Origin of the sequence: Mycobacterium sp. E740 (assembly GCF_001672895.1) — a bacterium.
In the GTDB taxonomy this organism is placed as follows: Bacteria; Actinomycetota; Actinomycetes; order Mycobacteriales; family Mycobacteriaceae; genus Mycobacterium.
On the sequence record NZ_LZKP01000107.1, the window covers coordinates 1 to 81,172 of the forward strand.

At 67.0% G+C, this 81,172-nt stretch carries 77 protein-coding genes and 3 pseudogenes; 49 read left to right on the top strand and 31 right to left on the bottom strand.

Features of this window, described 5'->3' with window-relative positions:
* Positions 1 to 39: 39 nt before the first annotated feature.
* Both A5663_RS10120 and A5663_RS10125 read right to left on the bottom strand, forming a co-directional pair.
* On the bottom strand, positions 40 to 2,469 hold the full coding sequence (locus A5663_RS10120; protein WP_068147604.1) for a hypothetical protein: 2,430 nt from the start codon (positions 2,467 to 2,469) through the stop codon (positions 40 to 42).
* Positions 2,466 to 3,272 carry an NUDIX hydrolase gene (locus A5663_RS10125; protein ID WP_068147607.1) on the bottom strand — a complete coding sequence of 269 codons (807 nt, stop codon included), beginning with the start codon at positions 3,270 to 3,272 and terminating at the stop codon, positions 2,466 to 2,468. The genes A5663_RS10120 and A5663_RS10125 overlap by 4 nt, the downstream gene beginning before the upstream one ends.
* 85 nt (positions 3,273 to 3,357) lie before the next feature.
* On the opposite strand from A5663_RS10125, the gene A5663_RS10130 reads away from it, so the two are divergent.
* Both A5663_RS10130 and A5663_RS10135 read left to right on the top strand, forming a co-directional pair.
* A complete protein-coding gene (locus A5663_RS10130) occupies positions 3,358 to 4,794 on the top strand; it encodes a CCA tRNA nucleotidyltransferase (RefSeq protein WP_068147610.1) in 1,437 nt (478 codons plus the stop codon).
* A 52-nt stretch (positions 4,795 to 4,846) separates the two neighbouring features.
* Entirely contained in the window at positions 4,847 to 5,344 is a 498-nt protein-coding gene (locus A5663_RS10135) for a pullulanase (protein WP_068147613.1), read from the top strand.
* A gap of 9 nt (positions 5,345 to 5,353) precedes the next feature.
* Here the strand turns inward: A5663_RS10135 and A5663_RS10140 are convergent, their stop codons facing one another.
* Both A5663_RS10140 and A5663_RS10145 read right to left on the bottom strand, forming a co-directional pair.
* Positions 5,354 to 6,130, bottom strand: coding sequence for a TIGR03084 family metal-binding protein (locus A5663_RS10140; protein WP_068147789.1), 777 nt, complete (start codon positions 6,128 to 6,130; stop codon positions 5,354 to 5,356).
* A gap of 10 nt (positions 6,131 to 6,140) precedes the next feature.
* Positions 6,141 to 7,427 (bottom strand): MFS transporter, encoded by a 1,287-nt coding sequence (locus A5663_RS10145; protein WP_068147616.1) that lies wholly within the window; start codon positions 7,425 to 7,427, stop codon positions 6,141 to 6,143.
* A gap of 113 nt (positions 7,428 to 7,540) precedes the next feature.
* On the opposite strand from A5663_RS10145, the gene A5663_RS10150 reads away from it, so the two are divergent.
* Positions 7,541 to 8,146: a YqgE/AlgH family protein gene (locus A5663_RS10150; RefSeq protein ID WP_068147619.1), complete on the top strand. Its 606-nt coding sequence runs from the start codon at positions 7,541 to 7,543 to the stop codon at positions 8,144 to 8,146.
* On the opposite strand, the gene A5663_RS10155 is transcribed toward A5663_RS10150, so the two are convergent.
* Entirely contained in the window at positions 8,147 to 8,503 is a 357-nt protein-coding gene (locus A5663_RS10155) for a hypothetical protein (protein WP_068147621.1), read from the bottom strand.
* 70 nt (positions 8,504 to 8,573) lie between these two features.
* Positions 8,574 to 9,575 carry an LpqN/LpqT family lipoprotein gene (locus A5663_RS10160; RefSeq protein WP_068147625.1) on the bottom strand — a complete coding sequence of 334 codons (1,002 nt, stop codon included), beginning with the start codon at positions 9,573 to 9,575 and terminating at the stop codon, positions 8,574 to 8,576.
* A gap of 177 nt (positions 9,576 to 9,752) precedes the next feature.
* Between A5663_RS10160 and leuS the strand changes: the two genes are divergently transcribed.
* Positions 9,753 to 12,593 (top strand): leucine--tRNA ligase, encoded by a 2,841-nt coding sequence (gene leuS, locus A5663_RS10165; protein WP_068147628.1) that lies wholly within the window; start codon positions 9,753 to 9,755, stop codon positions 12,591 to 12,593.
* A 45-nt stretch (positions 12,594 to 12,638) separates the two neighbouring features.
* Here leuS and A5663_RS10170 read toward each other — a convergent pair whose 3' ends face one another.
* Complete coding sequence (locus tag A5663_RS10170) at positions 12,639 to 13,307, bottom strand: SDR family oxidoreductase (RefSeq protein ID WP_068147633.1); 669 nt, start codon at positions 13,305 to 13,307, stop codon at positions 12,639 to 12,641.
* A gap of 53 nt (positions 13,308 to 13,360) precedes the next feature.
* On the opposite strand from A5663_RS10170, the gene A5663_RS10175 reads away from it, so the two are divergent.
* Positions 13,361 to 14,701 (top strand): amylo-alpha-1,6-glucosidase, encoded by a 1,341-nt coding sequence (locus A5663_RS10175; RefSeq protein WP_068147792.1) that lies wholly within the window; start codon positions 13,361 to 13,363, stop codon positions 14,699 to 14,701.
* Positions 14,702 to 14,705: 4 nt separating this feature from the next.
* On the opposite strand, the gene A5663_RS10180 is transcribed toward A5663_RS10175, so the two are convergent.
* From A5663_RS10180 to A5663_RS10225, 10 genes are all read right to left on the bottom strand, one after another.
* The gene (locus A5663_RS10180) at positions 14,706 to 15,152 is read right to left on the bottom strand and encodes a MarR family winged helix-turn-helix transcriptional regulator (RefSeq protein WP_068147636.1); all 447 of its coding nucleotides are present in this window, start codon (positions 15,150 to 15,152) and stop codon (positions 14,706 to 14,708) included.
* A 55-nt stretch (positions 15,153 to 15,207) separates the two neighbouring features.
* Positions 15,208 to 15,942, bottom strand: a complete 735-nt coding sequence (locus tag A5663_RS10185) for an amino acid ABC transporter ATP-binding protein (RefSeq protein WP_068147639.1) — start codon at positions 15,940 to 15,942, stop codon at positions 15,208 to 15,210.
* Entirely contained in the window at positions 15,942 to 17,711 is a 1,770-nt protein-coding gene (locus A5663_RS10190; RefSeq protein ID WP_068147793.1) for an ABC transporter substrate-binding protein/permease, read from the bottom strand. The genes A5663_RS10185 and A5663_RS10190 overlap by 1 nt, the downstream gene beginning before the upstream one ends.
* A gap of 49 nt (positions 17,712 to 17,760) precedes the next feature.
* Positions 17,761 to 18,438 carry a GntR family transcriptional regulator gene (locus A5663_RS10195; protein ID WP_068147642.1) on the bottom strand — a complete coding sequence of 226 codons (678 nt, stop codon included), beginning with the start codon at positions 18,436 to 18,438 and terminating at the stop codon, positions 17,761 to 17,763.
* Between the two features lie 72 nt (positions 18,439 to 18,510).
* Positions 18,511 to 19,311 (bottom strand): LLM class F420-dependent oxidoreductase, encoded by an 801-nt coding sequence (locus tag A5663_RS10200; protein ID WP_068147645.1) that lies wholly within the window; start codon positions 19,309 to 19,311, stop codon positions 18,511 to 18,513.
* Between the two features lie 39 nt (positions 19,312 to 19,350).
* Positions 19,351 to 20,250 carry an alpha/beta fold hydrolase gene (locus tag A5663_RS10205; RefSeq protein WP_068147648.1) on the bottom strand — a complete coding sequence of 300 codons (900 nt, stop codon included), beginning with the start codon at positions 20,248 to 20,250 and terminating at the stop codon, positions 19,351 to 19,353.
* Between the two features lie 96 nt (positions 20,251 to 20,346).
* A complete protein-coding gene (locus tag A5663_RS10210; protein ID WP_068147651.1) occupies positions 20,347 to 21,423 on the bottom strand; it encodes an inositol-3-phosphate synthase in 1,077 nt (358 codons plus the stop codon).
* Positions 21,424 to 21,460: 37 nt separating this feature from the next.
* Positions 21,461 to 22,015 (bottom strand): PadR family transcriptional regulator, encoded by a 555-nt coding sequence (locus A5663_RS10215; RefSeq protein ID WP_068147653.1) that lies wholly within the window; start codon positions 22,013 to 22,015, stop codon positions 21,461 to 21,463.
* A 123-nt stretch (positions 22,016 to 22,138) separates the two neighbouring features.
* Positions 22,139 to 23,002, bottom strand: a complete 864-nt coding sequence (locus A5663_RS10220; protein ID WP_068147656.1) for a DUF1707 domain-containing protein — start codon at positions 23,000 to 23,002, stop codon at positions 22,139 to 22,141.
* A gap of 23 nt (positions 23,003 to 23,025) precedes the next feature.
* Entirely contained in the window at positions 23,026 to 23,901 is an 876-nt protein-coding gene (locus A5663_RS10225; RefSeq protein ID WP_231976746.1) for a thioesterase family protein, read from the bottom strand.
* Positions 23,902 to 23,971: 70 nt separating this feature from the next.
* On the opposite strand from A5663_RS10225, the gene A5663_RS10230 reads away from it, so the two are divergent.
* Genes A5663_RS10230 through A5663_RS10240 form a run of 3 tightly spaced genes read left to right on the top strand, consistent with a single transcriptional unit; the run spans position 23,972 to position 28,546 of the window.
* The gene (locus A5663_RS10230) at positions 23,972 to 24,406 is read left to right on the top strand and encodes a DUF5318 domain-containing protein (RefSeq protein ID WP_068147658.1); all 435 of its coding nucleotides are present in this window, start codon (positions 23,972 to 23,974) and stop codon (positions 24,404 to 24,406) included.
* On the top strand, positions 24,399 to 26,888 hold the full coding sequence (locus A5663_RS10235; RefSeq protein ID WP_197503361.1) for a transglycosylase domain-containing protein: 2,490 nt from the start codon (positions 24,399 to 24,401) through the stop codon (positions 26,886 to 26,888). Before A5663_RS10230 ends, A5663_RS10235 begins: the two co-directional genes overlap by 8 nt.
* Positions 26,889 to 26,911: 23 nt before the next feature.
* Positions 26,912 to 28,546 (top strand): glycosyltransferase family 87 protein, encoded by a 1,635-nt coding sequence (locus tag A5663_RS10240; protein ID WP_082974030.1) that lies wholly within the window; start codon positions 26,912 to 26,914, stop codon positions 28,544 to 28,546.
* On the opposite strand, the gene A5663_RS10245 is transcribed toward A5663_RS10240, so the two are convergent.
* Positions 28,543 to 29,850 carry an adenylate/guanylate cyclase domain-containing protein gene (locus A5663_RS10245; protein WP_068147664.1) on the bottom strand — a complete coding sequence of 436 codons (1,308 nt, stop codon included), beginning with the start codon at positions 29,848 to 29,850 and terminating at the stop codon, positions 28,543 to 28,545. The two genes, A5663_RS10240 and A5663_RS10245, sit on opposite strands and share 4 nt — an antisense overlap.
* Before the next feature lie 143 nt (positions 29,851 to 29,993).
* Here A5663_RS10245 and rpsF point away from each other — a divergent pair, with 143 nt between their 5' ends.
* From rpsF to A5663_RS10295, 11 genes and pseudogenes are all read left to right on the top strand, one after another.
* Positions 29,994 to 30,284, top strand: a complete 291-nt coding sequence (rpsF, locus tag A5663_RS10250) for a 30S ribosomal protein S6 (protein WP_014818429.1) — start codon at positions 29,994 to 29,996, stop codon at positions 30,282 to 30,284.
* Between the two features lie 83 nt (positions 30,285 to 30,367).
* A complete protein-coding gene (locus tag A5663_RS10255; protein ID WP_068147667.1) occupies positions 30,368 to 30,868 on the top strand; it encodes a single-stranded DNA-binding protein in 501 nt (166 codons plus the stop codon).
* Between the two features lie 45 nt (positions 30,869 to 30,913).
* Positions 30,914 to 31,168, top strand: coding sequence for a 30S ribosomal protein S18 (rpsR, locus tag A5663_RS10260; protein WP_064346101.1), 255 nt, complete (start codon positions 30,914 to 30,916; stop codon positions 31,166 to 31,168).
* Between the two features lie 14 nt (positions 31,169 to 31,182).
* Complete coding sequence (rplI, locus tag A5663_RS10265; protein ID WP_068147669.1) at positions 31,183 to 31,641, top strand: 50S ribosomal protein L9; 459 nt, start codon at positions 31,183 to 31,185, stop codon at positions 31,639 to 31,641.
* A gap of 481 nt (positions 31,642 to 32,122) precedes the next feature.
* A complete protein-coding gene (dnaB, locus tag A5663_RS10270; RefSeq protein WP_068147803.1) occupies positions 32,123 to 33,514 on the top strand; it encodes a replicative DNA helicase in 1,392 nt (463 codons plus the stop codon).
* Positions 33,515 to 33,766: 252 nt separating this feature from the next.
* On the top strand, positions 33,767 to 34,309 hold the full coding sequence (locus A5663_RS10275) for a hypothetical protein (RefSeq protein ID WP_231976747.1): 543 nt from the start codon (positions 33,767 to 33,769) through the stop codon (positions 34,307 to 34,309).
* Positions 34,306 to 34,842, top strand: a complete 537-nt coding sequence (locus A5663_RS10280) for a hypothetical protein (protein ID WP_068147671.1) — start codon at positions 34,306 to 34,308, stop codon at positions 34,840 to 34,842. The genes A5663_RS10275 and A5663_RS10280 overlap by 4 nt, the downstream gene beginning before the upstream one ends.
* Before the next feature lie 91 nt (positions 34,843 to 34,933).
* Positions 34,934 to 35,029: pseudogene (locus A5663_RS23800) on the top strand (DUF2510 domain-containing protein); the annotation flags it as partial.
* Positions 35,030 to 35,359: 330 nt separating this feature from the next.
* Positions 35,360 to 36,112: a hypothetical protein gene (locus A5663_RS23530; protein ID WP_231976748.1), complete on the top strand. Its 753-nt coding sequence runs from the start codon at positions 35,360 to 35,362 to the stop codon at positions 36,110 to 36,112.
* A gap of 266 nt (positions 36,113 to 36,378) precedes the next feature.
* Positions 36,379 to 36,630 carry a type II toxin-antitoxin system ParD family antitoxin gene (locus tag A5663_RS10290; protein WP_068147677.1) on the top strand — a complete coding sequence of 84 codons (252 nt, stop codon included), beginning with the start codon at positions 36,379 to 36,381 and terminating at the stop codon, positions 36,628 to 36,630.
* An 8-nt stretch (positions 36,631 to 36,638) separates the two neighbouring features.
* Positions 36,639 to 36,933: pseudogene (locus A5663_RS10295) on the top strand (type II toxin-antitoxin system RelE/ParE family toxin).
* A gap of 109 nt (positions 36,934 to 37,042) precedes the next feature.
* On the opposite strand, the gene A5663_RS10300 reads toward A5663_RS10295, so the two are convergent.
* Entirely contained in the window at positions 37,043 to 37,648 is a 606-nt protein-coding gene (locus tag A5663_RS10300; protein ID WP_068147680.1) for a dihydrofolate reductase family protein, read from the bottom strand.
* Between the two features lie 436 nt (positions 37,649 to 38,084).
* On the opposite strand from A5663_RS10300, the gene A5663_RS10305 reads away from it, so the two are divergent.
* The 5 genes from A5663_RS10305 to A5663_RS10325 all read left to right on the top strand — a co-directional run bounded on the left by A5663_RS10305 (position 38,085) and on the right by A5663_RS10325 (position 41,654).
* Entirely contained in the window at positions 38,085 to 38,714 is a 630-nt protein-coding gene (locus tag A5663_RS10305; RefSeq protein ID WP_068147682.1) for a TetR/AcrR family transcriptional regulator, read from the top strand.
* A gap of 42 nt (positions 38,715 to 38,756) precedes the next feature.
* A complete protein-coding gene (locus A5663_RS10310; RefSeq protein ID WP_068147685.1) occupies positions 38,757 to 39,413 on the top strand; it encodes an enoyl-CoA hydratase-related protein in 657 nt (218 codons plus the stop codon).
* A complete protein-coding gene (locus tag A5663_RS10315; protein ID WP_068147687.1) occupies positions 39,410 to 39,907 on the top strand; it encodes a hotdog fold domain-containing protein in 498 nt (165 codons plus the stop codon). The genes A5663_RS10310 and A5663_RS10315 overlap by 4 nt, the downstream gene beginning before the upstream one ends.
* A gap of 91 nt (positions 39,908 to 39,998) precedes the next feature.
* Complete coding sequence (gene arr / locus A5663_RS10320; protein ID WP_369816617.1) at positions 39,999 to 40,457, top strand: NAD(+)--rifampin ADP-ribosyltransferase; 459 nt, start codon at positions 39,999 to 40,001, stop codon at positions 40,455 to 40,457.
* A gap of 117 nt (positions 40,458 to 40,574) precedes the next feature.
* On the top strand, positions 40,575 to 41,654 hold the full coding sequence (locus A5663_RS10325; protein ID WP_068147692.1) for a glycoside hydrolase: 1,080 nt from the start codon (positions 40,575 to 40,577) through the stop codon (positions 41,652 to 41,654).
* A gap of 15 nt (positions 41,655 to 41,669) precedes the next feature.
* Here A5663_RS10325 and A5663_RS10330 read toward each other — a convergent pair whose 3' ends face one another.
* Positions 41,670 to 42,476, bottom strand: coding sequence for a DUF1906 domain-containing protein (locus A5663_RS10330; protein ID WP_068147695.1), 807 nt, complete (start codon positions 42,474 to 42,476; stop codon positions 41,670 to 41,672).
* 294 nt (positions 42,477 to 42,770) lie between these two features.
* On the opposite strand from A5663_RS10330, the gene A5663_RS10335 reads away from it, so the two are divergent.
* Positions 42,771 to 43,292 (top strand): glyoxalase superfamily protein, encoded by a 522-nt coding sequence (locus A5663_RS10335; RefSeq protein WP_068147698.1) that lies wholly within the window; start codon positions 42,771 to 42,773, stop codon positions 43,290 to 43,292.
* 197 nt (positions 43,293 to 43,489) lie between these two features.
* A complete protein-coding gene (locus A5663_RS10340) occupies positions 43,490 to 43,675 on the top strand; it encodes a hypothetical protein (protein WP_156744418.1) in 186 nt (61 codons plus the stop codon).
* A 413-nt stretch (positions 43,676 to 44,088) separates the two neighbouring features.
* Here the strand turns inward: A5663_RS10340 and A5663_RS10345 are convergent, their stop codons facing one another.
* Both A5663_RS10345 and A5663_RS10350 read right to left on the bottom strand, forming a co-directional pair.
* Positions 44,089 to 45,495 (bottom strand): NAD(P)/FAD-dependent oxidoreductase, encoded by a 1,407-nt coding sequence (locus A5663_RS10345; RefSeq protein ID WP_068147704.1) that lies wholly within the window; start codon positions 45,493 to 45,495, stop codon positions 44,089 to 44,091.
* Positions 45,492 to 46,838: an MFS transporter gene (locus tag A5663_RS10350; RefSeq protein WP_068147707.1), complete on the bottom strand. Its 1,347-nt coding sequence runs from the start codon at positions 46,836 to 46,838 to the stop codon at positions 45,492 to 45,494. The genes A5663_RS10345 and A5663_RS10350 overlap by 4 nt, the downstream gene beginning before the upstream one ends.
* A gap of 124 nt (positions 46,839 to 46,962) precedes the next feature.
* Here A5663_RS10350 and A5663_RS10355 point away from each other — a divergent pair, with 124 nt between their 5' ends.
* Both A5663_RS10355 and A5663_RS10360 read left to right on the top strand, forming a co-directional pair.
* Complete coding sequence (locus A5663_RS10355; RefSeq protein WP_068147711.1) at positions 46,963 to 47,736, top strand: cyclase family protein; 774 nt, start codon at positions 46,963 to 46,965, stop codon at positions 47,734 to 47,736.
* Between the two features lie 91 nt (positions 47,737 to 47,827).
* Entirely contained in the window at positions 47,828 to 48,991 is a 1,164-nt protein-coding gene (locus tag A5663_RS10360; protein ID WP_068147714.1) for an acyl-CoA dehydrogenase family protein, read from the top strand.
* Between the two features lie 42 nt (positions 48,992 to 49,033).
* Here A5663_RS10360 and A5663_RS10365 read toward each other — a convergent pair whose 3' ends face one another.
* Positions 49,034 to 49,717 (bottom strand): GAF and ANTAR domain-containing protein, encoded by a 684-nt coding sequence (locus A5663_RS10365; protein ID WP_068147717.1) that lies wholly within the window; start codon positions 49,715 to 49,717, stop codon positions 49,034 to 49,036.
* A gap of 139 nt (positions 49,718 to 49,856) precedes the next feature.
* On the opposite strand from A5663_RS10365, the pseudogene A5663_RS23805 reads away from it, so the two are divergent.
* The 7 genes and pseudogenes from A5663_RS23805 to A5663_RS10400 form a co-directional block, all read left to right on the top strand.
* Positions 49,857 to 50,303 (top strand): annotated as a pseudogene (locus A5663_RS23805) (AraC family transcriptional regulator ligand-binding domain-containing protein); the annotation flags it as partial.
* Positions 50,304 to 50,331: 28 nt separating this feature from the next.
* A complete protein-coding gene (locus tag A5663_RS23330) occupies positions 50,332 to 50,847 on the top strand; it encodes a helix-turn-helix transcriptional regulator (protein ID WP_156744445.1) in 516 nt (171 codons plus the stop codon).
* 81 nt (positions 50,848 to 50,928) lie between these two features.
* Entirely contained in the window at positions 50,929 to 52,062 is a 1,134-nt protein-coding gene (locus A5663_RS10375) for a hypothetical protein (protein ID WP_231976749.1), read from the top strand.
* Entirely contained in the window at positions 52,059 to 52,919 is an 861-nt protein-coding gene (locus A5663_RS10380) for an SDR family oxidoreductase (protein ID WP_068147720.1), read from the top strand. The genes A5663_RS10375 and A5663_RS10380 overlap by 4 nt, the downstream gene beginning before the upstream one ends.
* 953 nt (positions 52,920 to 53,872) lie before the next feature.
* Positions 53,873 to 54,751 (top strand): MAP_0585 family protein, encoded by an 879-nt coding sequence (locus tag A5663_RS22585; protein WP_082974024.1) that lies wholly within the window; start codon positions 53,873 to 53,875, stop codon positions 54,749 to 54,751.
* A gap of 221 nt (positions 54,752 to 54,972) precedes the next feature.
* Positions 54,973 to 55,578, top strand: coding sequence for an HD family phosphohydrolase (locus tag A5663_RS10395; protein WP_068147730.1), 606 nt, complete (start codon positions 54,973 to 54,975; stop codon positions 55,576 to 55,578).
* Between the two features lie 46 nt (positions 55,579 to 55,624).
* Positions 55,625 to 56,368, top strand: a complete 744-nt coding sequence (locus A5663_RS10400) for an evbL (RefSeq protein ID WP_156744419.1) — start codon at positions 55,625 to 55,627, stop codon at positions 56,366 to 56,368.
* A 12-nt stretch (positions 56,369 to 56,380) separates the two neighbouring features.
* Here the strand turns inward: A5663_RS10400 and A5663_RS10405 are convergent, their stop codons facing one another.
* Positions 56,381 to 57,409 (bottom strand): fused (3R)-hydroxyacyl-ACP dehydratase subunits HadA/HadB, encoded by a 1,029-nt coding sequence (locus A5663_RS10405; protein WP_068147736.1) that lies wholly within the window; start codon positions 57,407 to 57,409, stop codon positions 56,381 to 56,383.
* Positions 57,410 to 57,491: 82 nt separating this feature from the next.
* Here A5663_RS10405 and A5663_RS10410 point away from each other — a divergent pair, with 82 nt between their 5' ends.
* Positions 57,492 to 58,502 (top strand): glycoside hydrolase family 6 protein, encoded by a 1,011-nt coding sequence (locus tag A5663_RS10410; RefSeq protein WP_369816618.1) that lies wholly within the window; start codon positions 57,492 to 57,494, stop codon positions 58,500 to 58,502.
* 14 nt (positions 58,503 to 58,516) lie between these two features.
* Here the strand turns inward: A5663_RS10410 and A5663_RS10415 are convergent, their stop codons facing one another.
* Positions 58,517 to 59,155 carry a TetR/AcrR family transcriptional regulator gene (locus A5663_RS10415; RefSeq protein ID WP_082974026.1) on the bottom strand — a complete coding sequence of 213 codons (639 nt, stop codon included), beginning with the start codon at positions 59,153 to 59,155 and terminating at the stop codon, positions 58,517 to 58,519.
* A 91-nt stretch (positions 59,156 to 59,246) separates the two neighbouring features.
* Between A5663_RS10415 and A5663_RS10420 the strand changes: the two genes are divergently transcribed.
* The 9 genes from A5663_RS10420 (at position 59,247) to A5663_RS10460 (ending at position 70,157) form a co-directional block, all read left to right on the top strand.
* Positions 59,247 to 59,666: an MmpS family transport accessory protein gene (locus A5663_RS10420; protein ID WP_068147814.1), complete on the top strand. Its 420-nt coding sequence runs from the start codon at positions 59,247 to 59,249 to the stop codon at positions 59,664 to 59,666.
* A 50-nt stretch (positions 59,667 to 59,716) separates the two neighbouring features.
* Positions 59,717 to 62,572, top strand: a complete 2,856-nt coding sequence (locus A5663_RS10425; protein ID WP_304443153.1) for an RND family transporter — start codon at positions 59,717 to 59,719, stop codon at positions 62,570 to 62,572.
* 23 nt (positions 62,573 to 62,595) lie between these two features.
* Positions 62,596 to 64,230 carry an AMP-binding protein gene (locus tag A5663_RS10430; RefSeq protein ID WP_068147747.1) on the top strand — a complete coding sequence of 545 codons (1,635 nt, stop codon included), beginning with the start codon at positions 62,596 to 62,598 and terminating at the stop codon, positions 64,228 to 64,230.
* Between the two features lie 48 nt (positions 64,231 to 64,278).
* Positions 64,279 to 64,848, top strand: coding sequence for a hypothetical protein (locus tag A5663_RS10435; protein ID WP_068147751.1), 570 nt, complete (start codon positions 64,279 to 64,281; stop codon positions 64,846 to 64,848).
* 38 nt (positions 64,849 to 64,886) lie between these two features.
* Positions 64,887 to 65,717 (top strand): LLM class F420-dependent oxidoreductase, encoded by an 831-nt coding sequence (locus A5663_RS10440; protein ID WP_068147754.1) that lies wholly within the window; start codon positions 64,887 to 64,889, stop codon positions 65,715 to 65,717.
* Between the two features lie 128 nt (positions 65,718 to 65,845).
* The gene (locus tag A5663_RS10445) at positions 65,846 to 67,039 is read left to right on the top strand and encodes an acyl-CoA dehydrogenase family protein (protein ID WP_068147756.1); all 1,194 of its coding nucleotides are present in this window, start codon (positions 65,846 to 65,848) and stop codon (positions 67,037 to 67,039) included.
* On the top strand, positions 67,032 to 68,186 hold the full coding sequence (locus A5663_RS10450) for an acyl-CoA dehydrogenase family protein (protein WP_068147759.1): 1,155 nt from the start codon (positions 67,032 to 67,034) through the stop codon (positions 68,184 to 68,186). The genes A5663_RS10445 and A5663_RS10450 overlap by 8 nt, the downstream gene beginning before the upstream one ends.
* A gap of 85 nt (positions 68,187 to 68,271) precedes the next feature.
* Positions 68,272 to 69,408: a cellulase family glycosylhydrolase gene (locus tag A5663_RS10455; RefSeq protein ID WP_068147761.1), complete on the top strand. Its 1,137-nt coding sequence runs from the start codon at positions 68,272 to 68,274 to the stop codon at positions 69,406 to 69,408.
* 86 nt (positions 69,409 to 69,494) lie between these two features.
* Entirely contained in the window at positions 69,495 to 70,157 is a 663-nt protein-coding gene (locus A5663_RS10460) for a L,D-transpeptidase (RefSeq protein ID WP_068147764.1), read from the top strand.
* 12 nt (positions 70,158 to 70,169) lie between these two features.
* Here the strand turns inward: A5663_RS10460 and A5663_RS10465 are convergent, their stop codons facing one another.
* From A5663_RS10465 to A5663_RS10475, 3 genes are all read right to left on the bottom strand, one after another.
* Entirely contained in the window at positions 70,170 to 71,426 is a 1,257-nt protein-coding gene (locus A5663_RS10465) for an oxygenase MpaB family protein (protein WP_068147768.1), read from the bottom strand.
* 24 nt (positions 71,427 to 71,450) lie between these two features.
* Positions 71,451 to 72,224, bottom strand: coding sequence for a sulfite exporter TauE/SafE family protein (locus A5663_RS10470; protein ID WP_068147770.1), 774 nt, complete (start codon positions 72,222 to 72,224; stop codon positions 71,451 to 71,453).
* 212 nt (positions 72,225 to 72,436) lie between these two features.
* Positions 72,437 to 73,816, bottom strand: a complete 1,380-nt coding sequence (locus A5663_RS10475; RefSeq protein WP_068147772.1) for a rhodanese-like domain-containing protein — start codon at positions 73,814 to 73,816, stop codon at positions 72,437 to 72,439.
* A 132-nt stretch (positions 73,817 to 73,948) separates the two neighbouring features.
* Here A5663_RS10475 and A5663_RS10480 point away from each other — a divergent pair, with 132 nt between their 5' ends.
* Together A5663_RS10480 and A5663_RS10485 are read left to right on the top strand one after the other, a co-directional pair.
* Positions 73,949 to 74,218 carry a metal-sensitive transcriptional regulator gene (locus tag A5663_RS10480; RefSeq protein ID WP_068147775.1) on the top strand — a complete coding sequence of 90 codons (270 nt, stop codon included), beginning with the start codon at positions 73,949 to 73,951 and terminating at the stop codon, positions 74,216 to 74,218.
* Positions 74,219 to 74,315: 97 nt separating this feature from the next.
* Positions 74,316 to 75,134 (top strand): formate/nitrite transporter family protein, encoded by an 819-nt coding sequence (locus tag A5663_RS10485; RefSeq protein ID WP_068147776.1) that lies wholly within the window; start codon positions 74,316 to 74,318, stop codon positions 75,132 to 75,134.
* A 20-nt stretch (positions 75,135 to 75,154) separates the two neighbouring features.
* On the opposite strand, the gene A5663_RS10490 is transcribed toward A5663_RS10485, so the two are convergent.
* Genes A5663_RS10490 through A5663_RS10500 form a run of 3 tightly spaced genes read right to left on the bottom strand, consistent with a single transcriptional unit; the run spans position 75,155 to position 77,941 of the window.
* The gene (locus A5663_RS10490; RefSeq protein ID WP_068147779.1) at positions 75,155 to 75,928 is read right to left on the bottom strand and encodes an enoyl-CoA hydratase/isomerase family protein; all 774 of its coding nucleotides are present in this window, start codon (positions 75,926 to 75,928) and stop codon (positions 75,155 to 75,157) included.
* A gap of 24 nt (positions 75,929 to 75,952) precedes the next feature.
* The gene (locus A5663_RS10495; protein ID WP_068147781.1) at positions 75,953 to 77,422 is read right to left on the bottom strand and encodes an amidase; all 1,470 of its coding nucleotides are present in this window, start codon (positions 77,420 to 77,422) and stop codon (positions 75,953 to 75,955) included.
* A 54-nt stretch (positions 77,423 to 77,476) separates the two neighbouring features.
* A complete protein-coding gene (locus tag A5663_RS10500; protein WP_068147783.1) occupies positions 77,477 to 77,941 on the bottom strand; it encodes a hypothetical protein in 465 nt (154 codons plus the stop codon).
* Between the two features lie 184 nt (positions 77,942 to 78,125).
* On the opposite strand from A5663_RS10500, the gene A5663_RS10505 reads away from it, so the two are divergent.
* Both A5663_RS10505 and A5663_RS10510 read left to right on the top strand, forming a co-directional pair.
* Positions 78,126 to 79,706 (top strand): FMN-binding glutamate synthase family protein, encoded by a 1,581-nt coding sequence (locus A5663_RS10505; protein ID WP_068147785.1) that lies wholly within the window; start codon positions 78,126 to 78,128, stop codon positions 79,704 to 79,706.
* Positions 79,707 to 79,748: 42 nt separating this feature from the next.
* The gene (locus tag A5663_RS10510) at positions 79,749 to 81,107 is read left to right on the top strand and encodes a wax ester/triacylglycerol synthase family O-acyltransferase (RefSeq protein ID WP_068147787.1); all 1,359 of its coding nucleotides are present in this window, start codon (positions 79,749 to 79,751) and stop codon (positions 81,105 to 81,107) included.
* The last annotated feature ends 65 nt before the right edge of the window (positions 81,108 to 81,172 follow it).

Consider the following 81,172-nt stretch of genomic DNA (forward strand, 5'->3'; position numbering starts at 1 on the left):
GGGGTGGGCGGCGCGGGGGCCGTTGCGGCCCGGCGCTGTTCACCGCGTGCCCCCGCGCGCGCCGGTGCCCTTGCGTCCGGACCGGTCCAGCGAAGCGTCGGCGATGTCGTCGTCGTAGCGCAGCGCCACGTCGAGCGGGTCGGGACGATGGGGGTCGGCTTCTAAGTCGGCGCGGTCCGGTTGGCCGCGGAACCGGTGCCACAGCCGGCGCCCGGCGAGCAGCACCAGCACTGCACCGGCGGACAGGGTGATGAAGAACAGCACCTTGCCGTAGGCGTTGGAGTGCACCGAAAGGCGCACCGGTTCGCCGAGCGGCAGGCCGTCGGCGGTGCGCAGCGCCACGTCCACGGCGAACCGCTGGGTGAAGTGCACCTCGATCGGGACCCGCAACGGCAGATAGCCGGGCGGCAACTCGATCTCGCCCATGTCGGTCACCGTCATCCCGGGTGGCGCGTCGACGTGCAGGCGCACGCGGATCGGCACCGGCAGGTCGTTGCGCAGTGCCAGCGGCAGCGGGCTGTGTTCGGTCGCCAGGGTGTAGGAGCCGCCCGGGTTGACGATGGTGACCGCATTGGAGATGTCGTCGACAGTGTGGCCGACGGTCGTGAGTCGTTGCTGCGCAAGGCCGTTGCGCGCATCGGGTGGCACCGACTGGCTCAGCGCGCGCAGCATGTCCTCGCGCAGCGGCGCGGTGTAGCCGTACCCGGTCAGTCCGGTGCGCGCATCGGTGGTCAACGCCGCGGTGAGCCGCCACACTCGCGCGGTGACCGCGGAGATGCCGGAGACCACGGCGTCGTCGAACCGGGCGTCCGGATTGCCCAGCTTGTCACCGGGCATCGCCGCCGCGTCCTGCGGTGGGATCGCGTTGCTCTCGGCGATGACCGCAGGCAGCGGCCGAGGCTGCGCAAGGCCGGCGTTGATCGCGGTCGCCACGGCGGTGAACACCGCGCGCGCGTCGTCGGGCTGCAGGCTCCACGCCAACGGCGGCATGAGGAGCTGAGTACGCGGCGCGACGTCGGGGTTAAGCCCCCGCCACAGCACTGCGCCGAGAGCGTCCTGACGCCGGGCCACCACCGAGTCGTGGTGCAGCGGGACGTGCAGGGAATGTTCCAGATACGCCGGGGCCACCGGGTCGGCGCCGGTCCCCGCCAGTGCGGCGCCGACGGCCGCATCGAACGGCGCGGCGACGACCTGCGGCGTGTAGCGCACCGGTCTGGTGTCGGCGATGCCGGCGGCGTCAAAGGTGGCGTTCGGAGACTCCGATCCGGCCGCAATCGCGACCGTCGGGCCGCCCTGGTCGGACAGCAACCGCACAGCCGGACCGGTCAGCGGTCCGTCGCCGACGAGGCTGGCGCCGCGCACCGAGACCACGCCGAGGATCTGGTCGACGATGTCGCCCGCGGAGACAGTCGCGATCCTGCTCAGTCCGGGATCGCCGACGCGGCGCAACGCGTCGAGGTCGGCCTGCGCGTACGTGGTCGCGACGACGCACATCCGCGGCGCCAGCGCCTTGAGCCGGTTCAGCCACGCCACCGCGGCGTTCTGGCCGGCACCGGGCCGGGTCGGAGTTCCGGGCCCGCTGTCGGTGCCGATGTTGACGACGTAGCCGGCCGTCATCGCGTTGACCGTGACGAGCAGATCGGGGTCGACGGCAAGGCACGTCGCCGCGCGCACCCGTCCGTCGGGGTCGACCTCCGGGCTGGTGGCGAACTCGGCGGCCGACAGCAACGTGTCGAGCCGTCCGTTGGCGGCCAGCGACGTCGCGAGGTCGTCGTCGGTCAGCCGGACCGGCGTGGCGCCGCCGGGTGCACCGGCCGCCAGCCGGGGGCGGTCCGCGATCGGCCACAGCAGCGTCACGGCCACCGGTTGAGAGGTGTCGGGCGGTTCGACCGCGGCCACCGCCTCCGTCGAGCCCGCCGCCGTCTCCTGCGGTACGCCGAGCACCGGCAACAGGAACCGGGCGGCGTCGAGGCGGGCGGGCTCGCCGTAGTCCGGGGTGCCGTTCACGTTGACCATCACCGGGTACACCCCGGGCTTGGCGATGTCGAGCGACGGCTGGCCCGACGCGCGCAGCGGATACGACAGGTTGAACGGAACCTCTTGTCCCCGAGCCAGTTCCGGGGTGAGCGTGACGAAATCTCCGACCGGTTCGAACTGGTCGACGTCGCCGGTGAGGTTGGTTCGCAGGCCGCTGGACGTCCGGACCGCGGCGGCGTGCTCCAGCCGCACCACCACGTCGCGCACCGGCCGGTCGCCGACGTTGCGCACGACGCCGGTGACGGTCACGGTTGCCTCGCTGGTGGTGGTCACCACGTCCGGGTTGACGCGGTCGATGCGCACCTGCAGGAACGGGTTGGCGGCGGGTTCGCCGGTGGCGGCGCGCGGCAGTGCGACCGGAACGGCGCCGAGCGCAACCAGCAACAGCGCGGCCAGCAGGCGCAGCAGCACGCGGGGTGCCGTCGGGCTCACGGGCCCTGTCCGCAGCCGTTCGTCCGCCGGCCGGGCTGGTGCTGAGCGCGTTCGTCGGGGCGACGGTTGCGAGTGTGCGAATGCGTCTGGGGCCGGCGCCTCGGCGAGGAGTGGGGAAGCGGCGGCAGCGCGGCGGGACCGTCGGCGTGCAGCTTGTCGATCAGTTCGCCGGCGACCTCGGCGAGCCGGCGCTCGTCGGCGTAGGCCAGCCGCTTCGGCAGCTCTTTGAGCGGCACCCAGGCCACCTCGGTGACCTCGACGTCCTCGTCGGACAGCTCACCGCCGAGGAATCGCATCAGATAGTGGTGCACGGTCTTGTGCACGCGCCGGCCTTCGGTGACGAACCAGTAGTCGATGCTGCCCAGCGCCGCGAGGACGCTGCCCTGGATACCGGTCTCCTCGGCGACTTCGCGGATCGCGGTCTGCTCCGCCGTCTCGCCCATCTCGATGTGCCCCTTGGGCAGGGACCACAGCATCCGGCCGCGCCGGTCGATGCGCCCGATCAGCGCCGCGACCTGTCCGTCCTTGGGGCCGTCGATCCCGTCGATGACCAGTCCGCCGGCCGAGGTCTCGTGCACGGTCCGCAGCCGGTCCGGCGGTCGCCGCGGCCGGGACTTCTTTGCCTGCGCGGGCTGGCCGTCGGTGCTTCCGTTGAGTGCGGCGTTGGCGCGGTGCGCACCCGGGACGGGGTGGGGGACGGGGCGTGTCGACTGGTCGGAGGCCGCTTCGGGCGGACCTGCCGCGCGTCGGCCGCGGCGACGCCCCCGGCGCCGTCGTGGTTTGGCCTGCTCGCCGTCCGACACCCAAGCGATAGTAGCTGCCACCCACTTTCGCTCCCGCCGCACTCACCGGTCGTGACAGAGCCGTATCCGATTAGGCTGTCCGAACGTGCCCGAAGCCCCGACCGACGCCGAACTGCTTGCCACCGCGCAAGTTGCGCTGAACCGCCATGGCGGGGTGCTGCGCGAACTCGGCCGGCTGTTCGCGTCGGCCGGTCACGAGCTGTACCTCGTCGGCGGCAGTGTCCGCGACGCCCTGCTCGACCGGCCGCTGACGGATCTCGACTTCACCACCGACGCCCGGCCCGAGCAGATGCAGAAGTTGCTGCGGCCGTGGGCCGACTCGCTGTGGGACACCGGCATCGAGTTCGGCACGCTCGGCGTCGGCAAGGATGAGCTGCGGCTCGAGATCACCACCTACCGCGCCGACAGTTACGACCAGGTGTCGCGCAACCCGGAGGTGCGCTTCGGCGACAGCCTCGACGACGACCTGAGGCGCCGCGACTTCACCGTCAACGCGATGGCCGTGCGGGTGACCGCCGACGGGGCCACCGGGTTCCACGATCCGCTGAACGGATTGGCCGCGCTGCGCGCGAAGACGCTCGACACGCCCGCCGGGCCGGAGGTGTCGTTCGGCGACGATCCGCTGCGGATGCTGCGCGCGGCGCGGTTCGTCTCGCAGCTGGAGTTCACCGTCGCCCCGCGGGTGCTCGAGGCTCTGGTGGAGATGGCGCCGCAGCTGAGCCGCATCACCGCGGAAAGGGTGGCCGTCGAACTGGACAAGCTGCTGCTCGGCACCGACCCGGCCGCGGGCATCGACCTGATGGTGCAGACCGGGCTCGGCGACGTCGTGCTGCCGGAGGTCGGTGCGATGCGGATGGCCATCGACGAGCACCACCAGCACAAGGATGTCTACTGGCATTCGCTGACGGTGCTGAAGCAGGCGATCGCACTCGAGGACGACGGCCCTGACTTGGTGCTGCGCTGGGCGGCGCTGCTGCACGACATCGGCAAGCCCGCCACCCGCAGGCACGAACCGGACGGCGGGGTGAGCTTCCATCACCACGAGGTCGTCGGCGCGAAGATGGCCCGCAAACGGATGCGCGCGCTCAAGTATTCGAAGCAGATGGTCGACGACGTTTCCCAGCTGGTGTACCTGCACCTGCGGTTCCATGGTTACGGCGGCGGCAAGTGGACGGACTCGGCGGTGCGCCGGTACGTCACCGACGCCGGCCCGCTGCTGGGAAAGCTGCACAAGCTGGTGCGCGCCGACTGCACCACCCGAAACAAGCGCCGCGCCGCGCGGCTGCAGGCCAACTACGACGACCTCGAGCACCGGATCGCCGAGCTGGCCGAGAAGGAGGATCTCGCCCGCGTGCGGCCGGACCTCAACGGCAACGAGATCATGGAGATTCTCGGCATTCCGGCCGGCCCGCAGGTGGGCGAGGCCTGGCAGTACCTGAAGGAGTTGCGCCTGGACCGCGGCCCGCTGTCGCGGGAGGAAGCGGTGGGCGAACTGCTGGCGTGGTGGACCGCGCGCGGCTGACCGTCGAAGGGCCGCGCGGAACCGTTCGCGGGCGTGCCGCGTCTGAACGGGTATGGACTACTGCCTCAGTGACGGCGACGGAACGGCGACGGTGTGGTCCGCCGCGCCGGATGTGGATGTGGACGGCGACGGGTCCTTCGACGCGGTAGGGCTCGACTTCGACGATGACGGGCTGATCGACGACGCGATGGCCGACCTCGACGCCGACGGGCACGCCGAATACCTGGTGCGCGACGTCACCTCCGACGCCGACGGGGCCGCGTACTTCTCCGACGACGGCACCGGCACGTGGACGGTCAGCGTTGACCGCGGCGGGCAGCTGCGGTGGTTCGGTCTCGACGGCGTCGAACAGTTCGGCGGGCCGCTGGTCGACCTCGAGGGCGACGGGCAGGCCGATGACCGGTTGCTCGATGTCAACGGTGACGGGCTCGCCGACCGGGCGCTCGGCGGGGGATCTGCATTCGTCGACACCGATGCCGACGGCCGGTGGGACGTGAAGCTGACCGACAGCGACGGCGACGGCCACGCCGACGGCGCCGACGAGCTCTGACCCTGCGCGCTATGAGCGGCCGGGCCCCGGCGGGCCGGCGAACGCCTGCGCGATGCCCAGCCAACGCTCGGCATCGGAGCCGACCGCAAGCACGTCCAGCGTCGACCGGCGCCGACGCTGGGTGACCAGCATGCAGAAGTCCTCCGCCGAGCCGGTCACCCGCTGCCCGGCGTCCTCCGGGCCCCACGACCACGTCGACCCGTCGGGTGCGATCAACTCGACGCGAAACGGCTCGGCGGGCGGCTGGAGCCCGTTGATGACGAACGAGAAATCCCGGGTGCGCACCCCGATATGCGCAATCGAGCGCAGCCGCGCGGTGGCGGTCCGTTGCACACCGAGCGCATCGGCGACGTCGAGGCCGTGCGCCCACGTCTCCATCAGCCGGGCCGTCGCCATCGACGCCGCACTCATCGGCGGCCCGAACCACGGCAGCTTTCGCCCGTCGGCCACAGTCAGCAGTTCGGCGTGCAGCCGGGCGCGCGTGTCCCGCCAGTCGGCGAGCAGCTCCTCGGGCGGCACGGCGGCCAAATCCTCGGCGCCTGCGTCGACGAAGCCGGCCGGGTTCTTGCCCGCCTCCTCGAGCAAGGCGGCGAACCCCGCTTCGTCGGTGACGGCGGTCAGCGCGACGCGATCGGTCCACAGCAGATGAGCGATCTGGTGCGCGACCGTCCAACCCGGCGCCGGGGTCGGCTCGGCCCAGCGTGCGACGGGAAGGTCGGCGACGATCGCGTCGAGTTCGTCGCTCTCGGCGCGGAGGTCGGCCACCATCGGCGCGGCACCAGCCATGCCCGTCACCTTAGCCCGGCGTCGACGACGCCCGCCTGGCGATCGCCGCGTGCGCCGCCAGTCCGGCGAGGTACACCCCGACGCCCGCCAGCGCGAGCGCCGGCTGGTGTCCGTCGGGCGGAATCACGCTCGCCGCCAACGCGATTGCGGTGATGAACGCCATCCAGAACAGCGAGTCTTGCACCGTGAAGACGTGGCCGCGCAACGCGTCGTCGACGTCGAGCTGCATCGCGCTGTCGGCGCACAGCTTGACGACTTGGCCCGCCATGCCGAGCAGGAAGCCGCACGCCACCATCATCGCCAGTTGCAGACCCGAACCGGCGAGCTGGATCAACGCGGCGATCGCCAGCGCGGCGTTGGCGGTGGCGTACCGGCCCCAGCGTCGCACCGCCACGGGCATGACAGCCGCCGCGATGAACGACCCGATGCCGGTGGCGGCGACGAACAGCACCGCCGTACCCAGGCCCGCGACTTCTTGAGTGTCGGTATGGCGCACCATCACCAGCACCAGCAGGCTGTTGATTCCGAACGCCATGCGGTGCGCGGCCAAGCCGGCCAGCGTCGCAGCGACGGTCGGCACCGCCGCGACCGTGCGGATGCCGTGCACCCAGCCGGTGGCCACCGCGTAGACGACCGAGCCGTGGATCGCGCGCACGCTGTCGTCGGGGCCGAGCAGGTGCGGCGGGAAGCGCCACGCCAGCCACAGCGCCAACGCCACCGGAACGGCGACGATCAAGATGATCGCGGCGGCGCCCGCGTCGTCGGCGCCGAACAGCCAGCGGGGCAGCAGCATGAAGTTGGCGCCGAGGAAGGCGGCCGCCGCGCCCGTCGCGGTCGCGACCGAGTTCATGCTGACGACCTGCTGCCTCGGCACGACGTGCGGCAGCGCCGCCGACAGCCCGGAGGAGACGAACCGGGTGAACCCGTTGACGATCAGCGCGCAGCACAGGATCGGCAGATCGCCGGCTCCGACTTCGAGCAGCGCCGCGACGGCGAACACCAACGCCAGCCGGCCGCCGTTCGCCCCGACCAGCACCAGGCGGCGATCCCACCGGTCGAGCAGCGCACCGGCGAACGGCCCGAGCAGCGAGTAGGGCAGGAACAGCACGGCGAACGCCCCGGCGATCGCCCACGGTTCGGCCGCCCGCTCCGGATTGAACAGGATCGCGCCCGCCAGCCCCGCGGCGAACAGGCCGTCGCCGAACTGGCTGACCGCCCGGAGTTCCAGGAGCCGCCAGAAGTCCGGCAGCTCACGCACCGAACGCCAGACGGCGATGGGCGCACGCAGATCGGTCACGGGAGATTCACGTTCCTAGACGGTTCGGATCGGGACCGCATCCACAGTACAAATATCGCGGCGGGGTCCGCGCTTGCCCGCCACGAGGGCGGTCACGGTGCCATTATGGTCAGGTGGCGCAGTCAGAGGACCCGGAGGACTTCATCGCTCCCGCGGCGCCGCGCGTGCGGGCCGGGACACTGCTTCTCGCCAACACCGATCTGCTGGAGCCGACGTTTCGCCGCAGCGTGATCTACGTCGTCGAGCACAACGACGGCGGCACGCTCGGCGTGGTGCTGAACCGGGCGAGCGAGACCGCGGTGTACAACGTGTTACCGCAGTGGGCGAAGCTGGCCGCCAAGCCGAAGACGATGTTCATCGGGGGACCCGTCAAGCGCGATGCGGCGCTGTGCCTCGCGAGCCTGCGCGCGGGGATGGAAGCCGCCGACGTGCCGGGTCTGCGGCACGTGCAGGGCCGCATGGTGATGGTCGACCTCGACGCCGACCCGGACACCATCGCGCCCGTGGTCGAGGGCGTACGGATCTTCGCGGGCTACTCGGGTTGGACGATCGGCCAGCTCGATGGCGAGATCGAACGCGACGATTGGATTGTGTTGTCGGCGTTGCCATCTGACGTTCTCGTCGAACCGCGCGTCGACCTGTGGTCGCGGGTGCTGCGCCGCCAGCCGTTGCCCCTGTCGTTATTGGCGACCCATCCCATCGACGTGAGCCGTAACTAGTCAGCTGCAGGACAGCGTGCACCCGGCGCACGCGCCGCCGCAGCCGCCGGAACTCGCCGCTGCGCGCTGCGCATCGGCTATTGCGACGGCCTTGGCGCTCTGCCAGCATCCGGTCGCCACCGTGCCGACCGCGCCGAGCACACAGACGATCAGCACGACGACGGCGATCCTGGGTTCGGCCACGAGCGCGACACCGCCGCCGGCGGCGAGCATCGTTGCGGCCGCGAGCTGCGTGGGGGCAACCGAGCGCAGTACCGCCCGCACAGGGTCACCGGACGGCGGACGGCGCAGCAGCCACCCGCCGAGTCCCGCGGTCACGGCGGCGGCGCACAGGCAGAGCACCGCGGCGATGAGCATGAGCCAAAGGATACGAGGTGTGGGGGTTTGGGGCGTCCCCCGGGCGCCAGGCTTCGCCCGGGGGACAGGCTCAGCTCGGCAGGCCCAGCGCTGCCGCGGGCGGGGCAGCCGCTACGGCGGGCGCGGCCGGTGCCGCAGGTGCAGGCGCAGTGCCGGGGACCGGTGCAGCGCCGGGGACCGCTGCAGCGCCGGGGATGGCCGCCGGCGGCGTCGCGGCGGGCTGCCCGGGCACGCTGACCCGGAACCCGTTGACGATCGCGTCGGTGGCGTCCGCCGCCGGGACCACCTGGTCGACGCTCGTCGTCACCGACAGAGACACCAGGTACCTGTCCGGGCCGACGGTCGCGATGACGTGGCGGCGCGAGGTGTTCAACGTCATGTTGTTCTCGCGGTAGGTGCCCTCGATCAACGCCGACGGCATACCGCCGAAGTCGGCGAGCGAGGCGTCGGTCGAGCGCCAGGCGGGCAGCTTCGCGCTGTCGATGAAGCCGTGGCTGATCGCCTCTTTCGGGTCGAAGTCGCCAACCAGCTTGTACACCACCACCTGCGCGTTCGACGTGTAGAGGCCGTTGCCGCCCACCCGGTCGGCGATCACGGCGAACGCGTCGGGCACGTTCGGATCGGGCACGTGCGCCCAGCCGCGCGGCATCGGCAGCACGATGTTGAGCGCCTTGAAGTCCCGGCTCGACTGCGGCTCGAGCCTGACACCCTTGCTGGCGAAGAACTCGGTCAGCGTGCCGGACGTCGCCGGTTGGATCGTGGCGACGGGCGGGGCGGGTGCGACCGGAGCGACCAGCCCGGGGGAGGCGGCCGCACCGGGGACGCCGGCGGTTGCCGGGGACGCGACGGAACCGGGGGCGGCAGCAGTGGCCGGACTCACACCCGGGTTGGCGAGAGCTTGCGCGTTGGGGGCGACCGTGACGGTCTGGGTGACCGTGGCGGGCGCGGGCAGCGGCGGTTGCGGGACGAGGGGTTCGGCCGATGCGGTCGTGCCCGCGAAGCCGAGGACGCCGGCGGTGGCGGCGGCCAGACCTGCGGCCAGAATCCGCCAGCGAGGGGCGATCTCGATCATCTGCGTCGGTCCTTCCGAACAGCACGTGGGAGGGTCAGGCGCTGACTGTATCCATCGTCGATCGTCGGCCACCAGCGTCGGAATCGAGCTGCAACAGTGTTCTGACATCCCTGCAACGGAACCGAGACCAACCCGTGGCCGGGCGAGCGTCCGGTCGGGTGCTTATACCCTGTTCACGTGACAGACGCGCCGACGACCGACACCCCGCAGCACCGCTACACCGCGGAGCTGGCCGGGCAGATCGAGCGCACCTGGCAGCAGCGGTGGGAGGAGGCCGGGACCTTCCACGTGCCCAATCCCGTCGGCAGCCTGGCGCCGGCCGATGGTTCGCAGGTGCCCGCCGACAAGATGTTCGTCCAGGACATGTTCCCGTACCCGTCCGGCGAAGGCCTGCATGTGGGCCACCCGCTGGGGTACATCGCGACCGACGTCTACGCGCGCTACTTCCGCATGACCGGCCGCAATGTGTTGCACGCCTTGGGTTTCGACGCGTTCGGACTGCCGGCGGAGCAGTACGCGATCCAGACCGGGACGCATCCCCGGATCCGGACCGAGGCCAACATCGTCAACTTCAAGCGCCAGCTGGGCAGGCTGGGTTTCGGCCACGACTCGCGGCGCAGCTTCGCCACCACCGACGTCGACTTCTACAAGTGGACGCAATGGATCTTCCTGCAGATCTACGACGCGTGGTTCGACGCATCGACCGGCAAAGCACGACCGATAGCGGACTTGATCGCTGAACTCGATTCCGGCGCAAGGGCTCTGGATGACGGCCGCGCGTGGGAATCGTTGCCGGAGTCGGAGCGCGCCGAGGCCGTCGACTCCTATCGCCTGGTGTACCACGCCGACTCGCTGGTGAACTGGTGTCCGGGGCTGGGTACCGTGCTGGCCAACGAGGAGGTCACCGCGGACGGCCGCAGCGAGCGTGGCAACTTCCCAGTGTTCCGCAAGCGGTTGCGGCAGTGGATGATGCGCATCACCGCGTACTCGGATCGGCTGCTCGACGATCTCGATGTGCTGGACTGGCCGGAGAAGGTCAAGACCATGCAGCGCAACTGGATCGGCCGGTCGACGGGAGCTGCGGTGGAGTTCGGGACCGAGGCGGGCGACATCGAGGTGTTCACTACCCGGCCGGACACGTTGTTCGGTGCGACGTACATGGTGCTGGCGCCGGAGCACGAGTTGGTCGATCGGCTCACCGCCGACGAGTGGCCTGCCGGTGTCGACGAGCGGTGGACGTACGGCTCGGCGACACCGGCCGAAGCCGTCGCCGCGTACCGCGCGGCGATCGCGGCGAAGTCGGACCTGGAGCGCCAGGAGAACAAGACCAAGACGGGTGTGTTCCTCGGCGCGTACGCGACCAATCCCGCCAACGGTCAACGGGTTCCGGTGTTCATCGCCGACTACGTGCTGCTCGGCTACGGCACGGGAGCCATCATGGCGGTGCCGGCGCATGATCACCGGGACTGGGACTTCGCGACACAGTTCGGGCTGCCGATCGTGGAAGTCGTCGCAGGCGGGGACATCTCGCAGGCCGCGTACACCGGCGACGGCCCGATCGTGAACTCCGACTATCTCGACGGGCTCAGCGTCGCAGTGGCCAAGGAAGAGATCACCACACGGTTGGCCGCGGCCGGCCGCGCACAGCAGCGCGTCGAGTACAAGCTGCGCGACTGGCTGTTCGCACGCCAACGATACTGGGGCGAGCCGTTTCCCATCGTCTACGACGCTGACGGCCGGGCGCATCCGCTGCCGGAGTCGGAGCTGCCGGTCGAACTGCCCGACGTGCCCGACTATGCGCCGGTGCTGTTCGACCCCGACGACGCCGACAGCGAGCCCTCGCCGCCACTGGCCAAGGCCACCGACTGGGTGAACGTCGAACTGGACCTCGGCGACGGGCTCAAGCCCTACACCCGCGACACGAACGTCATGCCGCAGTGGGCGGCCAGCTCCTGGTACGAGCTGCGCTACACGGACCCGCTCAATCAAGAAGAGCTGTGCGCCAAGGAGAACGAGGCCTATTGGATGGGTCCGCGCCCGGCCGAACACGGCGCCGACGACCCAGGTGGTGTCGACCTGTACGTCGGTGGCGTCGAGCACGCGGTGCTGCACCTGCTGTATGTGCGGTTCTGGCACAAGGTCCTCCACGACCTCGGACATGTCACCTCCCGCGAACCGTTCCGCCGCCTGGTGAACCAGGGTTACATCCAGGCGTTCGCCTACACCGACGCCCGCGGGGCATACGTTCCGGCCGCGGAAGTGGTTGAGCGCGAAGGCAAGTTCTACTGGGCCGGGCCCGACGGGGAAGTGGAGGTCTTCCAGGAGTTCGGCAAGATCGGCAAGAGCCTGAAGAACTCGGTGTCGCCCGACGAGATCTGCGACAACTACGGTGCCGACACGTTGCGGGTGTACGAGATGTCGATGGGCCCGCTTGAGGCGTCGCGCCCGTGGGCGACCAAGGACGTCGTCGGTGCGCACCGGTTCCTGCAGCGGGTGTGGCGGCTGGTGGTCGACGAGAACACCGGAGCGACCGGCGCGACGGACGACGCGATCGACACCGAGACGTTGAAGTTGTTGCACCGCACCATCGCCGGTGTCTCCGACGACTACGTGAACCTGCGCAACAACACCGCGGCGGCCAAGCTGATCGAGTACACCAACCATCTGACGAAGCAAGGCGTCACGGCGCGTGCGGCGCTGGAACCGCTGGTGTTGATGGTCGCGCCGCTGGCTCCGCATCTCGCGGAGGAGTTGTGGCGGCGGCTCGGCCACGACTCGTCGCTGGCGCACGGGCCGTTCCCGGTGGCCGACCCGCAGTACCTCGTCGAGGAGACTGTCGAATACCCGGTTCAGGTCAACGGCAAGGTCCGCGGCCGGGTGACGGTCGCGGCCGACGCGGACGCCGACGCGCTGGAGGCCGCCGCGCTGGCCGACGAGAAGGTGCAGGCGTTCATCGGCGGGGCGACGCCGAAGAAGGTGATCGTGGTGGCCGGCCGCCTGGTCAACATCGTCTTGTGATTTGTGCGTGAAAACGATCGCTCACCGAACGAAATCACTCACAAGTCACCCCCGCGGGCGGACGATGACCTCGTGTACGTGGGCGTCCGGCGGCGTGTGCACCGCGTCGGCGATCACCTTCGCGACGCTCTGCGGGCTCAAGAACCGCGACGGGTCGTACGAGCCGCCCTCGTAGGCGACCAGACCCTCCTGCATCTCCGTGGCGATCCGGCCCGGGTGCACCGACGTCACTCGCAGCGACGGCTCGTCGGCCCGCAGCGAGTCGGCGAACGACCGCAATGCGAACTTGCTCGCCGAGTACGACGCCAGCCCCGGCGACGCGTTGATGCCCGACCCCGAGTTGACGAACAGCACGTGTCCCCGCGCAGCCCGCAACGTGGGCAACAACGCCAGCGTAAGCGCAACGGCGCCAACAAGATTGACTTCCATGGTGGCGCGCCACTCGTCAACGGACGACTCGCTCACCCGTCCCGGATACGCCACGCCCGCGTTGTGGATCAACACGTCGAGCTCGACGATCGGTTCCACCGCGGCCTCGATGCTGGAGACGTCCGCGAGATCGACCGGCCATGTCGTCGCCCCGAACTGCTCGGCGACGGCGTCGAGCTCTGCCGACGGGCGCCCGGCCAGAAACAGCGTGTGAGTCTCTGCCAGCGCCGCCGCGATCGCCGCGCCCAGCCCTCGCGAGGCCCCGGTGATCATCGCGGTCGGCATGTCGAAACCCTACCGACCTGCGAGAGGGCGCCGGTCGTCGCATCATGGAACGGATGCCACCCGACCACAGCTTCGATCCGACCCAGCTCGCGGCCCGCGCCGCGTACCTGCTGCGGGGCAACGACCTCGGTGTGATGACCACCGCGGCCCCGCTCCTGTACCCGCACATGTGGAGCTGGGACGCGGCGTTCGTGGCCATCGGCCTGGCCCCGCTGAGCGTCGAACGCGCGGTCGTCGAACTCGACACGCTGCTGAGCGCGCAGTGGAGCAACGGAATGATCCCGCACATCGTGTTCGCCAATGGCGTGGACGGCTACTTCCCGGGCCCGGCGCGCTGGGCCACCTCCGCTCTTGCCGAGCACGCGCCGCGGCACCGCCACACCTCCGGCATCACGCAACCGCCGGTCCACGCGATCGCGGTGCAGCGCATTCTCGATCACGCCCGCACCCGCGGCCGCTCCACCCGCGCGGTCGCGGAGGCGTTCCTCGATCGCCGCTGGGACGACCTGGTGAACTGGCACCGCTGGCTGGCCGAAGCGCGCGACCCCCACAACCGCGGCCGGGTCACGCTGTATCACGGGTGGGAGTCCGGCATGGACAACTCGCCGCGCTGGGACAGCGCCTACGCCAACGTGATTCCGGGCAATGTGCCGGAGTATCAACGCGAGGACAACACGATCGTCACTGACGCCAGCCAGCGGCCGTCCGACCTCGAATACGACCGCTACCTGTGGCTGCTCGAGGAGATGAAGTCCGCCCGCTACGACGACGACCTGCTGCCGAAAGCCATGAGCTTCGCGGTCGAGGACGTGTTCGTCTCGGCGATCTTCGCGGTCGCGTGCGACGTGCTTGCCGAGATCGGCGAGGACTACGGACGCCCGGACGCCGACGTCCGCGAGCTTTACGAGTGGGGCGCCCGCTTCCGCCGCGGCGTCATCGACGCAACCGACGAAAGAACCGGTGCAGCACGGGATTACGACGTCCGCGCGGACAGGTGGGTGGCCACCGAGACGGTCGCGCAGTTCGCTCCGCTGTTGTGCGGCGGCCTGCCGCACGACAAGGAACGCGCGCTGGTGAAGCTGTTGGAGGGCCCGCGGTTCTGCGGACATCCGGACCTTAAGTTCGCCGGGATCCCCTCCACCTCCCCGGTCTCGCGGGACTTTCGCTCCCGTGAGTACTGGCGCGGCCCGGTCTGGCCGGTGATGACGTGGTTGTTCTCCTGGTGTTTCGCGCGTCGCGGGTGGGCCGAGCGGGCCAGGCTGCTGCGCCAGGAGGGGCTGCGGCAAGCCAGCGACGGCTCGTTCGCCGAGTACTACGAACCGTTCACCGGCGAACCACTCGGCAGTATGCAGCAGTCGTGGACCGCCGCGGCGGTGTTGGACTGGCTGGGCTGAGGCGCTATTCGGCCAGCCGCTCGAGCGGCGCGATCGCCTTGGTCAGCGTCTCGAGGTCCTCCGGGCTGAGCTTCGCCAGCAGATTGGCCAGGTGCGAGCGCCGGACCTCGAGCGCCTCCTGATGTTGCGCGCGCCCGTCGGGCGTGATGTCGACCAGCACCGCCCTCAGGTCGGACGGGTCGCGGGAGCGTTTGACCAGCCCCAACTTCTCCAATCGACGGATCGCCACCGTGGTCGTGGGTGTGCGTACGCGTTCGTGGGCGGCCAGGTCCGTCATCCGCATCGGGCCCTGCTCCAGCAGCGTCAGCAGGATGGACAGCTGGGCCAGCGTGAGGTCTCCGGCGTCGTTACGGGTGGTGTCGCTGCGCCGCAGGACCGAGAAAACCCGGGAGAGCACCCGTTGGAGCTCTCCCGACAGCTCTGCGACCTGCGGTTCTACGACTTCCGCCATAATTTCGGCAGTCTAACCTGTCTGTCGCTGCCACGATGCGTGACGAGCACGTAAATCACAGGACTTGCGAGAGGAACCGCTGCAACCGGTCGGTCTCGGCAGCGTCGAAGATTCGCTCCGGCGGGCCGGCCTCGACCACCTTGCCGTGGTCCATGAACACCACTGCGTCTGACGTCGACCGCGCGAAGCCCATCTCGTGCGTGACGACGACCATCGTCATGCCGGCCGCCCCGAGGTCGGCGATCAGAGCGAGGATTCCTTTCACCAACTCCGGATCGAGCGCGGAGGTGGCCTCGTCGAAGAACATCACCTGCGGCGCCATCGCCAGAGCCCGCGCGATCGCCACCCGCTGCTGCTGTCCGCCGGACAGCGTGGTGGGCCGCATCTCCGCCTTGTTGCGCAGCCCGACCCGGTCCAGTTCGGCCAGCCCGAGTTCGCGCGCCTCCTCGGCGCTGAGCCGTTTGAGTCTGCGCGGCGCCAGCGTCACGTTGTCCAGCACGCTGCGGTGCGGGAAGAGGTTGAAACTCTGGAAGACCATCCCGATGCGTTGACGCAACTCATCCGGATTGTCGGCGAGCACCGAACGGCCGTCGAGCAGGATGTCGCCGCGGTCGGGCTCGTAGAGTCGGTTCAACGTCCGCAGCAGCGTCGACTTCCCCGACCCAGACGGCCCGATCACCGCCGTGGTGCTGCCGGCGGGCACGTCGATGTCCACACCGCGCAGCACCGGGTTGGGTCCGAACGAGAGGTGAAGGTCACTGGCGCTCAACGACACTGGATCGAAAGCCATCAGATCATCTCCAGAGACGAGGACAATTCGAGCGGGTCCTCCTCGGTGGGCGGCCGGCCACGTCGCAGCCGATCGTCGATGAAGTTGACCAGATGCGTCAGCGGCACCGTCAACATGAGATAGAAGAGTCCTGCCGCGACCAACGGTGACAGGTTGCCCGTCTGCGCGTTGAGGTCGCGACCCACTTGGAACAGCTCCCGCTGATCGGCGACCAACCCCAGGAAGTACACCAGCGACGAGGCTTTCAGCAGCGAGATGAACTGGTTCATCAGCGCCGGCAGGACGCGCCGGACACCCTGCGGCACCACCACCAACCGCATCGACGTCGAGTACGAAAAGCCCAGCGCCCGAGCGGCTTCCATCTGACCCGGTTCGACGCTCTGGATGCCCGATCGGAAGATCTCCCCGACGTAGGCCGCAGCCATCAACCCCAGCGCGGCGATGCCCAGCGGATACGGGTTGTTTCCGGTCAGGCCGCCCACGACGGGGCCCACGCCGAGACCGATCAGCAGGATGATCACCACCTCGGGCAGCCCACGGAAGATGTCCGTGTACACCCGGGCGGGCCAGCGAAGCCAGCGATGCCGGGAAATCCCCGCGACGGCGAGGAGCATGCCCAGCACCAAACCGATGACGGCGGCGCTCACCGTGAGGATCAGCGTGTTGGGCAGTCCGGTCTGTACCAGGTCGGGGACCGCCTGCTTGTACAGGTCCCAGTCCAGGAAGGCGTCTTTCAGTTGCGCCAGTACGGATTTGGGCGCCGCCGCAGGTGCGGGCGCAGCGGGGTTCCCGGCGGCGATCGCGTTGAAGTCAGGTAGCTGCGGCACGGGTGCCGCCTTTGAGCCGGGCTTCCAGCCGGGCGGCAGCGCGCGCGGTACCCAGTCGGAGTACAGCCGAGCCCAGGTGCCGTCGGCGATCACCGCGTCGAGCCCCGAGTTCAGCGCGTCGATGAGCGGCCGGTTCTCCTTGGCGACGGCCCAGGCGACGAAATTGTCCAAGCTGAAGGTGTTTTCGATGATCTGTGCGGGGTCACCGGGCTGAACGGTTCCCGACGCCTGCTGCGACGGCGCCACCCACGCGTCGATCTGTCGGGTCTTCAAGCTGGTGTAGACGGTGTTGTAGTCGGGGTATTTGACCGGCTGCAGGTGCAAGGTCTCGATGACGTAGTTCTCCTGCACGGTGCCCTGCACCACGCCGACGCGCTGGCCGGGCGCCAGCTTGTCGAATCCGGTGATCGGCGAGCCGGTCGGCACGACGAGCGAAAAGTAGCCGAAGTCGTACCCGTTGGTGAATCCGACTGTGCGGCGCCGCGCTTCGGTGGTGGTGATCGACGACGACCCGACGTCGAAACGGTGCGACGCCACTTGCGCCAGCAGCGGCGAGAACTCGGTGCCGACGAAGTTGATCCGCAAACCCAGCTTGTCGGCGACCGCACGCAGCAGTTCGTTGTCGAAGCCGGTGAACTGGCCGGCGGAGTTGATGCAGATGCTCGGCGGCGCATCGGAGAGCGTGCCGACGGTCAAGGTGCCCGGCTGGCTCAGCCCCAACGCCTCGACGTTCACCGCCGACAGCGGTATGACACCCGCGGTGGTGTACCGGTCCTCGTCGGGCCCCTTCGCGGCCGCGGCGAGGTTGGTGGGCAGCGCGCTGGCGCTCGCGATACCGGGCGGCGCGCACTGGTCGACATTGGCGTGCGCGGGTCCGGCGAGTCCGGCCCCTATGACGAGCATCGCGATCAACACCACCACGGAAGTACGGAGAAGCCGCATGAACGGTGTCATCTGAGAAACGTATCGGTCTGTGGCGGCGCGGGCTCGGTCAGAACGCGACGGATGAGGCGCCGGCCGGGCGCAGCACCCCTCGGCGCACGAGTTCGGCGAGCATGATCCGGCCCATCGCCTCGCTGCGACCGGCACACGCCTGGCGCGCCGCGGCCTGATCGCCCCGGCCGATCGCGGCGGTCTCGTTCTCGTAGTACGGCAGCATCTCGTCGTGGTTGCTCAGGTACGTGACCCAGAAAGTGCGGGGGATGAAGGCTTGCACCGACCTGATCAGCGCCGCCAGTCGCGGCCCCGCATAGGCGTCGGTGAGCACGCTGCGGTACTGCCAGGCAGCCTCGTGAAACGCGCGGGACTCCCTGGTGCTGCGCAGCTGATTCGTCAGCGCGGTCAGCTCGTCGACGACACGCGAGTCCGAGTCGGCCGCAGCGCGCGCCGAGGAAACGCCGGTCAGCAAGCCGAGCAGCTCGTGGTGCTCGCGTACGAAGGCCTCGTCGAAGCGCTCGACGAATGCGCCGCGGTGATAGCGGGTGGACAGGATGCCGTCGTGTTCCAGCTGCACGACCGCCTCTTGGATCGGCACGCGCGACAGTCCGAGTTCATGCGCGATCTCGTTGCGGTCTATTCGATCACCCGACCGCAGCTTGCCGGTCAAGACCAGGTTCACGACGTGCGCGACCACAAGGTCTTTCTCCTTGACCCCATACTTCTTGGGCATAGGCGGGTACCCCCACGCGTGCGCACGCTGCGGCGCAAGTCTCTCACGCGGTCCGGCGCGCCGAAGCCGGTTTCAGCCGCGTTCGTTGAGACGACGGTCCCGCCACCGGACCAGCGCCTCGGCCTTGGACAGGTCGTAGTCGGGCCCGTTCACGCCGACGGTCAACAGCGTGATGCCGAGCTCGGCGAGCGCGTCGGCTTCGGCGAGCAACGCGTCGTCGCCCTTGCCCGAAACGCCGGCCGACCGCTCGATCGCCGACGGGTCGCGGCCGACGTCCGCGCAGTGGCCGGCCAGGATCTCGGCCTTGCGCGGGTACTTGGTGCTGTCGGAGAAGGTGTGCCAGATGTCGGCGTACTGGGCGACGAGCCGCAGTGTCTTCTTCTCTCCCTCGCCGCCGATGAGCACCGGAATGTCGCGGGTGGGCTGTGGGTTCAGCTTCTCCAGCCGCGACTCGATGCGCGGCATCGCCGCGGCGAGGTCGTCGAGCCTGCTGCCCGCGGTGCCGAACTCGTAGCCGTACTCGTCGTAATCCTTTTGCTTCCAACCTGATCCGACGCCGAGGATCAGACGGCCGTCGCTGATGTGGTCGACGGTGCGGGCCATGTCGGCGAGCAGTTCGGGGTTGCGATACGAGTTGCACGTCACGAGTGCGCCGATCTCGATGCGCGACGTCTGTTCGGCCCAGGCGCCGAGCATCGTCCAGCATTCGTAGTGGGCGCCGTCGGGATCGCCGTACAGCGGGAAGAAGTGGTCCCAGTTGAACGCGACGTCGACGCCGATGTCCTCACACCGTCGGACCGCGTCGCGGATGTGGCTGTACTTCGGGGAGTGTTGCGGTTGCAGTTGAACGCCGACTCGGATGGGGAAGCTCATGACCCAACCGTACGCACCGGCCGGCGTCCGCTACGCGCCCTACTCGGCGAGCACCGCGCGCAGAATGTCGATCAGCTTGCCGGGCTGGTCGCTCTGCACCGAATGGCCGGAGTCCTCGACGGTCTGGACGTCCTTGAAGCCCGGCGCGTTGCGCGCGAACTCGTCGGCGTCGTCGTCGTTGACGAAGAACGAGTTGGCGCCGCGTACCAACGTCGTCGGCACCGTGAGCCGCGGCACGTCGTCCCAGAGCCCCTCGAAGCCTTCGCCCTTGCGAATCGAGTCGTAGCGCCACGTCCAGGTGCCGTCGTCCAGCCGCTTGGCGTTGTGAAAGACCCCGCGGCGCAACGACTCCCGGTCACGGTGCGGCGCCGCGGCCACCGTCTTCTCCAGCATCGCGTCGAACGACGGGAACGTCCGGTCGCCCTGGACCAGCGCCACGGTGCCCTTCTGCGCCTCGGTCATCTCGGTGTGCCGCTCCGGCGCTGACGGCGTGACGTCGACGAGCACCAGTCGGCGCACCAACTCCGGCGCCTCGACCGCCAGCCGCAGCGCGGTCAGCCCGCCGAGCGACATTCCGACGACCAGGTCGGCATCCGGGGCGAGCGAGCGCACCACCGGTTCGATCGTGACCGCGTTGTGCTTGGGTCCGTAGTCGCCGTCGTCCCGCCATGCCGAGCGGCCGTGCCCGGGCAGGTCGATGGCCAGGGCCGGCTCGCCGAGCCCGACGATCACGGTGTCCCAGGTGTGGGCGTTCTGCCCGCCGCCGTGCAGGAAGACCACTCGCGGTGGCGCGTCACCGAACTTCAGCGCGCTGATCGGGCCCCTGTCGATGCGCTTGACCGCTGGCACCGTGTCGACGCCGGCTTGACGCGCGTTCTCCTCCATGAAGATGAACTCGTCGAGCGCGGCCAGCTCGTCGTCAGCAGAGATATCGCTCACGAAGCGACCCTATAGAACGCCGAGACCGACGAAATGGCGGCCCGAGGGCGCACAAATCCGCCCAAACGTCGGTTTCGGCGAAAAGCGAAAAGGAAGTCAGCCCTCGATGAAGCTTTCGAGCTGCACGCGTGCCACGTCGTCGGGGAGCTGCTTCGGCGGGCTCTTCATGAGGTAGGCCGACGCCGCCTCGACGGGGCCGCCGATGCCGCGGTCCTTGGCGATCTTCGCCGCGCGCACCGCGTCGATGATGACGCCCGCGGAGTTCGGCGAATCCCACACCTCGAGCTTGTACTCCAGGTTCAGCGGCACGTCACCGAACGCGCGGCCCTCGAGCCGGACGTAGGCCCACTTGCGGTCGTCGAGCCAGCCGACGTGATCGGAGGGCCCGATGTGGACGTCCTTGGTGTTGAACTCGCGCTGCAGGTTGCTCGTGACGGCCTGGGTCTTGGAGATCTTCTTCGACTCCAGCCGCGAACGCTCGAGCATGTTGAGGAAGTCCATGTTGCCGCCGACGTTCAGCTGCATCGTGCGGTCCAGCTGCACGCCGCGGTCCTCGAACAACTTGGCCATCACGCGGTGGGTGATGGTCGCGCCGATCTGGCTCTTGATGTCGTCGCCGACGATCGGCACACCGGCGTCGGTGAACTTCTTGGCCCACTCGGGGTCGGAAGCGATGAACACCGGCAGCGCGTTGACGAACGCCACGCCGGCGTCGATCGCGCACTGCGCGTAGAACTTGTCGGCTTCCTCAGAACCGACCGGCAGGTAGGACACCAGCACGTCGACCTCGGCGTCCTTGAGCGCCTTGACGACGTCGACCGGATCGGAGTCGGACACCTCGATGGTGTCGGCGTAGTACTTGCCGATGCCGTCGAGGGTCGGGCCGCGCTGCACGGTGACGTTGGTCGGCGGCACGTCGGCGATCTTGATGGTGTTGTTCTCCGACGCGAAGATCGCTTCGGACAGGTCGAAGCCGACCTTCTTGGCGTCGACGTCGAACGCGGCGACGAACTTGACGTCGCGCACGTGGTAGGGGCCGAGGCGCACGTGCATCAGACCGGGCACGGTGGCTGCCTCATCGGCGTCCTGGTAATACTGCACGCCCTGTACGAGCGACGACGCGCAGTTGCCCACGCCGACAATCGCGACCCGCACCTCTCCGTTTGATGCCATGACGACTTTCTCCCTCTTCCCTACTGGTCGGTGTTCTCTACGGCTGCACTGTGTTGTCTGAGCGCTGCTGGCTCAGGCGTTCCGCCGCTATCAACTCGTTGAGCCATTTCACTTCGCGCTCGCTGGACTCCAACCCGAGCTGATGGAGCTGCCGGGTGTATCGGTCGATCGAGCTACTGGCCCGCGCGACGGCTTCACGCAAACCCTCACGGCGTTCCTCTACCTGACGACGACGCCCCTCCAGGATCCGCATCCGGGCCTCGGCCGGGGTGCGGTTGAAGAAGGCGAGGTGGACGCCGAAACCGTCGTCGGAGAAGTTCTGGGGGCCGGTGTCGGCCACCAACTCGGCGAAGCGCTGCTTGCCTTCTTCGGTGAGTTGGTAGACGCGGCGTGCGCGGCGCATCTTCGGGGTGCCGTCCGGCGCCGCGTCCTCGACGATGAGTGCGTCGATCTGCATGCGCCGCAGCGCGGGGTACAGCGAACCGTAGGAGAACGCCCGGAAGGCGCCCAGCAGCCCGGTCAACCGTTTACGCAGCTCGTAGCCGTGCATCGGCGATTCCAGTAGGAGTCCCAGGATGGCCAACTCGAGCACCGAGACACCCCCTCCCCGAAATCGCAGCCCGCTCCGTTACGGCGGTCCGACACCTCGCACCATAGTATCGCGCCGATATATTCGGCGCGAACGACGGGTTACCGTACCGCGAACATCCGGACGTCAGCCGGGGTAGTGGATTTGCTTGACCGTGCCGTCGCCGGCCAGCGCGATGTAGCCGCTGCCGAAATCGCTGGAGACGTACACGTCGATGGACAGCGCGCCGGGTGTGGTCGGGTCGGTCGCCGGATCGATGGTGAGGTAGGTGTTCTCGACGTCGGCGGCCTTCATGCCCAGCGTCTCGGGGGCGCCGCGCAGGACGCCGACGACGGCCTTGGCGTCGAATTTGCTCAAGTCGACCTCGACGGCGTTGCTGGTCTTGGAACTCGAGGTCGGATCGTCCCACCCGCCGCGGTAGGTGTAGTTCAGCTCGCGCCGGTCCTCGGTCGGATCGGGCCGGGTCAGCGACGCGTAGTCCGGGTAGACGACGAGGCGGTAGCCGTTGGTGTCGCCGAACCGTTGTTTCATCTGCTCGATGAGCCCGGTCAGCCCGCCCAGCGAGTGCAACTGCTTGGGCGGGGTGAGCACCACCGGGGTGATGCCGTCGGACTTGGCGCCCGGGTCGGAGGTGAAGTTCAGCGGCGACGGGGTGTTGCCGTACAGGCCCCAGCCAATCGCGATGCCGAGCACCACCAGCACGGCGGCCACCGCGATTCGCAGGCCCCAGCCGTTGCCCGGCATCGGCAATCGCGGCTTGCGCAGCGTGGGGAGCTGCACCGGCGCGTTGTTGGTCTGCAGGTCGGACACCAGCGACTGCAGTTCGCCGAGCGTGGCGGCCGTGGTCGCGGCCTTCACCCGCTCGCCGTGTTCGGTCATCGACAGCTGACCTTCGCTCAGCGCGCTGTCGAGGATCTGGCATGTGTCGTTGCGGTCGCTGTCCTTCGCCCGCGTTCCAGCCGTCTGCCGTCCGGAGCCAGTCGCTGCCACGTCGATGATCGTAGAAGCAACGGTCAGCGGATGAGTCCCTGGGAAGTCAGAACCGCCAGCAGCGACCCGTCGTCGCTGCGCAGCGAGCCGTACGCGGAGACGCCTCCGCTGGCGACCGAGCCGCGCGCCTCCAGCAACCGCCACGCGGTCGACGGAACCAGGTGCGCGCCGGGCTGCCACACGAGGCTGAGGTCGAGGCTCAGCAGCCACGAGTCGACGAAGCCGCTGACCTTGCCAGGCGCGTCGAAGAGGTGGGCGTCGGCGTGCAGCACGTCGGCGACCTGTGGATGAGCGAGCGGGTCACCGGCCAGGGTGCCGGCAGCTGTGCGCACCCAGAGCGCCACCTCGGGCCGACGGTCCGCGAACTGGGTGAGGCCGGCCGGGTAGTCCACGCCGCGACGCTCGGCGAACCGCAGTGACGGGTACTCGTCGGCGATCCAGCCCAGCGACGGCAGCGTCGACGGGTCCGAAAGCGGCGTGGGGTAGCGCTCGAACGGGATCGGCGCGTCGACCGACGGCGGCCCGAGCCAGCCGTCGGCGAACCAGCTGTTCGCCATGAGGATCGTGCGGCCACGCTGCCGGACGGTGGCTTCGACGGCCGCAGCCGTGCGCCCGCCGCGGATGGTGCGCACGTCGAGTTCGAGCGGACCGGGAATGCCCGCCTCGACGAACGTCACCGACAACGACGCGGCCGCCAGGTGACCGCTGTGCTCGAACATCGCGGCGAGCGCGAGCGCGGAGGTGTAGCCGCCGAAGGCGCGACCGTCGAAGCACCAGTGCTCGGGAAGCTCGCGGGTGAAACAGCTCGCGCCCTCGGCGGCCGGTCCACCGTCGAGGGCGAAGTCGCGCCCGTGCAGCATGAAGTTCTCCTTGACTCGCCAGGCGGATCGCCAGATCACACACCATAGAGAAGGACCGGACAGTGCCGTCACGCTCCGGCAGTCGGGTGGCCGACGTACTCTGGTCCTCGTGCGATTGCAGCGGCAGGTGGTGGACTACGCGCTCCGGCGACGGTCGCTGCTGGCGGAGGTCTATTCGGGGCGCACCGGCGTCTCCGATGTCTGCGACGCCAACCCCTATCTGCTGCGCGCCGCCAAGTTCCACGGCAAGCCCAGTTCGGTGACATGCCCGATCTGCCGCAAGGAACAGCTCACCCTGGTGTCATGGGTCTTCGGCGACCATTTGGGCCCGGTATCGGGTTCGGCGCGGACCGCCGAGGAGTTGGTCCTGCTGGCAACGCGCTATGACGAGTTCTCCGTACACGTGGTGGAGGTATGCCGAACCTGCAGCTGGAATCACCTGGTCAAGTCCTATGTGCTCGGCGCGATCCCGCCAACCGGAGGTTCGCGGGGGTCACGCAGCACTCGAGCCGCGCGCGACCGTGCGCGCACGGCCAGTGAATAGCGAAGGGCGCCACGACCGGTCAGACAAAGATGTCCGTTCCGGAAGCGGGGCTGAAGGTGTGAGCGCGCGAGGGTCCCGGCCCGCGAATCGGCCGCCCGACGATCGGCACACCACGGTGCTGCCGCCCGTCCGCGAGGCGCGACCGCCGCACCTTCGCGACCCGGTCGACGTCGTCAAGGCGGCGCTGGACGGCACTCCACCGCCCAAGCCGCCGCCTCCGCGACCCCCGCGTCGGCCACCCGGTGGCGGCGGCCCGCCGAGCGGTCCGTCGGGTCCGCGCCCGAGCCTGTCCCAGCAGATCAACTGGAAGTGGGTGCGCCGGGGGCTGTTCGCGGCCGCGGCCGTGTTCATCGTGCTGCCGCTGATCACGTTCGCGATGGCCTACGCGATCGTCGACGTGCCCCAGCCGGGTGACATCCGCACCAGCCAGGTGTCGACGATCCTGGCCAGCGACGGCAGCGAACTTGCGAAAATCGTTCCGCCCGAAGGCAATCGCGTCGACGTCAACATCGACCAGATCCCGGTGCAGGCCCGCAACGCGGTGATGGCCGCCGAGGACCGCGACTTCTACTCCAATCCAGGGTTCTCGTTCACCGGCTTCGGACGCGCGATCAAGAACAACCTGTTCGGCGGGGACCTGCAGGGCGGGTCGACGATCACCCAGCAGTACGTCAAGAACGCGCTCGTCGGTTCCGAACGCGCCGGCGTCGGCGGCCTCGTCCGCAAGGCCAAGGAGCTGGTCATCTCGACGAAGATGTCCGGCCAGTGGTCCAAAGACCAGGTCCTGCAGTCGTATCTGAACATCATCTACTTCGGCCGCGGCTCCTACGGCATCGCGGCGGCGTCGAAGGCGTACTTCAACAAGCCGGTCGAGCAGCTCAACGTCGCCGAGAGCGCGCTGCTGGCCGCGCTGATCCAGCGGCCTTCCGGCCTCGACCCGGCGGTCAACCTCGACGGTGCCACCGCGCGGTGGAACTGGGTGCTCGACGGCATGGTCGAGATCGGCGCACTGTCGCCCGAAGAGCGTGCCGCGCAGGTGTTCCCGCCGACGGTCCCGCCGGATCTGGCGCGGTCCGAGAACCAGACGACCGGACCGAACGGGTTGATCGAGCGCCAGGTGCAGAAGGAACTGCTCGACCTGTTCGACATCAACGAGCAGACGTTGAACACCGAAGGCCTGCAGATCACCACGACGATCGACCCGAACGCGCAGGCCGCCGCGGAAGAGGCGGCCAAGGAGTACCTCGACGGCCAGGACCCGGACATGCGCACGGCGATCGTGTCGATCGATCCGCGCACCGGCGGAGTGAAGGCGTACTACGGCGGCACGGACGCCAACGGGTTCGACTTCGCCCAGGCGGGCCTGCCGACGGGGTCGTCGTTCAAGGTGTTCGCGTTGATCGCCGCGCTGCAGCAGGGCATGGGCCTGGGCACCCAGGTCGACAGTTCTCCGTTGGAAGTCAACGGGATCAAGATCACCAACGTGGAGGGTGCCGGCTGCGGCACCTGCAACATCGCCGAGGCGCTGAAGCGCTCGCTCAACACCAGCTACTACCGCCTGATGCTGAAGCTTAAGAACGGGCCCGAGGACGTCGCCGATGCGGCCCACCAGGCCGGTATCGCCGAGAGCTTCCCGGGTGTCGACCACACGCTTTCCGAGGACGGCCAGGGTGGTCCGCCGAACAACGGAATCGTGCTGGGCCAGTACCAGACCCGGGTCATCGACATGGCGTCGGCCTACGCGACGTTGGCCGCTTCCGGCGTGTACCACAAGCCGCACTTCGTGCAGAAGGTCGTCAACTCCGAGGGCGAGGTGCTGTTCGACGCGGCACAACAGGACAACTCGGGTGAGCAGCGCATCGACAAGAAGGTGGCCGACAACGTGACCGCGGCGATGCAGCCGATCGCCGCCTACTCCAACGGGCACTCACTGGCCGGCGGCCGTCCGTCGGCGGCCAAGACGGGCACCAACCAGCTCGGCGACACCGGCGCCAACCGGGACGCGTGGATGGTCGGCTACACCCCGTCGCTGTCGACCGCGGTCTGGGTGGGCACGACCGAAGGCACCAAGCCACTGGAGAACAAGTGGGGTTCGCCGGTCTACGGTTCCGGTCTGCCGTCTGACATCTGGAAGGCCACGATGGACGGTGCGCTGGAGGGCACGGACACCGAGTCGTTCCCCAAGCCCGAGTCGATCGGCGGTTACGCGGGCGTCCCGCAGGCGCCGCCGCCGCCCCCGTCGACAACGGCTCCGCCGTCGGAGCTGGCGCCGCCGTCCCCGACCGTCATCCAGCCGACCATCGAAGTCGCGCCGGGCATCACGATCCCGTGGGGCCCGCCGACGACGGTGCCCATCGGCCCGCCTCCGCCGGCCCCCGCCCCGGGTCAGCCCGTCGCGCCCGCGCCGGGCCCCGTCGGAGCGCCGGCGCCAGGACCGGTCGGAGCACCCGTCGCGCCCGGTGCGCCGCTGCCGCCTCCGTGACCGAAGTGGGGGATGAGTCGGCGCTGTCGGTTGAGCCGGTGTCGCCCGGCAACCTCGCGCGCGACCTCAGAAGTCTGGACGACCGCGACCTGCCGAGCCGTACCGACGCGATCGGTGCGGCGCTGTCCGACGTCATCGGCGGCCCAGTCGGCAGGCATGCGCTGATCGGCAGGCAGCGGTTTCTGACGCCGTTGCGGGTGATGCTGATCATCGCGCTGGTGTTCCTGGCGCTCGGCTACTCGACGAAGGCCGCGTGCCTGCAGACCACCGGCACTGGGACTGCCGACCAGCGGGTCGGCAACTGGGACAACCAGCGCGCGTACTACGAACTGTGCTACTCCGACACGGTTCCGCTCTACACCGCCGAACTGTTGAATCTCGGCAAGTTCCCGTACAAGTCGAGCTGGGTGGAGAAGGACGCCGACGGAAAGCCGCGAATCCAGTACGACGGCAACATCGCGGTGCGCTACATGGAGTATCCGGTGCTGACCGGGATCTACCAGTACCTGTCGATGTCGTTGGCCAAGACGTACACGGCGCTGACGAAACTGGGGGCGGCGCCGATCATCGCCGAGGTCGTGATGTTCTTCAACATCGCCGCGTTGGGGCTGGCGCTGGCATGGCTGGTGACGGTGTGGGCGACGTCGCGGTTGGCGGGTTCGCGGCGGGTGTGGGATGCCGCGTTGGTGGCGGCGTCGCCGTTGGTGATCTTTCAGATGTTCACCAATTTCGACGCGCTGGCAACGGCTTTCGCGACCGGTGCACTGTTGGCGTGGGCGCGGCGCAAGCCGGTGTTGGCCGGCACGCTGATCGGGTTGGGCGTGGCGGCGAAGCTGTATCCGCTGTTGCTGTTGGCGCCGTTGGCGGTGTTGGCGGTGCGCACCGGCAAGCTGCGCGAGGTCGGTCGGTGCGCGGTGGCCGCCGTCGTGGCGTGGTTGGTGGTCAACCTGCCGATCATGGTGCTGTTCCCGCGGGGTTGGTCGGAGTTCTTCCGGCTCAACACTCGTCGCGGTGACGACATGGATTCGCTCTACAACGTGGTGAAGTCGTTCACCGGCTGGCGGGGGTTCGACCCGGATCTCGGCTTCTGGCAGCCGCCGACGGTGACCAACATCGTCTCTGTGACGCTGTTCGTGTCGTGTTGCATCGCAATCGGTTACATCGCGTTGACGGCCAGGCGGCGGCCGCGGGTGGCGCAGGTGGCGTTTCTGGTGGTCGCGGCGTTCCTGTTGACGAACAAGGTGTGGAGCCCGCAGTTCTCGCTGTGGCTGGTGCCGCTGGCGGTGCTGGCGGTGCCGCATCGACGAATCCTGTTGGCGTGGATGACGATCGACGCGCTGGTGTGGGTGCCCCGGATGCTGTACCTCTACGGGGAGGCGAACATGGGGCTGCCCGAGCAGCCGTTCACGATCACGGTGCTGCTGCGTGACGTCGCGGTGGTGGGCCTGTGCGCATTGGTCATTCGCGAGATCTACCGCCCGGAACTGGACCTGGTCCGCGCCCGTGGCGTGGTCGACGACCCGGCGGGCGGAGTGTTCGATCGCGCTCCGGACGCGCCGCCGCGCTGGCTGCCGGACTGGCTGCGACCCGAGGCGTCGAGACTGCGCACCGATCGCGAATCTGCGGAAGATCGCGATCTGGCCGCAGTCTCGAGCTAGGAGGCGACGGCGAACAGCCGCCATTCGCCGGGTACGCCCTTGAGTTCGTGGACGCCGCGTTCCTCGAACTCCAGACCGGAGCCGATGACGAGGTCACGCAGTGTGCTCGACACCAGCACCTCGTTCGCACCTGCCAGGGCGCTCACTCGCGCGCCGATGTGCACCCCGATCCCGCTGATGTCGTCGCCGCGAACTTCACACTCTCCGGTGTGCAAGCCCGCGCGGACCTCGATGCCCAGCGTCTGTACGGCATCACGAATAGCCATGGCGCAGCGGATCGCCCGCTGTGGCCCGTCGAACGTCGCCAGGAAGCCATCGCCGGAGGTGTTCACTTCACGGCCGCGAAAGCGGGTCAGCTGCGCGCGGACGACGGCGTCGTGCGCGTCGAGCAGCGCATGCCACTCTCGGTCGCCGAGTTCGACGGCGTGCCGCGTCGAATCGACGATGTCGGTGAACAGGACAGTCGCCAGCACCCGGTCGTCGACGACTTCGGGCTGATGTCCGGTGAGGAACGCGTACATCTCCTGGAACGACGCTCGCCACGGTTCAACGAAGTGATAGAGGTTACGGCCCGGCAGCTCAACATATTTCGCGTCGGGAATGTTGTCGGCGACGTAGCGCCCCATTTCGCGGACGACCATTGCGTCGTCGGTGTGTTGGACGACGAGGGTTGGCACGCGGACGGTGGGCAGCAGCGCGCGTACGTCCATCGCAGAAACCATCGGCATCATCAGGGCAACGGTCGCCGGGCTGGCCGCCAGACGTTCCATTCGGGCCCACGTCGCTCGGATCTCTTCGTTCCATGGCATGTCGGGATTGAGCACATGCTGGATCTCGCCCGTGCCCCACATGCCGACCATGAGCGAGGTGGCCTCCTCGGAATTGAGCGGGCCGCCGACCGCGGCTGCGTAGCAGTCGAAACTCACCAACGCCGTCGTGCGGGAGGGGTGCGTGGCCGCGAACAGCGCGGCGGCGGCGAAGGCGCCGTCAAGCGCGACGAGAATGGCCTCGCTGCTGCCGAGATCGTCGAGGACCGCCGTGATGCTGTCGGCCCACTGCTCCAAAGTCGGTAGCGCACCGGGCGAGACGGGATCCGACGCTCCGGTGCCCGGTTGGTCGAAGAAGATGAGCCGACCGATCGACGTCATCGCCTCTACCCACCCCTGGATGGAGGGGAGTTCCGGTAGCACCTCGCAGCAGGTGAACCAGTTCGGCACGAAGACGATGTCGCGCTCGCCGGGAGCCGACGCCCGGTAGGCCACCCGCAGGTCTCCGTTCAGCGCGTAGCGCGTCTCGGAGAACATGGCGGAAGTCTAGATCCGCCGCGCAGCGCGATTTCGCAGATCAGCGCGGTTTCCTGTAGCCTGGGCCGGTTGCCGACGCAGGCGACCCTCCTGCCACGGAACGACCGTGGCCGACCTAGACCGTAGGAGGTGATGAGGTCTTCATGCGTCCATACGAAATCATGGTCATCCTCGACCCCACCCTTGACGAGCGCACCGTCGCTCCGTCGTTGGAAACGTTCCTCAATGTCATCCGCAAGGACGGCGGCTCTGTCGACAAGGTCGACATCTGGGGCCGGCGCCGGCTGGCCTACGAGATCGCCAAGCACGCCGAGGGCATCTACGCCGTCGTCGATGTGAAAGCCGAGCCCGCCACGGTGACGGAGCTGGACCGTCAGCTCAACCTGAACGAGTCCGTGCTGCGGACCAAGGTCATGCGGACGGACAAGCACTAGTCGAACGGCGTGTGCGCGTCGGAGTGCTTCCGTAGGCTCGCCTCGACTGACTTCCCGCGCACGGCCAACTCCAGGAGGAACTCGTGGCTGGTGACACCATCATCACCGTCGTCGGAAACCTGACCGCCGACCCAGAACTGCGTTTCACGCCGTCGGGTGCGGCCGTCGCCAACTTCACCGTGGCGTCGACACCGCGCATCTACGACCGGCAGAGCGGGGAATGGAAGGACGGCGAAGCGCTGTTCCTGCGTTGCAACATCTGGCGCGAGGCTGCCGAGAACGTGGCCGAAAGCCTGACTCGTGGTTCGCGGGTGATCGTGCAGGGCCGGCTCAAGCAGCGCTCGTTCGAAACCCGTGAGGGCGAGAAGCGCACCGTGATGGAACTCGAGGTCGACGAGATCGGCCCGTCGTTGCGCTACGCCACTGCCAAGGTCAACAAGGCCAGCCGCAGCGGCGGTGGCGGTGGTGGATTCGGCGGTGGCGGTGGCGGTTCACGCCCCGCGGAGCAGCCGAAGGACGACCCGTGGGGCAGCGCCCCGGCGTCGGGCTCGTTCTCCGGAGCCGACGACGAGCCGCCCTTCTGACTCACAACTGATCAGCGATTCAAGAAGTAAGAAAGAGAAAGACACATGGCCAAGGCCACCAAGCGTCGGCCGGCTCCCGAGAAGCCGGTCAAGACCCGCAAGTGCGTGTTCTGCTCCAAGAAGGGGCAGGCCATCGATTACAAGGACACCGCGCTGCTGCGCACATACATCAGCGAGCGCGGCAAGATCCGCGCCCGCCGCGTGACCGGTAACTGCGTGCAGCATCAGCGTGACATCGCGATCGCGGTGAAGAACGCGCGCGAGGTTGCGCTGCTGCCGTTCACCTCGTCGACGCGATAGGCAGGACACGAAAGATGAAACTGATACTCACCGCCGACGTCGAGCACCTGGGTGTGCAAGGCGACATCGTCGAGGTCAAGGACGGCTACGGCCGCAACTATCTGGTGCCGAAGGGGTTGGCCGTCACGGCGTCCCGCGGCGCGGAGCGTCAGGCCGAGGAGATTCGTCGGGCGCGCGAGCAGAAGGCCGTCAAGGGTCGCGAGCACGCCGTCGAGCTGAAGACCGCGATCGAGAACCTGGGTCCGGTTCAGCTGCCCGTGAAGGCGGCTGCCGACAGCGGGAAGTTGTTCGGCTCGGTGACGACGGCCGATGTGGTCGCCGCGATCAAGAACGCCGGCGGACCGAATCTGGACAAGCGCACCGTCCAGTTGCCCAAGGCGCACATCAAGTCGACGGGCACGCATCCCGTGGCGGTCCGGTTGCATCCGGAGATTGCCGCCCAGGTGTCGCTGGAAGTCGTCGCCGGACAGTAACCGCAGCGTCAATAACGGCCGGGTGAAGCCATGATCGATCTTCACCCGGCCGTTGCTGTGCGCGCTGGCGAACTTTTCCGGTCGATCAGACGGCAGCGAAGCTCACCTGCTGTTAACCTGCCGGGCGCGCAGGCGCAACACAACACGCCCGACTTCGCAACCCGGCCGACACGCCGAAGCAATTCTCATCCACAACATCGCGACCGGTTTATGGTGCGGCTAGCTGCGCAAATGCTGTGACGGCAGCGGTTAGTTAACAGGTTCTCCCCAACGACTCAACATGGTTGTCCGGCCCTATCCACACCCCATCCACAAGTCCGCTAACAAGGGGTGGTTGCGCCCCCGCCAGCAACGCCTAACGTAGGCCGTCGGCGAGACGGTTCCACCCCGGCGTAGCGGTTTGTCGGAGGTCTGGCTTACAGTCGCGACGAGCGGGTATCGAATGTACGTTCGATAGTGAATACAGGGGGTGAAGCGCTTCGTGGCTGTCGTGGACGACCTCGGCCATAACGCTGGACATCCGGGCATGGACGCCCCGCCCAGCGAGGACTTCGGGCGCCAACCTCCGCAAGACCAATCGGCCGAGCAGGCTGTCCTCGGCGGGATGCTGCTGAGCAAGGACGCCATCGCCGACGTCCTCGAGAAGCTGCGCCCGGGCGACTTCTACCGCCCCGCGCATCAGAACGTCTACGACGCGATCCTCGATCTCTACGGCCGCGGTGAGCCGGCCGACGCGGTGACGGTGGCCGCCGAATTGGACCGGCGCGGTTTGCTGCGCCGCATCGGCGGGGCGCTGTATCTGCACACGCTGATTTCGACGGTGCCGACGGCGGCCAATGCTGGCTTCTATGCGGGCATCGTCGCGGAGAAGGCGCTGTTGCGGCGTCTCGTCGAAGCCGGCACGCGGGTGGTGCAGTACGGCTACGCAGGCGCCGAGGGAGCCGATGTCAACGAGATCGTCGACCGCGCGCAGTCGGAGATCTACGACGTCACCGAGCGACGCACTGCCGAAGATTTCGTGGTGCTGGAGGAGATCCTGCAGCCGACGATGGACGAGATCGACGCGATCGCGTCGCAAGGCGGGATAGCACGCGGTGTGCCGACGGGATTCGTGGAACTCGACGAGGTGACCAACGGCCTGCATCCCGGTCAGATGATCATCATCGCGGCGAGGCCCGGCGTCGGGAAATCGACTCTGGGACTGGATTTTTTGCGGTCGTGCTCGATCAAACACCAGATGCCGAGCGTCATCTTCTCGCTGGAGATGAGCAAGTCCGAAATCGTCATGCGGCTGCTGTCGGCGGAGGCGAAAATCAAACTCGCCGACATGCGGTCGGGCCGGATGAGCGACGATGATTGGACGCGGCTGGCGCGCCGAATGAGCGAGATCAGCGAAGCGCCTTTGTATATCGATGATTCGCCGAACCTGACCATGATGGAGATCCGAGCGAAGGCTCGGCGGCTGAGCCAGAAGGCCGGCCTCAGACTGGTCGTGGTCGACTATCTGCAGCTGATGACATCGGGCAAGAAGTATGAGTCGAGGCAGCAGGAAGTATCAGACTTCTCTCGAAGCATGAAGCTGATGGCGAAGGAACTGGATGTTCCGGTGGTGGCCATCAGTCAGCTGAATCGTGGGCCAGAGCAAAGAACAGATAAGCGGCCAATGGTGTCTGACCTGCGCGAATCGGGAAGTTTAGAGCAGGATAGCGACGTAGTTATACTTCTTCACCGACCGGATGCATTCGAGCGTGACGACCCTCGCGGTGGGGAAGCAGACCTGATTCTGGGCAAGCATCGCAACGGGCCTACGAAGACGATTACCGTTGCGCACCAACTACATTTGAGTCGCTTCGCGAACATGGCCAAGCAGTAGGGGGCATTGTCGGTTCTCAACTTCGATGTCATTTCTGAAACGGACTGTCATCCGTATGTCATTTTGGACATCGGAGTGAAACAAGTTGACTTGTGGCGGCCAACGCCGCCCCGTTCTTCGGGCGGCCGTGCGCGGGAAAGCTGTCGTACCGTTCCGGCATGATTCCTGGGCGGAGATTTGCGGTGCCCTGCCGCTCGACCAGGTCGGCACGACCGCCGCAGTGATTCCGCAGCGAGTGAGGGGATGCGATTGATGGGTGACATCCGTGACGAGCGTCGGGAAGGGCGGGCCAACCACATGCCATATGACTACTTCGAAACTATTCCCAATTACACCGACACGGTTCCCGACTATAGGAGGCTGGCCCGCGAAATCGGACAGGAGATCGCCGCCACCCGGCCGCCGAATGTCTTGGCGCGCAACGGCAGGGCGTTCTGGAAGCTCACCGACGGCGGCAGCGGAGCACTGGCCTGGCTTGCTTTCACCCGGCCAGATGCGCGGTCGGCGCTGGCCAGGCGCAAGGTGTGGACACTGATCCCGTACCTACAGGTATTTATGGCGAACTGGTTCGTGAGCGTCGACCACCAGCTCGCCGAACAGAACCAGTGGATACATACAAACATCGACGTTTACGAGGCACGAGAACTGGCGCTGCTGGTGCCCCAGCCGCGAGCCGAGGACATGAAGCGGATCACCCGACCCGAAGCGTTGCTGACCCTCGACGACATCGACCGGCACAAAGTGACGACCGTACTGGGTAAGGGGACTGCACAAGCGATGAAGGCTCGACGATGACTTACGTGAACAAACAGGAATTTCTAGCCTGGGCGTACGACGACCTGCTGGCAAACACCACCCGTGGTGTGCTGGCCGAGTACATCGTGGCCAAAGCACTCGGCATTCTCGACAGGAAGCGCGTCGAATGGGACAAGTACGACCTCCGCGTCGACGGTATCGGGGTAGAGGTCAAATCAGCGGCCTACGTGCAATCGTGGGAGCAAACGCAGCCTTCGGTGATCTCGTTCGGCATCGGCCCCACAATGGGCTGGGACGCCGGCACCAACACCTATGCGGCCACTGCGGGGCGATGCGCCGACGTGTACGTCTTCTGTCTGCTCAACGGCACGGACGGCCAACATGTCGACCCGCGCGACGTCGGGCAATGGACGTTCTACGTGCTGCCGACGAGTGTTCTCAACCGTGAAGTGCCGTTGCAGAAGAGGATTCGACTCGGACCGCTTATAGCCCTTGGTGCCCACCAGTGCACATACGATGAGCTCAAAGCCGTCATTCTTGATGCGGCAGCACCGGACAATCGCAGCAGCTGACGATACGCGGAGGACGAGCTGTAACCGCTCTGGACTCGGAAACCGCGCCCTTCTGAATGACCGCGCCCGACTAGAGACGGTTGGTATCTAAATGACGAGTCCGCGGCCGTTTCCCGGCTGGTATCCAGACACAGAGGGCAAGAATTTGCGCTACTGGGACGGCACGGCCTGGACCTCGTCGGTTCGGCCGGCTCCAGTCTCACGCGTATTCGGATTTCCTCGCCGGTGGTGGGCTTTGATTGCCGTCTCCCTCGTCGCAGTTCTGCTCGGAGGCGGCGTAATCCGTTGGTGGCTACAGCATTCCACGGAACAGCAGCGGTGGTCGCTGTGGCCACACAGCATGGGCTGTGCCCTAGCACCCCATCCCGACTTCCCGGCTCCACCGCCGCCAACGTCGGTACGCGCCAAGCAGGTCACGGTCGAGCGAATCGAAGGGGCGAAGGTTGCGGTTTCCGTGGAATTTGCGGCACCGCCGCCCGGGCCCGCACGGCAAGTCCGCTCACCCTACGGCGGCACGATGGATGCGCCAGGAAGCCTTGACGTTCAGTTCCTGATCACTACCTCGCATCTTGGTTCTCCTACTGCCTATGAGACGAAAGGCATCGTCATTGAGTCTCCCTTCCTTGGTAACGGTGGGCTGTGGAGGGCATGGCAAACGGGTCTCAGCCCGTCCGGTGACGACCGCGAGGTGCCGGTTTCGGTGGCGACGTCGGGCCGGTTCATGCGCATTGAACTCGATCTCAAAGGCCAGGATCGGCTCTTCGGTGATGGACCGTTTAGACCGACCGTGAGTGTCGACGGCATGATGACCACACCGCCGACACGCGAACTGATCGGCGGAGACCTACGGTTCTTTCAGAACCAGCTCTGTTTGTGGGACACGACGTCGACGCTGGACCGGCCTGTCGAGTCGACGGTTACCCAGGCCGCCCCGCCTACAGCGGGCCCCAATCGCGGACCCAGCAACACGCCGCCGGCCTCACAGCCGCAAAGCCCCTCCAGCTTTCCGGCTGACGGTAGGTCGTGTCCGAAGCGGCACGGGCCCACCGGCGCGTTTACCGAGTCGGCGAGCGGCAACGACCACACGTCGTGTGAGTTCGCCGAAGAAGTCCGCATCGCTTATGCGGACATGGGACAGCCTGGATCGTTTCAACGTCTGATCGTCGAGAGCCCAGTCACGAACACTTCCATCGAAATGACCTGCGGTCCATCAGCAGCCGGGTTCATAGTGTGCCGAGGTGGCGACGACGCCGTTGTCTATCTGAACTGAGCCCATGGGTCACGAACTGGCGGCAATAGGTAGTCCGTCTGGGCCATTCCAGAAGATGACACGGGGATGAGACGGAAACAACTGGCACGACGTGAGACAACTTGCGTTATCCCTGCTCAGGGACTGAGTAAATGACACAGCTGATGAGAATCGACAGCAGTCAAGAGGCAGCAATCAAATGCATCGACCGGGGTGGACATGCGCCGCAGGTTTCGGACCGCCAAGCACCGAAGCCACCGTTACCAATAATTGGTACGCTCAGCTGCATGGGAAGGAACACCTCGTTCAGCCTGGACGACCATTACAAGGCGTTCATCGAGGATGAGGTCGCCTCGGGCCGCTATCGCTCAGCCAGCGACGTCGTGCGGACCGCACTGCGGCTACTCGAGGATCGCGAGACGCGGTTGCGCGCACTACGTCAGTCCTTGATTGTCGGTGAACGCAGTGGCGACTCGACACCATTCGGCTTCGATGAGTTTGTATCGCGAAAACGGGCCGAGGAACCGCGTGGTCGGTGAGCCGATATATGCTATCACCTGCCGCGCAGGCGGACCTAAGTGACATCTGGGACTACACCTGCGAGCGTTGGAGCGAAGATAAGGCTGAGAGCTACGTTCGTGAGATCCAGCGAGCGATCGAACGGTTACTGGACAATCCTCTGATCGGGCGTCTGTGTGACGAGGTACGACGAGGTACGGGAGGGCTACCGAAAGTACGCCGTCGGATCGCACACGCTGTACTACAGGATTGCTGGCGACGACCTGATTGACGTGGTGCGCATCCTCCACAAGCGGATGGATGTCGATCGACACATCGATTGAAAGCTCGTAGGACACGAAGCGTCAAAGTCGGATTGCGCTACAAAGCTTTTCGGCATGTGCAACCGGGACCGCCGCCGTCTAGTGTTCGAGGACTGACCCCGCTAGATCGCTACGTCAGGACGGCGAGCGGCGGGTGCTCGAGCACGCTGGGTTTGTACTCGACCAGCTGGATGCGGCCGTCGAAGGTGCGGTGCTCAATCATTTCGAGGGCGACGTCCGGATAGCCGTCGTAAATGCGTTCTTCGCCCGTGGCCCCGGTGATCACCGGGAACATCACCACCCGGAAGCGGTCGACGAGTCCGGCTCGTAGCAACGACCGAGACAGGCTGAGACTGCCGATCGTGCTGAGAAGTCCTGATTCCCTCGACTTCATTGCGCGGACCGCCTCGACGGCGTCCTCTCGGACGAGCGTGCAGTTGGCCCACGTCAGTGGCTCCTCGAGTGAGGAGGAGAACACCACCTTGGACGCTTGCGTGAGCTCGTCGACGGACGCCGCTTCTTCGGCACTGAACTCGTCCAGGCCATTCGGGACCTCACCGGCGGCAAAGCCCGACATCAGTCGGTAGGTGTTCGCTCCCATGAGATAGGTGGGCTCGGGCTGCTCGCCGAGCCATGCGAGGTACTCCGGGCCCTCGAGGCCCCAGAACCCTGGCCATCCCTCTCCCGATGCGTTGCCGTCGAGGGAGGTGATGAAGTCGACGAGAAGCTCTGACATGGCGGCGCCCTTTCCTAGGTCTCGAGAGGTTGGACCGGCCGACAGCCACGAATTCATCGGGCGCGCTGTGGGCCAGCGACGGACGCATGCCTCTGCTCGCGCAACGCTGACGGCATCGGCTTGTAGTTGAGCCGTCGATCATCGACCGCGTCGGCGAGCAACGCCACGTAATTGTCGATCTTCTGGCTCGTCGATGGACGCCAAGCCGACTAGCGCCGCGGGTGGCGGTCCCACATCACTTACGCAAGCCGCAGTCACAGCGATGCACCTTTTACACGTGGGTCCTCGCACTTTGCCTGTGAAACGTCGAGCGATGTGACTGCGGTGAGATGAGATCGGCTGCGGCTCCGAGCTCCTCAGCGAGTAAGCGGCCATGTTCCGCTACACATGAGCCGCCAGTTATGTTGTAGAGCGACTGCTCTGTTATGGTGGCTCAGTGCCCCGCCCGCGTGTTCATGACCTCGAGCAAGCACTCGATGCCGTCGAGAAACTCGCCGTCGCCGATGGAGCTGCCGCAGTGACGATTCGCGCACTGTCGGAGGCGACTTCGATGTCCAACGGTGCGCTCTATCACGCCTTCGGATCGCGAGCGGGGCTATTGGGACGCGCCTGGGTACGCGCTGCTCAGAGGTTCCTGCAGTTGCAACGCGAGGCCGTCGAGCGATCCCTCGACGGCGGGACCCATCCCGACGGCAGCGCACCAGCGGTGGAAGCCGTTGTCGCCGCAGCGCTGTGCCCGGCGGTGTTCCATGACCAGCACCCCACCTCTGCGCAGTTTTTGCTCACCGTGTCACGGGCGGAATTGCTGCGATCCACCGAGGTCCCGGCCGAGGTGGCCACTGAGCTTCGTCGACTGGACAAGGCGCTGGTCGCGATCTTCGTGCAGTTATCGCGGAGTTTGTGGGACCGCAGGGACAAGGCGGCGGTGGCGTTAGTCCGCGACTGCGTGGTCTCGTTGCCCACGGCGTTGCTGCTGCGGCATAACGGTCCCGCTGACCGCTCGGCACGCGAACGGCTCGCCGCAGCCGTGCGAGCTGTCCTGTCCATTCCACCGGACAACGTCTAAACCCCACCCGTACAACCGATCTCGACAGAAGGGACCTCGCCGATGCCCTCCACCCTGGAGTACCGAGACAAGATCGCCGTGTTGAATCTCGGCGATGACGCGAACCGATTTTCTCCCGAACAACTCGACACCCTCGACACCCAACTTGCCGAGGTAGCGAAGAACGCGCACGCGCTGATCACCACCGGCACGGGCAAGTTCTACTCCAACGGTCTGGACCTCGACTGGCTCGGCGCCAACAGCGACCGCCTGAGCTGGTATGTCGACCGCGTGCACGGGCTGCTGGGCCGGGTACTGACCTTCCCGCTGCCCACGGTCGCCGCGGTCAACGGACACGCCTTCGGCGCCGGCTCAATGCTGGCCATGGCTCACGACTTTCGGGTGATGCGTGAGGATCGCGGTTACTTCTGTTTCCCCGAAGTCGACATCCAGATCCCCTTCACTGCCGGAATGGCTGCACTCATCCAAGCCAAGGTGCCCCCGCAGACCGCCGTCACCGCGATGACCACCGGACACCGTTACGGCGGCCCGCACGCCCTTGCCGCCGCCCTGGTCGACGACACCGCACCGGAAGGTGAGGTCGTCGACGCAGCGATCAACCGCGTACAACCCATCCTCGGGAAGAATCCCGGCACCCTCGGCGCGATCAAGACAACGATGTACGCCGCGGTGTCAGCAGCACTGGCAGACGGCCGATGACCGCGCAGTCGGCGCGCAGCGCCAATCTCCGAATCTGGGACACACTGCAACGCATACCTTTTGGAGACCGCATCTTCAGCCAGGCGCTGTGCTGGAAGGCACCGTACTTCCGCTCAGTTCACCCCCGCATCGTCGCTTTGGAGCCCGGGCTTTGCCGTGTCGAGGGCCCCAATCGGAGGAGTGTTCACAACCATCTGGGCACTTATCATGCGATCGCCTCGTGCAACATGGCTGAGATCGCCGCAGGCGTGATGACCGAGGTCACCATCCCGACAACCCACCGCTGGATACCCGTCGGGATGACCGTCGAATACCACGCCAAGGGCGTCACAGCCGTGACCGCGGTGGCACAGCTCGACCCGATCCCACACTTCGGGGACACGCCAGAACAACTCGTCGTCCCCGTCGAGGTGCGAGACACCTCCGGCACCGTATTCGTCACCGCTCGGATCACCATGCACGTCTCGCCCAAGCGCGCCGGAAAAAACGAGTGACACCAACGCCACACACGCGAAACCGCGGCGAACTTCTACTTTCAGGATAAGGCCTGATGGGGGGCTTGCGGCAAGACCGGGGTGATGCTGCATGCTTGCGTGTCTCAGCAGCCCGACCGAAGGAATCCCGGTGTCCAAACCGCTCGATGACGGCCCCTTCTTCCATGGCACGATCGCGCAGTTGAGGGTCGGTGACCTGCTCACCGCGGGTCATCGATCGAACTACCGTCCCGAGATCGTGATGAACCACATCTACTTCACCGCTCTCGTTGACGGCGCTGGACTTGCTGCGGAGATCGCCGCAGAACTCGCCGGCGACCAAGCCCTTCCGCGGGTGTACGAAGTAGAGCCGACCGGCGAGTTCGAGAATGACCCGAACGTGACCGACAAGAAGTTCCCCGGCAACCCCACTCGGTCGTACCGCAGTACGGCGCCGCTGCGGATCGTCGGCGAGATCACCGAGTGGACGCGACTGACGCCTGAGCAGTTGCAGATGTGGCGGGAACGGCTGTCTGTGCTCTCAAGCCAGCGAGGGGAGATCCTCAACTGACACGAGTTGCATCGACCGTCGAATAGACATCCGTGACGTCAGTTCGTAGCCTTGCCCGGGACATCGACAGCGGGCCGGGATCGGCCTGAAGACCGACCAAGGATCGTGACAATCCGCGTGACGGGGATGCGCCACTCGTTTCGGCGAACAGTGTGCGGTTGTGCAACCGCAGTACTAGTGCTGGGCATCTCGATGAGCGCCGTCCACGCTGACCCGGCGGCTGATGCTCTGGCCAGGCTCAACGAGTTGTCCCGGCAGGCGGTGCAGAGTCGCGAGGCCGTCACGGCGGCCCAGCGCGATGCCGACGCCAAGGCGGCCGAACAAGCAGCCGCCGACGGCCGCCACCGCGCCGACCTGGCAGCGCTCCAGGCCGCTAACTCCCAACTCGAGCCGTATCAGGCCGCTGTCAATGGAATCGCGGCAATGAACTACACCAGCGGGCGCGACGGTCAGTTTGCGGCGGTGCTCACCGCGACTTCCCCCCAGCAATTGATCGATCAGTTGTCGATGCAACGGACGGTCGGCGCTGGCATCGCCGATCAGTTGGCGGCCTACCAGTCGGCACGCGAGCGCGCGGCCACCGCAGCCCGGGCGTCGGAGAGATCGGCCGACGACGCCCGCGTCGCGGCGGACTCGGCCGCCGCGGTGCGCGCAGAGCTGCAGGCCAAGCTGAGCGAGCTGCTGCGACAGATCGCGGCCGCGCAGGCACAGTACGCGGCACTGACACCGCAGCAGCAAGCGATCGTCGACAACGCGCCCCCGCCGAGTGCGCCCGCTCCGGCCAACCCCCTCCTCAACGCGATGCCCGGCCAGCCTCCGTCGGCGGCTGTCGTGGACATCCCGGAAGCGCTGCCCGTCGGTGTGGCGTCAGAGGCGGGACTGCAGCCCAACACGATCGTCGCGGCGCGGGCCGTCAGCCACCAGTTCCCTCAGATCGCCGAAATCGACGGCGTACGCCCGGATTCGAAGCCGTGGCATCCCAGCGGACTGGCCATCGACATTATGATTCCCAACCCCGAGAGCCCCGAGGGCATCGCGCTCGGCGACCAGATCCTCGCGTTCGCGATGAGCAATGCGGGCCGATTCGGGCTGCAGGACGTGATCTGGCGCGGCACTTATTACACGCCAGCCGGTCCCCAAGCATCGGGGTACGGCCACTACGACCACGTGCACATCACCGTGACGCCACGAGGCTGAGCAGCTCACCCGACGTCAGGGATGCAGGTTCCACTGGCCGCAGTCTTGGGCCAGCACATCGTTGACGTCGACGCGGACGCCGCCGACCACCGGTCCCGGATTCGACGCGGTGTCGATGATGCGTTGATAGAGGACTGCTGCCGGATATACCTGACCGCCCGACCAGGATCGGGTTTGCCACGCCCACACGCGGCCGGGCGACCCCGACCGCCCGATGACGCCGTCGGCCGCAGCCCACTGGCACGCCTTGATGCCGCCGTAGATTCCGGTGCGCTGCACGCCGATCACCGAATTGATTCCGCGAAACCACTGCAGTACCAAGGCGTTCCACGCTTGGCGGTCGATGTCGTCGTCGACGCTGAAGAAGACCGGAGCACTCCGACCGCCACCGGCGGCGGTATGCAGCTGCCAGGCGGTTTTCGCGTCGGCGACGCCACCGGCGTATCCGCGGGTGAAATCTGAGGGTGCTGTCCCGCCCGGCTTCCCGTATTGGTAGTTGCTGACGATCACCAAGCCGGCGGCCGTCAGCGACTTCGCGTAGGGCAACGTGATCGGTTTGGCGCCGAAAGTCGAGCCGGGCCGCGACGTCGACACGTAGTTGATCACCCCCGCGTGGCCGGCGGCTCGAATGTCCTGGGCCGGAATCTGACGCGCGGCGTAGTCGATGAGCGTTGGAGCTGCGGCAGACGCCGGAGGCGCCCCGGCACCCGCCGATGCGACGCCCAGGCCGGCCAGCGCCGACGCGGCAGCGGCATAGCGCAGCGCCTCACGCCGAGAAATCCGGGACGCGCGCAGGTCGAATTCCCCAGACGCGTCCCGCATGGCGTGATGTTAACCAAAGTTACTGCTGTTGACGGTGTGGCGCGCGGGCCGAGGTTGAATTGAGTGCCGGTTGCCACACGGCCACGCTGTTCGAGCCCAACCGTTGAATCTCCTGCCGGCATTGCGTAGCGTCGCCGCATGGGTTCGATGTGACCCGCCGCCCGCACCGAGAAATCGGTGAGGTGAACACATCGGGAATGGTCACACATCACTCGTCTACGAGCCACGGTGCCATGACAGGTCAGTAACGCGGGCACTGAATTGCCTTCCGGCACCGGAAACGTAGGTGATGAGATGGATTTGACCCTCGCTGATGCCAAACGCGCCGCCCGAGTGCTTCGCGACCAACTACCGCACGTGGGCCTCAAGCAGTCGAAGGCTCTGGAGATTGTGGCCCAACAATTGGGCTTCACAAATTGGAACACCGCGTCCGCGCGGCTGGGGGCACACCGGGGAATGGGTGCACCGGTTCCCGTTCTCCGCAGCCTCGACGAGGACCGTGCGCGCGAATTCTACGTCGGCTACTTGCATTTCACCGTCGAGTGGGAGCACCGCTTCGATGACGCAATGCCTCTCTACATGCGGTTGCGGCGCGACCGCTTCGTGCTGGACGTGTCAGAGCACCACGGCGACGGTAGCCCGGGTTCGACCGTCTGGGTGCCGGTGAGTGACATCTCTGCATTACACAGGGAGCTCCGCGCGAGGAACTACTCTCGGATGAATCCCGACATCGATGCCGACTCGCCAGGCGGGCCGACCATGGAAGTCATCGACCCGTTCTCCAACACCATCCGGTTCTGCCAACCGAGGACGTGAGACAGTCGGGCGCGAGTGACTAGACCTCGGGAGCACCAAACCTGAACGGTGCTTAATCCGCTCTGTGACTGCCTATTTCGAATTCCTCATCGGAGCGAGCGGCGGTACGGCGGCTTGTGAACGGCGGCCGCTATGAGTACGACGACGCCCGTCGTAGTGAGACCGACTGTCCAAAGACGACGGTGGCGCAGCGCGGTTTGACACAAGTCATCGGATTCCTCGGCGACGGGCTCGTCACCAAATGCATCGGCAGCGGCGGAAGATCCCGGCGCAATTGCGGTGCCACACAACAGGTGCACCGATTCGACGTGGATCGGTACCGGGGTGATGAGGCCGACGACGCCTATCAGCACTGCCGCCAGGCCGCCGACTCCTACAAGTGAACGCCACGGCATGCGGTCTGGTTCTCCCTCCGAAAGGTCACGAACTATGCCTGTGAGACGCCAGCACGGTGCTCCGGGTACGGTGCGAACGCAGTTGGATGCGCCACTCAGCGAGTACTGCCGTGGCCAGGTACAGGCTTGTCCACACGACAAGTGCCGGCCAGATTCCCAGCACATCCTTGGACATGAGCACCACGAACAACCACACGGCGAAGCCCCACGTGAAAAAGCTGTTCAGGCCGTGGATCCAGCGAGTCTCGTCGGCTGCAGAGCATCGATGGCGTTTCCTCACCCCACCGGTCTAGCGCATAATCTCCGGCGAGACACCGCCGCTAACGGTTTCTTAACGGGGGATGCAGTCGCGTGCAGCCCATGCGCTCAACGTATTTCACACGTGCTTCAAGCCCGGCCCGCTAACCGGCCGCGCTCTGGTCGCGGCGCGAGCTGCCCTGCGGCTCGTTGTAGCCCTGGTGCACTGGTGACTCCCAGGTGTAGGGCTCCTCGGGATGGCCGGAGCCGCCCAGGATGAAGGAGCGATCGCTGCGGTTGGCCCGCGCGATCGTCGCCAGCCACGTCCCGACGGTGCTGAACCGGTTGCGCACGCCGGTGAGGAACGCGATGTGGATGAAGCCCCACCCCAGCCAGCCGAGCACACCTCTCAGCTTCACCGGGCCGGCCTCCAGCAGGGCATGGCCTCGGCTGATGTACGCCGCTGACCCGAGGTCGCGGTAGCGGTAGTCCTTGCGCCGCCGTCCGCGCAGATCGCGGCGGATGCACGCGGCGACGTGCAGGCCGCCCTGCATGGCGTTCTCCGCGACTCCGGGCAGCCCGTCGCGCCCGGCGAGGTCACCGATGACGAACACCTCGGAGTGCCCGCACACCGACAAGTCCGGCTCGACTGCGATACGCCCCGATCGATCCGTCTCGGCGCCAAGCACTTCCGCGGCGTGCCGCGCGAACGGCACCGCCTCCACGCCTGCGGTCCACAGCACTGTGCGCGTGGCGTAGTCCTCGTCCGGGCCGCCGCCCTTCGGGCTCGCGGTCACGCCGTCGCGCCGGACGTCGCTCACGTGCACACCGAAGTGCATCTCCACACCCAGCTCCTCGAGCGTGCGCGTCGCCCCTTCGGCGAGGGACGGAGAGAAAGTCTTGAGCACCCGGTCGCCGCCGTCGAACAGCAGCACCCGCGCGTCCTGCGGTTCGATGCTGTGAAACTCGTTCGCCAGCGAGCGGGTCGCCAGTTCCCGGATCTGCCCGGCCAATTCGACGCCGGTGGGCCCCGCGCCGGTGACGGCGAACGTGAGCCATTCGTCGCGCTCCGGCCCCGGTGGCAACGTCTCGGCGATCTCGAAGGCTGCGAAGACTCGACGGCGGATGCTGAGCGCGTCGTCGAGCGTCTTCATGCCCGGTGCCCAAGTTACGAATTCCTCCTTGCCGAAGTAGGACTGGCGCATGCCCGCAGCGATCACCAGATAGTTGTAGTCGACATCGAAAGTCGAGTCGTCGGGTCGGCGCGCCGTGACGTGACGCGCGTCGGCGTCGAGCCGGATGGCCTCGCCGAGCAGCGTCTTGACGTTGTCGTGGTGCGACAGTTCCTCCCGCAGCGACCGGCTGATCTGACCGATGCTCAACGTCCCTGTCGCGCACTGGTAGAGCAGTGGCTGGAATACGTGGCACGCCGCGCGGTCGAGCAGCGTGACGTCCACGTCGAGGCGGCCCAGTCGGCGCGCGCAGAACAGGCCGCCGAACCCTCCGCCGATGATGAGAACTCTGGGGCGTCCGATCGCGTCGCTCGAAACAGCCGCTTCGTCGGGTGTCATAGACAATCGGTACCCGTTCCGCCGGCGATCTGCACCTCGCGGGGCCTGCTGCCCAGGGCGACGACCAGCGCGGCGGCCGCCAACGACAGCGCGCCCACAACCCACAGCGCGACCTTGCTGTTGCCGGTCAGCCCGGTGAGCCAGCCGGTGATGTAGGGCCCTCCGAACCCGCTGAGGTTGCCCAGCGAGTTGATCAGTGCGATCCCGCCGGCGGCCGCTGCTCCGGTGAGGAAGGCGGACGGCAGTGACCAGAACACCGGTAACGCGCACATGACAGCGCACGTGCACAAGGTCACGGCCAACATCGCAAGGTAGACGTTGGTCATGTAGAGCGCCGCCGGAATGGACACGGCGCCGACGATCGCCGGGATCGCGACATGCCAGACGCGTTCACCGGTCCGATCCGAATGCCGCGCCCAGGGCACCATGACCACGGCCGCCACGACGTACGGAACCGCGGTGACCAACCCGCGCTGAATGACGCCGAGGTGGACGCCGTACTCCTGCTGGAACCCGGCGACGATCGTCGGCAGGAAGAATCCGACCGCATAGAGCCCGTAGGTGATCGCGAAGTAGATGAACGCCAGGGCAAGTATCCGCGGATGGACCAGCGCCTTCTTCAGCGGCCAGTGACCGCCGGCTTCCGCCAGCACCCGCTCCGCTTCCAATGTTGTTTCCAGCCACTGCTTTTCGCCGTTCGTCAACCAGCTCGCCGCGGTGGGCCGGTCGGTGAGGTAGAACCAGCAGACCACAGCCAGCACGACGGCCGGCAGCCCTTCGGCCAGGAACATGACGCGCCAGCCGGTGAGGCCGAACAACCCGTGCCCCCAATCGATGACCAGCGACGAGACCGTCGACCCGACGGCTGTGGACACCGGTACGGCCATCATGAACAGCGATACGGCGCGCGAGCGCTGCCGTTCGGGAAACCAGAACGTCAGGTAGAGGATGATGCCGGGAAAGAAGCCCGCCTCGGCCACGCCGAGGAGGAAGCGCAGGACGATCAGTGTTTCGGTGTTGGGTACGAATGCGATTGCGGCGCTGATGATCCCCCACGTCAGCATGATCCGCGCTATCCATCGCCGGCCGCCGAACTTGTGCAGGGCGATGTTGCTGGGCACCTCGAGCAGCAAGTAGCCGAGGAAGAAGATTCCGGAGGCGAAGCCGAACACCTCGGCGCTCATTCCGAGTTCCTCGTTCATGCCGTTCGGCCCGGCGAACGCGATGTTGACGCGGTCGAGATAGTTGACGAAATAGAGCAGCACGAGGAACGGGATCAGCCGCCGGCTCACCTTCCGCAGCGTGCTCTTCTCGACGGCGGGGTCCGGCAGGTAGGTGCTCATCGTTGTCCTTCCGGGCTGCTGCGGCGCGGTCGATCACCGCGAGATTAGACGAGTGAGAACGCCCGCGGACGGCGTCATGGGAACTAATGTCGCCTCACAGCAGGCGATGGGAGAGGGAGTCGGAATGCGGAGATTTGTCGACATCTCGGTGCCGTTACAGGCTGGGATTGCGTCTGACCCGCCGGGCCATCTCCCGGAGATCGACTACTACAACCACGGCGAGACCGCCGCCGAGGTTGTCTCCTTCTTTCCGGGTGCGACGGTGGATGACCTACCCGATCGCGAGGGGTGGGCGATCGAACGGGTCCGGATCACCACCCATAACGGCACCCATCTCGATGCGCCCTACCACTACGCCTCGACGATGGACGGGGGTGCGCCGGCAATCACCATCGACGAGGTTCCGCTCGAATGGTGTTTGCGCCCAGCGGTGAAACTCGACTTCCGGCACTTCGAAGCCGGTTACGTGGCCACCGCGACCGACGTGGCCCGCGCGCTCGACCGGATCGGCCACGAACTGCAGCCTCTCGACATCGTCGTGGTCAACACGGCGGCCGGCGCCCGCTACGGCGAGGCGGACTACGTCTCGTCGGGCTGCGGGATGGGCCGGGAGGCGACGCTGTGGATGCTGGAGCGCGGTGTGCGCTTGACCGGCACCGACGCATGGAGCTGGGACGCGCCGTTTGTCTATACGGCCCAACGATATTCACGTGAGCGGGACCCGTCGATCATCTGGGAGGGCCACCGCGCCGGACGCGAGATCGGCTACTGCCATCTGGAGAAACTCCACAACCTGGAGTCATTGCCCGACAGCGGCTTCCAGATCTGCTGCTTCCCGGTGAAGGTGCACGCTGCCTCTGCCGGCTGGACCCGGGCGGTGGCGATCCTCGACGAATGATGCAAATGCCGCCGACGAACCGGCGGCCCACCAGATGCTCTGGGCGTGTCAGTCATACTGGCGCACACCCACTGAACGGAGTGAACCAGCGATGTCGGAATTGTTTCCCGCCTACCGCGCCACCTGGGAGACCGATGCCCACCGCGAGTTGCGCAGACACGCCGCGGAGTTCCTCCGCAAGGAGGCCACCCCGAACCAGGAGCGCTGGGCGAAGAACCACCAGGTCGACCGCGAGTTCTGGACCAAGTTGGGCGATGCCGGCCTGCTGGGTCTCGACCTGCCCGAAGAGTTCGGTGGGTTGGGCGGTGACTTCGGGTACTCGGCTGTGGTCGCAGAGGAGTTTTCGCTCGCCCACGACACCGCATCCGGGTGGGCGGTGCACTCGCCGATCGTGGCCCACTACATCAACGCCTACGCCGACGACGCGCAACGTCGACGGTGGATGCCGAAGATCATCAGCGGTGAGGCCGTGCTCGCCATTGCGATGACCGAGCCCGGCACCGGTTCGGACCTACAGGCCGTGCGTACCACCGCGATCCGCGACGGCGACGACTACGTCATCAACGGCTCCAAGACGTTCATTTCCAACGGCAGTCTGTGTGATCTTCTGGTGATCGTCGCCAAGACGAATCCGAACGAGGGCGCCGCGGGCATCTCGCTTATCGTCGCCGAGACCACCGATGCCCTACCGGGTTTCGAGCGCGGCCGGCTACTGGAGAAGGTCGGCCAGCACGGCCAGGACACCCGTGAACTCTTCTTCACCGACATGCGGGTGCCGGTGGCCAACCTGCTCGGCGCGAAAGAGGGGCTGGGGTTCTATCAATTGATGGAACAGTTGGCCCGCGAGCGGCTCATCCTGGCCTCGACATGCGCGGGGATGGCCGAAGCGGCGCTGTTGGAGGCGATCACTTACAGCAAGCAGCGCGAGGCGTTCGGCAAGCCGCTGATCTCGTTCCAGCACAACCGCTTTGCGCTGGCCGAACTGAAAGCCGAAGTGTTGTCGATCAAGACGACCGTCGACCACTGCATCCAGCAGTACATCGACGGACACAATGACCCGGCAACTGCGTCGATGGCCAAGCTGATCGCCGCGGACAGATCCATCGACGTCGTCGACCGCTGCGTGCAGTTCTTCGGCGGCTACGGCTACATGATGGAGTACCCGATCGCGCGAATGTATGCCGCCGCGCGGGTGACCAAGATCTACGGCGGGACAAGCGAAATCATGAAGGAGATCATCAGCCGGTCGCTATGACGGCCAATCGCACCACGGAATCCCACGTGAGTGCGGCGGACGTCATTCGGCAGCGACGACGCGTTGTGCGACCTCGACCAACTTGGTGTTGGACTCCTGCGAGAGCCGCTTGAGTAGTTCGAACGCTCCGACAGCGTCGATCCTGTACCGTTCCATGATCATGCCTTTGGCTTGACCAATGAGATCGCGCGAGGCCAGCGCGCTGCGAAACTCCTCGTCGCGCCGCAGCACCGACCACGCCAGCGCTGTGTGCGTCGCAAAGATCATCCCGAGCTCGAGGGAGTCCTCGTCGAAGGCCCTAGGAGAGTCGGCGTAGAAGTTGAGCGCGCCTGTGACTACTTTGCCGACGAACAACTCGAACGCCATGATCGAACGCACTGAGGTCTCGGCGAGCGCATCGCGGCGAAAGTTCGGCCAGCGAGTGTCGGCATCCAGATCGTCGACGCGGACGGTGTGGTGCTCCCATGCCGCTGAGACGCACGGGCCTTCCCAATGCCGCTGTTGTATCTCGTCGAGGAGCACAGGCTCGCGGCCAGTCGGCGCAATGGTCGCGATCTTCGAGTTCTCGCGAACCTCGGTGATTGCCGCGTACTGAGCGCCGGGAACATGGCGCGCGGCGCTGTCGACGATTTCGCTCATACCACCGGAAATGCCTGGGGGGCGTCGCTGCAGGTCCCCCACCAGCGCGGTCAACTGAGCCACCACTGCACCTTGCTCGCCGCGCATTCTTGTCCTCCCCACGTTCGACAAGTCAGCTGTATCGACAGTACTGCCGCCGACGACGCCTCGGCGACGGTATTCGCCGCACTCGGTGCGACGAGCCCGAGGGTTTGTGGTCCCGGCCGGCGCGCTCTTAACTGGGCACATGGGCCCCTTGATCCGCGCCGCGAGTCTTCGGGGCTTCGCGCCGCTGGTGCGGGAGCTCGGCGGGAACCCGGTCGAGCTGTTAGCCCGCTTCGGGATCGCAGCATCCGCCGTGGAGTCCGACGATGGGCTGATCTCCATCACGGCTCATGACCGGATGCTCGACGCCGCGGCGCATGAACTCGACTGCCCCGATTTCGGTCTGCGACTGGCGGATTCGCAGGACATCACCATCCTCGGTCCGCTGGCCCTGGCGATCGAGGCGTCGTCGAACGTGGCCGAGGCGATCCGGTGCGCATCGCAGTTCATGTTCGTGCACAGCCCAGCGCTGTCGATTGCCATCGAGCCAGATCCCCTGGGGGCTGCCGGTGTCGTCGCGGTGACATATCGCAAGGATCTGCGCGAGTCCCCGTACTCACCGCAGGCAATGGAACTCGGGGTCGGAGTCCTGCACCACGTCGCCCAGGCTCTGGTCGGTGCCAATCCAGGTCTCCCGGATGTCGCGCTACACCGGCTTCTTCGGTGCGGATGTCAAGTTCGGCATCTCGCCTGCCGCGCTACGAGTGGAACGCAGGGTGCTCGACGAACGCTTTCTCAGCGCCAACGAGACGATCCGAACGCTTGCGGTGGAATACCTGTCCGGCAAGTACGTCGACCCGAGCGCCACGATGACGTCACGCGTGCGCTCGGCCGTTGCCGAACGCCTCGGATCGTCGGAGCCCGTGATCGGGAGCGTCGCGCGTCTGCTGGCTATGAATCCGCGTACCTTGCAACGCCGGCTGGTTGCCGAGGGCACGTCGTACGCCGCGGTACTCGACAGCGTCCGCCGCGACGCTGCTTACCGCTACATCACCACCACCGACATGCCGTTCACCCAGGTCGCCGCGCTGGTCGGGTTCTCCGAGCAATCGGCGCTGACGCGCGCGGTACGCCGGTGGTTCGGCGTTGGTCCGCGGGTACTTCGAAGCCGGCCACCTGTCGCGCAGGGTTAAAAGTTTGTCGCGTTGGGTCAAGTACCTTGCGGTGATTGCGGGCACTCTCGAGGTATCCAGCCCAACGAGGAGCTTTGCATCGTGAACCAGAAAATCGCCGAATCGACGACCCTCACCGCCATCGGCGCGCGCCCGATCCCCGAGTTCGACGGCGTGCACGACGTATGGCCGCGCGGTGAGCGGCTGAAAGCGGTCCGCGAGGCCGCCGCTGAGTACAAGACGCGATTCAAGTCCCAGGGACAGGTGCGGGCGGTGAAGTCGGTCGACATCGCCGCGGCCCCCTACCCGGTCAACTACGCGTTCCACGACGCGGTGTCGGTGCCGACGCTGCCGCTGATCTCGATGATCAACCGGATGATCGTCGTGCAGTACGACGACTGGAACGGCACGCCTCGGACCTTGGTGTTCGAGCCGACGGTGCCCGACGGCTCCGCCGAAGCGCCGTTCTACCGCAACTTGGCGAAGCTGACCGACAACATCCCGGGCGGCAACCTCGTTCAGAAAGCCATCCTGAAGTACTACAACGATCCCGACGAGATCCTGCCCAAACTCGGTCTCACCCCGGCCGACATCGACTTCTGCACGTTCGATCACCTGCACGTGCAGGATCCGCGCATGATCCTCGGGTCGACTGAAGTGATCGAGGGTGAATCAGCCCCGCGCACACCGCTTTTCGGCGACGCGAAGATGCTCGTTCACAGCCGCGAGCTGGCGACGCTGCAGTCGCTGCACCCGATGCAGTGGGCGTGGTACGTCGACGAAGGCCTCAGCGGTGTGGACCCCGACAAGTTCGTCACCTTCGACGGCGACATCGAGCTCGGTCCCGGCATCGCGCTGTTGTGGACCCCCGGCCACACCGACGGCAACCACTCGCTGGTGCTCAACACCCCCAACGGCGTCTGGGTGTCATCGGAAAACGGTATCTCGCTCGACAATTGGCAGCCCGAGCTCTCGAAGATCCCCGGGGTGCGGCGTTATCACGAGAAGTTCGGGCGCGAGATCTGCCCGAACGCGAACACTCTCGAGGATTCCCTGGACCAGTACGACTCGATGGTCAAGGAGAAGACGCTGGCCGATCCGTGCAAGGACGACCCCCGCTGGTTGCAGATCCTGCCCTCCACCGAGCTGGCGCCGTGGAAGCGGTTCTGGCCGGTGGTGCCGACCTATGTGCACGGCGGGATCTCCTACGGCACTATCGAACCCCGCCGGACGTGAACGCGCGGGGAGGAGCTGTCGTCACGGGCGCCGGCCGGGGCGTCGGCAAGCTGATTGCCGCCGAACTCGCCGCTCGCGGGCACCACGTCCTCGTCACCGACCTCAACGACGGGGCGGCGCGGGCGACGGCAGCGGACCTGGGCGACTGCGCCACGGCGTTCACCCTCGATGTTCGCGACGAGACGCAGGTCGCAGCAGCCCGCGACAGGATCGTCGCGCTGGCTGGGCGGCTGGAGGTGTGGGTCAACAACGCCGGCGTTCTGCACACCGGCCCGGCGTGGGAGCAGTCCGGCGAGGCACGTCGGCTCATGATCGACGTCAACGCGATCGGCACCATCAACGGCACCATCGCAGCTATCGAAGCGATGCAGGCCGACGGCGGTCACATCGTCAACATCGTGTCGCTCGCCGGCCTCACGATGGTGCCGGGCGAGGCGGTGTACGCAGCCTCCAAGCACGCGGTGATCGGCTTCAGCCTCAGTACCATTGCGGACCTGCGCCTGGCCGGGATCGAGGGCATCGACATCTCATGCATATGCCCCGACGGAATCTGGACACCGATGCTCTACGACAAGCTCGACGACCCGGGATCGGCACTTTCGTTCTCCGGAACGCTGCTGCAGCCGGAGCAGGTGGTCGAGGCGGTGGGCCGCGTGCTGGACAGACCGCGCCCGGTGAGCGCCCTGCCCCGTTGGCGTGGCATCGTCGCCAGGCTCGCGTCCGCTGCACCGCAGATCGGCTTGCGTGCCGTGCCCCTCGTCGTGGCACAGGGCAAGCGAAAACAGCGCAGAATGCTTGCGGCGCAGGCTGATACGCACGGCTCTGACTTCGTCGCCAGGAGCTCGGCGGACGACTGAGCGAGCTGCCGGATCGGCGGACGCTCAATTTCCTCTGACAGCCGGCCGACGAGCACGGTTGGGTACGCCGCCCCATGGAACCACGGGCTCGTTCGCGGGCGGTGCCACTGTGGGCGGCCGCGACTTGATCGACACGCTGCCGTTGGTTTGGCAAGTCGTCGTGGCGCCCGTGTCGCGGCAGGTAGGCCGCGCATCGGCGGGCGGCGCCGAAATCACCGCGATGGCCGCGAGACTCACTACGAGCAGTGCCGCTCTGCCTCGATCTGCGTCGGCCACCGTCGCCGCCCTTCTCGAGTCACGTTGTCGCGCCGCGCCGCTACGTCGCACGCTACCTCAATGACTACCTGGCAGGCCTGCTTGCTGAGTATTCGCTGTGTGGCCGCTACAGCCTCCCGGATCATTTCAGCGTTCTTTCAGGTTCAGGCAGTAGGAACAGTGGTATCGCGAGGGAAAGGAGCCTGTCTTGCGAACGAACCGATTTCAGCGTGTCACGTTGCTCTGTGGTGTGATCGCGGCCGGCGCGCTGACCTTCCTGGGTGCATTCACATTGCAGATCGGATTTGGGCCGGCGGAGAGCTCAGCGTCGTCAGCCGGTGAAACCACGACGTCGACGCCGCCACCCTCGACGATGCCGATACCGACCGCGAAACCAACCGTGAAGGCGCAGCGGCCAAACGGCTACTGAGTCGTCGTCCACAACCACGCACTTAACGAATTCACAGCTGCGACATAACAATTCACATGTTGGCTAATATCTGCTGGTGGAGGCTGTTTCCGACGGTACAGACCCGGCCCGGCGGACGTCGCCGCGTTTCCTCCGCCGACTTATGGGTATTTGCGCCCCTTGCCGGTGACCTACCGTAAGCGTTCGCCGGCTCGATCGCCGGTTCCACTGCGCTCAATGCTGACTGGCGGATGTACGCAAAATCGAGGTCGGGACGAAGGGAATGAATATGTATGTCAGGCGCACCGGCGGTGCGGCAGCAGTCGCCGCCGGTCTAGGTATCTCGGCACTACTGGCAGGCGGCGGGATCGCCGGCGCGACGCCGTGCGACCAGACGAACCAGTCAAACTGCCAGCCCGGCCCGGGAGGACCCGGCGGACAGCAAGGCGGTGCACAAGGGCCGGAGGGCAACTCACCCCAAGGTCCGCAGGACACCGGTCAGTCACGTCAGGGCAATGCGCCGCAGGGGCCGCAAAACAATGCGCCACAGCAGTCGCCCCAGGACAACTCGCAGCAAGGCCCACAGGGCAACGGGAATCAGCCGGGTAATGGGACGCAGAATCAGCCCGGCGACGAGCACCAGCCCGGCAACGGGAATGAGCACCAACCCGGCAACGGCAATCAGGAGCAGCCCGGCAACGGCAACGAGCACCAGCCGGGTAACGGCAACGAGCACCAGCCGGGCGGCGCGCCGGGCGCCGGCGCGCCCGACAACTCCAACAAGCCCGCGCAGGATGCCCCCAGGGGACGGTTCGACCGCGGTAATGACCAGGTCGGCGGCCCTACGGATGCACCGCACGGCTTCAGCACGCCGGACAACGGAGCGCCGCCGCCGCCGGCGGAAAGAGGACCGGGCTGGAATGACGGTCCCGCCCCGGGCGGACCTCCGCCGAACTGGGAGGGGCCCGCGCCTGCACATGGTTGGGACGGCGCACCGCCTCCTGGCGGCTGGAACCGCAAATACGACGGCCCGCCGCGGGACGTAACCGTTGCCCGTGTTGATTTCGGACCATTCGCGTACAACGGCTACACCGCCATACCGGTCTTCAATCCGGTATTCGGCGGATGGGGCTTCTGGTACTTCGGCGTGTGGGTCCCGTTGTTCTGATCCGACCGGAGGCTGGTCCAGAAGTGCTTACGTGAATTGCCCACGTACCGAGCGACAATCGTCGATGCCGCAGCGGTACCCGTGCATTTGTCGCTCGGTACGCGGGCATTCTCGGCAGCGCTAGCGCAGAACCGCCGTCCCGCACGCTAACTGGGTGATCCCACGCATGTGGTGCGGGCAATCAACCATTTAGGCGTCGCCAGACGCGTAGCGTCCGGGCAATGACGACGCCGGACATCGTTCGCGACTTGCCGCTCGCCGAAGAGATCCTGGAGGCGAACCGTCACCGCGCGCACGGCGACGACGAAGGCTGGGACGCCTACAAGGCGCACGTGTACCGCGTCGTGAACTTCGCTCGGGCGCTCAGTCCCGCTGTTCCCGAGCGCGACGACAAGCTGGCCATCTCCGTCGCGTTCCACGATCTCGCGGCGTTCGACACCCTCGACTACCTGGTGCCCTCGATCGAGGCGCAGGACGAGTGGCTGAAAGCCGCCGGCCGCCAAGCGTGGTCCGAAGAGCTGGCGGTCATCATCGCTCAGCACCATCGCCTCCTGCGGTACGGTCCCGGCGCTCCACTGGTGGAGGCGGTCCGGCGCGCGGATCTCATCGACGTCAGCCAAGGGCTGATTCGCTTCGGCCTGCCAAGCGATTACGTCAAGGAAGTGCGCGCGACCTTCGATGCCGGCGCCTTCTTCCGACGTGTCATCCCGATGGGTACCCTGCGGGCGATCCGCCGCCGGCAACAGCCTGGCTTCCTGCGTCCCGGGAACGCCCTCGTCCGCTCAGGCCATGCGGGCAGAACCGGCCACAACCCAACCGCTACATAGCGCTACCTGGCATGCTGAGCGGACCCACAGAGAAGGAGTCACGAGCATGGAGGAAGCGGTCGCGGCAACCGGCACCGCGATGGAACAGGCCGTCGCGGTGTTCATGCTGCATCCCGAAACCTTCGCCGAGAGTGTCGCCGCCGGCTACCAGAACCCGTTGGCCGGCTACGTCGCCGGTCGCGGGGGAGTTCTCGGGGAGGCCAGCGGCCGCACCGTCAGCGCGGTGTTCGCCGTGTTCGAACCGACCGCGCTGGCCGCACTGTGGGACGAGGGCGTCGCCGTGCGCGGGGCCGCCGGTGCAGCGCAACGATATTGGGAACAGACGGCCGATTTCGGACGCAAGTACCTGGCCGGTGCCGAGGGGCTCGATCGCATCGCCGCGTCGGGGGAGAAGCTGATCGCCGCGACGCCGATCGCCGGATTGCCGCTGTTCGCCGGCTGGCGCGCGATGCCGTTGGCGGACGACGCCGCCGCCCGGGCGTTGCAGGTGATGTTCGTCTTGCGCGAACTGCGGGCCGGAGTGCACTTCAACGCGCTCACCATCTCCGGGATCACCCCGGTCGAGGCGCACATGCTCAACAAGGGGCTGCAGTACACCACGATGTTCGGCTGGCCCGAACCGTTCGCCGACGGCGCAGGCAAGCGCGACCGCTACACCGAGATCGAGCGAGCCACCAATCGGCGGATGACCGAAATATTCACGGCCGCTATGGATTCCGCCGAGGCCGAGGAGCTGGCCCGGCTGAGCACCAACGCGTTGGCATCGTTGAAGGCCAACGTCCCGGGCTGAACCGCAACGACGTCAGCGGAAGCGGACGTTCAGCGTCGCCAGCCCGAAGATCTTCTTGCCTGCTGACTTCGCGCCGACGATCACGACGCCGGTGCGGGTCTGCGGGTCCAGCGACTTGATCCGGCCACTGAACTCGATGTCCGCGCCCTCGGTGGCGGACACGATCGCCGGCGCCGACAGCCGCACTGCGTATCGCGTCACCGCGCCGGGGTCGCCCGACCACGCGCTGGCGAACCCCGCGCCCAGCCCCATGGTGAGCATGCCGTGGGCGATCACGTCGGGCAGCCCCGCCAGCTTGGCGATGTCTTCGTCCCAATGGATCGGGTTGGCATCGCCGGCCACGCCGGCGTAGTTCACCAGATCGCCGCGGGACAGCCGCTTGTGGTGCACCGGGAGCTCGTCACCGACGTTCACCTCGTCGAACGACGGCGTGCCCGGCGCGCGGCCCCCTTCGTCAGCGATCCGCACGTCGCCGTCGGGACGCACTTCCTTCTGGTAGTCGGCGTCGAAGGTGCTGATGCCGGAGAAGTCGACGTCGTGCATCATCGCGTTCTGGACGGCGGTCTTGATCGCCGGATCGACATCCTCGGCGGTCACGCCGACGACCGTGGTGTGCAGGGTGTGCACCCGCTCGCCCGAGGTGTCGGTGAAGGTGTTCGTCACCGTGATGAGGTCCCTGCCGGCGATCCTGCGCACCGACGTCAGCTCGACGTCGACGGTCAATTCGTCGCCGGCGACGATCGGGCGGTGCTGCTCGAAGACCTCCTCGGTCTGCATGTAGGTGTCGTAGCCGACGACGATCTCTTCGAACATGCGGCGATTGCAGGTCATGCCGGGAGTGGAGGTGAACGTCAACGGCGCGACGAGCTCCGAATAACCCAGCTCAGCAGCGGCGGCGACATCCCAGTGCGCCGGGTGGTAGTCCTGCACGGCGCGGGCGTACTCGCGGACCTTCTCACGTCCGACCAGGTAGGTGCCGTCCATCCGGTACCAGTGCCCGACCCGCGCTTCGAGCGGCGACGCTTCTGCTTCTGCGGTCATCAATCAGCTCAACTTTTCTATCGGCGTTTCAACGAGGCCGACCGAAGCACACTAACGCGCCGTGGGCGGCGATTGGCACGCCGTGCGTCCAGCCACTACCTTCCTTCACGTGTTGACCTCAGCTACCCATGCCGTCGCGCGGCGGATCGTGCCGCTCCTCGCGTTCGTGGCGGTCGCCTGCCTCGGCCTCAATGCGGGACCGGCGGTGCGGCTGGCCAGCGACGCGAACCCGTTGGCCGGGGCGCCGTTCTACGTCAACCCGACGTCCGCGGCGATGCGCGCGGCGCAGAGCGCCGAGCCGCCGAGCCCGGAGCTGACCGCGATCGCCAACACGCCGCAGGCGTTCTGGGTCGTCCCGGGTCCGTCCGCCTCCCGGGTTGCCGGCTACGTCGGCGACGCCCACGCCGCCGGCGCGATACCGGTCCTTGCGCTCTACGGGATTCCGCACCGCGACTGCGGCAGCTTCGCGGCGGGCGGCCTCGGCTCCGACGCGGACTACCGGGCCTGGATCGACGGCATCGCCGCCGGCATCGGCTCGTCGCGGGCGGCGGTCATCGTCGAGCCCGACGCCCTCGCCATGGCCGACTGCCTGTCGGACGACCAGCGCCAGGAACGCTACGACCTGATCCGCTACGCCGTCGAGACCCTCACCCGCAACCCCGCCGCGGCGGTCTACGTCGACGCCGGCCACTTGCGGTGGCACAGCGCCGAGGACATGGCGTCGCGACTCAAGCAGGCGGGCGTCGACCGCGCTCGCGGATTCAGCCTCAATGTCGCGAACTTCTTCAGCACCGAAGACGAAATCGGTTACGGCGAAGCCATTTCCGGGCTGACGAACGGTTCGCACTACGTGATCGACACCTCGCGCAACGGCGCCGGCCCGGCCGACGGCGAGCTCTACTGGTGCAACCCGGGGGGCCGGGCGCTGGGCACTGCGCCCACGGCGGCCACCGCAGGACCGCACGCCGATGCCTACCTGTGGATCAAGCGTCCCGGTGAGTCCGACGGATCATGCGGTCGCGGTGATCCAGCCGTGGGCAGCTTCGTGAACCACTACGCGATCGAACTCGCTCGCAACGCGGGCCGGTCCTAGCCGCCCCGCACCGGTCACCGGTAACCGAGGCTGGGCAGCAGCACGTCGTCGACGAGAGTCCGCACCGTCTCCTCTGTCGGCGGGCGCGCCGAAACCAGCGCCCGGAACACGAGGTAGCCGGGCAGCAGGTCGTAGATCTCGTCGCTGATCGCTGCCGCGTCGATCTCACCGCGCTCGACGGCCTCGGTCAGCACCTCGATGATCACGAGCTTGCGTTGATGCAGGAACTCGTCCTGCATCGCCTTCTTCAATCCGGGGTTGTGCGACATCTCGTTGAGCACCGCCCGCATGGTGCTGCCGTGTGCGCACGCCTGCCGGCACACGGATGCGCCGATCTCCAGTAGGTCGGTGCGCAACGAGCCGGTGCGGGGCGGGACGGCGGTGACGCGAGTGCCCTCGACGAACGCGGCGAGCACCAGGTCGGCCTTGGACGGCCACCGCCGATACACCGTCGCCTTGCTCGCTTTGGCCTGTGTCGCCACGGCTTCGACGGTCAACCGGTCGTAGCCGTGCTGTTGCAGCTGCTGCAGCGTGATCGCCAGCAGTTCTGCCTCGCGCGGGGTCCACCGCGATTCCCACGCGTCGGCCGCGGATTCCGTCGGCACGCACCCCTCCCTTGTTGCGCTCCTAGATACGGTACCGTACCGTTTCATCCCTGGGTATGCACAGGCGCGCCCAGGACCAGATCGTGTTCGCCGGACATCGAAAGGCTTTCGGGTGAGCGGTTTTTCGGTCGGCAGGGTGATGAGGCAGCGATGGTCGGTGGTCGTGGCGGTCATCGTGGTCGCGCTTGTCGGCTTCAGCATCTACCGCCTGCACGGCATCTTCGGATCGAACAACGTCATATCCCGACCGGGCGCGGACGCCCTGGAGAACACCGGCTACAACCCCAAACGGGTGCTGTTCGAAGTGTTCGGCACCCCGGGATCGGTGGCCACGATCAACTACCTCGACGAGAACGCCGAACCCCAACGCGTCGACGACGCCCCCCTGCCGTGGTCGCAGACGTTGACCACCGATGAGCCGACGCTCTTCGCCGACCTGCGTGCGCAAGGGGACGGAACGAGCATCGGCTGCCGCATCACGGTCAACGGTGTGGTGAAGGACGAGAGGTCCACCGACAAAGTGAACGGATACATCTCCTGCCTGGACAAGACCGCATGACCGAGCACCGCCTGGAAGAGCGCCCAGAAGCGACGGTCGAGGGCACCCGGATGGCGCGCCTCATCCGCCGGCTGACGGTGCCGATCCTGCTGCTGTGGCTGGCCGTCGCCGCGCTGTCGAACATCGCCGCGCCGCAGCTGGAGGTCGTCGGCGCCGAACGCTCGGTGTCGATGAACGCGGCCGACGCCCCGTCGATCATGGCGATGCACCACATCGGCCAGGTCTTCGACGAATTCAAGTCCGACAGCGCCGCCATGGTCGTCCTCGAAAGCGACCAGCCGCTCGGCGAGGACGCACACCACTACTACGACGGACTGGTGCGACGCCTGGCCCAGGACACCAAGCACGTCGAGCACATCCAGGACTTCTGGGGAGACCCGCTGACCGCGGGCGGTTCGCAGAGCAAGGACGGCAAGGCCGCCCTGGTACAGCTGTACCTTGCCGGAAACCAGGGCGAGGCGCTGGCCAACGAGTCCGTCGACGCGGTGCGCAGCGTCGTCGCGGACTCCTCGCCGCCGCCGGGGCTCAATGTCTACGTGACCGGCGCGGCACCGCTCATCGCCGACAACTTCGCGGTCGGCAGCGCCGGCACGCACAAGGTCACCGCGATCACGTTCCTGGTGATCGCAGTGATGCTGTTGATCGTCTACCGGTCGATCGGCACCACGCTCATCGTGCTGGTGACGGTCCTGGTCGAACTCGCCGCGGCTCGAGGAGTGGTCGCGTTCCTCGCGAACGCCGGAATCATCGGGCTGACAACGTACGCGACGAATCTGCTGACACTGCTGGCGATCGCGGCCGGCACCGATTACGCGATCTTCGTCGTCGGACGCTACCACGAGGCACGCAACAAGGGCTTCGACCGAATCTCGGCCTACCACGACATGTTTCGCGGCACCGTGCATGTCATCGTCGGCTCCGGCCTGACCATCGCAGGCGCGGTGGCGTGCCTGTACTTCACCCGGCTGCCGTACTTCCAGACACTGGGCGTCCCGGCGGCCATCGGTGTGCTCGTGACGCTGGCAGCGTCGCTCACCCTGGGGCCCGCGGTGCTTCTGATCGCCACCAGGTTCGGCCTCATGGAGCCGAGACGCAAGACCCGCGTGCGTGGTTGGCGTCGCATCGGCACCGCGATCGTCCGGTGGCCCGGCCCGATTCTCGTGGTCTCCTGCCTGCTCGCCTTGATCGGTCTGCTCGCCCTACCGGGTTACAAGACCAGTTACGACGCCCGCCCCTATTTGCCTGGTTACGCACCGGCGGTGGCCGGTTACGCCGCCGCGGAGCGCCACTTTTCCCAGGCCCGGCTGAACCCCGAACTGCTGATGATCGAAACCGACCACGACATGCGCAATCCGGCCGACATGCTCGTGCTCGAGCGCGTCGCCAAGAGCGTGCTGCACACGCCCGGTGTCGCGCTCGTGCAGTCGATCACCCGCCCGCTGGGGACGCCGATCTCCCACAGCTCCATCCCATTTCAGATCAGCGCCCAAAGTGCGAGCCAGATAATGAATCTCAGCTACCAGAAGGCCCGTGGCGCCGACCTGTTGAAGCAGGCCAATGAGATCACCAACACCATCGACATCCTCAAACAACAGTTGGCACTGCAACAGGCCAGCGCCGCGGCGACCCACGAACAGACCCAGGCGTTCCACGACACCGTCACGATCGTCAACAAGCTGCGCGACCAGCTGGCCGATTTCGACGACCAGTTCCGGCCGATACGCAACTACTTCTACTGGGAACCGCACTGTTTCAACATCCCGATGTGCTCGGCGCTGCGGTCGGTCTTCGATTCACTGGACGGGATCAGCGCCCTGAGCGAACAGTTCGGCACCATCACCGCAAGCCTCGACAAGCTCGATGCGCTGCAACCACAACTGTTGTCGCTGTTGCCCCCGCAGATAGCGATCCAGGAACGCAACCGCGACCTGACGTTGTCCAACTACGCGACCACGACGGGCACCAACACGCAGAGCGAGGAAGCGCTGCAGAACGCCACCGCGATGGGGCAGGCTTTCGACGCCGCCAAGAACGACGACACGTTCTATCTGCCTCCCGAAGCCTTCGACAACCCCGACTTCAAGCGCGGTCTGAAGTTGTTCCTCTCGCCCGATGGCAGAGCGGCTCGCATGATCATCACCCATGAGGGGACTCCCGCGACGCCCGAAGGCATCTCGCACATCGACGCGATCAAGCACTCCGCGTTCGACGCGATCAAGGCCACGCCGCTGTCGGACGCCAAGATCTACGTCGCCGGTACGGCCTCGACGTACAAGGACATCCAGGACGGTGCGAAGTACGACCTGTTGATCGTCGGGCTGGCCGCACTCGCGCTCATCCTGCTGATCATGATGTTCATCACCCGCAGCCTGGTCGCCGCGCTGGTGATCGTCGGCACGGTGGCGTTGTCGCTGGGGGCGTCGTTCGGGCTGTCGGTTCTGGTGTGGCAGTACATCTTCGGGTTCCCGCTGTACTGGATCGTGCTGGCACTGGCGGTCATCCTGCTGCTCGCGGTGGGCGCCGACTACAACCTGCTGCTGATCTCCCGGTTCAAAGAGGAGATCGGGGCGGGCCTGCGGACCGGCATCATCCGCGCGATGGCGGGCACCGGCGGCGTGGTCACCGCGGCCGGGCTGGTGTTCGCGGCCACGATGTCGTCGTTCATCTTCAGCGACCTTCGGGTGCTGGGCCAGATCGGCACCACGATCGGTCTCGGGCTGCTCTTCGACACCCTGATCGTCCGATCGTTCATGACCCCGTCGATCGCGGCGATTCTCGGCCGCTGGTTCTGGTGGCCGCTGAACGTACGCCCGCGGCCGGCCAGCCGAATGATGCGCCCGTACGGAACCCGCACCGCCGTACGGGAGCTGCTGCACACTGAAGAGGGACAACCCGTGCAGCACTGATCGGAAGGGCGAGTCTTGGTGCGATGACCTCCACCGCGAAGTCTTACGACGCGGGACCGACCGACAGGCCGGTGCTCGAGCAGACCATCGGTGCCAACTTCGAAGAGACGGTTGCGCACCACCCCGATGTCGAAGCGCTCGTCGACGTCGCTCAAGGCTTGCGTTACACCTACGCCGAACTCGACGCGGAGGTCGACATCGTCGCCCGCGGGCTCATGGCGTTGGGAATCGACAAAGGCGACCGGGTGGCGATCTGGGCGCCGAACTGCGCGCAGTGGACCATCACCCAGTACGCGACGGCGAAGATCGGCGCGATTCTCGTCAACGTCAACCCCGCTTACCGCACCCACGAACTGGCCTACGTCCTCAACCAGTCCGGAGCACGCGCGCTCGTCGCCGCGACGGCGTTCAAGACCTCCGACTACGTCGCGATGGTCGAGCAGGTACGACCCGACGTGCCGGCGTTGACCGACGTGCTCTACCTCGGGACCCCGGATTGGGATGCGCTGCGCGCAGGCGCCGCCGACGTGGCGCCCGACGCCCTCGCCCAGCGCATGGCCGACCTCTCGCCAAGTGACGCCATCAACATCCAATACACCTCGGGGACAACCGGTTTCCCGAAGGGTGCGACGCTGTCGCACCGCAACATCCTCAACAACGGCTACTTCACCACCGAGCTGATCAAGCTCGGCCCGGACGACCGGTTGTGCATCCCGGTGCCGTTCTACCACTGCTTCGGCATGGTGATGGCCAACCTCGGCTGCACCAGTCACGGCACCACCATGGTGATCCCGGCGCCCGGCTTCGATCCCGGCGCAACGTTGACCGCGATCGAACGCGAACGCTGCACCGCGGTGTACGGGGTCCCGACGATGTTCATCGCGATGCAGAACCATCCGGAATTCGCCGACCGCGACCTGTCGACACTGCGAACCGGGATCATGGCCGGTGCGGTGTGTCCGGTCGAGGTGATGAAGCGCTGCGTCAACGACATGAACATGTCCGAAGTGGCGATCGCCTACGGCATGACCGAGACGTCGCCGGTGTCGTGTCAGACCCTCATCGACGACGATCTGGAGCGGCGCACGTCGACGATCGGGCGGGTTCATCCGCACGTCGAGATCAAGATCATCGACCCGGACACCGGCGAGATCGTCGAACGTGGCGAGCCGGGGGAGTTCTGCACGCGCGGCTACTCGGTGATGCTGGGTTATTGGGAGGACGACGAAAAGACCGCGGAGGCAGTCGATTCCGACGGCTGGATTCACACCGGCGATCTGGCGGTGATGCGTGACGACGGCTACTGCAACGTCGTCGGCCGCATCAAGGACATGGTCATTCGTGGCGGAGAGAACATCTACCCCCGCGAGATCGAGGAGTTCCTCCTCACACACCCCGACGTCGAGGACGCCCAGGTGATCGGGGTACCCGACGACCGGTACGGCGAGGAGACCTGCGCCTGGATCCGGATGAAACCGGGCCGGGCCGCCCTCGACGCCGAAGGCGTACGAGCTTTCGCGGCAGGCAAACTCGCGCACTACAAGATCCCGCGTTATGTGCAGGTGGTCGACGAGTTCCCGATGACCGTCACCGGCAAGGTGCGCAAAGTCGAGATGCGTGAGCGCAGCGTGGCGATGCTGGGACTCGACCCCCAGTAGTGAGTCGCTTCACGTTTGAGTTGCGGTGCTGCTGGAAATGGGTTGCTCATGCCCACGCCACGAACCGCGGTACCCGCACGCGCGTTGCTCGGGGCACTCAGCGTCGTCGCGCTGTGCGGCTGTTCGGCATTCGAGAACAAGGCTGCCAACAGCGCGTCGACCTCCAGCACGCAGACGTCGGTGACCGCACCGCGAACCGAGGCCACCACCGCCGCACCCAATCCGCCGCCGTCAACGGAGCAGGGCCCGCCGATCGGAGACGTGTCGCTGGGCATCGACGACCGTGGCGATCTGGGCGAGATCGTCGTCGACAGCACCGGCCGCACGCTGTACGCCTTCTCGTCGGACCGGCCGAATGAGCCCGGCTGTTACGGAGATTGCGCCGACACCTGGCTACCGCTGCTGGCCGACGGACATCCCGCGGGCGGCACCGGCATCGACGTGGCCGCGGCGGGCACCGTGCCGCGCCGCGACGGCGGTACCCAGGTCACCTACCGGGGCAGCCCGCTCTATCGCTACGCCGGCGACAAGACGGACAAGGACTCGAACGGACAGGGCCTGGGCATGTTCGGCGGCGAATGGCACGTCCTGACCAAGAACGGCCAACCGCTGGCGTAGAGCGGAATAGCCTCATCGGAACGGACGTTGGTGCGCACATGAAGTTCGGGATCTCCACTTTCGTCAACGACGACGCCATCGACACGGTGACGCTGGCCCGCGCGATCGAAGAGCGCGGCTTCGACGCGCTGGCGATCGCCGAACACACCCACATCCCCGCGAGCCGCGAATCCGCGTACCCGATGGGCGGCGACCTGCCGGGCATCTACTACCGCACGCTCGACCCGTTCGTCACGCTCGCCGCGGCGGCCGCCGTCACCTCCGAGATCGAGTTGATCACCGGCATCGCGCTGCTCATCCAGCGCGACCCGATCATCACCGCGAAGGAGGCAGCCAGCATCGACCTGATCTCGGGCGGCCGGTTCGTGTTCGGCGTCGGAGCCGGCTGGAACATCGAGGAGCTGCGCCACCACGGCACCGACCCGAAGACCCGCGGCGCGCTGCTCGACGAACGCATCGAGGCGATCAAGGTGCTGTGGACCGACGAGCCCGCCGAGTTCCACGGCCGCTTCGTCGACTTCGACTCGTCGTACCTGCGCCCCAAGCCGGTCCAGAAACCGCACCCGCCGATCCTGATCGGTGGCGACTCCGATGCCACCGTCAAGCGGGTGATCCGCCACGGGGCCGGTTGGATGTCCAACCCGCTGCCCGTCGACCGGCTCGCCAAACGCATCGACCAGATGCGCGAAGGTGCCGGCCAGGACGTCCCGCTGACGACGTTCGGCACGCCGATCAACCCGGAGTATTGGCGGGCTCTCGAAGACCTCGGCTACTACCAGGCGAACCTGCTGTTGCCGACGAAGCCGCGCGACGAGTCCCTGCGCCTGCTCGACGAGTTCGCCGCCAAGGTCGCCGAGTACCGCGGCTAGAGCCCAGGGCTCGCTTAACTGGTGGATTACAGCCACCAGATGCGTGCAATCCACCAGTTAGCGCGATACGAGTGCCTGGCAGGGTCCCGCCGTTTGTCGACGGGTGTCGAGTTCCTATGGTGACACCCATGAGCAATGACGCTGACGCCGAACGCGTCGCCGAGCTGGCGCGCGGGGTCGTCGCCGAGCACGACCCGAAGAGCGTTCCGATCCCCGAATATCTCGGCGCCTGCTACGACGCGGGGCTGTCGTGGGTGCACTTTCCCGACGGGCTCGGCGGGATCGGGGTGTCGCGTGGCCTGCAGGCAGTTGCCGACCGCATCCTGCAAGGCGCCGGCGGCCCCGTGCCGCTCGGCTTGAATCCGATGGGCTACGGCATGGCGGCACCGACCATCCGCGAGCACGCGCAGACCGAGGACGTGAAGCGGCAGTGGCTGCGGCCCCTGGCAACCACCGAAGACCTGTGGTGCCAACTGTTTTCGGAGCCGGGCGCCGGCTCGGACCTGGCCGGCTTGGCCACGTCGGCAGTCCGCGATGGTGACGACTGGGTGGTCAACGGTCAGAAGGTGTGGACCAGCCTCGCGCACCGCGCACGGTGGGGGCTGCTGCTCGCCCGCACCAATCCCGATGTGCCCAAGCACAAGGGGTTGACGTACTTCGTCATCGACATGCACGGCGCCGGCGTCGAGACCCGGCCGCTGCGCCAGTTGACGGGGCAGGCGGAGTTCAACGAGGTCTACTTCTCCGACGCGCGGATCCCGGACAAGCACCGCCTCGGGGAGGTCGGCAACGGCTGGAATGTCGCGATGACGACGCTGATGAACGAACGCACTGCGCTGGGCGGAAGCGGCAGCCGCCGCGGCGCCGGCACCATCGCCGACGCGACCGGGCTGTGGGCTTCGCGGCCTGAGCGCCGGACCGCGGTGTTGCGGGACCGGCTGACGCAGCTGTGGCTGCGTTCGGAGGCCCAGCGCCTCACCTCCGAACGGTCGCGTGCCGCCGCGACGGCCGGCGGACCGGGTCCGGAGGGGTCGATCGGAAAGCTGGTGGGTGCCGAGCTCAACCAGGACATCTACCAGTGGTGCATGGATTTCCTTGGGCCCGAAGGGCTGCTGTATCACGGCTATCAGCAGGGCCGCGGTACCGGTGAGCGGGACTGGCAAGGGCCGATCCAGCAGCGGTACCTGCGCAGCCGTGCCAACACGATCGAAGGCGGCACGTCCGAGGTGATGCGGAACATCCTCGGCGAACGCATTCTCGGCCTGCCCGGCGATCTGCGGGCCGATGCCGGGATGCCCTGGAAGGAGGGGCCGCGTGGCTGAGTTCAGGTTCACCGACGAGCAGAACCAATTGCGGGATGCCGTGCGGAAATTCAGCGCCGAGCACTTCTCCGAAGCCGAGGTTCGCCGGCTGATGGAGTCCGACCCGCCGTTCGACGCCAAAGTGTGGGCACGGCTCGGCGGCGAACTGGGGGTGCTGGGCCTGTCGGTGCCCGAAGCCGACGGCGGCGTCGGCGGCACGCTGGTCGACCAGGCGGTCGCCATCGAGGAACTCGGCGCACGGTTGGCATGCGGGCCGCTGTTCGGCACGGTGTACCTCGCGATCCCGGCGCTCGTGGCCGCCACGTCCGGTCCGGCCCGCGACGAACTGCTCGGCGACCTCATCGAGGGCCGGCGCACCGCGGCTCTCGCGGTGGTCGACCGGGCGGGCGCCTTCGATCCCGATGCCATCTCGGTGACCGCTGACGGAGAGACCTTGTCGGGCACCGTGACTCAGGTCGTAGACGGTGGGATCGCCGATGTGCTGCTGGTCGCGGCGCGCGGCTCGGGCGGCGCGGCCCTGTACGCAGTCGACACCGCGGACGCGGGTGTGCAGCGCACCCAGCTGGCGACACTCGACCTCACACGGTCCGAAGCGAATGTGACGTTCGCCGACGCGCCCGCCCGCCTGATCGCCGGAGCCGACGAGACCGCACGGGAGCTCGATCACGCACTGCAGGTCGGTGCGGCGCTACTCGCTGTCGAGCAGGTCGGCGCCGCGCAACATCTGCTCGACCTGTCGGTGGAGTACGCGAAGTCGCGGCTGCAGTTCGGCCGCCCGATCGGCTCGTTCCAAGCGGTCAAGCACCGCCTGGCGAACCTGCTGGTCGATCTGGAACACGCCAGATCTGCTGCCTACCACGCAGTCTGGGCTCTGACCGACGGGTCCGACGATCCGGCGCTGGCCACCAGCATCGCCCAAGCCGTGTGCTCGACCGCGCTCAGCCATGTCGCCACCGACACGATCCAGGTGCACGGCGGCATCGGGTTCACCTGGGAGCACCAGGCCCACCTCTACTACAAGCGCGCGGCCACCGACGCGGTGCTGCTGGGTAGCGCCGAAGAGCACCGCGACAGGATCGCGGCGATGGTGCTCGACGACGCCACTGTCGAGCGGGCGCCTCGGGTGGCCAACGGCGTCATTGCCTGACCACTGCATAACGATTCGAAATCTGTTGTGTTGCAGGAGGAGCCGCCGGTGGTGACGGTTCGGCCACGAATACTATGGTCACAAGGTGCACCGGCGAACTGCGCTCAAGCTCCCGCTGTACCTGGCCGCCGCCGCGGCGCTGACCAAGATCCCGGCCGTATCGGCGGCAACCGATCGATGGTCGGCTGACCGCGCCAACGCCTGGTACGCCAAGCAGGGGTGGTTGCTCGGCGCCAACTATGTGACCTCGAACGCCGTCAACCAGCTCGAGATGTTTCAGGCGGACACCTACGACGCGCGCCGCATCGCCGGTGAACTCAGCGTGGCCAGGCGGATCGGGATGAACACGATGCGGGTGTTCCTGCACGACCAGCTGTGGGCCACCGACCGCGACGGGTTCAGCCGTCGACTCTCACAGTTCGTCAGCATCGCGGCGAGCCACAACATCAAGCCGCTCTTCGTGCTGTTCGACTCGTGCTGGGACCCGCTGCCCAGGGCGGGTCGTCAGCGTCCGCCGATCAAGGGAGTGCACAACTCCGGCTGGGTGCAGAGCCCGGGCGCCCACCGGCTGCAGGACCCGGCCTACACCCGCGTGCTGCAGAGCTACGTCACCGGAGTGGTCGGCATGTTCCGCGACGATCCGCGCGTCCTCGGCTGGGACGTGTGGAACGAGCCCGACAACCCCGCAAAGGACTACCGAAAGGCCGAGAGCAAGGACAAGCAGGAACTGGTCGCCGCATTCCTGCCGCATGTGTTCCAGTGGGCACGCGCCGTCAATCCCAGCCAACCGCTGACCAGCGGTGTGTGGCAAGGCCATTGGAAGGACCCCGGAAGCCGCAGCGCGATCTGCAGTGTGCAGCTGGAGAACTCCGACATCATCAGCTTCCACAGCTACGGGGATCCCACCGAGTTCGAGGCGCGCATCGACGAGCTCACGCCACTGGGCCGCCCAATCCTGTGCACCGAGTACCTGGCGAGGAGTCTGGGCAGCACCGTGGAGGGGATTCTGCCGGTCGCCAAGCGGCGTCACGTCGGCGCCTACAACTGGGGTTTCGTCGCCGGCCGGACGCAGACGTATCTGCCGTGGGATTCCTGGCAGCATCCCTACACCACGCTGCCGGACACCTGGTTCAGTGATCTGATCCATCCCGACGGGACGGCCCACGACGACAACGAGATTCGCGTCATCCAGAAGCTCGCCGGAGTGGCCACCGCCAGCTGACGCCATATCGACTGCGTCTCTCTTTGGCCGCGAACGGGTTTCGGCGGCCCACCTGTGCTTCGACGCGCGGTTAGGGTGGTCGGATTGTGAAATTGCGAAAAGTGCTGGCTCAACTTGCGGTGGTGCTGTTGAGCGTGTCGCTGGCTTCCCCCGCCGCGGCGGACCCGGCTGGGCAGACAACGCAGTGGATCGTCGTCGGCGTGCCTGCGGCGAACGCGACAACGGGAACCCTCACTGCTTTCCAGCGGGTCGGCAGCCAATGGAAAACCGTCCTGGGTCCGACCCCGGCCAAGGTCGGCTCGCTGGGCGTCGGCGCACCCGCCGACGGCGTGCACCGCACTCCCCAGGGCACGTTCACGTTCGACCAGGCCTTCGGCCGGCAACCGAATCCCGGCACCAAGATGCCGTACTTCCAAGCGACCAGCCAGGATTGGTGGGACGAGGACGCCGGCTCACCGACCTACAACACACACGTGCGCGGGTCCGCGAGCCCGTCGTCGATCGCCGAGAACCTGCACGACTCCGGACCGGTCTACGACTACGCCGTCAACATCGCGGTGAACCCGCAACGCATCCCCGGACGTGTCTCGGGTATCTTCCTGCACGTGACCGACGGCAGCCCGACATGGGGTTGCGTGGCCATCGGCCGCGACGAGATGAAGAAAGTGCTGACGTGGCTGGACCCGTCGGCGGCCCCGAGGATCACCATCGGCGTAGGAAGCCCATCGCTGGTGGCGTCACGCGCATAGTCGCGTCATCGTTCACCGCCGTAGCGGTACCGCCGCCTCGAATGCCGCTGCCTTGCCGTCCGATTGCCACCGCAGCCAGGCGTCCCACCGGTTCAGGTTGTGCTCCTGCCATCGGCGATCGACGCGCGGAGACACCCGCCTCGCCAGCTCCAACGCGACGATCACCGGAAAACGCGAGAGCAACAACATGATTCCGGGCAGCGCGGACGGCAGCCGGTAGCGCCGCCGGTTCCACGGCAACATGTACAGCCCGAGATAGCCGGCCTGTACGCGGTAGTGGTACTCCGCGCGCAGCCGCTCGAGGCCTCGATACGCCGGCGGCGGCGTGAAGGCAGGGACGAATGATTCGACGAGCTCTGTGCCGCTGCCCGCACTGTCGTAGCTGCGCGCCGAGTCGCACATGAACAGGATGCGCCAGGCGTCGAGGGCCGTCTCCGGGAAGTAGTCGTCGCAACGGACGCCCACGAGATGTCCGCAATAGCGGTTGAAGTGCAGCACGGCACGCATCTCGCGCGGTGAGGTGACGTGGCCGAGAAGGAACAGGCCGAACGCCGGTGCGATGCTGCCGCCGAGCAGCGTCAACAACATCGCCGACTGGCTGATCGGCAGACCCCAGCGCGCAGCGTCCCATTCCGGGTGTTGCTTGACGCGGTCACGCACGCTGACATGCATGATCCGCACATGCAGAGAGATGTTGCGGCCCAAGGAACCTGGCGTCAGGATCGCTCCCGGACGGCAGACTTCGATCCACCAGCGGGAGGTCTCCAGGTAACGGTGCAGGGCCCGCTGGCCGGCATAACCGCCGGACAGCGAAAGCGGCACGGCCAACCAGCCCTCGGTATACGTGTCGTTGGTGCCCGCGTTGCCGAGCGCCCCGAGCGCATATGCCCAGCGACGCCAGACCGCTGCGCCCTCTTCGACCAAGGCGGGATCGACCCAGTCGGGCAGCTGCTCGAACTCCTCGAACAGCGCACGCATCGACGCGGGCGCTTCGGAAACGCTGTCGATGCCGTCCCGCTGCGCCTGCTCGACGAGGTCGCGAGCCTTCCTGGCGCCCAGCTCACCGTGGTAGGTCTCGGCGACGAATCGCTCGGCGACGGGGTCACCCTCGCTGAGTCCCGCGATGAACGCCTGCGCTGTCGCTGCCGACGGCAGCAGATCAACGCCGGTGAGGCGTTGCACGGCCCTTCGCAGACGGGCGCGCCGACGGGTCAGTCCCGGGTAGCGGAACGCGGTCGGTGGTGGTGGCGAGCGGAACGGTTGCGCCATAGCCGTTCCAGGCTAGCCGCTTGTTCAAGACAAGAAGATCGTGTCGACGAGTACGTATGCGGCGACCGCGAGGACGAGGTAGGCGAACCAACGCTGTAGGCGAGCAGTGTCGAGCTTGGTGCCGAAGTATCCGGCCAGCAGCGACGCCACCATCGCGGCGGCGACGAATCCCACGGTGACCGACCAGTCGATGCTGATGCCCTGGAGATGGGAGAAGATTCCCGCGACGGAGTTGGCGACGATGATCAGCAGGGAAGTGCCGACAGCCGTGCACATTTCGACGCCGAGCAACACCACGAGCGCGGGGATGATGAGAAACCCGCCGCCGACCCCGAACACTCCGGTCAGCAAGCCGACCAGGAGACCGGCGCCGATCGATCGCGGTGCGCAACGGCGCCAGTTGACCTGACCCGCCCGGACTTCACACGCGGTGCCGGTGTCGTCCTTGCTGGTCAGCATGCGGACACCGGCGACCGACATCACCGCCGCGAATCCGATCAGCAGCGCGGGCTCGGGCAGATGCCTGCTGATCGCACTGCCGACAACGGCCGCCGGGATACCGGCCGCCGCGAAGATGCCGGCCAACCGCCACTGCACCTGACGGGCGCGGACCTTGGGAAGCGCTCCGACAGCCGAGGCGGCGGCAACCACGATCAGCGAGACCGGGATCGCCTGCTCCACAGCGAAACCGAGGCCGTAGACCAGCGCCGGGACCGCCAGGATCGAGCCCCCGCCGCCGAGCAGCCCGAGCAGCACGCCGATCAGCGCACCGAGGGCCAGGCTCGACACCGCAACCATGGATGTGTCGTCTACCTGTTCTTCCGGCCCCAGAACCGACCGCGGCTACTGCGCGGCGGTTCGGTGGTCCGGTCACAGCGGCACTGCTGCTCGACAGGGACCGACCGCATCACGTCGTCGACGTGCTCGCCGCAGCCGTCCCAGGTCGTCTTGCCGCAGGACGGGCATCGAACTGGATAACACATTTGTCAGACTCCTTTCGCGGCTACGACTCACATTTTGGCGTGAGCGCCGCACCAAGCGTGGTATCCCCCGAGCAGGTCGGACACCTGTTCAAAATCGTTGGCGCGCAACAAAGACGCCGCTACGCTGGAGCGCCAGCCGCCGGCACAGTGCAGGACGATCGGCTTGTCGGTCGGCACCTCGGTCATCCGGGCCCGCAGTTGTGCGAGCGGGATGTGCATGGAGCCGGGGATGGCGCCGGCTTCGCGCTCACCCGGATTGCGGATGTCGATCAGCGTCACCGCGTCCCGGGCCATCAGTGCGTCCAGCTCGACGGCCGTCGTCCGGGGCGCGGTCTGCACTATATCGGCCAGTTCGTCCGGAAACTGGCCGTCGTGTTCGACGTTGAGATAGCCGACGGCGTTGTCCGAGCCAATACGGGCCAACCGCAGCGCGGCTTGCTGCTCGTCACCCGGATACGTGATCAGCGCGATCTGGTCGCCGACGTCGGCGACCATGCCTCCGGTTTCGGCGAACCGGCCGTCGAAACCGACGTTGACCGACCCGCGCAGATGCCCGGCGGCGAAGTCGTCGACGCTGCGCGCGTCCAGCACGCGCACACCGGCGTCGAGGGCGGCGCGGATCTGCTGCGGCACCATCTCGGGCACCGCGCGGTCCGGCTTCAGCAGTGGATGGATGCGTTTGTTCATCGCGGCGTCAGAGGCGAAGTACATGGGCGCGGCGGGCTGGCCCCGGGTGATCATGTCGACGAACGCTTCTTCGCTCATCGGCTGCACCGACGGATTGCTCCGCCGTTGCTCACCGATCGTCGAGGTGAGGTCGGTCGAGAGGTTCTTCCCGCACGACGAGCCGGCGCCGTGGGCGGGCAGCACTTTCACCGCATCGGGCAGCGTCAGCAGCTTGTCGTGGACGGTGTGGTACATCGCCCGCGCCAGGTCGCTGGTCGAGCCGTCGCCGATGTTGGCCAGGTCCGGCCGGCCGACGTCGCCGATGAACAGGGAGTCACCGGTCAGCACCCCCACCGGGGCGCCGGCTGCCCGCTCACGCACGAGCACACTGATCGACTCCCAGGTGTGGCCGGGAGTCGCGATGATCTCCAGCTCGACCTCGCCGAGCGACAGGCGTTCACCGTCGACCAGACGGCGGATCGGGTAGTCGGTCTCGGCGGCTTCGCCGAAGCCGATCCAGGCCCCGGTCGCGTCGACGAGCTCGAGGTGACCGGACACGAAATCGGCGTGGAAGTGGGTGTTGATGACGCCTTCGATCGTCAGTCCGTGCTTCCGCGCGTCGGTGAGGTAGTCGGTGATGTCGCGGCGCGGGTCGACGACGACCGCGCGTCCGGTCGACTGGTCGCCGATCAGATACGACGCGTGCGACAGACACTCGATGTAGTACTGCTCGAGGATCATCTGCGGTTTCCTTCCCGGTCGTGACACCCGCTGCGGCGATACCCCGGCGGGTATCCGTACCATACCCCAGGGGGTATCGATCGCGCAAATACCCCCTGGGGTAATCTGGGGGCAGAGGGAACGGAGAAAGTCATGGTTGGTGATCAGGAAGCGATCGACGCGGTCCTGAATCGGCTGCGCCGCGCTCAGGGTCAGCTCGCCGGAGTGATCACGATGATCGAGCAGGGCCGCGATTGCAAAGACGTCGTCACGCAGCTGGCCGCGGTGTCCCGCGCGCTCGATCGGGCCGGCTTCAAGATCGTCGCAACGGGCTTGCGGGAATGTATGACGAGCGACGGTGAGGGCAACGAGAAGCCCATGACCGAGGCGGAGCTCGAGAAGCTCTTCCTCGCGCTGGCTTGATCGGCGATCGGGCTGCAGGCATTTCAGTCGATACGCGTCGGCTCCGCGATCGCGGGTACTCGTGACCTCGACCTTGCGCCGATCATGAGGACGACCATTGAGTGAGACGAGTCAACGCCAGCTGGGCGATCACGACAGCCCCATCGAGGACGAGCTCGAAGGCGCCTTCAAGAGAATGGTCGGCGAGGGCACCCAGCGCTTACATCGAAGCTGGCGCGAAGTGCTGGTCACCGGCTTCTTCGGCGGCACAGAGGTAGCGGTCGGCGTCCTCGCCTATCTCTCGGTATTGGCGGCCACACACAACAATCTCCTGGCGGGGGTGGCGTTCTCGGTGGGCTTCCTGGCGCTGCTGCTCGGGCGCAGCGAGCTGTTCACCGAGGGATTTCTGGTGCCGGTCACGACGGTGGCCGCAAAACGCGCCAGCATCGGGCAGCTGGTCAAGCTGTGGACGGGGACGTTGATCGCGAACCTCGCAGGAGGTTGGTTGATCATGTGGTTGATCATGACGGCTTACCCCAAACTGCGCGCGCAGACGATCGAGTCGGCCACCCACTTCGCAGAGGCGCCGCTTTCGGCCGAGACGTTCTCGCTGGCGCTCCTCGGCGGCATGGTCATCACACTGATGACGCGCATGCAGCACGGGACCGATTCGACATTCGGCAAGATCGCGGCAGCCGTCGCCGGCGGGTTCCTCCTCGCCGGCCTGCAGATGTTCCACTCGATCCTCGATTCGCTGCTGATCTTCGGGGCACTGACGACAGGTGATGCACCGTTCGGATACGACGCGTGGCTGTACTGGTTCGGTTACACAACCGTCGGCAATGTCGTCGGTGGCCTGCTGCTCGTGACGCTCCTTCGGGTGCTGCGAAGCAAGGAGCGCCTCGAGGAGGAGCGACGCGACGCCGATGCGTCGTGAAACTCCAGGGCGGCAACGGCTCAGCGAGCGCGCCACTTCGGTTTGCGCTTCTCCTGCCAGGCCGTGATGCCCTCGCCCACGTCTTCGGTCGCCGCGGCGACCTTGCGCATGGTCTCACCGAACCGGACGGACTCGATCCAGCCCATGTCTGCGGTACGCGACGCCACCTCCTTGGTGGCCCGTTGCGCAAGCGGCGCAGCCTCGGTGAGTGTGCGCGCCCACGCGCGTGCTTCGGCCTGCAGGTCGCCGGGTTCGACCAGTCGCCACACCAACCCGATCTCCTTGGCGCGCTCGGCCGCCATCGGCTTGCCGGTCAGCAGGAGTTCCATGGCGTCGGCCCACCGCACCCGCTGCGGCAGCCGGATCGCGCCGACGATCGTCGGCACGCCGAGCGTCACTTCGGGGAATGCGAAAGTCGCTGTGGTGGAGGCGATCACGAAGTCGCAGAACAGGACGCCCGTCAGCCCGTAACCGATGCACGCGCCGTTGACCGCCGCGATCGTCGGCTTGAACAACTCCATTCCGCTCTCGAAGGAGTTGATGGTCGGCTTCTCCCAGAACGTGCCTGCGAAGGTGCCGACCGAACCCTCGCCGTCCTTGAGGTCACCGCCGGCGCAGAAGACGTCCCCGTTGGCGGTCAAGATGCCGACCCAGGCGTCTTCGTCGCCGCGGAAGCGCTCCCAGGCCGCGTTCAGCTCGTTGCGCAGGGCGCCGTTGATGGCGTTTCGCGCCTCGGGGCGGTTGAGGGTGATGGTGGCGATGTGGTCGTCCAGCTCGTAGGTCACCAGGCTCATGGCTGAACCATAGCCACGCGCGCCCTAGATCGGGGCGACGCGATCCGACCAGGGCAGCGCCTGCTCGAGTTGGGCGGCGAGCTTGATGAGCAGCGACTCGCCTGCCAGCGGCGCGACGAACTGCACGCCGAGCGGCAACCCGTCGGCCGTCCAGTGCAAGGGCAGCGAAACAGCCGGGCGCCCAGTGAGATTCGCGAGCTGCGTGTACGGGATCCACCTGAGGTTCTTGTCCACCATGTCGTCGACGATCTTGGTGTAGCGCAGTAACCGGGCGGTGCGCGTCTTGAGCAGTAGGCCACCGGCGTGGTGCAGCGGGGCGGGAAGGTCGAACTCGCCGACCTTCGGCGGAGGAGTCGCCAGCGTAGGCGTCAGCAGCAGGTCGTAGGACTCGAAGAAGGTGGTCAGCCGTCGGGTGTGTTCGTGGCGGCGCTGGACGGCGTTCAGGTAGTCGACTCCGCTCGTCGCTCGACCCAGCTCAGCCAGGATCAGGGTGTCGCGTTCGAACGACTCGTCGCCCGCACCCGTGAGCCGCTTGGCCTCATCGAGTTGCGCAGCGGTGGAGACGAACCACGCGAGCAGGAATTCGCGAGCCAGCGCGGCGTCGTCGAATGGTGCGCGCGGCAGTTCGTCGACGTGGTGACCCAGCTCGGTGAGCGCCCGCACGGTCGTCTCCACGGCGGCGACCGCCTCGGGATGCGGCGCCGGGTTGATCGCCGAGGGCACCCGCACGCCGACCCGCAAGACGCCGGGATCGGCCCCCACACACGACGCGAACGGAAACTCCGGTACGCCGGGCACATACGGTCCGCTGGGCTCACCACCTTTGAGGACGTCGAGCATCGCGGCCGTGTCGCGCACCGTCCGCGACACCACGCCCTGCACCGCCGCACCGTGCTGGGGCTCGCCGCTCGCCGGTCCCGACGGCGTCAGGCCGCGGCCGGGTTTCAGGCCGACCAGCCCACAGCACGCGGCGGGGATGCGAATCGACCCGCCGCCGTCGTTCGCGCCCGCGCACGGCACGATCCCCGCCGCCACCGCTGCGGCCGATCCGCCCGACGAGCCACCCGGGGTCCGGGTCAGATCCCACGGATTGCGCGCGGGGCCCCAGGCGACCGATTCGGTGATTCCCTTCTTCCCGAACTCCGGAGTGTTGGTCTTGCCGAAGATGACCAGGCCGGCGTCGATCCACCGCTGGACGACCGTCGAATGCTCCGGCACAGGTCGCGACATCAACGCGCGCGACCCGCAGGAGCTGGGCAGCCCCGCGTAGTCCTGCGCGAGATCTTTGATCAGGAACGGCACACCGGCGAACGGGCCGGCGAGTTCTTCGGACGGCGTCGCGGGCACTTCGCGCACGATGGCGTTGATGCGGGGGTTCACCGCTGCCGCGCGCTGCTTCGCCAGTCCGAGCAACTCGGCCGCTGTCACCTCTTTGTCGGCGACGAGTTTCGCCAACCCGGTCGCGTCGTAGGCCCGGTATTCGTCGAAGTCCACTATTCGACCGTACGTGCCCCGGCACCGCGGTTGGGCGGCTTCTTTCCTCGAGGGTCAGTGCGCGGCCGAGCGGGCTCTCGCGCAGCTGACGGGAGCGGTCGGCAGGTTGGAAAGGTTGCGCTGCTCTCGACGGTCGGCGCGCATCATCCGCTTGTCGAGTGCGCGCTCGTCGCGTTTGGTCAGGGCGCGCCGCTTGCGGACGAGGAGGTCGAGCTGGTGCCAGCTGAGTCCGTCGAGGCTGCCGTCCTCGTCGTGGGTGGCGACGACGACGCAGCCGTGCAGCAGCGGAACCGTCTTGGCGGTGAAAGTCGTTGTCGCGAGCAGAAGCTCGGTTGCCTTGTGGTTGGTGCGCCGCTGGCACCGATGTGTCGTCGGGCTGAACCAGAAGTCGAATTGCCGGTCGGCACTGGTCAGGCAGTGCAGGCCTTGGTCGTGGACGAGTTGGTCGATATCGGCCTCGGTGTAGGCGCGGGTCTCATAAACGGTGCCGGTGGCGCTGAAGTACAGGACTGTGTTCATTCGAAATTCCCATTCGTCTCTTTCTTCGGTGAGAAGGCTCGGCGGTGACTCACCGGCCCTGTTACTCAAGTTACCCATGTGACAGTTGAGACAAACCTCGATAACAGTCCGGCTACCGATTGTTTGGCCGCCACCCCGGCTGTGCATCGGTTTCGCCAACGCGTCGGATGGCAACACCAACGGCATGGGCCGGACCGTTCGTGGTCTCGCTGCCGCGGCCGCCTCGACGTTGGCCGCCGTGGCGGCGCGTGATCTCTTCCAGCGCAAACACGCGCTCCTGCGCAACTTTCCCGTCGTCGGGCACGCCCGGTACCTGATCGAATCCGTCGGTCCGGAGTTGCGGCAGTACATCGTCGCCGCGAACAACGAGGAGCGTCCATTCACCCGCGACCAACGTCGCTGGGTGTACGCCTCGGCCAAAGGAGAGAACAACTACTTCGGCTTCGGCACGGACAACGACTTGGAGTACACGGCCGGCTACCCGGTGATCAAACACCGTACGTTCGCGCAGACCGTACCGCCGTCGTCGCCGAACTCGGCGACCCGGCAAACCAAGGTCCCGTGCGCCAAAGTGCTCGGTGCGGCCCGGGGCCGGCCAGGCGCGTTCCGGCCGAGTTCCGTCGTCAACATCTCCGCGATGAGCTTCGGCTCGCTGTCGGCCAACGCCGTCGAGGCGCTGAATCGCGGAGCGGTGCTGGCCGACTGCCTGCACAACACCGGCGAGGGCGGTATCTCTCGCTATCACCGCCACGGCGGCGAACTGATCTTCCAGATCGGCACCGCCTACTTCGGCTGCCGAGATTCCGATGGCCGGTTCGATCTCGACAAGCTCAAAGAGGTCGTGGCGTCAGCGCCCGTGCGGGCACTGGAGATCAAGCTCAGCCAGGGTGCCAAGCCCACGCTCGGTGGCCTGTTGCCGGCTCCCAAGGTGTCCGCCGAAATCGCCGCCGCGCGCGGAATCCCGGAAGGACGGGACTGCATCAGCCCGTCGCGGCATGCCGAGTTCTCCGACACGGACAGCCTGCTCGACTGGGTGGAGTTGCTGGCTTCCGAGACCGGCCTGCCGGTGGGCATCAAGTCAGCGGTCGGCGACCTCGAGTTCTGGTCTGAGCTCACCGACCTCATGCGTGAAACGGGCCGGGGCGTCGACTTCGTGACGATCGACGGCGGTGAGGGCGGCACCGGTGCGGCGCCGCTGATCTTCACCGACACCGTGTCGCTGCCCTTCCAACTCGGCTTCGCGCGGGTGTACCGGATCTTCGCCGAGCGAGGCCTGCACGAAGATGTCGTCTTCATCGGCGCCGGCAAGCTCGGATTGCCGGACAACGCCGTCGTGGGCTTCGCACTCGGCTGTGACATGGTCTACGTCGCGCGCGAGGCGATGCTCGCGATCGGCTGCATCCAGGCTCAGGTGTGCCACAACGACAGATGTCCGACCGGCGTCGCCACCCAGAACCAGTGGTTGGCGCGCGGTCTGGTCCCGGAGCTCAAGGCCGAGCGGGTCGCCAACTACATCAGGACGCTGCGCCGCGATCTGGTGAAGGTCGCCGAGGCGTGCGGCGTCGAGCACCCCGGCCTCATCTGCCCGGACGCGGTCGACATCCTGCACACCCGGACCGCTTCCACGCCGCTGCACGAGGTGTACGGCTACGAGCCGGACATGGGACTACCGTCAGAGGCGGACTGCAAAGAGATCGCCCGGCTGATGACGGTTCGTGAGCCACAGGGGGACTCCGCGCCACCCTCGACGTCCGCCGTCGGATGACAGCGGCGTGCAACACACTTTGAGCATCGACGCGGAGGTCTCATGCAACCGATATCACCGACCGACCTGATCTTCCTGCTCGGCGAATCCCGCGAGCATCCGATGCACGTCGGCGGTCTGCAGTTGTTCACGCCGCCGGACGGCGCCGGTCCGGAGTTCCTGCGCGAGGTCTACGACGTCCTGCTCGAGCAGTCCGACGTCCAGCCCACCTTCCGCAAGCATCCGGCCTTCTTCGGCGGGGTGACCAACCTCGTCTGGTCTTCCGACCAGGACGTCGATCTGGAATACCACCTGCGCCGGTCTGCGCTGCCGGCGCCAGGCCGTGTGCGCGAGCTGCTCGAGCTGACTTCGCGGCTGCACGGCAGCCTGCTCGACCGTCATCGTCCGCTTTGGGAGGCACACCTGATCGAGGGCCTCAACGACGGCCGGTTCGCGGTCTACACGAAGATCCACCACGCGCTGATCGACGGCGTCTCGGCGTCGAAGCTGATGCAGCGCTCGCTGTCGACCGATCCCGACGACACCGACCTGCGGGCGCCCTGGAGCCTGCCGCCTCGGCGCAGGTCCGGTTCGAAATCGGGGCCGTCGCTGCTGCAGACTTTGGGTCAGACCGCCGGATCTATTGTCGGCGCGGCGCCGACCACGCTGTCGCTGGCGCGCGCCGCGTTGCTCGAGCAGGAACTGACGCTGCCGTTCCGGGCGCCCAAGACGATGCTGAACGTCCGCATCGGCGGGGCCCGACGCGTCGCCGCGCAGTCCTGGGCGCTCGAGCGCATCCAGAAGGTCAAGAGCGCCGCCGGGGTGACCGTCAACGACGTCGTGCTCGCGATGTGCGCCGGGGCGCTGCGCGAGTACCTGGCCGACGAGAACGCGCTGCCCGACACCCCGCTGGTCGCGATGGTCCCGGTGAACCTGCGCAACGAGAAGGACGCCGAGGGCGGAGGCAACCTCGTCGGCGCCATCCTGTGCAATCTCGCCACCGACATCGACGATCCCGTGCGGCGGTTGGAGGCGATCGCCACCTCGATGCGCGACAACAAGAAGGTCTACTCCGAACTGCCTCGGCTACAACAACTTGCCGTGTCGGCGTTGCTGGTCGGCGGGCTGGCGCTCGGTCTGCTGCCCGGGTTCGTCTCGACCGCGCCGCCGCCGTTCAACATCGTGATCTCCAACGTTCCCGGCGCCAGGGAGCCGATGTACTGGAACGGCGCGCGACTGGCCGGCAACTACCCGTTCTCGATCCCGCTCGACGGCCAAGCGCTCAACATCACGTTGGCCAACAGCGCCGGCAACCTCGACTTCGGGTTGGTCGGCGACCGCCGCAGGCTGCCCAGCCTGCAGCGGTTACTCGGCCACCTCGAAACGTCGCTCAAGGAACTGGAACGCGCGGTCGGAGTCTGACGCCCCGAAGCCGGACGGCACCGGCGGTGATGATCGACACTGGACCCATACCGGGCACGTTATAC

What these genes read in the sequence shown, in the direction of transcription:
- A5663_RS10135 (WP_068147613.1), top strand. Translation starts at nt 4,847, where the DNA reads ATGGACTACTGCCTCAGTGACGGCGACGGAACGGCGACGGTGTGGTCC.
- A5663_RS10140 (WP_068147789.1), bottom strand. Translation starts at nt 6,130, where the DNA reads ATGGCTGGTGCCGCGCCGATGGTGGCCGACCTCCGCGCCGAGAGCGAC.
- A5663_RS10155 (WP_068147621.1), bottom strand. Translation starts at nt 8,503, where the DNA reads ATGCTCATCGCCGCGGTGCTCTGCCTGTGCGCCGCCGCCGTGACCGCG.
- A5663_RS10160 (WP_068147625.1), bottom strand. Translation starts at nt 9,575, where the DNA reads ATGATCGAGATCGCCCCTCGCTGGCGGATTCTGGCCGCAGGTCTGGCC.
- A5663_RS10170 (WP_068147633.1), bottom strand. Translation starts at nt 13,307, where the DNA reads ATGCCGACCGCGATGATCACCGGGGCCTCGCGAGGGCTGGGCGCGGCG.
- A5663_RS10175 (WP_068147792.1), top strand. Translation starts at nt 13,361, where the DNA reads ATGCCACCCGACCACAGCTTCGATCCGACCCAGCTCGCGGCCCGCGCC.
- A5663_RS10180 (WP_068147636.1), bottom strand. Translation starts at nt 15,152, where the DNA reads ATGGCGGAAGTCGTAGAACCGCAGGTCGCAGAGCTGTCGGGAGAGCTC.
- A5663_RS10185 (WP_068147639.1), bottom strand. Translation starts at nt 15,942, where the DNA reads ATGGCTTTCGATCCAGTGTCGTTGAGCGCCAGTGACCTTCACCTCTCG.
- A5663_RS10190 (WP_068147793.1), bottom strand. Translation starts at nt 17,711, where the DNA reads ATGCGGCTTCTCCGTACTTCCGTGGTGGTGTTGATCGCGATGCTCGTC.
- A5663_RS10195 (WP_068147642.1), bottom strand. Translation starts at nt 18,438, where the DNA reads ATGCCCAAGAAGTATGGGGTCAAGGAGAAAGACCTTGTGGTCGCGCAC.
- A5663_RS10200 (WP_068147645.1), bottom strand. Translation starts at nt 19,311, where the DNA reads ATGAGCTTCCCCATCCGAGTCGGCGTTCAACTGCAACCGCAACACTCC.
- A5663_RS10210 (WP_068147651.1), bottom strand. Translation starts at nt 21,423, where the DNA reads ATGGCATCAAACGGAGAGGTGCGGGTCGCGATTGTCGGCGTGGGCAAC.
- A5663_RS10245 (WP_068147664.1), bottom strand. Translation starts at nt 29,850, where the DNA reads ATGTTCTCCGAGACGCGCTACGCGCTGAACGGAGACCTGCGGGTGGCC.
- rpsF (WP_014818429.1), top strand. Translation starts at nt 29,994, where the DNA reads ATGCGTCCATACGAAATCATGGTCATCCTCGACCCCACCCTTGACGAG.
- rpsR (WP_064346101.1), top strand. Translation starts at nt 30,914, where the DNA reads ATGGCCAAGGCCACCAAGCGTCGGCCGGCTCCCGAGAAGCCGGTCAAG.
- rplI (WP_068147669.1), top strand. Translation starts at nt 31,183, where the DNA reads ATGAAACTGATACTCACCGCCGACGTCGAGCACCTGGGTGTGCAAGGC.
- A5663_RS10275 (WP_231976747.1), top strand. Translation starts at nt 33,767, where the DNA reads ATGGGTGACATCCGTGACGAGCGTCGGGAAGGGCGGGCCAACCACATG.
- A5663_RS10280 (WP_068147671.1), top strand. Translation starts at nt 34,306, where the DNA reads ATGACTTACGTGAACAAACAGGAATTTCTAGCCTGGGCGTACGACGAC.
- A5663_RS23530 (WP_231976748.1), top strand. Translation starts at nt 35,360, where the DNA reads ATGGATGCGCCAGGAAGCCTTGACGTTCAGTTCCTGATCACTACCTCG.
- A5663_RS10290 (WP_068147677.1), top strand. Translation starts at nt 36,379, where the DNA reads ATGGGAAGGAACACCTCGTTCAGCCTGGACGACCATTACAAGGCGTTC.
- A5663_RS10300 (WP_068147680.1), bottom strand. Translation starts at nt 37,648, where the DNA reads ATGTCAGAGCTTCTCGTCGACTTCATCACCTCCCTCGACGGCAACGCA.
- A5663_RS10310 (WP_068147685.1), top strand. Translation starts at nt 38,757, where the DNA reads ATGCCCTCCACCCTGGAGTACCGAGACAAGATCGCCGTGTTGAATCTC.
- A5663_RS10315 (WP_068147687.1), top strand. Translation starts at nt 39,410, where the DNA reads ATGACCGCGCAGTCGGCGCGCAGCGCCAATCTCCGAATCTGGGACACA.
- arr (WP_369816617.1), top strand. Translation starts at nt 39,999, where the DNA reads ATGCTTGCGTGTCTCAGCAGCCCGACCGAAGGAATCCCGGTGTCCAAA.
- A5663_RS10330 (WP_068147695.1), bottom strand. Translation starts at nt 42,476, where the DNA reads ATGCGGGACGCGTCTGGGGAATTCGACCTGCGCGCGTCCCGGATTTCT.
- A5663_RS10335 (WP_068147698.1), top strand. Translation starts at nt 42,771, where the DNA reads ATGGATTTGACCCTCGCTGATGCCAAACGCGCCGCCCGAGTGCTTCGC.
- A5663_RS10345 (WP_068147704.1), bottom strand. Translation starts at nt 45,495, where the DNA reads ATGACACCCGACGAAGCGGCTGTTTCGAGCGACGCGATCGGACGCCCC.
- A5663_RS10350 (WP_068147707.1), bottom strand. Translation starts at nt 46,838, where the DNA reads ATGAGCACCTACCTGCCGGACCCCGCCGTCGAGAAGAGCACGCTGCGG.
- A5663_RS10355 (WP_068147711.1), top strand. Translation starts at nt 46,963, where the DNA reads ATGCGGAGATTTGTCGACATCTCGGTGCCGTTACAGGCTGGGATTGCG.
- A5663_RS10360 (WP_068147714.1), top strand. Translation starts at nt 47,828, where the DNA reads ATGTCGGAATTGTTTCCCGCCTACCGCGCCACCTGGGAGACCGATGCC.
- A5663_RS10365 (WP_068147717.1), bottom strand. Translation starts at nt 49,717, where the DNA reads ATGCGCGGCGAGCAAGGTGCAGTGGTGGCTCAGTTGACCGCGCTGGTG.
- A5663_RS22585 (WP_082974024.1), top strand. Translation starts at nt 53,873, where the DNA reads ATGTATGTCAGGCGCACCGGCGGTGCGGCAGCAGTCGCCGCCGGTCTA.
- A5663_RS10395 (WP_068147730.1), top strand. Translation starts at nt 54,973, where the DNA reads ATGACGACGCCGGACATCGTTCGCGACTTGCCGCTCGCCGAAGAGATC.
- A5663_RS10400 (WP_156744419.1), top strand. Translation starts at nt 55,625, where the DNA reads ATGGAGGAAGCGGTCGCGGCAACCGGCACCGCGATGGAACAGGCCGTC.
- A5663_RS10405 (WP_068147736.1), bottom strand. Translation starts at nt 57,409, where the DNA reads ATGACCGCAGAAGCAGAAGCGTCGCCGCTCGAAGCGCGGGTCGGGCAC.
- A5663_RS10415 (WP_082974026.1), bottom strand. Translation starts at nt 59,155, where the DNA reads ATGAAACGGTACGGTACCGTATCTAGGAGCGCAACAAGGGAGGGGTGC.
- A5663_RS10420 (WP_068147814.1), top strand. Translation starts at nt 59,247, where the DNA reads ATGAGGCAGCGATGGTCGGTGGTCGTGGCGGTCATCGTGGTCGCGCTT.
- A5663_RS10425 (WP_304443153.1), top strand. Translation starts at nt 59,717, where the DNA reads ATGGCGCGCCTCATCCGCCGGCTGACGGTGCCGATCCTGCTGCTGTGG.
- A5663_RS10430 (WP_068147747.1), top strand. Translation starts at nt 62,596, where the DNA reads ATGACCTCCACCGCGAAGTCTTACGACGCGGGACCGACCGACAGGCCG.
- A5663_RS10435 (WP_068147751.1), top strand. Translation starts at nt 64,279, where the DNA reads ATGCCCACGCCACGAACCGCGGTACCCGCACGCGCGTTGCTCGGGGCA.
- A5663_RS10440 (WP_068147754.1), top strand. Translation starts at nt 64,887, where the DNA reads ATGAAGTTCGGGATCTCCACTTTCGTCAACGACGACGCCATCGACACG.
- A5663_RS10445 (WP_068147756.1), top strand. Translation starts at nt 65,846, where the DNA reads ATGAGCAATGACGCTGACGCCGAACGCGTCGCCGAGCTGGCGCGCGGG.
- A5663_RS10465 (WP_068147768.1), bottom strand. Translation starts at nt 71,426, where the DNA reads ATGGCGCAACCGTTCCGCTCGCCACCACCACCGACCGCGTTCCGCTAC.
- A5663_RS10470 (WP_068147770.1), bottom strand. Translation starts at nt 72,224, where the DNA reads ATGGTTGCGGTGTCGAGCCTGGCCCTCGGTGCGCTGATCGGCGTGCTG.
- A5663_RS10475 (WP_068147772.1), bottom strand. Translation starts at nt 73,816, where the DNA reads ATGATCCTCGAGCAGTACTACATCGAGTGTCTGTCGCACGCGTCGTAT.
- A5663_RS10480 (WP_068147775.1), top strand. Translation starts at nt 73,949, where the DNA reads ATGGTTGGTGATCAGGAAGCGATCGACGCGGTCCTGAATCGGCTGCGC.
- A5663_RS10490 (WP_068147779.1), bottom strand. Translation starts at nt 75,928, where the DNA reads ATGAGCCTGGTGACCTACGAGCTGGACGACCACATCGCCACCATCACC.
- A5663_RS10500 (WP_068147783.1), bottom strand. Translation starts at nt 77,941, where the DNA reads ATGAACACAGTCCTGTACTTCAGCGCCACCGGCACCGTTTATGAGACC.
- A5663_RS10505 (WP_068147785.1), top strand. Translation starts at nt 78,126, where the DNA reads ATGGGCCGGACCGTTCGTGGTCTCGCTGCCGCGGCCGCCTCGACGTTG.
- A5663_RS10510 (WP_068147787.1), top strand. Translation starts at nt 79,749, where the DNA reads ATGCAACCGATATCACCGACCGACCTGATCTTCCTGCTCGGCGAATCC.